Annotated in this window: 80 protein-coding genes (1 of these 80 running past the window's edge); 27 read left to right on the top strand and 53 right to left on the bottom strand. The window is 71.5% G+C overall.

What is annotated here, in order from left to right; genetic code table 11:
- Positions 1 to 110: 110 nt before the first annotated feature.
- Positions 111 to 350 carry a hypothetical protein gene (locus ABZ370_RS23355; RefSeq protein ID WP_358624095.1) on the bottom strand — a complete coding sequence of 80 codons (240 nt, stop codon included), beginning with the start codon at positions 348 to 350 and terminating at the stop codon, positions 111 to 113.
- Positions 351 to 508: 158 nt separating this feature from the next.
- Entirely contained in the window at positions 509 to 1,114 is a 606-nt protein-coding gene (locus tag ABZ370_RS23350) for a dihydrofolate reductase family protein (RefSeq protein ID WP_358624093.1), read from the bottom strand.
- Positions 1,115 to 1,184: 70 nt separating this feature from the next.
- Here ABZ370_RS23350 and ABZ370_RS23345 point away from each other — a divergent pair, with 70 nt between their 5' ends.
- Together ABZ370_RS23345 and ABZ370_RS23340 are read left to right on the top strand one after the other, a co-directional pair.
- Positions 1,185 to 1,760: a TetR family transcriptional regulator gene (locus tag ABZ370_RS23345; protein ID WP_358624091.1), complete on the top strand. Its 576-nt coding sequence runs from the start codon at positions 1,185 to 1,187 to the stop codon at positions 1,758 to 1,760.
- An 87-nt stretch (positions 1,761 to 1,847) separates the two neighbouring features.
- Positions 1,848 to 2,495, top strand: a complete 648-nt coding sequence (locus ABZ370_RS23340) for a dihydrofolate reductase family protein (RefSeq protein ID WP_358624089.1) — start codon at positions 1,848 to 1,850, stop codon at positions 2,493 to 2,495.
- 58 nt (positions 2,496 to 2,553) lie between these two features.
- Here ABZ370_RS23340 and ABZ370_RS23335 read toward each other — a convergent pair whose 3' ends face one another.
- Positions 2,554 to 3,039: a carboxymuconolactone decarboxylase family protein gene (locus tag ABZ370_RS23335; protein ID WP_358624086.1), complete on the bottom strand. Its 486-nt coding sequence runs from the start codon at positions 3,037 to 3,039 to the stop codon at positions 2,554 to 2,556.
- A gap of 173 nt (positions 3,040 to 3,212) precedes the next feature.
- Here ABZ370_RS23335 and ABZ370_RS23330 point away from each other — a divergent pair, with 173 nt between their 5' ends.
- The 4 genes from ABZ370_RS23330 to ABZ370_RS23315 all read left to right on the top strand — a co-directional run bounded on the left by ABZ370_RS23330 (position 3,213) and on the right by ABZ370_RS23315 (position 9,179).
- Positions 3,213 to 4,103 carry an RNA polymerase sigma-70 factor gene (locus tag ABZ370_RS23330; protein ID WP_358624083.1) on the top strand — a complete coding sequence of 297 codons (891 nt, stop codon included), beginning with the start codon at positions 3,213 to 3,215 and terminating at the stop codon, positions 4,101 to 4,103.
- 271 nt (positions 4,104 to 4,374) lie between these two features.
- Positions 4,375 to 6,471 carry a glycosyltransferase gene (locus ABZ370_RS23325; RefSeq protein ID WP_358624081.1) on the top strand — a complete coding sequence of 699 codons (2,097 nt, stop codon included), beginning with the start codon at positions 4,375 to 4,377 and terminating at the stop codon, positions 6,469 to 6,471.
- A gap of 69 nt (positions 6,472 to 6,540) precedes the next feature.
- The gene (locus ABZ370_RS23320) at positions 6,541 to 8,151 is read left to right on the top strand and encodes an LCP family protein (RefSeq protein ID WP_358624079.1); all 1,611 of its coding nucleotides are present in this window, start codon (positions 6,541 to 6,543) and stop codon (positions 8,149 to 8,151) included.
- Between the two features lie 215 nt (positions 8,152 to 8,366).
- A complete protein-coding gene (locus ABZ370_RS23315; protein ID WP_358624127.1) occupies positions 8,367 to 9,179 on the top strand; it encodes a carbohydrate ABC transporter permease in 813 nt (270 codons plus the stop codon).
- A 24-nt stretch (positions 9,180 to 9,203) separates the two neighbouring features.
- Here ABZ370_RS23315 and ABZ370_RS23310 read toward each other — a convergent pair whose 3' ends face one another.
- The 3 genes from ABZ370_RS23310 to ABZ370_RS23300 form a co-directional block, all read right to left on the bottom strand.
- Positions 9,204 to 10,373, bottom strand: a complete 1,170-nt coding sequence (locus ABZ370_RS23310; protein ID WP_358624076.1) for a hypothetical protein — start codon at positions 10,371 to 10,373, stop codon at positions 9,204 to 9,206.
- Positions 10,364 to 11,692, bottom strand: coding sequence for a hypothetical protein (locus ABZ370_RS23305; protein WP_358624075.1), 1,329 nt, complete (start codon positions 11,690 to 11,692; stop codon positions 10,364 to 10,366). Before ABZ370_RS23305 ends, ABZ370_RS23310 begins: the two co-directional genes overlap by 10 nt.
- Before the next feature lie 72 nt (positions 11,693 to 11,764).
- Positions 11,765 to 12,790, bottom strand: coding sequence for an ATP-dependent 6-phosphofructokinase (locus ABZ370_RS23300; RefSeq protein WP_358624073.1), 1,026 nt, complete (start codon positions 12,788 to 12,790; stop codon positions 11,765 to 11,767).
- Between the two features lie 199 nt (positions 12,791 to 12,989).
- On the opposite strand from ABZ370_RS23300, the gene pta reads away from it, so the two are divergent.
- From pta to pyk, 3 genes are all read left to right on the top strand, one after another.
- Positions 12,990 to 15,095 (top strand): phosphate acetyltransferase, encoded by a 2,106-nt coding sequence (gene pta, locus ABZ370_RS23295; protein WP_358624071.1) that lies wholly within the window; start codon positions 12,990 to 12,992, stop codon positions 15,093 to 15,095.
- Positions 15,096 to 15,145: 50 nt separating this feature from the next.
- On the top strand, positions 15,146 to 16,291 hold the full coding sequence (locus ABZ370_RS23290; protein WP_358624068.1) for an acetate kinase: 1,146 nt from the start codon (positions 15,146 to 15,148) through the stop codon (positions 16,289 to 16,291).
- A gap of 65 nt (positions 16,292 to 16,356) precedes the next feature.
- Entirely contained in the window at positions 16,357 to 17,784 is a 1,428-nt protein-coding gene (gene pyk, locus ABZ370_RS23285; protein WP_358624065.1) for a pyruvate kinase, read from the top strand.
- Positions 17,785 to 17,840: 56 nt separating this feature from the next.
- On the opposite strand, the gene ABZ370_RS23280 is transcribed toward pyk, so the two are convergent.
- The 7 genes from ABZ370_RS23280 to ABZ370_RS23250 form a co-directional block, all read right to left on the bottom strand.
- On the bottom strand, positions 17,841 to 19,463 hold the full coding sequence (locus ABZ370_RS23280; RefSeq protein ID WP_358624063.1) for a Clp protease N-terminal domain-containing protein: 1,623 nt from the start codon (positions 19,461 to 19,463) through the stop codon (positions 17,841 to 17,843).
- A 3-nt stretch (positions 19,464 to 19,466) separates the two neighbouring features.
- A complete protein-coding gene (locus ABZ370_RS23275; RefSeq protein WP_358624060.1) occupies positions 19,467 to 20,768 on the bottom strand; it encodes a tetratricopeptide repeat protein in 1,302 nt (433 codons plus the stop codon).
- 3 nt (positions 20,769 to 20,771) lie between these two features.
- Positions 20,772 to 21,128, bottom strand: coding sequence for a hypothetical protein (locus ABZ370_RS23270; protein ID WP_358624057.1), 357 nt, complete (start codon positions 21,126 to 21,128; stop codon positions 20,772 to 20,774).
- Between the two features lie 193 nt (positions 21,129 to 21,321).
- Positions 21,322 to 22,587: a hydrogenase expression protein HypF gene (locus ABZ370_RS23265; protein WP_358624055.1), complete on the bottom strand. Its 1,266-nt coding sequence runs from the start codon at positions 22,585 to 22,587 to the stop codon at positions 21,322 to 21,324.
- A 73-nt stretch (positions 22,588 to 22,660) separates the two neighbouring features.
- A complete protein-coding gene (locus ABZ370_RS23260) occupies positions 22,661 to 23,191 on the bottom strand; it encodes a DUF6114 domain-containing protein (protein WP_358624053.1) in 531 nt (176 codons plus the stop codon).
- 139 nt (positions 23,192 to 23,330) lie between these two features.
- Positions 23,331 to 23,948: a DUF6230 family protein gene (locus tag ABZ370_RS23255; RefSeq protein WP_358624050.1), complete on the bottom strand. Its 618-nt coding sequence runs from the start codon at positions 23,946 to 23,948 to the stop codon at positions 23,331 to 23,333.
- A gap of 566 nt (positions 23,949 to 24,514) precedes the next feature.
- Positions 24,515 to 25,480: a tetratricopeptide repeat protein gene (locus ABZ370_RS23250; protein ID WP_358624048.1), complete on the bottom strand. Its 966-nt coding sequence runs from the start codon at positions 25,478 to 25,480 to the stop codon at positions 24,515 to 24,517.
- A gap of 134 nt (positions 25,481 to 25,614) precedes the next feature.
- Between ABZ370_RS23250 and ABZ370_RS23245 the strand changes: the two genes are divergently transcribed.
- Positions 25,615 to 26,298, top strand: coding sequence for a TetR/AcrR family transcriptional regulator (locus ABZ370_RS23245; protein ID WP_358624046.1), 684 nt, complete (start codon positions 25,615 to 25,617; stop codon positions 26,296 to 26,298).
- 90 nt (positions 26,299 to 26,388) lie between these two features.
- Here ABZ370_RS23245 and ABZ370_RS23240 read toward each other — a convergent pair whose 3' ends face one another.
- The 6 genes from ABZ370_RS23240 to ABZ370_RS23215 form a co-directional block, all read right to left on the bottom strand.
- The gene (locus tag ABZ370_RS23240; RefSeq protein WP_358624044.1) at positions 26,389 to 28,089 is read right to left on the bottom strand and encodes a methylmalonyl-CoA mutase family protein; all 1,701 of its coding nucleotides are present in this window, start codon (positions 28,087 to 28,089) and stop codon (positions 26,389 to 26,391) included.
- A gap of 125 nt (positions 28,090 to 28,214) precedes the next feature.
- Positions 28,215 to 28,553 (bottom strand): DUF3817 domain-containing protein, encoded by a 339-nt coding sequence (locus ABZ370_RS23235; RefSeq protein ID WP_358624042.1) that lies wholly within the window; start codon positions 28,551 to 28,553, stop codon positions 28,215 to 28,217.
- A 144-nt stretch (positions 28,554 to 28,697) separates the two neighbouring features.
- On the bottom strand, positions 28,698 to 29,222 hold the full coding sequence (locus ABZ370_RS23230) for a MarR family transcriptional regulator (protein ID WP_358624040.1): 525 nt from the start codon (positions 29,220 to 29,222) through the stop codon (positions 28,698 to 28,700).
- A 21-nt stretch (positions 29,223 to 29,243) separates the two neighbouring features.
- The gene (locus ABZ370_RS23225; RefSeq protein WP_358624038.1) at positions 29,244 to 30,626 is read right to left on the bottom strand and encodes an MFS transporter; all 1,383 of its coding nucleotides are present in this window, start codon (positions 30,624 to 30,626) and stop codon (positions 29,244 to 29,246) included.
- A gap of 46 nt (positions 30,627 to 30,672) precedes the next feature.
- Positions 30,673 to 30,966: an MTH1187 family thiamine-binding protein gene (locus ABZ370_RS23220; protein WP_358624035.1), complete on the bottom strand. Its 294-nt coding sequence runs from the start codon at positions 30,964 to 30,966 to the stop codon at positions 30,673 to 30,675.
- The gene (locus ABZ370_RS23215) at positions 30,963 to 31,307 is read right to left on the bottom strand and encodes a DUF3817 domain-containing protein (RefSeq protein WP_358624033.1); all 345 of its coding nucleotides are present in this window, start codon (positions 31,305 to 31,307) and stop codon (positions 30,963 to 30,965) included. Before ABZ370_RS23215 ends, ABZ370_RS23220 begins: the two co-directional genes overlap by 4 nt.
- Positions 31,308 to 31,445: 138 nt before the next feature.
- Between ABZ370_RS23215 and ABZ370_RS23210 the strand changes: the two genes are divergently transcribed.
- The 4 genes from ABZ370_RS23210 to ABZ370_RS23195 all read left to right on the top strand — a co-directional run bounded on the left by ABZ370_RS23210 (position 31,446) and on the right by ABZ370_RS23195 (position 33,982).
- A complete protein-coding gene (locus ABZ370_RS23210) occupies positions 31,446 to 32,084 on the top strand; it encodes an AIM24 family protein (protein WP_358624030.1) in 639 nt (212 codons plus the stop codon).
- A complete protein-coding gene (locus tag ABZ370_RS23205) occupies positions 32,084 to 32,734 on the top strand; it encodes an AIM24 family protein (RefSeq protein ID WP_358624028.1) in 651 nt (216 codons plus the stop codon). Before ABZ370_RS23210 ends, ABZ370_RS23205 begins: the two co-directional genes overlap by 1 nt.
- Positions 32,731 to 33,411 (top strand): AIM24 family protein, encoded by a 681-nt coding sequence (locus tag ABZ370_RS23200; RefSeq protein WP_358624025.1) that lies wholly within the window; start codon positions 32,731 to 32,733, stop codon positions 33,409 to 33,411. Before ABZ370_RS23205 ends, ABZ370_RS23200 begins: the two co-directional genes overlap by 4 nt.
- A gap of 94 nt (positions 33,412 to 33,505) precedes the next feature.
- Positions 33,506 to 33,982 carry a MarR family transcriptional regulator gene (locus tag ABZ370_RS23195; protein ID WP_358624023.1) on the top strand — a complete coding sequence of 159 codons (477 nt, stop codon included), beginning with the start codon at positions 33,506 to 33,508 and terminating at the stop codon, positions 33,980 to 33,982.
- 1 nt (position 33,983) lies between these two features.
- Here the strand turns inward: ABZ370_RS23195 and ABZ370_RS23190 are convergent, their stop codons facing one another.
- The 4 genes from ABZ370_RS23190 to ABZ370_RS23175 are packed head-to-tail and all read right to left on the bottom strand — an operon-like array spanning position 33,984 to position 38,285.
- Complete coding sequence (locus ABZ370_RS23190) at positions 33,984 to 35,366, bottom strand: HAMP domain-containing sensor histidine kinase (protein ID WP_358624021.1); 1,383 nt, start codon at positions 35,364 to 35,366, stop codon at positions 33,984 to 33,986.
- Complete coding sequence (locus tag ABZ370_RS23185) at positions 35,359 to 36,015, bottom strand: response regulator transcription factor (RefSeq protein WP_358624019.1); 657 nt, start codon at positions 36,013 to 36,015, stop codon at positions 35,359 to 35,361. The genes ABZ370_RS23190 and ABZ370_RS23185 overlap by 8 nt, the downstream gene beginning before the upstream one ends.
- Before the next feature lie 55 nt (positions 36,016 to 36,070).
- Complete coding sequence (gene meaB / locus ABZ370_RS23180) at positions 36,071 to 37,036, bottom strand: methylmalonyl Co-A mutase-associated GTPase MeaB (RefSeq protein WP_358624017.1); 966 nt, start codon at positions 37,034 to 37,036, stop codon at positions 36,071 to 36,073.
- A 55-nt stretch (positions 37,037 to 37,091) separates the two neighbouring features.
- The gene (locus tag ABZ370_RS23175; RefSeq protein ID WP_358624124.1) at positions 37,092 to 38,285 is read right to left on the bottom strand and encodes an acetyl-CoA C-acetyltransferase; all 1,194 of its coding nucleotides are present in this window, start codon (positions 38,283 to 38,285) and stop codon (positions 37,092 to 37,094) included.
- 156 nt (positions 38,286 to 38,441) lie between these two features.
- Between ABZ370_RS23175 and mce the strand changes: the two genes are divergently transcribed.
- From mce to ABZ370_RS23145, 6 genes are all read left to right on the top strand, one after another.
- Positions 38,442 to 38,882, top strand: a complete 441-nt coding sequence (mce, locus tag ABZ370_RS23170) for a methylmalonyl-CoA epimerase (protein WP_358624015.1) — start codon at positions 38,442 to 38,444, stop codon at positions 38,880 to 38,882.
- A 252-nt stretch (positions 38,883 to 39,134) separates the two neighbouring features.
- Positions 39,135 to 43,136, top strand: coding sequence for a polarized growth protein Scy (scy, locus tag ABZ370_RS23165; RefSeq protein ID WP_358624013.1), 4,002 nt, complete (start codon positions 39,135 to 39,137; stop codon positions 43,134 to 43,136).
- Positions 43,137 to 43,332: 196 nt separating this feature from the next.
- A complete protein-coding gene (locus tag ABZ370_RS23160) occupies positions 43,333 to 44,271 on the top strand; it encodes a cellulose-binding protein (RefSeq protein WP_358624011.1) in 939 nt (312 codons plus the stop codon).
- A gap of 721 nt (positions 44,272 to 44,992) precedes the next feature.
- Positions 44,993 to 45,742: a hypothetical protein gene (locus tag ABZ370_RS23155; protein WP_358624009.1), complete on the top strand. Its 750-nt coding sequence runs from the start codon at positions 44,993 to 44,995 to the stop codon at positions 45,740 to 45,742.
- Positions 45,743 to 45,822: 80 nt separating this feature from the next.
- On the top strand, positions 45,823 to 47,073 hold the full coding sequence (locus tag ABZ370_RS23150) for an ATP-binding cassette domain-containing protein (RefSeq protein ID WP_358624007.1): 1,251 nt from the start codon (positions 45,823 to 45,825) through the stop codon (positions 47,071 to 47,073).
- A complete protein-coding gene (locus tag ABZ370_RS23145) occupies positions 47,073 to 48,071 on the top strand; it encodes an ABC transporter permease subunit (RefSeq protein WP_358624005.1) in 999 nt (332 codons plus the stop codon). Before ABZ370_RS23150 ends, ABZ370_RS23145 begins: the two co-directional genes overlap by 1 nt.
- A 58-nt stretch (positions 48,072 to 48,129) precedes the next feature.
- Here ABZ370_RS23145 and ABZ370_RS23140 read toward each other — a convergent pair whose 3' ends face one another.
- On the bottom strand, positions 48,130 to 48,447 hold the full coding sequence (locus ABZ370_RS23140) for an ATP/GTP-binding protein (protein WP_358624003.1): 318 nt from the start codon (positions 48,445 to 48,447) through the stop codon (positions 48,130 to 48,132).
- Positions 48,448 to 48,652: 205 nt separating this feature from the next.
- On the opposite strand from ABZ370_RS23140, the gene ABZ370_RS23135 reads away from it, so the two are divergent.
- On the top strand, positions 48,653 to 49,684 hold the full coding sequence (locus ABZ370_RS23135; RefSeq protein WP_358624001.1) for an LLM class flavin-dependent oxidoreductase: 1,032 nt from the start codon (positions 48,653 to 48,655) through the stop codon (positions 49,682 to 49,684).
- A gap of 37 nt (positions 49,685 to 49,721) precedes the next feature.
- Here ABZ370_RS23135 and ABZ370_RS23130 read toward each other — a convergent pair whose 3' ends face one another.
- Positions 49,722 to 50,114, bottom strand: coding sequence for an SCO5389 family protein (locus ABZ370_RS23130; RefSeq protein ID WP_009714994.1), 393 nt, complete (start codon positions 50,112 to 50,114; stop codon positions 49,722 to 49,724).
- Between the two features lie 211 nt (positions 50,115 to 50,325).
- Between ABZ370_RS23130 and nucS the strand changes: the two genes are divergently transcribed.
- Complete coding sequence (gene nucS / locus ABZ370_RS23125; RefSeq protein WP_358623998.1) at positions 50,326 to 50,988, top strand: endonuclease NucS; 663 nt, start codon at positions 50,326 to 50,328, stop codon at positions 50,986 to 50,988.
- An 880-nt stretch (positions 50,989 to 51,868) separates the two neighbouring features.
- On the opposite strand, the gene ABZ370_RS23120 is transcribed toward nucS, so the two are convergent.
- The 4 genes from ABZ370_RS23120 to ABZ370_RS23105 all read right to left on the bottom strand — a co-directional run bounded on the left by ABZ370_RS23120 (position 51,869) and on the right by ABZ370_RS23105 (position 56,674).
- Positions 51,869 to 54,490 carry an ATP-binding protein gene (locus ABZ370_RS23120; RefSeq protein ID WP_358623996.1) on the bottom strand — a complete coding sequence of 874 codons (2,622 nt, stop codon included), beginning with the start codon at positions 54,488 to 54,490 and terminating at the stop codon, positions 51,869 to 51,871.
- A gap of 128 nt (positions 54,491 to 54,618) precedes the next feature.
- The gene (locus ABZ370_RS23115) at positions 54,619 to 54,942 is read right to left on the bottom strand and encodes an STAS domain-containing protein (protein ID WP_358623993.1); all 324 of its coding nucleotides are present in this window, start codon (positions 54,940 to 54,942) and stop codon (positions 54,619 to 54,621) included.
- 159 nt (positions 54,943 to 55,101) lie between these two features.
- Positions 55,102 to 55,950, bottom strand: a complete 849-nt coding sequence (locus ABZ370_RS23110) for a 3-hydroxyacyl-CoA dehydrogenase family protein (RefSeq protein WP_358623990.1) — start codon at positions 55,948 to 55,950, stop codon at positions 55,102 to 55,104.
- Positions 55,951 to 56,032: 82 nt separating this feature from the next.
- Positions 56,033 to 56,674: a TetR/AcrR family transcriptional regulator gene (locus ABZ370_RS23105; RefSeq protein WP_358623988.1), complete on the bottom strand. Its 642-nt coding sequence runs from the start codon at positions 56,672 to 56,674 to the stop codon at positions 56,033 to 56,035.
- 89 nt (positions 56,675 to 56,763) lie between these two features.
- On the opposite strand from ABZ370_RS23105, the gene ABZ370_RS23100 reads away from it, so the two are divergent.
- From ABZ370_RS23100 to ABZ370_RS23090, 3 genes are read left to right on the top strand one after another with little or no spacing between them, the layout of a single operon-like run.
- Positions 56,764 to 57,546, top strand: a complete 783-nt coding sequence (locus tag ABZ370_RS23100; protein WP_358624121.1) for an ATP-binding cassette domain-containing protein — start codon at positions 56,764 to 56,766, stop codon at positions 57,544 to 57,546.
- A gap of 37 nt (positions 57,547 to 57,583) precedes the next feature.
- Complete coding sequence (locus ABZ370_RS23095; protein ID WP_358623985.1) at positions 57,584 to 58,339, top strand: ABC transporter permease; 756 nt, start codon at positions 57,584 to 57,586, stop codon at positions 58,337 to 58,339.
- A gap of 35 nt (positions 58,340 to 58,374) precedes the next feature.
- Positions 58,375 to 58,947 (top strand): cob(I)yrinic acid a,c-diamide adenosyltransferase, encoded by a 573-nt coding sequence (locus ABZ370_RS23090; protein ID WP_358623982.1) that lies wholly within the window; start codon positions 58,375 to 58,377, stop codon positions 58,945 to 58,947.
- 63 nt (positions 58,948 to 59,010) lie between these two features.
- Here ABZ370_RS23090 and ABZ370_RS23085 read toward each other — a convergent pair whose 3' ends face one another.
- Positions 59,011 to 59,562 (bottom strand): hypothetical protein, encoded by a 552-nt coding sequence (locus ABZ370_RS23085; protein ID WP_358623980.1) that lies wholly within the window; start codon positions 59,560 to 59,562, stop codon positions 59,011 to 59,013.
- Between the two features lie 165 nt (positions 59,563 to 59,727).
- On the opposite strand from ABZ370_RS23085, the gene ABZ370_RS23080 reads away from it, so the two are divergent.
- Together ABZ370_RS23080 and ABZ370_RS23075 are read left to right on the top strand one after the other, a co-directional pair.
- On the top strand, positions 59,728 to 60,945 hold the full coding sequence (locus ABZ370_RS23080) for a histidine kinase (RefSeq protein WP_358623977.1): 1,218 nt from the start codon (positions 59,728 to 59,730) through the stop codon (positions 60,943 to 60,945).
- A 47-nt stretch (positions 60,946 to 60,992) separates the two neighbouring features.
- A complete protein-coding gene (locus ABZ370_RS23075; protein WP_358623975.1) occupies positions 60,993 to 61,679 on the top strand; it encodes a response regulator transcription factor in 687 nt (228 codons plus the stop codon).
- A 63-nt stretch (positions 61,680 to 61,742) separates the two neighbouring features.
- Here ABZ370_RS23075 and ABZ370_RS23070 read toward each other — a convergent pair whose 3' ends face one another.
- From ABZ370_RS23070 to lysA, 23 genes are all read right to left on the bottom strand, one after another.
- Positions 61,743 to 62,192, bottom strand: coding sequence for a DUF2550 domain-containing protein (locus tag ABZ370_RS23070; RefSeq protein ID WP_358623972.1), 450 nt, complete (start codon positions 62,190 to 62,192; stop codon positions 61,743 to 61,745).
- A 121-nt stretch (positions 62,193 to 62,313) separates the two neighbouring features.
- The gene (locus tag ABZ370_RS23065; RefSeq protein WP_358623970.1) at positions 62,314 to 62,691 is read right to left on the bottom strand and encodes a F0F1 ATP synthase subunit epsilon; all 378 of its coding nucleotides are present in this window, start codon (positions 62,689 to 62,691) and stop codon (positions 62,314 to 62,316) included.
- Positions 62,692 to 62,802: 111 nt separating this feature from the next.
- The gene (gene atpD / locus ABZ370_RS23060; protein WP_358623967.1) at positions 62,803 to 64,245 is read right to left on the bottom strand and encodes a F0F1 ATP synthase subunit beta; all 1,443 of its coding nucleotides are present in this window, start codon (positions 64,243 to 64,245) and stop codon (positions 62,803 to 62,805) included.
- Positions 64,246 to 64,250: 5 nt separating this feature from the next.
- Complete coding sequence (locus tag ABZ370_RS23055; protein WP_358623964.1) at positions 64,251 to 65,165, bottom strand: F0F1 ATP synthase subunit gamma; 915 nt, start codon at positions 65,163 to 65,165, stop codon at positions 64,251 to 64,253.
- Between the two features lie 2 nt (positions 65,166 to 65,167).
- Positions 65,168 to 66,739, bottom strand: a complete 1,572-nt coding sequence (gene atpA, locus ABZ370_RS23050; RefSeq protein ID WP_358623962.1) for a F0F1 ATP synthase subunit alpha — start codon at positions 66,737 to 66,739, stop codon at positions 65,168 to 65,170.
- An 88-nt stretch (positions 66,740 to 66,827) separates the two neighbouring features.
- Positions 66,828 to 67,643, bottom strand: coding sequence for a F0F1 ATP synthase subunit delta (locus tag ABZ370_RS23045; RefSeq protein WP_358623959.1), 816 nt, complete (start codon positions 67,641 to 67,643; stop codon positions 66,828 to 66,830).
- Positions 67,640 to 68,203 (bottom strand): F0F1 ATP synthase subunit B, encoded by a 564-nt coding sequence (locus ABZ370_RS23040; protein WP_358623957.1) that lies wholly within the window; start codon positions 68,201 to 68,203, stop codon positions 67,640 to 67,642. Before ABZ370_RS23040 ends, ABZ370_RS23045 begins: the two co-directional genes overlap by 4 nt.
- Before the next feature lie 43 nt (positions 68,204 to 68,246).
- Positions 68,247 to 68,495 carry an ATP synthase F0 subunit C gene (gene atpE / locus ABZ370_RS23035; RefSeq protein ID WP_358623954.1) on the bottom strand — a complete coding sequence of 83 codons (249 nt, stop codon included), beginning with the start codon at positions 68,493 to 68,495 and terminating at the stop codon, positions 68,247 to 68,249.
- 81 nt (positions 68,496 to 68,576) lie between these two features.
- On the bottom strand, positions 68,577 to 69,386 hold the full coding sequence (gene atpB, locus ABZ370_RS23030; protein ID WP_358623952.1) for a F0F1 ATP synthase subunit A: 810 nt from the start codon (positions 69,384 to 69,386) through the stop codon (positions 68,577 to 68,579).
- A 264-nt stretch (positions 69,387 to 69,650) separates the two neighbouring features.
- A complete protein-coding gene (locus tag ABZ370_RS23025) occupies positions 69,651 to 70,106 on the bottom strand; it encodes a hypothetical protein (protein ID WP_358623949.1) in 456 nt (151 codons plus the stop codon).
- A gap of 234 nt (positions 70,107 to 70,340) precedes the next feature.
- Positions 70,341 to 71,660: an MraY family glycosyltransferase gene (locus ABZ370_RS23020; RefSeq protein ID WP_358623946.1), complete on the bottom strand. Its 1,320-nt coding sequence runs from the start codon at positions 71,658 to 71,660 to the stop codon at positions 70,341 to 70,343.
- A gap of 244 nt (positions 71,661 to 71,904) precedes the next feature.
- Entirely contained in the window at positions 71,905 to 73,176 is a 1,272-nt protein-coding gene (glyA, locus tag ABZ370_RS23015) for a serine hydroxymethyltransferase (RefSeq protein WP_358623944.1), read from the bottom strand.
- 67 nt (positions 73,177 to 73,243) lie between these two features.
- Complete coding sequence (locus ABZ370_RS23010) at positions 73,244 to 73,906, bottom strand: protein-tyrosine-phosphatase (RefSeq protein ID WP_358623941.1); 663 nt, start codon at positions 73,904 to 73,906, stop codon at positions 73,244 to 73,246.
- A complete protein-coding gene (locus tag ABZ370_RS23005) occupies positions 73,903 to 74,550 on the bottom strand; it encodes an L-threonylcarbamoyladenylate synthase (protein ID WP_358623938.1) in 648 nt (215 codons plus the stop codon). Before ABZ370_RS23005 ends, ABZ370_RS23010 begins: the two co-directional genes overlap by 4 nt.
- A 50-nt stretch (positions 74,551 to 74,600) precedes the next feature.
- Complete coding sequence (prmC, locus tag ABZ370_RS23000; RefSeq protein WP_358623936.1) at positions 74,601 to 75,446, bottom strand: peptide chain release factor N(5)-glutamine methyltransferase; 846 nt, start codon at positions 75,444 to 75,446, stop codon at positions 74,601 to 74,603.
- 41 nt (positions 75,447 to 75,487) lie between these two features.
- Positions 75,488 to 76,567 carry a peptide chain release factor 1 gene (gene prfA / locus ABZ370_RS22995; protein WP_358623933.1) on the bottom strand — a complete coding sequence of 360 codons (1,080 nt, stop codon included), beginning with the start codon at positions 76,565 to 76,567 and terminating at the stop codon, positions 75,488 to 75,490.
- Between the two features lie 115 nt (positions 76,568 to 76,682).
- Positions 76,683 to 76,901, bottom strand: a complete 219-nt coding sequence (gene rpmE, locus ABZ370_RS22990; RefSeq protein WP_358623930.1) for a 50S ribosomal protein L31 — start codon at positions 76,899 to 76,901, stop codon at positions 76,683 to 76,685.
- 160 nt (positions 76,902 to 77,061) lie between these two features.
- Positions 77,062 to 78,186: an LCP family protein gene (locus tag ABZ370_RS22985; RefSeq protein WP_358623927.1), complete on the bottom strand. Its 1,125-nt coding sequence runs from the start codon at positions 78,184 to 78,186 to the stop codon at positions 77,062 to 77,064.
- A gap of 317 nt (positions 78,187 to 78,503) precedes the next feature.
- Entirely contained in the window at positions 78,504 to 80,717 is a 2,214-nt protein-coding gene (gene rho, locus ABZ370_RS22980; protein WP_358623924.1) for a transcription termination factor Rho, read from the bottom strand.
- Between the two features lie 400 nt (positions 80,718 to 81,117).
- Positions 81,118 to 82,032 carry a homoserine kinase gene (gene thrB / locus ABZ370_RS22975; RefSeq protein ID WP_358623921.1) on the bottom strand — a complete coding sequence of 305 codons (915 nt, stop codon included), beginning with the start codon at positions 82,030 to 82,032 and terminating at the stop codon, positions 81,118 to 81,120.
- Positions 82,033 to 82,508: 476 nt separating this feature from the next.
- Entirely contained in the window at positions 82,509 to 83,615 is a 1,107-nt protein-coding gene (gene thrC, locus ABZ370_RS22970; protein WP_358623918.1) for a threonine synthase, read from the bottom strand.
- Between the two features lie 59 nt (positions 83,616 to 83,674).
- Positions 83,675 to 84,967, bottom strand: coding sequence for a homoserine dehydrogenase (locus ABZ370_RS22965; protein ID WP_358623915.1), 1,293 nt, complete (start codon positions 84,965 to 84,967; stop codon positions 83,675 to 83,677).
- Positions 84,968 to 85,102: 135 nt separating this feature from the next.
- Positions 85,103 to 85,415, bottom strand: partial view of a diaminopimelate decarboxylase gene (gene lysA, locus ABZ370_RS22960; RefSeq protein WP_358623912.1) — the final stretch only. The gene runs 1,079 nt beyond the window's last position; 313 of the gene's 1,392 nt are visible here — the last part of the coding sequence; its start codon lies beyond the right edge, outside the window; the stop codon is at positions 85,103 to 85,105.

Genomic DNA, 85,415 nt, shown 5'->3' with positions numbered 1-85,415 from the left:
TTGGCCTTGGCGTAGAGCCAGGTTTTGAAGAGCTTGTCCAGGGGCTTGCCGGAGAGGCGTTTGGACAGGGCCGCACTCCCCCGATCGAGAACGTGTGGCGTGGGCGGTCGTCAGTCGGCGTAGACCCAGCCCGCCCAGAGGCTGCCGGACTTGCGGCAGTCGTAGTCGTAGACGTTGGAGGCGGCCATGTAGTAGTCCTCGTCGGCCCAGCAACGCGACGAGGTGGAGTAGTACTGACCCGTCTCCTGCCAGGTCGCGGCCGGGGCGGCCTGTGCGGTCGCGGGGACGGCGACGGCTGCCGTCGCGCCCAGGAAGATCGACGCGACGGCCAGGCCGAGCTTGCGGTTCATAGGTGGTTCCCTCCGTTCATGCCACCGGCCCCGTGCCGGTGGCTGCGTCAGAGGAAATCCGCTGCCGCCCGGCCGCGTACAGCGATCCGGGCTGTCCCGGACAGGGCAACCACCCGCGCCTGGGGTGTTGCCCGCGTCCCGGACGTGTCCGGGACAGGTCAGTGGCGGGCGTGGCGGGCGAACCATGTGACCGTCACGCCGTTGTCGAACGGCTCGCGGTCGGTCACCCGGAAGGCGGTGGGGTTGAACTCGCCGTGGAACGCGGGGATTCCGGACCCGGCGACCACCGGGTAGCTCTTGACGATCAGCCGGTCGAGCTCGGGCAGCAGCGTCCCCGCGAGTCGGCCGCCGCCGCACAGCCAGATGTCCTGGCCCTCCTCGCGCTTGAGGTCGCGGACCAGGGCGAGCGGGTCGGTGTCGACGACCGTCACGCCCGGGTCAGGGGCGGCGGCGAGGGTGCCGAGGGTGGTGGAGACGACGTACTGGCGCAGGTGTGCGTACGGGCTGGTGATGCCCGCGTCCAGCGCGGGGCGGTAGGCGCCGAGGCCCATCAGGACGGTGTCGAAGTGCCGGTTGGGCGCGTCGGTGAGGCCGCAGGCGGCGCGCATGGCGGTGGGGACGGTCTCGGGGTAGCGCTCGTTCATCCGCCCCATGTAGGCGGCGGTCTGCGCCTCGTCGCCCGAGGGGTAGAAGTCGAACTCCCCGCCGGGTCCGGCGATATAGCCGTCGATACTGACCGCGACGTAGTAGACGAGCTCTCGCATACACACCACTCCATCCGTAGTACTCTACCTGAGGTGGTGTGAACGTAGTACTACATCTGGAGTGGTGTCAATGGTGCGCAGGAACGACGAGCGAAGGGCGGCCCTCGTCGACGCCGCCATCGAGGTGCTGGCCGCGGAGGGCGCGCGGGGGCTGACCTTTCGGGCGGTGGACGGCGAGGCCGCCGTGCCCGCCGGGACGGCGTCCAACTACTTCGCCAACCGCGACGATCTGCTCACCCAGGCCGGTGCCCGGGTCTACGAACGGCTTCAGCCCGACGAGGCGACCATCGCCCGGCAGCAGGCGAGCACCCGGGACCGGGAGGGGTACGCGGCGCTGATGCGCGAACTGGTCGGCCGGATCAGCGCCTTCCGCACCGGCTATCTGGCGCTCCTCGAACTGCGCCTGGAGGCCACCCGGCGGCCCGCCCTGCGCGCGGTGCTGACCGAGCGGGTTCGCGCCGATATGGACGCCAACGTGGCCTATCACGAGGCGTCCGGGCTGCCCGGTGACGCGACGGCGGTCCGGCTGCTGTACTTGGCGCTCAACTGGCTGATCGTCGAGCAGCTGACGCTGCCGGAGGTGTTCACCGAGGCCGAGCGGGACGCGCTCGTCGTGGCCGCCGTCGACCGCATCGTCACGCCGTGAGCCCTTTACCAGCAGGTCGGGGCCGCGGCGATGAGTTTTGCGGGGGCGGGCGGTCCAACCATCGTCGACGGCTACAGGAGGAACCACATGACGCAGCTGCTGAGGGTCCAGAATTTCGGCGTCTCGCGGGACGGATTCGGCACCGGTGAGAATCAGAGCCTGGAGAGACCGTTCGGCAACGCCGATCCCGGGGAGCTGTTCGCCTGGGCCGGGGCCACGGCGAGCTGGGTCGGGCGGCACGAGCCCGGCGGGAGCCGTGGGCTGGACGACTACTTCACCCGGGACTTCGCCCACAACATCGGCGCCGAGATCATGGGCCGCAACAAGTTCGGGCCGCAGCGCGGGCCCTGGCAGGACCACGAGTGGCGCGGCTGGTGGGGTGACGAGCCCCCGTTCCACACGCCGGTGTTCGTCATGACGCACCACCCGCGCCCGTCGTTCACGCTCTCCGACACCACGTTCCACTTCGTCGGCGGCGACCCGGCCACGGTCCTGGAACAGGCGCGGGAGGCGGCGCGGGGCAAGGACGTCCGGCTCGGCGGCGGGGTCAGCACCGTCCGCGACTTCCTCGCCGCCGACCTCGTCGACACCCTGCACGTGGCGGTCTCGCCGGTGGAGATCGGGGCCGGGGTACGGCTGTGGGAGTCCCCCGATGAGCTGCTCGACCGGTTCCACCTCGACGTCGTGCCCAGCCCGAGGAGCGGCGTGACGCATCACCTGTTCTGGCGGAAGTGACCCGAGGGGCCACCCGGCATCGCCCGGCCCGGGGTTCCGGGCCGGGCGCGGCCGCCGGTCAGCTGACCGCCGCTGCGAACATGCCCGGCTCGTACGACCCTCCCCGCTGGTGCACGATCACCGCGAGCCGGTTCGCCGCGTTGATCAGGGCGACCAGCGAGACGAGCGCGGCGATCTGGTCGTCGTCGTAGTGCTCGCGCACCTGGGCCCAGGTCGCGTCGGACACCCCGGGCTGGGCGTCGGCGAGCCGGGTGCCCTCTTCGGCGAGCGCCAGCGCGGCCCGCTCGGCGGCGGTGAAGACGGTGGACTCGCGCCAGACGGCGACCAGGTGGAGCCGGACCGCGCTCTCCCCGGCAGCCGCGGCCTCCTTCGTGTGCATGTCGACACACCAGCCGCAGCCGTTGATCTGGCTCGCGCGCAGCGACACCAGCTCCTGGGTGGACATCGGCAGCGACGACTGGTGGATCAGCAGCCCGGCGCCCGCGAACCGCTTGGCGAACCTGGCGCCGACCTCGTTCTCGAACAGGTTGAACCGTGCGTCCATGACAGCGTCCCTTCTCGTGGTGGTGCACTGGACGAACACGAGATGCCGACGGCCCGCTCCCTGTGACACGGCGGCCGTGTGACGTGCGCCACCGGCCGGAGGTGTCACAGATCCGCCGCGACCGGCGTCTTGTGCGCGTGGCATCGTCGAGAGCGAGCAGGCAGGAGCAGCCGGTGAACCACTCCACATCCACGGCCACCGAGGCATTCGTCGCCCATCGCAACCTGCTGTTCACCGTCGCGTACGAGATGCTCGGCTCGGCCGCCGACGCGGAGGACGTCCTCCAGGAGACCTGGCTGCGGTGGGCGGGCGTCGACCTCGGCGCGGTACGGGACCGGCGGGCGTACCTGGTACGGATCACCACGCGCCAGGCGCTGAGCCGACTGCGTACGCTCGGCCGCCGCAAGGAGTCATACGTCGGCCCGTGGCTGCCCGAACCGCTGCTGACCAGCCCGGACGTGGCCGAGGACGTCGAGCTGGCCGAGAGCGTCTCGATGGCGATGCTGCTGGTGCTGGAGACGCTGACGCCGACCGAGCGGGCGGTGTTCGTGCTGCGCGAGGTGTTCGACCTCGGGTACGACGAGATCGCCGACGCGGTCGGCAAGAGCCCGGCCGCGGTCCGCCAGATCGCGCACCGGGCACGGGCACACGTCGCGGCGCGCCGACCGCGCGGGGCCGTGTCCCCGGCCGAGTCCCGCGACGCGCTCGACGCCTTCCAGCGGGCGGCCGCCACGGGCGATCTGCAGGGCCTGCTCGACATCCTCGCGCCGGACGTCGTCTTCCTGGGCGACGGCGGCGGAATCAAGCAGGCCGTCCCGCGGCCCATCGTGGGCGCCGACAAGGTGGGCCGTCTGCTGGCCGCCGGGCTGGGCAGGATGGCCGCCGTGGGAACGCTGCGCCCCGCGCAGGTCAACGGCCACCCGGCGCTGATCCTCCGGGCGGACGGCGCGATCGACACCGTGCTGGCGGTGCGCGTCGACGACGGCCTCATCACCGGGCTGTACGCCGTGCGCAACCCCGAGAAGCTGTCGCATATGCGGCAGGAGACCGCCCTGCGCCGCTGAACCCGAAAGCTGAACCCGAGAGCTGAACCCGAAAGCCGGGACCGGGTCCGGAGGCCATGACCGGGCCGCCGACAGACGATACGGGATCGGACCGTCCCGGAGGGCGGCGTCGGCGGATTCTTATCCGTTGCCGCCGGTTCGGCGGGGGCGCTGAGCCCTCGTCACTACGGTGAGACCATCTGAGCCGCGTGGGGCGGCCCGACCACCGACCGAAGAAGTGCCACGGCGGCCGTGGCTCACGCGACCCTGACCCTGGGGGACGATCCAGCCGATGAGCCACCCGATCCGCGGAGGCCGACACAAGCGGTCCCGTGACCCTCGCGCGCACTGGCTGCTGCTGTCCCTGATCCTGCCCGTCATGTTCGGCCTGCTGATGTTCCAGGGCTGGACCACGCACGAGGTGGACGCCGCGAAGTCGCGGCCCGACTGCACCAGTCCGGTACCCAAGGCGATCGCCGGCGGCGGGCCGGTGGTGCAGATCAACAACGGCCAGGTGAAGACGGTGAGCATGCCCGCCGGGACGGTGGCGCTCACCTACGACGGCGGGCCCGACCCGGAGTGGACGCCGCGCATCCTCGACCTGCTGCGCAAGAACAAGGCACGCGCGACGTTCTTCCTCAACGGCGCCAAGGCGGCCGAGCACCCGGATCTGGTGCGGCGGATCAGGGCCGAGGGCCATGAGATCGGGTCCAACACCTACACCGGCGCCGACATGGGCACCTCCTCCCGCGTCCGCTCCTCGATGGAGCTGTCGCTCACCGAGTCGGCGCTCGCGGGCACCGTGGGTGCCGAGCCCCGGCTGATGCGGATGCCGCTGACCACCGATGTGGAGACGCTGTGCGGCGTCGAGTGGCAGGCGGCGCGCAAGGTCGCCTCGCAGGGGTACGCGCTGGTCGCCGCCGACAAGCCGTCGAAGCGGCCCTCGCAGGGGCTGGTCCGGCAGCTGTCGCTGACGGACACCGCGTACCAGGAGACCGAGAGGCTGCTGAAGAACCCGCGGGTGCAGCGGTTCACCACGGTCACGGGCGGGCTCGGGGTGCCTCCGGTGGAGACCCGGTCGTCCGCCCTGGACCGCTGGCAGGGCCAGGCCCTGATCTGGCTCGCGGCCGTCGGCCGCGCCTTCGTGACCATCATGACGTGGGTGCTGGGCATCGCGGGCGCGCTGGGCGTGCTGCGGCTGGTGCTGCTGGTGGTGTTCGCCCGCGCCCATGTCCGGCGGCTGACCCGCTACGGCCTCGACGACCCGCCGCCCCCGATGGTGAACGAGCCGGTGACGGTGCTGGTGCCCGCGTACAACGAGGAGGCGGGCATCGAGGGCACCATCCGCTCGCTGCTGGCCTCCACCCACCAGAAGCTCCAGGTCATCGTGATCGACGACGGGTCGACGGACCGGACGGCCGAGATCGCCGCCGCGAGCGACGACTCCCGGGTGCTGGTGATACGTCAGCCCAACTCGGGCAAGCCGACCGCGCTCAACACCGGTCTGGCGCACGCCAAGCACGACATCGTGGTCATGGTCGACGCCGACACCGTCTTCGAACCGGACGCCATCCGCCAGCTCATCCAGCCGCTCGCCCAGCCGGACATCGGCGCGGTGAGCGGCAACACCAAGGTCGGCAACCGGCGCAGCCTGCTCGGCAGATGGCAGCACCTGGAGTACGTCTTCGGGTTCAACCTCGACCGCCGGATGTTCGAGGTGCTGGAGTGCATGCCGACCGTCCCGGGCGCCATCGGCGCCTTCCGGCGGGAGGCGCTGAGGGATGTCGGCGGCGTCAGCGAGGACACCCTCGCCGAGGACACCGACCTCACGATGGCGCTGTGGCGGGCCGACTGGCGGGTGGTGTACGAGGAGACGGCCGTCGCCTGGACCGAGGTCCCCACCTCGCTGCGCCAGCTGTGGCGGCAGCGCTACCGCTGGGGTTACGGCACCCTCCAGGCGATGTGGAAGCACCGGCGCGCGGTCATCGCCCGCGGCTCGGACGGGCGCTTCGGCCGCCGCGGGCTGACGTATCTCGCGCTGTTCCAGGTCCTGCTGCCGCTGCTCGCGCCGGTGATCGACCTGTTCGCGCTGTACGGAATCCTCTTCCAGAACCCCATGGAGTCGGCCGGGGTGTGGCTCGCGTACCTCGGCATCCAGGTGGTGTGCGCCGGATACGCGCTGCGGCTGGACGGGGAGCGGATGCGGACCCTGTGGTCGCTGCCCTTCCAGCTCTTCGCCTACCGGCAGTTGATGTATCTGGTGGTCATCCAGTCCGTGGTCGCCCTGCTGCTCGGCGCCCGGCTGAAGTGGCACCGCATCCAGCGTTCGGGGACGGCGGGCGAGACGCTCGGCACAGCGCCCGCATACCAGAGCCTGACATCGAGATAACGGGCGCCCGCGACCGTATCAATAGGCAGCAGGCATACGGACGTTTCCATGCGAAGGGAGGCTGCCCCCATGAGTGACCGGCGGGACGGGCGGGCGGACGCGAACGGGCACGGTGGCGAGAGCCCACCGAGCCACATCACCCCGGACGAACAGCGGCAGCGGGGCACGGCGGCATACCTCCAGCAGCAGCCGACGCGGGAAACCAGAGGAACGGGAGGAACGGGAGCGACGGGCGGGACGGGAGGGGCCGCGAGCGCCCGGGAGACGGCCAACGCACCGACCGAGTCGTTCCCCGTCGTGCCGCCCGCGCCCAACCCTCCGCCACCCCCGCCGCCGACCCCGGGCACGGTCGGGCCATGGCCGGGGGCGGGGGCGACTCAGCGGGTTCCGGGCATCGTCCCGCCGGGGCCGGGCGCCACCCAGCAGGTCCCGGGCATCCGCCCGCCGGGACCGGGGGCCGGGCCGCCAGGACCGGGAGCCACCCAGCGGATTCCGGGCCTCACCCAGCCGGTGCGGACCGACGCCGGGCTGTGGCGCTCGGACGCCCCCGCATCCGCTCCCGCACCCACCCCCGCCCGGCGCCCGGACATCCCGGCCCAGCGGACCCCGTACGAGGACGACCCCGAGCCTCCCGTCCTGCGGCGGCGCGCCCCCAGAGAACCGCTCAGCCGGCGCCGCAGGCTCACCCGGCTGGCGATGGTCATGGTCTCGGCGCTGCTCGTCGCCTCCGGCAGCGCCTACATCTGGGTCGACACCCAGATGAACCGCGACGTCGACCTCGACAACGCCCCGAACCGCCCGCCGCTCGGCAAGGGCACCAACTACCTCATCGTGGGCTCCGACAGCCGTGCGGGCCTGTCCGCCGAGGCCAAGCAGACGCTGCGCACCGGCTCGGCCGAGGGCGGCCGTACCGACTCGATGATGGTGCTGCACACCGGCGCCAACGGCACCACGATGCTGAGCCTCCCGCGCGACTCCTGGGTGCGCGTCCCCTCGTACGTCCGCCCCGAGACCGGCAAGCGCTACGGCGAGGAGCAGAACAAGCTCAACGCGGCCTATTCGCGGGGCGGCCCCGATCTGCTCGTCCAGACCATCGAGCGCAACACGGGGCTGCACATCAACCACTACGCGGAGATCGGCTTCGGCGGCTTCGTGGACATCGTGGACGCGGTCGGCGGCGTACGGATGTGCGTGGACCGCGACATCAAGGACGAGAAGTCCGGCCTGGACCTGAAGAAGGGCTGCCAGATCCTCGACGGCGGCAAGGCGCTCTCGTTCGTCCGGCAGCGCAAACAGGAGGCCAACGGCGACCTGGGACGGACCGCGAACCAGCAGAAGTTCCTGGCCGCCCTCGCGGAGAAGGCCGCCACCCCGGGCGTGCTGGCCAACCCGTTCGCGGCTTTCCCGACCGTCAGCGCGGGACTGGACACCCTCATCGTGGACAAGAAGATGAACCTGGAGAACCTGATGTCCCTCTTCCAGGCGATGAAGGGCGCCACCACGGGCAACGGCAAGCGGCTCAACGTCCCGGTGTCCAACACCAATCTGCGCACCTCCAAGGGCAGCGCCGTGCAGTGGGACGACGCGCAGGCCAAACGGCTCTTCGAGCAGATCCGCGGCGACCAGCCGGTGGAGGTGCCCGCGTCCCTTCCCGGCCGCCCGGCAGCGGCGACGCAATAGAACAACAGGCCGGGTGGGGGTTTTCGGTGGCACCTCCGTCTTCCCCTCCCCGCCGGGCGAGCGGTTTCATGGACGGACGCCGATCGACCGCGCTCGCGAGCGCGCGAGGAGGTCCGAGGTTGTCCGTGCTCTCCGCCCGCCCGCGGTCCCGTCCCCTCCGGTCTTCCCGTCTCCGGCCGCCCAGGCTCCGGCCGCCGCGTCTCTGGTCGCCACGGCTGCGCCGCCGACTCGCGGCCGACGCCGCGCTGCTGGTCGTCGGGGCGGCCTTCGTCCTCCCGCTGGCCTGGCTGCTGCTCGCCTCGGTCGACGGCGAGGCGACGTTACGCGTGGCGGCGCCCGGCAGCCCGACGCTCGACAACTTCTCGGCGGTGTGGACGGACGAGATCACGTTCACGCCGATGCTCAACAGCCTGGTGCTGTGCGGCGGCGCCACCGCGCTGACCGTCGCGTGCGCGGCGCTCGCCGCGTATCCGCTGTCACGGTTCCGTTCGGGGCTGGTGCGGCCGTATCTGATGACCGTGCTGTTCACGACCTGTCTGCCGATCACCGCGATCATGGTCCCGGTCTACGGGCTCTTCGTACAGGTCGACCTGATCGACACCATGTCCGGCACCGCGCTCTTCCTCGCCGCCTCCCAACTGCCCTTCGCGATCTGGCTGATGAAGAACTTCATGGACGGCGTGCCGGTGATCCTGGAGGAGGCGGCCTGGACGGACGGCGCGTCCTGGGCGCAGAGCCTGACGCGGGTCATCCTGCCGCTGATGGGCCCGGGCATCACGGTCGTGACGATCTACAGCTTCATCATGATGTGGGGCAACTTCTTCGTCCCCTTCATGCTGCTGCTCTCCCCCGAACAACTCCCCGCGTCCGTCTCGATCTTCACCTTCTTCGGCAACCACGGGCAGATCGTCTACGGGCAGCTGGCCGCGTTCTCGATCCTCTACTCGACCCCGGTGCTGCTGCTGTACGTGCTCATCTCCCGGCGGCTGGGCGGCGGCTTCGCGTTCGGCGGCGCCGTCAAGGGGTGACGACCGTCCTCAAGACGACCGTCCTCACGGGGTGACGGGCGCCGCGCAGCCGTGGTCCTCGGCCGACCGGGCGGCGAAGGCGGCCAGGGCCGCGCGTTCGTAGCCGAGGTCGGGGCGGGCGCGGGCGTCGCCGTCGGCGTCGTCGGCACGGATCAGGTACAGGGCGCGCCGGGCGCCGTCCGGGCAGTCGGCCCCGGCCCAGTACGCGCTCCGGCCGAGCCGTCCGGCGGGTTTGTCGGCAGGGGTCACGCCCTCGCCGCCGTACCGGGTGTACTGGGCGCGGGCGTCCTCCGCGTACGGCCCGTAGTACGCGTCCAGCCGGTAGCGGGGCGCGCCGTCGCGGGCGCCGAGGGCGCAGATCTCGCGCGGGGCGCGGGCCCGGGCGGTCTCGCGGGCCGTGGAGACGGCGGAGCGGGCGGCGGTGGGGACGGTCGCGCAGGTGCCGGTGGCGCCGAGCAGCGGTTCGTACTCGTCCGCGTTCACCGGCAGGCCCACGCCGCGGACCGGCTTGCCCAGCCTGGCGCCGCAGTCCCAGCGGTCGTCGGCCCGGCGGGCGGTGGCGATGGCGGTGCTGACGAACGAGGGCCGGGTTGCGGGGTCGTCCAGGGTCGCGCCGCGGAGCGTGGTCTCGACGGTGATCAGCAGGCTGCGGCCGCCCCGGGCGCAGTCGAGCAGCACGGCCGCGGTGGCCTTGCCGTCCCCGCGGTCGCCCCGGCGGGCGTTGTCGGTGGCGAGGAGGCCGGACCAGCCGTGGCCGATGGGTACGGGGAGGGTGTCGCGGGCGGGTACGGCGGTGTACAGCTCGCCGGTCCCGTGCTCGGCGCGGGGGCGGGGCGCCCCGGCGATGGTGACGCCGACGCGGCCCCTGCCCTCGGCGGTCACGGCGCAGCGCACGGCCAGGGAGCTGCCGCCGCTGTTGCCGCTGCCACTGCTGCCGCCACTGCCGCTGTCGCTGCTGTCGCCGCCGAAGGTGCCCTCGGTGCCGCTGGTCACGTCCATACCGCTGTCGCCGAGCACCGTGCGGACCTCGTCCGCCGCGAGCGCCCCGCCGCACGCCTCGTCGAGGGCCCGGTCATCGCTGCCCGCGAACCAGACGATCACGCCGGTGAGGACGGCCAGGACGAGCGCGGCCGCCGTCATGCCGCGCACCTGCCGCTGAGTGACCAGCGACCGCGGCCCGGTGGTCAGTGCCATTCCTCGACCTCCCCGAGGACCGTGGTGTCGCGGCAGCCAGCCGTCTTCGGCCAGCCGTCCTCGGCGCCCAGATAGCGGGCCAGCAGCGTGTGCGCGGTCTCGGAGAGCGCGGCGCGCCGCTCGGGGCCGAGCGGAACCGTCTCGCCGTCGGGTATGCGCAGCCGGGGCAGGACGGAGACACGGTGGTAGGTGACCCGGCCGCCGCACACCGACCGGGCCCACAGGGCGAGTTGGGGACGGGTGAGGTAGGAGGGGACGCGGTCCACCCGGTCCCCCGCGTCCGTTTCCTCTGCTTCAGCTGCCCCGGCTTCGGCGTCGTCGTCCGCTCCGGTTTCGGCGTCCACGAGCCGGTTATCCCCGTCCGCGGCGCCCCAGCCGGGCACATGGCCCTCGCGTTCGTACGAGTCGTACGCGGACCGGCCCAGCACCCCGGCCCAGCTGGCCGCCTCGACCCCGGTGATCTGCCAGTCCCTCGGCGCCACGCCCTTGTTGTGCCGGGCGTCCGGGTCCCAGTCGCCGGTGCAGGCGCTCAAGGAGGCGGAGTCCTGGGCGTCGCCGCGCGTGGCCCACGCCCCGGGCCGGAGCCCGGGGACCGAGGACGGGCTGATCCAGTCGCACCGCCGCGCGGCAGGGCCGGTCAGGCCGCCCCCGCCCTGGTCACCGGCCGTGGCCACGACCCGGGTCGGCGGGTCCAGCGGGGGCCCGCCGCAGCGCTGCGCCCTGGTGATGGCGTTGGCGACGTGGACGGCGGTGCGGAAGCCGGTGAGCGCCGTCGTACGGCTCGTCCCGGCCGCCGCCCCGGCGCTTCCGTCGGTGACCTTGGCCGTGACGTACAGATCGGTCGTCGGCCGGACCCGGCCGTCCAGACCGCCCTGGCAGTCGGCGACCAGCCAGGCGCCGCGCGCGCCGTACCGGCCGGTGGTGCCGGGCGCCGTGAAGGTGGCGCCGGAACCGGGGTTCAGGATCTGGCGGGTCTCCATGCCCTGGGGCACGTCCGAGACCAGCGCCTCGGCGTGGACGGTGACGCCGTTGCCGCCGCCCCAGGACAGCGAGCAGTCGAGCAGGGAGCGGCTCTGCCGGCCGGGGGCGAGCATGGTGCCGTGCTGGCGCAGCTCACCGGGGCGGGCGTCGCGCACCAGCCCCTGGAGGTCGCCGTACGGCAGGGCGCCGTCGCAGGCCTTGCGCAACTGGTCGCGGTTGGCGGCGAGATGGCCGCCGCCCCGGCTGCCGATCGCGATGTTGGCACCGGTGACCAGCGCGGTGATCAGTGCGAAGAGGATCGCGTAGCGCAGCCACACACGGTCCGTTAACCCGCCCATCCCGCCGGTACTCCCTACCCCCCTGATCGACTCCGTCCCCCCGGGTCGGGCGGGGACCGTACAGGATGTGGCTCAGAAGACGGACTCGGCCTCGTCCATGCGGTGGGCCGGGACGGTCTTCAGCGCGGTGACGGCCTCGGCGATCGGCACCATGCTGATGTCGGTGCCGCGCAGCGCCGTCATCATGCCGAAGTCGCCGCGGTGGGCGGCCTCGACGGCGTGCCAGCCGAAGCGGGTGGCCAGCACCCGGTCGTACGCGGTGGGCGTACCGCCGCGCTGGACGTGGCCGAGGATGACCGGGCGGGCCTCCTTGCCGAGCCGCCGCTCCAGCTCGGCCGCGAGCCGGTTGCCGATACCGGCGAACCGCTCGTGCCCGTACTGGTCGATCGCGCCCTTCTGGTACTCCATCGCGCCCTCGGCGGGGTGCGCGCCCTCGGCGACGCAGACGACCGCGAACTTCTTGCCGCGCGCGAAGCGCTCCTCGACCATCTTGACCAGCCCGTCGACCTCGAAGGGCCGCTCCGGGAGGCAGATGCCGTGGGCGCCGCCCGCCATGCCGGACTCCAGGGCGATCCAGCCCGCGTGCCGCCCCATGACCTCGACGACCATGACCCGCTGGTGCGACTCGGCGGTGGTCTTGAGACGGTCCATGGCCTCGGTGGCGACGCCGACGGCGGTGTCGAAACCGAAGGTGCGGTCGGTGGAGGAGATGTCGTTGTCGATGGTCTTGGGGACGCCGACGATGGGCAGCCCCGCGTCCGACAGCATCCGGGCGGCGGTCAGGGTGCCCTCGCCGCCGATCGGGATCAGCACGTCTATGCCGTAGTCGCGGGCGTGGTCCTTGGAGGTCTCACAGGCCTCGCGCAGCCGGGCGCGCTCCAGCCGGGAGGAGCCGAGGATGGTGCCGCCGCGGGCCAGGATGCCGCTCACGTCGTCGAGGTCGAGCTTGCGGTGACGGCCGTCGAGGAGTCCCTTGAAACCGTCCTCGAAACCGATCACCTCGTCCCCGTGACCGGCGACCGCACGGTGCACCACCGACCGGATCACAGCATTGAGGCCGGGGCAGTCGCCGCCCGCGGTGAGAACTCCGATGCGCATCGTGCTGTGTCTCCTGCTCCCTACGGGTAGATGTGAGCCAGTCCGATTGTTTCATGGGCAGGGTGATGCTGTGTCCCTATACCACCGAGCGCCCTAGCCATGGCCAAAGGTATTGTCAAGAGGACTGGGCCGCCTAAAACGGCCAATTTGTGTCCTAAGGATGCATGCAAGGAAAACGCCGAGGAAACGGAGAGCACGCGTGACGCGCAGCGTGTACGTGACCGGGATCGAACGGGGCGACGGCCGCCAGGTCGTCGAATTGGGGGTCATGGAGCTGCTGACCCGCCATGTCGACCGGGTCGGCGTCTTCCGTCCCCTGGTGCACGACGACCCCGACCGGCTCTTCGATCTGCTGCGGGCCCGCTACCGGCTCAGTCAGCCGCCCGCCTCCGCGCGCGGCATGAGCTACGAGGAGGCGGCCGCCCTCCAGGCCGAGGAGGGCTCGGACGAGCTGGCCTCGCGGCTGGTCGGCCGCTTCCACGAGGTGGCCCGCGCGTACGAGTACGTCCTCGTCCTGGGCAGCGACTACGCCGACACCAGCCTCCCGGACGAGCTGGGGCTCAACGCCCGGCTCGCCAACGAGTTCGGCGCCTCGGTGATCACGGTCGTCGGCGGCCAGGACCAGAATGCCGAGGCCGTCGGCGCCGAGGCCCACAACGCCTACCGCGCGTACGAGGCGCAGGGCTGCGACGTCGTCGCCGTCGTCGTCAACCGGGCCGTGCCGGGCGACCGCGAGGAGATCGCCGAGCGGCTGGCCACCCGGCTCCCGGTGCCCGGCTACGTACTGCCCGAGGACGGGGCGCTGTCGGCGCCCACCGTCTCGCAGATCGTGCGCACCCTCGGCGCCGACGTGCTGCTCGGCGACCACGCCGGACTCTCCCGGGACGTCCGGGACTTCGTCTTCGGCGGCGCGATGCTGCCCAACTTCCTGCCCGCCCTCACCGAGGGCTGTCTGGTCGTGACGCCCGGCGACCGCGCGGACCTGATCGTCGGCTCGCTCGCCGCGCACAGCGCGGGCGCCCCCGCGATCGCCGGGGTGCTGCTCACCCTGGACGAACGGCCCGGCCCCGACATCCTGGCGCTGGCGTCCCGGCTCGCCCCCGGCACCCCGGTCGCCGCGGTGGCGGGCGGCTCCTTCCCGACCGCGGGCGAGCTGTTCGCCGTCGAGGGCAAGCTGAACGCGGGCGCCCCGCGCAAGGCCGAGACCGCCCTCGGCCTCTTCGAGCGCCATGTGGACACCGCCGCGCTGACCGACCGCATCGCGGTGGCCCGCTCCGGCCGGGTCACCCCGATGATGTTCGAGCACGAGCTGATCGAGCGGTCCCGGTCCGGCCGCCGCCGGGTGGTGCTGCCCGAGGGCACCGAGGAGCGGGTGCTGCGCGCCGCCGACGTCCTGCTGCGCCGCGATGTGTGCGACCTCACACTGCTGGGCGACGAGGACACGATCCGCAAGCGCGCCGCCGAACTGGGCATCCAGCTCGCCGAGGCGCAGATCGTCGCCCCGGAGACCTCGCCGCTGCGGGAGCGGTTCGCGGAGAGCTACGCCAAGCTGCGCGCCCACAAGGGCGTCTCCTACGAGGAGGCGTACGACGTGGTGGCCGACGTCTCGTACTTCGGCACGCTGATGGTCCAGGAGGGCCTGGCCGACGGCATGGTCTCGGGCGCGGTGCACTCCACCGCCGCCACCATCCGGCCCGCGTTCGAGATCATCAAGACCGCGCCGGGCGCGCAGATCGTCTCGTCCGTCTTCTTCATGTGCCTGGCCGACCGGGTGCTGGTGTACGGCGACTGCGCGGTCAACCCGGACCCGAACGCCGAGCAGCTGGCCGACATCGCCATCCAGTCGGCCACCACGGCCGCCCGGTTCGGGGTGGAGCCGCGGATCGCGATGCTCTCGTACTCCACCGGCACCTCCGGCTCCGGCGCGGACGTCGACAAGGTGCGCAAGGCGACCGAGCTGGTCCGCGAGCTCCGCCCGGACCTGCTGGTCGAGGGCCCGATCCAGTACGACGCCGCGGTGGACGCGGCGGTCGCGGCGACCAAGCTGCCCGGCTCCGAGGTGGCGGGCAAGGCCACCGTGCTGATCTTCCCGGACCTCAACACCGGCAACAACACCTACAAGGCCGTCCAGCGCTCGGCGGGCGCCGTCGCGATCGGCCCGGTGCTCCAGGGCCTGCGCAAGCCGGTGAACGACCTGTCCCGCGGGGCCATGGTCTCGGACATCGTGAACACCGTCTCGATCACCGCGGTCCAGGCCCAGTCCCAGACGCCCCCGGCCGTCCCGACCACTCCCGCGCCCCGGTGACACCGGGCGACCCTTGTGCAGAACTCCCCGACACAGAAAGTGCAGACCGCGTGAACGGCTCCCGCGTCCTCGTCCTCAACTCCGGCTCCTCGTCCGTCAAGTACCAGCTGCTGGACATGGCGGACGGCGCCCGGCTCTCCTCCGGCCTGGTCGAGCGGATCGGGGACGGCCCCGTCGCCGACCACACGGCCGCGCTCAAGCAGGTCGCCGAGGAACTGGCCGGGCAGGGCCTCGGGCTCGACTCCCCCGAGCTGGCCGCGATCGGCCACCGGGTGGTGCACGGCGGCACCCGGTTCACCGAACCCGCCCTGATCACCGACGAGGTGGTCGAGGAGATCGAGAAGCTGATCCCGCTCGCCCCGCTGCACAACCCGGCGAACGTCACCGGCATCAAGGTGGCCCGCGCGCTGCGCCCGGACCTGCCGCAGGTCGCGGTCTTCGACACCGCGTTCCACTCCACGATGCCGGAGTCGGCGGCCCGGTACGCGATCGACACCGAGACCGCCGACCGGTTCGGGGTGCGGCGGTACGGCTTCCACGGCACCTCGCACGCGTTCGTCTCCCGGGCGACGGCGAAGCTGCTGGGCAAGGACGTCGCCGAGCTGAACACGATCGTGCTGCACCTGGGCAACGGCGCCAGCGCCTCCGCCGTGCGCGGCGGGGAGTGCGTCGACACCTCCATGGGGCTGACCCCGCTGGAGGGCCTGGTCATGGGCACCCGCTCCGGTGATCTGGACCCGGCGGCGATCTTCCACCTGTCCCGGGTGGGCGGGCTGTCGACGGACGAGATCGACACCCTGCTGAACAAGCGCAGCGGGCTGCTCGGGCTGTGCGGGGACAACGACATGCGCGAGATCGGCCGCCGGATCGGCGAGGGCGACGCGGCCGCGCGGCTCGCGTTCGACATCTACATCCACCGGCTGCGGAAGTACGTGGGCGCGTACACCGCGGTGCTGGGGCGGCTGGACGCCATCGCGTTCACGGCCGGTGTCGGGGAGAACTCCGCGGCGGTGCGGGAGGCGGCGCTGCGCGATCTGCCCGCGTTCGGCATCGAGGTGGACTCGGTGCGCAACGCGGTACGCGGCTCCACGGCGCGGCTGATCTCCGCCGAGAGCAGCCGGGTCGCGGTGGCCGTGGTGCCCACCGACGAGGAGCTGGAGATCGCGAGCCAGACGTTCGATCTGGTCAGCGGCTAGCCTTCGGAACGGCTTCGATCGCTCTGAAATATTCCGCTCTGAAACAAACCGATAGGATCAGCCTCATGCGCCGTTCCAAAATCGTCTGCACCCTGGGCCCCGCCGTCGACTCCTACGACCAGCTCAAGTCGCTGATCGAGGCCGGTATGAACGTGGCCCGCTTCAACATGAGCCACGGAAGCCACCCGGAGCACGAGGAGCGCTACCACCGCGTTCGCAAGGCCTCCGAGGAGACGGGGCACGCGGTCGGCGTCCTCGCCGACCTCCAGGGCCCCAAGATCCGCCTGGAGACCTTCGCGGACGGGCCGGTGGAGCTGGTCCGCGGCGACGAGTTCATCATCACCACCGAGGACGTCGACGGCGACCGGACGATCTGCGGCACCACCTACAAGGGGCTGCCGGGCGACGTCTCCAAGGGCGACCAGATCCTGATCAACGACGGCAACGTCGAGCTGCGGGTCACCGCGGTCGAGGGCGCCCGGGTGCGGACGATCGTCATCGAGGGCGGGGTGATCTCCGACCACAAGGGGATCAACCTGCCGGGGGCGTCGGTCAACGTGCCCGCGCTGTCCGAGAAGGACATCGAGGACCTGAAGTTCGCCCTGACGATGGGGTGCGACATGGTCGCGCTGTCCTTCGTCCGCGACGCGTCCGACGTCCGCGACGTGCACCGGATCATGGACGAGGTGGGCCGCCGGGTCCCGGTGATCGCCAAGGTCGAGAAGCCGCAGGCGGTCGCCAACATGGAGGACGTCGTCGCGGCGTTCGACGGCGTCATGGTGGCCCGCGGCGACCTGGCGGTGGAATACCCGCTGGAGAAGGTCCCGATGGTGCAGAAGCGGCTGATCGAGCTGTGCCGCCGGAACGCCAAGCCGGTGATCGTGGCGACCCAGATGATGGAGTCGATGATCACCAACTCGCGGCCGACCCGCGCCGAGGCGTCCGACGTCGCCAACGCGATCCTGGACGGCGCGGACGCGGTCATGCTCTCCGCCGAGTCGTCGGTCGGCTCCTACCCGATCGAGACCGTCAAGGTGATGTCCCGCATCGTCCAGGCCGCCGAGGGGGAGCTGCTCTCGCGCGGCCTCCAGCCGCTGGTGCCCGGCAAGAAGCCGCGTACCCAGGGCGGTTCGGTGGCCCGTGCGGCGTGCGAGATCGCCGACTTCCTGGGCGCCACGTCGCTGGTCGCCTTCACCCAGTCCGGCGACACCGCGCGGCGGCTCTCCCGCTACCGCGCCCAGCAGCCGATCGTGGCCTTCACCACGGACCCCGAGACCCGCAACCAGCTGACGCTGAGCTGGGGCGTGGAGTCGTACGTGGTGCCGTATGTGGAGCACACCGACGCGATGGTGGACCTCGTGGACGCCGAGCTGTCGAAGCTGGGCCGCTACTCCTCGGGCGACATCATGATCATGACGGCGGGCTCGCCCCCCGGCGTCCCCGGCACCACCAACATGGTCCGGGTGCACCACCTGGGCGGCGAGAGCCAGTAGCCATCCGGCGGTAGCCGAGTGATCGGGCGGCCGGGCTCCTTCGGGGGCCCGGCCGCTCAGCTCATGGCCCAGATGTAGCGGTCGTCGACGGCGGGTTCGTCCGCGCCGTGGTCCGCGAACAGCTCCGCGATGTGCCGCGCGTCCACGGTCTGCGCCACCCCGTCGGTCATCCGCACCCTGGCCCCCGCCTCGTCCAGCACCTCCACCGCCTTCCCCGGCAGCACGCGGTCGGCGATGTGGCGCGCGGAGAGGCTGACGGCGGCGTCGAGGGCGTCATCGGTGATGGTGACCCGGTGGTGGGCCTCGTACTCGCCGCGCAGCACCTTCAGGATGCCGACGGCCTCGGCATGGCTGGGCTCGCTCACCGGGACGATCTGGAATTGCGCGCCGATGTTCCGCAGTGCCGCACAGGTGTCGGGGTCGGTGACGGCGATGATCCGCGACGTCCCCCGCGCGAGCGCGCACAGCGCGCTGGCGTCGCCCGGCTGGATGTCGTCCACGAACAGCACCGTGCGGTCCGGGTCCTCCACCGCCTCCTCGGCGGCCGCCGTGACATCGACGGCCCGCAGCCGCACCTCGGCCATCCCCGCCGGTACGTCGCCCTGGGCGATGCGCCGGGCCAGCCCCGAGACGATCGACGTCCGCCCGGTGCCCACCTCCCCCACCAGCAGGGCGTTGTGACGGGACTTGCGCATCAGGATCTGCATGATGCGCTCGATCTCCCGCTCGCGCCCGACGACCACGGGCGGCGGCTCGGGGGCCGGTTCGGGGTCCGGTTCCGGGTCCGGCAGCGGGCCGTTGAGAATACGGATGACCTCGTCCCGCACCTGATGCGGGGCGGCGAACTCGCTCAGCAGCTGCGCGGCCGTCCCCTCGCCCTCGCGCACCAGCCCCAGCAGCAGATGCTCCGCGCCGATGTAGTTGTGGCCGAGCGTCAGCGCGTCCTTGAGCGCCATCTCCAGCGCCATCTTGGCCCGGGGCGTGAACGGGATCGGTCCGGTCGGCGGCTTCGTCCCGAAACCGGCGCTCTGGAGCAGCCGCTCGCGGACCGCGTCGTGCGTGACGCCGAGACGCCGCAGGGCGATGGCCGGGACCCCCTCCGCCCGGAACAGGCCCAGCAGGATGTGCTCGGTCCCCAGATGGTTGTGGTTGAGCTTCCGCGCGGCCTCCTGGCCCTCCACCAGGGCCCGGCGCGCCCGGTCGGTGAACCGTCCGAAGAACTCGTTCCCCGAGGGCGTGACGGTCTCCCCGGCGGCAGGCCCGCGGACCTGCTCCCGCATGGCCTCCAGCTGGACGCCGTACGTCCCCAGGACCCGCACCGCGATGCCCTCGTGCTCACACATCAGGCCGAGCGCCAAGTGCTCCGGACCGATGTGGCTCATGCCGAGTGCCATGGATTCCCGGTGCGCGTCCTCCAGCACCCGCTTGGCCTCGGGAGTGAAGGGGATGTGTCCGCTCAGGGCCGTCGTGCCCCGGGTGAGGGTGCGCTCCACCTGCTCGCGCACCCCGGCCGCGGGCACCCCGAGGCGCCGCAGGAACTCGGCGCCGGGACTCTGCTCCTCGCGAACCAGGCCCAACAGGATGTGCTCCGTGCCGATGTAGTGGTGCTTGTGCTCCCGGGCCTCTTCCTGGGCCAGCACCACCACCCGCCGTGCCCGGTCGGTGAACCGCTCGAACATCCCTCACCCCGCAGCCATGAGTACGGACAGATCCCGCCGGGCCCGCAGCGTGTGCGGATGGTCCCGGCCCAGCACCCGCTCCCGGTCCGCGATCAGCTCGCGCAGCAGCGCCACCGCCTCGTCGCGCTCGCCCGTGCGGGCCAGGTTGTGGGCCAGGACATGGCGGGTGCGCAGCGTCGCGACGTCGTCCGCGCCCAGGACGCGCCGCCGGTCGAGCCACAGCAGCCGCAGCATCCGTACCGCCTCCGGCCGCCGCCCCGACTCGCCCAGGTTGACGGCGAGAAACTGGCGGCTGCGCAGGCTGTCCGGGTGGTCGGGGCCGAGCAGCCGGGTCTGCCGGGCGTGGATCTCCCGCAGCCGGTCCGCCGACTCCCCGGGCGCCCCGGCCCCGCCGCGCGCGTGCGCGAGCCACTGGCGGGTGCGCAGCGTGGCCGCGTGGTCGGCGCCCAGGAGGCTCTCCCGCTCCGCCAGGAGGGCGCTGAACGTCTCCGCCGCCTCCGCGTACTTGCCCGCCTCACACAGCGCCACCGCGGCCTCGTGCCGGGCGGGGTCGTCGGGGAGCCGGTGGGCGCGGTTGCGGGCGAGGGCGAGCAGGGCGGCGTTCCGGGAGCCGCGCTGGAGGGGTGCGGGCAGGCCCTCCGCGGTCATGCTCTTCTGCAACCGCCGGTAGACCTCGTCGATGCTGAGCAGTTCGGGCCCGCCGGACACGCCCTCGCGCAGCAGCCGGATCAGCCGCCCGGTGAACGCGGTGTTCTTCTCGCCGTCCTGGATCAGGGAGACCTCGTTGCCCTGGGAGGACGCCATCACATAGGTGCCCGCCACATCGACCTGCCCCATCACGGCGGCCTCCGGCCCGGCCATGGTGCCGCTCAGCGCGCGGCCGGAGAAGCAGCAGTCCAGGATGATGACCTTCGAGGTGGCGCGGCTGTCCAGGACGACGTCCCGCAGTTTGCGGTATTCCAGGGAGCCGAACTCGGGGTCCTCCCATTCGCTGTCGGCCAGCGACAGATACAAGTCCTGCCGCCGGGGCGCGATGAGGCCGTGGCCGACGTAATGAACCAGCAGCAGGTCCTCCGCCTCGGCCGCCTTCGCCCGTAAGGAACGGCCCACCCGCTGAATGTCGCCGTTGTCCAGCAACACCGTGCAATGGCGCTCCGGAACGGCCCCGTACGCGGGATCGGTGAGGGCCGCGGCCAGATCCTCGACGGTGTCGCGCACTGCGGGAAGGTCCGGAAGTTGTGGATCGGAATAGCGACTTGTGCCGATCAGGACCGCCCGGGAACGCTCGGAATCGGGCAACCGCATGGGCTATTCCTCTTCTGCGCGCAGCGCCTGCCGGAGAATCTCCTCGACGGATTCCTTGGTCACATGCCGGGCGTCGATCTCCAGCCGCTGCCCGTCCGGGCGGTGGACCGTGACCTTGATGCCGGAGCGGCGCGGCTGGGACAGCCAGGCCCGCAGCGAGGACGCGAGAACGGAGAGCGCGCCGCCCGCGCCCAGCGAGACCACGAGCAGCTCCGCGGCCGCCCCCATCTCGCCGTCACCCGGCGGTGCCGCCTTCGGTTTCACCCGCCCGGCCAGTTCGGGTTCGCCGCGCAGCCACTCGGCAAGCCGCGCCAGGCTTTCGTCCGGCTCCGGTCCGTCGACCGAAATATGGCTCTCCACCGCTGCCCCCCCGATTTCCCCCGGCGCGCTCCCCAAGCGGCATGGTGCGCGTCCATGCGAACACTCAAGGTAATGATAGAGCCCGGCGCGGACAAACGCGCCCGCGGACACCGGGCCGTCGGCCTGGTGCCCGCGGGCGGTGCCCTCCGAAGAGGGCCTTGCGGCTCCCGAACAGGTATGTGGTTGTGCGGGGTTATTCCCCGGTCGTGTACACGTGCATTCCCGGGATGGTCAGTTCGCCACCGAACTGACCGGCCTGGGTGACCGTCACATCGGTGAAGAACACCTCGGGGATGTTCACCGGCGGCGGGGTCTTCGGGCTGAAGGTGATCGGGATGATGCCCAGGAGGTTGCCCTTCAGCTCCTCCGTGTACATGGTGACCGTGCCGTTCTGGAAGGTCGAGGTGGAACCCTCGCGCGCCGCCACGTTGGTGGTCGTCCCGGCCGGGCCCTGGACCAGCTGGTGCAGATCCTTGATGTCCACGCCCTCGGCGGTGAACTTGAGGACCTTCTTCGACTGGCCGTTGTGCGTCCTGACGTCGACGATGCCCTTGTAGTCCAGGCCGTGCAGGGAGAGCATCGGGGTCTTGAGGACCCACGGGTCGTCGGGCAGCTGGCTGGCGGTCTGCTCGTCCTCCGCGTTCTTGTACGCGTCGGCGTCGAACTCGGGGCAGGGGTAGCCCACCTTGCCGCCGTCCGCGCCGTCGGACGGGGAACCGGACGGGGAGGGCTTCGGCAGGGCCTTGTCGGCCTTGTCCTTGGCGTCCTCGACCGCCTTCTTCGCCTTGTCGACGGTGTCCTTCGCGCCGTCGCCGACCTTGTCCACCGTGTCCTTGACCGGGTTGTCGGCCTTCTTGCCGGTGGACGCCGACGGACTGGGCGTGGCAGAGGACTCCGACGGGGTCGGCGTGGCGCTCGGCTCGGCCGAGGCGTCGCCGCCGTCGGTCTTGTCGGCGTCGTCGGCCTTGTCGGCGTCGTCCGGGGTGAAGATGTCGTGCAGCTTGTCCCCGATACCCAGCGGGTCCAGCGGGTTCTTGCTCTCGGACGGCGACGGGCTCGGCGACGCGCTGGGCTCGTCCCCGGCATCCGACGAGCCGGACGGGCTCGGGGTCGGGGTCGGCTTCGACGGTGCGGTGTCCCCGGAACCGGACGCGTCGCCCTTGTCCCCGGAACCCTTGCCGTCAGAACCCTTGTCCTCGGAGCCCGGGTCCTTGGCGTCTGCGCCCTTGCCGTCCTTGCCGTCCTTGTTCTTGCCGTCGGACGCGTCCTTCTTGCCCTCGGCGTCGTCCTTGTCGGCCTCATCAGGCTGGGAGACACACGGACCGGCCTTGTAACGGTCCTCGGCGCGCGTGCTCGCCGACGCGAGCTGCGGGGTCAGCCCCATGCCCATGAGCACGGCCGTCGGCATCGCGGCCAGCGCTATCGCTTTGCCCGCGGGCATCTGAAGGCGAGTGAGCATCGACTTCCTCGGCGCCGCATGCCGCGGTCCGGTTCTCGCCCGGCGCGGACTTCCGTCCGCGGCCTGCTCGTCTTCACCCCGCACGGTGCCTCCCATTCGTGGCTTCCTGGTCCGGTGCGGGTCCGGCCCCCGCCGGCTCCGGCGCACCGCCATCGTCAGCGCCGCCCTTGGGCGCGGTTCCCGGACCCCCGGCGGGCTGCGCCTTGGGGGTCTCGCCCGGCGCCCAGGCGACTCCCATGCCTCCGCCGAACAGGGCGAGCAGGAATCCCACCAGGAAGCCGCCGATGTTGGACACGGGCAGCGACACCAGGCCGAGCAGGATCGAGGCAACCCCCGCGAACACCCGCACCATGGGCTGGAACCACATGGTCAGGCCCAGCATCACCAGCAGTACGCCGATGATGAGCGAGGCCGATCCGGCGGTGGTGGACAGGTTGATCGTGAACCCGCCCGCGTTGAGGCTGTTGTACGGGAAGTACATGATCGGCAGCCCGGCCACGGTGGTGAGCAGCCCCGCCCAGAACGGGCGCTGCCAGCGCCACGCCCTGAAGGTCTCACGCCAATGGCTGATTCGGTCACTCGCCCCCGGCGACTCGGCACTCATTGAAAACAGCTCCCTGGGGCTGGCGATCTCGGCGATCGCACGTTCTCCTGCGGTACTCAACTGCGCGGCGCCTCGGCGCTGCTGGGCGTTGCCGGGTGAGGGGCAGCGCCGCGGCCCCCCACCCTTCCAGCTCAGCGCCTCAGAAGCACTCGTTCTTGCCCTTGCTGACCTTCATCGAAAGTCCGGAGAGCTTGAACGTGCCCGCACTGGTCGCCCAGGCGGTCTGCTTCACACCAATCAGCGTCGCCGAATCGGCCTGCTGGGCGAAGGAGCCCGGAAGGGCCTTGTCGCCCTTGTTGATGCCGGGACCCTTGTTCGCGTCGCCCGCCGCCACACCGATGTCGATGCCGCGGAACGTCGCGTCGGCGTCCAGCTGGTCGAGGTCGATGAAGAGGTTCTTCGCCTCGACCGTCTTGCTGCCGTTTCCGGCCGTCAGCTTCAGCGACACATCACCGAAGACCGGGACCGGGACGACCACCGACTGGCACAGACCCTTGAGCTTGGCGCTCTTGAACGCGGACACCGCGACGGGGATGCTCTTCCCGCCGTGCTGGCTGTCTATCGCGCCGTACTGGGCGAAGCCCGTACCGTCGAGCCGGTCGACCCCGACCTTGAACTGCTGACCTGACACGTTGAACGAGGCCGCGAGCGCACCCTGTGACAGGGCGACTCCGATCGCGGCCGTGGCAGCAACGCTCGGGACCATGACAACGGCGAACCGCTTCCATCTGGTCCCGCCACGAGCCAGGGACTCCATGACTTTCCTCCTTCTCGGACGTACATCTCCGGCCAGGGCCGCGGCCCCGAACTGGGATGGGAGAAGTGCTACGTCCTCGGGAAGGAGAGCGCCCACGTCTCACAGGCGCACACCGCACCCGCCGAAACACCGGCGATCACCCCCGAGCGACAACCACTGGCCACGCTTCTCGCGCAACCTCCTGGACAGGCCCCGCTCGTTGAGCAGGGACCCCCCTGTCCACGGCCGGCGCCACTACCGCCGGCCTACCCGGTGGGGACCCACCCGCAGCACCGCGCCGACCGGTTGCCGGGCTTCGATGAGGATGGACCGAGCTTGGCTGATCGTGGTCCATTCACGGCCTGGACACAAGGGGTTCGTTACTAGCGAGTAACGGACCGATAACCGATGTGCGGCAGGACGGTCGAGGCCGGGCACGCAGGGTCGCCGGCCGACGTCCGGAAAGAGGGGGAGAATTGACGCCAAGAACGGACAAAGCCCAGGCGCTCACTTACTGGTAGTAACAGCAGCCGCGTTTACCAAGTTTTGGTAAAGCGCGGCCACTGTTCCGTTTGAGACCCGCGAAGTCAGAACAGGACGCGCGCCAACGCACTACGCGCCGTGACCACTCGGGGATCGTCACCGCCGATCACCTCGAAGAGGCTGAGCAGATGGAGCCGGGCCGCCTCGCGGTCCTCACCCACCGTGCGCCGCACCGTCTCGACCAAGCGGCCGAAGGCGTCCTCGACGTGACCGCCCACCAGATCCAGGTCGGCCGCCGCGATCTGGGCCGCCGGGGACGCCGGGCTGTCGGCGGCCTCCTTGCGCACCTGCTGCGGGTCCAGCCCCTGGACCCGCTCCAGCAACTGGGCCTGGGCCAGGCCGAGCTTGGCCTCCGCGTTGGCCGGGTCGTCGTTCAGCACGTTCTGGTACGCGCGGACGGCACCGCCCAGGTCACCCGCGTCCAGCGCCTCATGGGCCGCGGCCAGCGCACTGTCGTACGGGCCCGCGGGCACCGGGGCCTCTTCCTGCTCCACGTCCTCCGCGCCCGCCGCCTCGGCAGGCGCGCCGACGATGCCGAACTGCTGCTCCGCGGCCTGCACCAGCTGGTCCAGCACCTGGCGGATCTGCGCCTCCGGCGCCGCGCCCTGGAACAGCGGCACCGGCTGCCCGGCGACCACCGCGAACACCGCGGGAATCCCCTGCACGCCGAACTGCTGGAAGAGCGCCTGGTTGGTATCGACGTCGATCTTCGCGAGGACGAACTTCCCCGCGTACTCCCCGGCCAGCTTCTCCAGGATCGGACCGAGCTGCTTGCACGGCTCGCACCACTCGGCCCAGAAGTCGATGACGACCGGCACTTCGGTGGAGCGCTGCAGGACCTCCTGCTGAAAACCCGCCTCGTCGACGTCGAAGACCAGACGCGTGGGCGCGGGCGCGCCCGTGCGGGCCGCGTCGGCCCGCGCCTTCTCCGCCTTCTGCTTCGCTTCCCCGGCCGCCTTCACCGCGGCGAGGTCGACCACTCCACTCATGGACATGTTCCGTGGCTGCATGGTCCTATCCTCCCCTCTCGACGCGGTGAATGGAAAAGCGCGTCCGCCGATCCGCGGACAGGCCGGTCTTACGCTACGAGCCGTAGCGTAACTGGCCGGGACACCCGCGTCTACCTGCGAGTAGGGTTCGCGCCATGAGCCCGCCCAGCAGGCGCACAGGTCGCCCCCGCAGCGTCGAGGCCGACCGTGCCATCCTCGGCGCGACGCGCGCCGCACTGGTCGAGCTGGGCTGGGGAAAGCTGACGATGGGGGACGTCGCCGCCCGGGCCGGAGTCGCCAAGACGACCCTCTACCGCCGCTGGGCGGGCAAGAACGAACTGGTCGTGGACGCGGTCGCGGCGGTCTTCGAAGAGCATCTGGGGTCGGCCGACTGCGGCAGCCTGCGGGCGGACATCGAGAACGTGGTGGTGCGCTTCGCCGAGCTGCTGGAGCTGCCCGAGACCAAGACGGCGCTGATGGCCGTCGTCGCCGAGGCCACCCAGGACGAGGCGCTGGGGGCCCGGGTCCGGTCCGCGATCGTGGACCGGCAGAAGCGGCTGGTGCTGATCGGCCGGGAGCGCGCGCAGCTGCGCGGCGAACTCCCGCGCGAGGAGGACCCGGGCACGGCCGCCCGCAACGCGGACCTGATCTTCGACGTGATCGCGGGCTCGGTGGTGCACCGGCTGCTGGTCAGCGCGGAACCGGTGGACACGGAGTGGGCCCAGGGCTTCTCGACACTGCTGCTGCACGGACTGGCCGCGGCGGCGCTCCCCGGCGGCGGGGCGGATACGCCGCCGGGAAGCGCGCCGGAGAGCGGTGCGGACGGACCGGCGCGGTGAGTGCGGACCGGCGCAGTGAGGGACGGCCGGTGCGGTGAGCACAAACCGGCGCGGTGAGCACGGCCCGGGCGGCGGGAGCAGCCGGGGCGGTCAGAACCCGGCGGGCTCGGTGTAGACCCCCCACTCCCCGCGCAGCGCGTCGCAGATCTCGCCGAGCGTCGCCTCGGCGCGCACCGCCGCCAGCATCGGCTCGATCATGTTGGAGCCGTCCCGCGCGGCCGCCACCATCGCCGTCAACCCGGCGGTCACCCCGGCCTCGTCCCGTCCGGTGCGGCGGGCACCCAGCTCCCGTACCTGCTCGCGCTCGACCTCGTGGCTGACCCGCAGGATCTCCAGATCGCCGGTGACCGAGCCATGGTGGCAGTTGACGCCGACGACCTTCTTGTCCCCCTTCTCCAGCGACCGCTGGTAGGTGAAGGCGGACTCGGCGATCTCCCCGGTGAACCAGCCGTCCTCGATACCGCGCAGGATGCCGGAGGTGATCGGTCCGATCGGATGCTGCCCGTCCGGTACAGCCCGGCGGCCGCGCTCCCTGATCTGCTCGAAGATCTTCTCGGCGTCGGCCTCGATCCGGTCGGTGAGCGCCTCGACGTACCAGGACCCGCCCAGCGGATCGGCCACGTTGAGGATGCCGGTCTCCTCCATCAGCACCTGCTGGGTGCGCAGGGCGATCTCGGCGGCCTGCTCGCTGGGCAGTGCGAGGGTCTCGTCGAGGGCGTTGGTGTGCAGCGAGTTGGTGCCGCCGAGCACGGCGGACAGCGCCTCCACGGCGGTCCGTACGACGTTGTTGTACGGCTGCTGGGCGGTGAGCGAGACCCCGGCGGTCTGGGTGTGGAAGCGCAGCCACTGCGCCTTCTCGGACGTCGCCCCGTAGACGTCGCGCATCCAGCGGGCCCAGATGCGGCGGGCCGCCCGGAACTTGGCGATCTCCTCGAAGAAGTCGAGGTGGGCGTCGAAGAAGAAGGACAGGCCGGGCGCGAAGGTGTTGATGTCCAGGCCGCGGGAGAGGCCCAGTTCGACGTAGCCGAAGCCGTCGGCGAGGGTGTACGCCAGCTCCTGCGCGGCCGTCGCCCCCGCCTCGCGGATGTGGTAGCCGGAGACCGAGAGCGGCTTGTACGCGGGGACGCCGTGCGCGCAGTACTCCATCAGGTCGCCGATCAGCCGCAGATGGGGCTCGGGCGGGAAGAGCCACTCCTTCTGCGCGATGTACTCCTTGAAGATGTCGGTCTGCAGCGTGCCGTTGAGCACCGCGTGATCCATGCCCTGCCGCTCGGCGGCGACCAGGTACATGCAGAAGACCGGGACGGCCGGGCCGCTGATCGTCATCGAGGTGGTGACGTCGCCGAGCGGGATGTCCTTGAACAGGATCTCCATGTCGGCGGCGGAGTCGATGGCGACGCCGCAGTGGCCGACCTCGCCGAGCGAGCGCGGATCGTCGGAGTCACGGCCCATGAGCGTCGGCATGTCGAAGGCGACCGACAGCCCGCCGCCGCCCGCCTTGAGGATCATCTTGTAGCGCTCGTTGGTCTGCTCGGCGTTGCCGAAGCCCGCGAACTGGCGGATGGTCCAGGCGCGGCCGCGGTAGCCGGTGGCGTAGAGGCCGCGGGTGTACGGGAACTCACCGGGCCAGCCGATGCGCTCGAATCCCTCGACCGTATCCCCCGGCGCGGGTCCGTAGACCGGCTCGACCGGGTCCCCGGACAGGGTGGTGAAATCCGCGTCGCGCTTGTGCGACGCGTCGTATCGGGCCTGCCAGCGACGGCGGCCTGCCTCAATGCCTTCGGCGTCCATGCTTCAAATTTACTAGGACGTCCTACTAATTGTCGACGGCTGGCGGCTCCCATCGGGCCGACCGAGTGGCCGGTCAACCCGTTTCCGCAGGTGGGAGCGGTGAGGCCGGGAGGCGATGTGACCTATCAGGCCTTCGCGGTCTGCGGCTCGCTACCGCTGACCAGCGGCTCCAGCTCCCGGGAAACCTTGCGCTCGACGAAGAAGGCCGCGGTCGGGATGGTGCCCGCGAGCAGCACCCAGGCCAGCTTGCCGAAGGGCCACTTCGCCTTGGAGCCCATGTCGAACGCGAAGACCAGGTAGAGGACGTACAGCCAGCCGTGCGCGATGCCGACGACGCTGGTGAAACCGGCCGCGCCGCTCACGTCCAGCAGATACTTGGCGATGACGCCGAGCGTCAGCAGGATCAGCAGCACACCGGTGACGTACGCCATCACCTGGTAGCGGCGCAATACGGTCTTCTTCATGCGGATGAGCGTAACGCCCCGGAATTTTCCCCGCAGAGGCGGGGCCGACGCCATCGCTCGGTAACGGGTGAGGACGCTTTTGGGATCATTCCCGCGGTGCGGAGGATCGGGGCTGATCTGAACAACGACCAGTCCGCGATGGCGTCACTCGCCCCTGTCGCCGGTCTCCTCGAAGTCCTCCGCGGCGATCCGCAGCGGGCGCAGCATCGCGAAGATCTCCCCGCACCCCTCGGCGTCGTACACCCCGAGGCCGAAGTCCATCGCCATCAGGTCGCGGGTGGCCGACTCGACCACCTCGCGGCCCTGGCCGGTGATGGTGGCGAGGGTGCCGCGGCCGTCGGCCGGATTGGGGCGCTTGTCGACCAGACCCGACTTGACCAGGCGGTCCACCGTGTTGGTGACCGAGGTCGGGTGCACCATCAGCCGCTCGCCGATCTTGGACATGGGCAGCTCACCGGACTTGGAGAAGGTGAGCAGCACGAGCGCCTCGTAGCGCGCGAAGGTCAGTCCGTACGGCTTGACCACCGCGTCGACCTGGCCGAGCAGGATCTGGTGGGCCCGCATGATCGAGGTGATCGCGGCCATCGACGGTACGGAACCCCATCGCTGCTTCCAGCGCTCGTCGGCGCGGGCAATGGGGTCGAACGGCAGGCTGAGCGGCTTCGGCACGGTACCGACCCTACCGGCCGGTCATATCGCGGTCAGCCCGGTCTCACCCCTCGAACCGGCCACCCCTGACCCGCCCCGCCCCCTACCCACCGTGCGCCGCACCTCCAGCGCCACCAGCAGGGAGCACAGCGCACCGCAGCCGCCCGCCGACGCCGCCACCACGTGCACCGGCACGAACTCCGCGACCGCCCCCGCCACGGCCATCCCCAGGCCCTGCGCGGTCATCAGCCCGGCCGTCAGCACGGTCATCGCCCGGCCCCGCAGCTCCTCCTCCACCGCCGCCAGGAACCACTGGTCGAGACCAAGGCTGTACGCGACCCCGCAGCCCGTCACCACCTGGAGGGCCAGCGCCCAGCCGAACGACGGATCACAGGCATACCCGAGCGCGGGCAGCGCCGCGAGCACCCCCACCGGCAGCGTGAGCCGGGCCCGGCCGCGCGGCCCCAGCAGGGAGCCCGCCAGGACCTCGCTCACGACCGCGCCCACCGGCAGCCCGCACATCAGCAGCCCGAGCCCGACCGAGTCGAGGCCCTGGGCGTCCGCGTACGGCGTCAGCAGCGCCTCCGGCATCACCACGAACATCGGCGGCACCCAGGACAGCAGCATCAGCGCCCGGACGCGGCGGTCGGCGAACAGCCGCCGGACGCCGCGCAGCGAGTCCCCGAGCAGCGCCCCGCCCGCCGCGCCGGCCGTGTGGCGCGCGGGGCGGTGGCGGGTGCCGAAGCGGAGCAGCAGCGCCGAGCAGCACAGCGCCGCCGCCGTGATCGCGAGGACGGCGCGCGGCGATACGGCGGCCAGCAGCAGCCCGCCCGCCGCGAACCCGCCCAGCTGGGCGCTCTGCGCGGTGATCCGGATGACCGAGCGGCCCAGCACGAACAGGTCGCCCCCGCCGACGATGTCGCCGAGCGTGGCCGACCGGGTGCCGCTGAACACGGGCGAGATCGCCGCGGGCACACAGCGCAGCGCGAGCAGCACGGCCACCGGCATCCCGGGCACCGTCATGGCGGCCACACAGCCCGCGTGCACCAGATCGCAGACGACGAGCACCCGGCGGGCCGGATAGCGGTCGGCGACGGAGGACAGCAGGGTGCCGCCGATCACATACGGCAGCAGCGCGGTCGCGAAGGTGAGGGCGCTGAGGAGGGGCGATCCGGTGAGCCGGTAGACGAGGACGGACAGCGCGACGCCGCCCGCCATCTCGCCCAGCATCGAGATGAGGTGCGCGGCGAAGACCGTGCGGAACTCGCGGACGGCGAAAACGGCGCCGTAGCCGGTGCGCGGCGCGGGCGCGGGCGCCTCGGCGGGGGTGGCGGGGCGGCCGGGGCCGGGGCGTAACGCGCCCGGGTCGGTCGCCCCGGAACCTGAGCCCCGGTCCGTCGCCCCGGAGCCTGAAGTCGTCGGCATGCCGCCATCCTGCCCGGACCGGCGGCCCGGCTCCAGAGGGAGGGCGCTACGCGGAGAGGTGGCGCTCCACCGTGTCCACCTTCGAGGTGAGGCCGTCCGTCACGCCCGGGCGGATGTCGGCCTTCAGGACGACGGAGACGCGCGGGGCGCGCGCCTCCACCACCGCCACGGCGCGCTTGACGACGGCCATGACCTGGTCCCACTCGCCCTCGACCGAGGTGAACATCGCGTCCGTGTGGTTCGGCAGGCCCGACTCCCGCACCACGCGCACCGCGTCCGCGACGTATTCCCCCACGTCCTCACCGACGCCCAGCGGCGTCACCGAGAAGGCGACGATCATGTGTTGACCACGCCCTCGCGGCGGGCGCGGGCCGCCATCACACCGGCCTCGGTCTCGTGCTTGAGCTTGCGCTCGGCGAAGAAGCCGCCGGTGGGCAGGACGGAGAGGACGAAGTAGAGCGCGGCGGTCTGCCAGCCCCACTTGGCGCGGTTCCAGGCGTCCGCCCAGAAGACCAGGTAGAGGATGAAGAGGATGCCGTGCACCATGCCCATCACCGGCACCGCGTTGAACTCGGTGGTGCGCTTGAGGACCGAGCAGACGAGCAGCAGCAGAAAGGACACGGCCTCAGGCGCGGAGACCAGGCGGAGCCGGCGCAGCGCGGTAGCGGTCTTGAGATCCACGAGAGCACCTTCGCATGAGGGGACACGGACGACGGAACGGAAAAGAGCGCTTGTGAAGCCATGCACAAGCGCTTCCTATTGTTGCAGCCCCGCACGCGATCATTTCTCCAGGGTGGCGGGACCGATACCGTCGGCTCCGTGGCTCACTTTCGGCTCCAGGGAACCAGGGTGCTCGCCGTCGACCTGACCGGCGACTCCGTGAAGGCGAAGAACGGCGCGATGGTCGCGTACGAGGGGGACATGACCTTCAAGAAGAGGACGGGCGGCGGGGACGGGCTGCGCGGCATGGTGACCCGGCGGCTCACCGGCGAGCAGATGGCCGTCATGGAGGTGAAGGGGCACGGCACGTGCTACTTCGCCGACCGGGCGAGCGAGATCAACCTGGTCTCACTGCACGGCGAGAAGCTGTACGTGGAGGCGGACAACCTGCTGTGCACGGACGCGGCGCTGCGCACCGGCACCTCCTTCACCGGGCTGCGCGGCTCCGCGCAGGGCAACGGGCTGTTCACCACGACCGTGGAGGGCACCGGCCAGGCGGCCATCGTCTCGGACGGCGCGGCGATCGTGCTGCGCGTGACCCCGCAGACCCCGCTCCAGGTGGACCCGGGTGCGTACGTGGCCCACACCGGCGATCTCCGGCAGCAGTTCCAGTCGGGCGTGAACTTCCGCGCGCTGATAGGCGAGAGCGGAGGCGAGTCCTTCCAGATCCGCTTCGAGGGCGAGGGCCTGGTGTACGTGCAGCCCAGCGAGCGCAACACGGTCGGGGGCGAGATCTGATGCCGTTCACCAACCTCACCTCCCGCATGGTGGAGGCCCAGGTGGCACCGGGCAGCACGCTGTTCAGCCAACGCGGCGCGATGCTGGCGTACCGCGGCCAGGTGCGGTTCACCCCGAGCATCACCGGCGGCCAGCGCGGGGTGCTGAGCATGATCGGGCGGCGGGTGGCCAACGAGGCGACGCCGCTGATGACCATCGAGGGCCAGGGCACCGTGATGTTCGGCCACGGCGGACACCATGTGCAGGTGATCGACCTGACCGGCGACACGCTGTACGTGGAGGCGGACCGCCTGCTGGCCTTCGACGGCTCGCTCCGCCAGGGCACGATGTTCCTGGGCTCGCAGGGCGGGGTGATGGGCCTGGTGCGCGGCCAGGCGACCGGCCAGGGACTCTTCACCACCACGCTGGAGGGCCGGGGTTCGGCCGCGGTGATGGCGCACGGCGGGGTGATCGAGCTGCCGATACAGCCGGGCCGTCCGGTCCATGTCGATCCGCAGGCATATGTAGCCCACCGGGGTGATGTTCGCAATAAGCTCTCGACGGCCCTCGGCTGGCGCGACATGGTGGGCCGCGGCTCGGGGGAGGCCTTCCAGCTGGAACTGTCCGGCAACGGCACGGTCTACGTCCAGGCATCGGAGGAAAAGCTGTGAACGGCCCCGTCATCCACGACGCGTACACGCTGCCCGCCGACGACAACGTCAATCCGTACGCCTTCAGCGTGGAGCTGGACGGGCAGTGGTTTCTGCAGAAGGGGAAGATGGTCGCCTACTACGGGCAGATCGGCTTCCAGGGCATCGGGCTCGGCCGCCTCGACCGGCTCATCGCGGGCAGTTTCCACTCCCCCCTGCACGCCGCCGAGTGGGTGGTGGCCGAGGGCAAGGGGAAGATGGTGCTCGCGGACCGCGCGTTCGACGTCAACTCCTATGACCTGGACGAGGGGAACCTCACCATCCGGTCGGGCAATCTGCTCGCCTTCCAGCCGTCGCTGGCGCTGAAGCAGTCGATCGTGCCGGGCTTCCTGACGCTCATCGGGACGGGGAAGTTCGTCGCGGCCTCCAACGGGCCCGTGGTCTTCATCGAGCCGCCGATCCGGGTCGATCCGCAGGCGCTGGTCGGCTGGGCGGACTGCCCCACGCCCAATCACCACTACGACCATGAGTATCTGCGCGGGGTCATGGGCGGCATCCGGGCGCACACCGGACTCGGGGGTACGTCGGGCGAGGAGCACCAGTTCGAGTTCGTGGGCGCCGGGACCGTGCTGCTCCAGTCCACGGAGGAGCTGATGGCGGAGATAGCCGTCGGCGAGAGCGGGGGTACCGGTTCGTGAGCGCGAAGCTGCGGAGTGTAATCTCGAACAGGTGACCTCTAGCCCGATACATCCATTGGTTCGGAATTCAACTTCTATAGGTAGAATACATCCCATGGAGACCGAGAACGGCACGCGCTGGCTCAGCGACGAGGAACAGCGCGCCTGGCGCACCCACCTGGACGTCAGCCGACTGCTGACCTACCAGCTCGAACGGGACCTCCAGCCGTTCGGCCTGACCATGAACGACTACGAGATCCTGGTCAACCTCTCGGAGTCGGAAGAGCACCGGATGCGGATGAGCGACCTCGCGTCCGCGACCCTGCAGTCCAAGAGCCGTCTGTCCCATCAGATCACACGGATGGAGAACGGCGGGCTGGTGCGCCGCGAGAACTGCGAATCCGACCGGCGCGGGCTGTACGCCGTCCTCACCGAGCACGGCTGGGACACCATGCGCAAGGTCGCGCCCCATCATGTCGAATCGGTGCGCAAGCACTTCATCGACCTGCTGGCCCCGGCCGATCTGCAGGCGCTGTACGGGTCGCTGGTGCCCGTCGCCGACCATCTGCGCGCCGAGCGCGGCCGGGTCTAGATCACTTCAGCGGCAGCCGCACCTCGAACAGGGCGCCGCCCCCCGGCGCCTCCCCGACGGTGAGCGTGCCGCCGTGCCGCAGCACCACGTCGCGCGCGATGGCGAGGCCGAGCCCGGCCCCGCCATCGTCGCGGCTGCGGGCGTCGTCGAGCCGTACGAACCGCTCGAAGACCCGCTCCCGTTCGGCCTCCGGCACCCCGGCGCCGTCGTCGGCGACCGCGACCACGCCCTCGGCGCCGTCCGCCCGCACCGACACCCGCACCTCGCCGCGCGCGTGCCGCTGCGCGTTGTCGACCAGGTTGCCCAGCACCTGGGTCAGCTGCCCGCGGGAGCCCGTGGTGACCACCTCCGCCAGGTCGGTGCGCACCGGCACCCGGTCCCCGGTCCGCTGCTCGACCGTCTCCCGCACCAGCGCGTCCAGCCGCACCCGGGTGTCGGCCCGGGGGCGCTCCCCCGCGTCCAGCCGGGCCAGCAGCAGCAGATCGGCCGCCAGCCGCTGGAGCCGCACCACGTCCTCCACCGCGCCCGGCACGTCCAGCAGTTCGGGGTGGGCCACGCCCACCTCCAGCTGGGTACGGAGCGAGGCCACCGGGGAGCGCAGCTCATGCGAGGCGTCGGCGACGAACGCCCGCTGCCGCTCCACCGCCGCCTCCAGCGCGGTGAGCGTCTCGTTCGTCGTCCGGGCCAGCCGCGCGACCTCGTCGTGCGAGCCGGGCTCAGGTACCCGCCGGGACAGATCGGTACTCGCCGTGATCGCGGCCATCTCCTGCCGGATGCCCTCCACCGGCCGCAGCGCGCGCCGTGTCACCAGCCAGGTCACACCGGCCACCACGAGCAGCAGCAGCGGCAGCCCGATCAGCATCGCCTGCCGTACCGTGCCGACCGCGTCGCGCTCGGTGGCAAGCGGGGCGCCCGCGTAGACGGTGACGTCCTCGCCGTGCGGGTCGGTGGCCTCCACGGCCGCCCAGCGGTAGTCGGCGGTGCTGCCGTCGATCCGGGCCGAGCCGCTCGCGTAGCGCACGTCCCCGTCGACCTCGCCCTCCTCGCGCTCGGCGTCCGGCGCCACGGAGACGGGACGCACCGACGGGCTCGCCGTCCCCGTCACGGCCTCCAGATCCTCGCTGACCGCCCGCACCCGGCGCTGCTCGTCCACCACCTGCACCGGGGTCTCGTCGTCCAGGTCCAGCTCCCGGTAACCGGTCCCGGCGGCTATCTTCGCGGCCACGTCGCGCGCCTCCACCTGGGCGTGCAGCCCGGCCTGGTCCGCCAGGTTGCCCTGCAGCACCCGCAGCACCGCGAGCCCCGCGGCCACCAGCGCCACGGCCACCACCACGGTCGCGCCCAGCGCGGCCCGCGCCCGTACCGAACCGAACGCCCTACCCACGGAGCCGGTACCCCGCTCCCCGCACGGTCTCGATGAACCCGGGCCCCAGCTTGCGGCGCAGCGCGCTGACGTACACCTCGACGATGTTGGGGTCGCCGTCGTAGGCGAAGTCCCAGACGTGCTCCAGGATGTCCGCCTTGGAGCAGACGTCCCCGCCGTTCGTCGCCAGATGCTCCAGCACCGAGAACTCCTTGGCGGTCAGGGACACCTCGTCCCCGTCCCGCTCCACCCGGCGCGCGCCCCGGTCCACCGCGAGCGCCCCCAACCGCACCACGGGCGAGGCCCCGGCGCCGCGCCGCCGCAGCAGCGCGCGCACCCGGGCGACCAGCACGACGTACGAGAACGGCTTGGTCAGATAGTCGTCGGCGCCGGTGTCCAGCCCCTCCGCCTCGTCGTACTCGCCGTCCTTCGCCGTGAGCATCAGGATCGGCACCTCGTGCCCGGCCGTCCGCAGGGCGGAGCAGACGCGGTAGCCGTTCAGCCCCGGCAGCATGATGTCGAGGACGATCAGGTCGTACGTGCCCTCCCGCGCCCGGTGCAGCCCCTCCCGTCCGTCGTGCACCACATCGACGGCGAAGCCCTCGGCCCGCAGCCCCTTGGCGAGCGACAGGGCGAGACGGCGCTCGTCCTCCACAATCAGCAAACGCATGGGGCCAGCGTCGCAGAGCCCACCTGAAGAACCCTTCAGGTGACGTCCGCCCTTGTCATCCCCGCTCTGTAACGCCCGCCACCAGCTCGTCCGCCGCCGTGTACGGGTCCAGCTCGCCCGCCACCACCCGCTCGGCCAGCGCGCCCAGGCGGCGGTCGCCGTGCAGATCGCCGATGCGGGCGCGCAGCGCGGTCACCGCGATCGTCTCGACCTCGCCCGCCGCGCGCCGCATCCGGCGCTCGGCGAGGACACCGTGCTCCTCCATCCAGGCCCGGTGCTTCTCCAGGGCCTGGACGACCTCGTCGGTGCCCTCGCCGCGCGCCGCCACGGTCTTCACGATCGGCGGCCGCCAGTCGCCGGGCGAGCGGGTCTCGCCCAGGCCCAGCATGTGGTTCAGCTCGCGGGCGGTGGCGTCGGCGCCGTCCCGGTCGGCCTTGTTGACCACGTACACATCGCCGATCTCCAGGATTCCGGCCTTGGCCGCCTGGATGCCGTCGCCCATGCCCGGGGCGAGCAGCACCATCGTCGTATCGGCCTGGGCGGCGATCTCCACCTCGGACTGGCCGACGCCGACCGTCTCCACGATCACCACGTCGCATCCGGCCACGTCCAGCACCCGGATGGCCTGCGGGGCGGCCCAGGCGAGGCCGCCCAGATGGCCGCGGGTGGCCATGGAGCGGATGTAGACCCCGGGGTCCGAGGCGTGGTCGGACATCCGAATCCGGTCACCGAGGAGCGCGCCGCCGGAGAAGGGCGAGGAGGGGTCGACCGCGAGCACCCCGACCCGCTTCCCCGCCCTCCGGTAAGCCGAGACGAGCGCGGAGGTCGACGTGGACTTGCCGACCCCCGGCGAACCGGTCACCCCGACCACGTACGCGCCCTGCGCCAGCGGTGCGAGCGCGGCCATCACCTCGCGCAGCCGCGGGGAGTCGCCCTCGATCAGCGAGATGAGCCGCGCGACCGCGCGCGACCGCCCCTGCCGGGCCTGCTCCACCAGCGTGGGCACATCAGCGTCAGCCATGGGTGCCGCGCTCCTCATCACTCGTACGGACGGACTGAACGGCTCGCTGCCCGGGTCATGCCCCGTCGGCGGAGACCGGAACGCGGACGATCAGCGCGTCGCCCTGGCCGCCCCCGCCGCACAGCGCCGCCGCCCCGACGCCGCCGCCGCGCCGCTGGAGCTCCAGCGCCAGGTGCAGCACGATGCGGGCGCCGGACATGCCGATGGGGTGGCCGAGGGCGATCGCGCCGCCGTTCACGTTCACCTTTTCGGAGGAAAGTCCCAGGTCCTTCATTGACTGCACGGCGACCGCCGCGAACGCCTCGTTGATCTCGATGAGGTCGAGGTCGTCGGCCGTCAGCCCCTCCTTGCCCAGCGCGTGCGCGATCGCGTTGGACGGCTGGGACTGCAGCGAGTTGTCGGGACCGGCCACATTGCCGTGGGCGCCGATCTCGGCGATCCACTCCAGGCCCAGCTCCTCGGCCCTGGCGCGGCTCATGACGACGACGGCGGCGGCCCCGTCCGAGATCTGCGAGGCCGACCCGGCGGTGATCGTCCCGTTCCCGTCGCGCGCGAAGGCCGGGCGCAGCTTGCCCAGGGACTCCACGGTGGTCTCGCCGCGGATGCCCTCGTCCTTGGTGAAGACGACCGGGTCGCCCTTGCGCTGCGGGATCTCGACGGGGGTGATCTCGGCGTCGAACAGGCCGTTCTTCTGGGCGGCGGCGGCGCGCTGGTGGGAGCGGGCGGCGATCTCGTCCTGTTCGGGGCGGCCGATGCCGAGCCTGGTGTTGTGGGCTTCGGTGGACTCGCCCATGGCGACGTTCTCGAAGGCGTCGGTCAGCCCGTCGTGGGCCATGGCGTCGAGCATCTGGATCGCGCCGTATTTGTGGCCGTCGCGGGAACCCGGGAGCAGATGGGGCGCGTTGGTCATGGACTCCTGGCCGCCGGCCACCACGATGTCGAACTCCCCGGCCCGGATCAGCTGGTCGGCGAGCGCGATCGCGTCCAGTCCGGACAGGCACACCTTGTTGACGGTGAGGGCGGGGACGCTCATCGGGATACCCGCCTTGACAGCCGCCTGACGTGCGGGGATCTGTCCGGCGCCGGCCTGCAGCACCTGCCCCATGATCACGTACTGCACCTGGTCACCGGCGACCCCGGCCCGCTCCAGCGCGGCCTTGATCGCGAAGCCGCCGAGGTCGGCTCCTGAGAACGAGCGCAGGCTGCCGAGGAGGCGGCCCATGGGGGTACGGGCTCCGGCAACAATCACAGACGTCGTACGAGTCATGGTGGGTCCCTCCACGGGGAGAAGGAAGTTAACGAGGGTTATCGTCAATGTACTGACGAGTACCCGCGCGGTCACCGCCCCATCAGTGTGATCGCGCGCACGTTGCGTAACCGGCTGTGCGAGCGGTGCACTATGCCCATGCTGACGAGAATCGACCACATCGGGATCGCCTGCTTCGACCTGGACAAGACCGTCGAGTTCTACCGTGCCACGTACGGCTTCGAGGTGTTCCACTCCGAGGTCAACGAGGAGCAGGGGGTCCGCGAGGCCATGCTCAAGATCAACGAGACCTCGGACGGCGGGGCCTCCTACCTCCAGCTCCTGGAGCCGACCCGGGAGGACTCCGCGGTCGGCAAGTGGCTGGCGAAGAACGGGGAGGGCGTCCATCACATCGCGTTCGGCACCGCCGACGTCGACGCCGACTCCGAGGCCATCCGCGACAAGGGGGTCCGGGTGCTGTACGAACAGCCCCGACGTGGGTCGATGGACTCGCGCATCACCTTCCTCCACCCCAAGGACTGCCACGGCGTACTGACCGAACTCGTGACCGCCGCGACACCCGGTGAAACGGACCACTGAAGCGGACCACTGACCTACCCCTTCCCCGGCCGGTAGAGTGCAGGCTCGGCCGGGGTACGGGAATCGGAAGGGATCGGGGTCCGGCCCGGGCTGAGCCGATGATCTGACACCATTTCTTCGGAAGGGCCAGCTCCGGTCCGCCCGGCACGCATCACGCCGGGACGGGACCGCGAGGGACCGCAAGGGACTGCCAGGAACCGCGCGGTACGGAGCCGGCCGCCAACGCGACCAGGGGACGGATGGGACCGCGCAGTGCGGGGCTACGACCGCTACGAGCCTGACGATCACCTCTCGAAGTTCGAAGCCGAGATGGAGCGGCTGAAGAACGAGCGGGAGAAGGCCGTCCAGCACGCCGACGACCTCGGCTACCAGGTCGAAGTGCTGCGCGCCAAGCTGCACGAGGTGCGGCGCGCGCTGGCGAGCCGTCCTGCCTACGACAGCGCCAACGTCGGCTACCAGGCAGAGCAGTTGATGCGGGACGCCCAGCTCCAGGCGGAGCAGGTGCGTGCCGACGCCGAGCGCGAGCTGCGGCAGACCCGTGCCCAGACCCAGCGGCTGCTCCAGGAGCAGGCCGAGCAGCAGTCCCGGCTCGAAGCCGAGCTGCACGCCGAGGCGGTGGCCCGCCGTCAGCGCCTGGACCAGGAGCTGGCCGAGCGCCGCGCCACCGTCGAGTCGCACGTCAACGAGAACGTCGCCTGGGCCGAGCAGCTGCGCGCCCGCACCGAGGCGCAGGCCCGCAGGCTGCTGGACGAGTCCCGCGCCGAGGCCGAGCAGTCGCTGACCGCCGCCCGCGCCGAGGCCCAGCGCCTCGCCGACCAGGCCAGGGACCGGCTGGGCTCCGAGGCGGAGACCGCCCGCGGCGAGGCCGAGACGATCCTGCGCCGGGCCCGCACCGAGGCCGAGCGGCTGCTGAACAAGGCGGGGGCACAGGCCCAGGAGGCCACCGAGCACGCCGAGCAGCTGCGCACCTCCACCAGCCAGGAGTCGGACCAGGCCCGCCGCCACGCCATCGAGCAGACCCGCGCCGCGGAGGCGCGGATGCTGGAGGCCGAGACGGCGCTGCGCGAGGCGCGCGCCGAGGCCGAGAAGGTGCTCGGCGAGGCGAAGGACGCGGCGGCCAAGCGGCTTTCGGCCACCGAATCGGACAACGAGCAGCGCGCCCGCACCGCCAAGGCGGAGGTCGCCCGGCTGGTCGGCGAGGCCACCAAGGAAGCCGAGGTCATCCGCGCCGAGGCCGAGCAGCTGCGGGACGACGCCCGCGCCGAGTCCGACCGGCTGCTCTCCGAGGCCGGAGACGACGCCCGGGCCAGGGTCGCCGAGGACTCGGCGGCGCAGCTGGCCAAGGCGGCGCGCAGCGCCGAGGAGGTGCTGACCCGCGCCTCGGAGCAGGCGCAGGCCACCACCAAGGCGGCGTCCGAGGAAGCGGAGCGCATCCGGCACGAGGCCGAGAGCGAGGCCGACCGGCTGCGCGGCGAGGCCCACGACACCGCCAACCAGCTCAAGGGCGCGGCGAAGGACGACACCAAGGAGTACCGCGCCAAGACCGCCGAGCTGCAGGAGGAGGCGCGCAGGCTGCGCGGCGAGGCCGAGCAGCAGCGGTCGGAAGCGGTCGCCGAGGGCGAGCGCATCCGGGCGGAGGCGCGCCGTGAGGCGGTCGAGCAGATCGAGGAGGCGGCCAGCACCGCCGAGGAACTGCTCACCAAGGCCAAGCAGGACGCGGAGGAGACGCGTTCGGGCGCGACCACCGAGAGCGAGCGGGTCCGCACCGAGGCGATCGAGCGGGCGAACGCGCTGCGCCGCCAGGCCGACGAGCTGCTGAAGCGGGCCCGCGGCGAGGCCGACGAGCTGGTGAACTCGGCCGAGGAGCAGGCCGAGCGGGTCAAGGAGGAGGCGACCCGTACCGCCGAGGAGCTGCGTGAGGAGGCCGAGCAGGCGGCCGAGGCGCGGCGCGGCGAGGCCGAGGCCGAGCTGATCCGGCGGCACGAGGAGGCGGAAGCCCGGTTCAGCTCCGCCGAGCAGGAGCTGAACGACGCGCGGACCGAGTCCGAGCGGCTGCGCCGGGAGGCCGGCGAGGACATCGAGCGGCAGCGCGCGGAGTCCTCGGAGCGGCTGGACGCCCTGCGCGGGCAGGCCGAGGAGGAGGCCGACCGGCTGCGCGACGAGGCCGCCGCGGACGCGTCCAACGCGCGCGCCGAGGGCGAGTCGGTGGCGGTCCGGCTGCGGAGCGAGGCCGCCGCGGAGGCCGAGCGGCTGCGGAGCGAGGCGCAGGAGACCGCGGACCGGGTGCGGGCGGAGGCGACGAGCGCCGCCGAGCGGATCGGCGCCGAGGCCGCCGAGGCCCTGGCCGCCTCCCAGGAGGAGGCGGCGCGCCGCCGCCGCGAGGCCGAGCAACTGCTGGGCGACGCCCGCGAGGAGGCGCAGCGGGAGCGTACGGCGGCGCGCGAGCAGAGCGAGGAGCTGCTGGCGGCGGCCCGGACCCGGGTGAGCGAGGCGCAGGCCGAGTCGCAGCGGCTGGTCGAGGAGGCCGAACAGCACGCGGCGGACCTGGTGTCGGCCGCCGAGCAGCACGCCCAGTCCGTACGGGACTCGGTGGCGGGGCTGCACGAGCAGGCCGAGTCGGAGATCACCGGGCTGCGGCAGGCCGCCGAGCACGCGGCGGAGCGCACCCGGCACGACGCGCGGGAGGAATCCGACCGGGTCCGCGCGGACGCGTACGCGGAGCGGGAGCGCGCCTCGGTCGACGCCTCCAGGGTGCGGCGGGCGGCGCACGAGGAGTCGGAGGCCGCCAAGTCGCTCGCGGAGCGCACGGTCGCGGAGGCGATCGCCGAGGCGGAGCAGCTGGGCGCGCGTTCCCGCGACGACGCCAACCGGCGCCGCTCGGAGGCCGCGGAGCAGGCGGACCGGCTGCTCGGCGAGGCGAACCACGAGTCGGAGCGGCTGCGCGCGGAGGCCGACGAGACGCTGGACGAGGCGCGCAGGAGCGCCAACAAGTCCCGCGCCGAGGCCGCCGAGCAGGCCGACACGCTGGTCGGCGGCGCGACGGAGGAGGCGCAGCGGATCGTCGCCGAGGCCACCGCCCGGTCGCAGACGCTGCGTACGGAGGCGGCGGACGCGCGGGCGACCGCGGAGCAGGACGCGGCGCGCACCCGGGCGCAGGCCCGCAGCGACGCCAACAACATCCGCTCGGAGGCGGCGGCCCAGGCCGACCGGCTGGTCGGCGAGGCGTCGCACGAGGCGGACCGGCTGGTCTCGGAGGCCTCCGCGGAGGCCGAGCGGCTGCGCACCGAGGCCGCGGAGACGGTCGGTTCGGCGCAGCAGCACGCGTCGCGCACCCGGGCCGAGTCGGAGCGGATCGCGGCCGACGCGGCGGCCGAGGCGGAGCGCATCCGCACCGAGGCGCAGAACGAGGCCGACCGGCTGGTCGACAAGGCCCGCCAGGACGCCAACAAGCGCCGCTCGGACGCGGCGGAGCAGGCGGACCGGCTGGTCACCGAGTCCTCGGCGGAGGCCGAGCGGCTCACCGCGGAGTCGCAGGAGTCCGCGCTGCAGGCGACGGCCGCGGCCGAGGAGCAGGCGGACGTCATGGTGGGCGCGGCCCGCCAGGAGGCGGACCGGCTGGTCTCGCAGGCCACCGCGCAGGCCAATGGCGCGGTGGAGAAGGCCCGTACGGACTCCGACACCATGCTGGCCGAGGCCCGCGGCGACGCGACGGCCATCCGGGAGCGCGCCGAGGAGCTGCGGGCGACGACGGCGGCCGAGGTGGAGGAGCTGCACGACCGGGCCCGCCGGGAGTCGGCGGAGCAGATGAAGGCGACCGGCGAGCGGGTCGACAAGCTCGTCGCGGCGGCGACCGCGCAGCTGATGAAGGCCGAGGAGAAGGCGAAGTCCCTGGTCTCGGACGCGGAGACCGAGGCGAGCCGGGTGCGGATTCAGGCCGTGAAGAAGGCCGAGGGTCTGCTGAAGGAGGCCGAGCAGAAGCGGGTCGAGGCCGCGAAGGACTCCGAGCGCGTCAAGTCCGAGGCCACGGCGGAGGCGAAGGAGATCGTCGACGAGGGCAAGCGCGAGCTGGAGTTGCTCAAGCGCCGCCGTGAGGACATCAACGCGGAAATCACCCGTGTCCAGGACGTCCTGGAAGCGTTGGAATCTTTCGAGACCCCCGCGTCGGGCGGCACGGGCGGCAAGGACAGCAGCGGAGTGAAGACGGCGGCGGGGGCGGGGGCGACACGGTCGAGTGGAAAGCGGTCCGATGGGTAGGGGAACACGGTCCGACGGCTAGCTGCACAGGGCGTGTCGTGTCCGTATCATCCCGACGAGTGACAAGGTCTCCGTCTTACGTCCACTCAAAAGGCTGGACATTCTCCAGATCAAACGGACGTTGACTCGATGACACGCCGTTCGGCCCCCTAGGATTTGCTCTATCACCTCACCGGTCTCTTTCGACAGGAACCCCATGAGCGACACTTCCTCCCCCTTCGGCTTCGAGCTCGTGCGGCGTGGGTACGACCGCGGTCAGGTGGACGACCGCATTACCAAGCTCATCGCCGACCGCGACAGCGCACTGTCCCGCATCACCTCGCTCGAGAAGCGCATCGAGGAGCTGCACCTCGAAACGCAGAACGCTCAGGCCCAGATCAACGACGCGGAGCCGTCCTACGCGGGGCTCGGCGCCCGGGTCGAGAAGATCCTCCGTCTCGCCGAGGAAGAGGCGAAGGACCTGCGCGAGGAGGCCCGCCGCGCCTCCGAGCAGCACCGCGAGCTGGCCGAGTCCTCCGCCCAGCAGGTCCGTAACGACGCCGAGGCGTTCGCCGCCGACCGCAAGTCCAAGGCCGAGGACGAGGGCGCGCGGATCGTCGAGCAGGCGAAGGGCGAAGCCACCACGCTGCGTCAGGACGCGCAGAAGGACGCGCAGTCCAAGCGCGAGGAGGCGGACTCCCTCTTCGAGGAGACCCGCGCCAAGGCCGCGCAGGCCGCCGCCGACTTCGAGACGAACCTGGCCAAGCGCCGCGAGCAGTCCGAGCGCGACCTGGCCTCCCGTCAGGCCAAGGCCGAGAAGCGGCTCGCGGAGATCGAGCACCGCGCCGAGCAGCTCCGCCTGGAGGCCGAGAAGCTGCGCACCGACGCCGAGCGCCGCGCCCGCCAGACGGTGGAGACCGCGCAGCGCCAGGCCGAGGACATCGTGGCCGACGCGAACGCCAAGGCGGACCGCATCCGCAGCGAATCCGAGCGCGAGCTGGCGGCCCTGACCAACCGCCGCGACAGCATCAACGCCCAGCTGACCAACGTCCGCGAGATGCTGGCCACGCTGACCGGCGCGGCAGTGGCCGCGGCCGGGAACCCGGGCGAGGAAGAGGCCGCCACCCGCGGCGTCCCGGCCCAGCAGACCCGGTGACGCTCGGTCATGGCTTAGCGCTCCGTGCCCCGTGCCGCGACTCGCGGCGCGGGGCACGCGCACGTCCGGCCCCCGCCCCACCGGAGGCCGGGGCCGGCTAAGCGGCCCGCCGAGGGATGCCACGCCCGCACGCGGTGCCCCGTCCCGCTGCGTGACCGGCGCCCCGCCGAGGAGTACGCCCCGCGCCGCCGGGCGCCAGCACGCATACGGTGCTGCAGCCCACTACGTGACCAGCGCCCGCCGAGAGGCGCACCGCCGCCGTACGGGCGGGGCGCCGCGCGCACGCGGGACGCCGAAACTGCACGGTCAAGCCCCCCGCCAAGAGGTCTACCGCCCGCCACAGGCCGCCGCGCGCATGCGGTGCCCCGGCCCGCTGCGTGACCAGGCGCCCGCCCGAAGCGTGCACCGCACGCCGCCCGGTGCCACGCCCGCACGCCGTACCCCACCGCTCCACCGGTACCCGCCGAGGGGCGCGCCCGCACGCAGCGGGGTGCGGTGCCGCGCCCCAGCCCACTGCGTGACCGGCGCCCCGCCGAGGGGGCTGCCGCGCGCATGTGGTGCCCCGGCTCGCCGGGGGCTCTGCCGCTCGCCGTACGGCACGGTGCTCCCACCGCTGGCGGGTGCTCCTTGGCAGCCTCGCCGCGCCCGGCGCTCGCCGTACGCCGTCGTACGCCGCGGCGCGGGCGGCGTGGGCGCCTGCCGCTCGCGTAGCCTCGGGGTCGTGGACGACCTCAGCCTTGCCGCGCTCGGGTTCGGGGACGTGCCCGCTCGGGCGCCGCTCACGTATCCCGGGCGGCCCGTCACCGCGCCCACGCTTCTCACCGGCGGTGAGCTGCGCCCGCTCGACCTGGGGCTTCTGGGCCGGTACCGGGACCGGCATCCTGTCATCGCGGTCGGGTCCAACGCCTCGCCCGCCCAGTTGCACTACAAGCTCAGCAGCCCCGGGCGCCCCGCGACCGTTCCCATGGTTCCGGTCCGGGTGCACGGCATCGCGGTCGGGTGCTCGGCGCACATCGGGCGGTACGGCTACGTCGCGTCCGCCCCGTACGGCGACCCGGCCGCCCGCACGCCCCTCGTCGTCAGCTGGCTCGACGACGCGCAGCTCGACGCCGTGGACCGCACCGAGGTGCCCAACTACCGGCGGGTCCGGCTGCCCGGGGCGGACTTCCCGATGGTGATGACGTCCGGGGAGCGGCTGGAGGCGGCGTACCTCTTTGTCAGTACGCACGGCGTGCTCACCGCGCCCGGCGACGGCGGGCGGCCCCTGCCGGGCGGCGGCGACCAGAGCGCGCTGCTGTCCCGGCTGCTGGCGTCCTCCGCGCGGCTGCGGGACCTCCTCGGCCCCGATCCCGCCGCCTGGGTCGGCCGGGCGGGCGCCGACGCGGCGGTGCGGACGGCGGGCACCCGGGTGTTCCACGACGAGGGCTGGGCCAGGTCGGAGAGTCACGATCGGCTCTCAATTCTGCCTTAACGGGAACCGTCAAGCCCCCGTTAAGCTCGTAACTCTCACGGGGGCGAGGCGCCCCGACCCATTCGCACGAGGGGCGGAGCATGATCGAGGCAGTCGGCCTGACGAAACGCTATGGCGACAAGACGGCCGTGTACAACCTGTCGTTCCAGGTGCGGCCCGGCGCGGTCACCGGCTTCCTGGGTCCGAACGGCTCCGGCAAGTCGACGACGATGCGCATGATCCTCGGCCTCGACGAACCCACCGCGGGACACGTCACGGTCGGCGGCTACCCCTTCCGCAAGCTGCCCAACGCCCCCCGCCAGGTCGGCGCGCTCCTCGACGCCAAGGCCGTGCACGGCGGCCGCAGCGCCCGCCAGCACCTGCTGTGCCTCGCCCAGCTGTCCGGCATCCCGGCCCGCCGGGTGGACGAGGTGCTGGGTGTGGTCGGCCTGCAGAACGTCGCCCGCAAGCGCTCCAAGGGCTTCTCGCTCGGCATGGGCCAGCGCCTGGGCATCGCGGCCGCGCTGCTCGGCGACCCCCAGGTGCTGCTCTTCGACGAGCCGGTCAACGGTCTGGACCCCGAGGGCATCCTGTGGGTCCGCAACCTCATGAAGCAGCTGGCCTCCGAGGGCCGCACGGTCTTCGTCTCCAGCCACCTCATGAGCGAGATGGCGGTCACCGCCGACCAGCTGATCGTCATCGGCCGCGGGCAGCTGCTCGCGGACATGAGCGTCAAGGACTTCATCTCCTACAACTCGGCGGACTTCGCCCGGGTCCGCACCCCCGACGACGCCGAACCGCAAGCGCGCGAGAAGCTGACCGCCGCGCTGAGCGAGGCCGGTGGCCAGGTGCTGCCGGAGCAGGACGGCGCCCTGCGGGTGACCGGGCTGCCGCTGCCGCGCATCAGCGACCTGGCGCACACGGCGGACGTCCGGCTGTGGGAGCTGTCCCCGCACCAGGCGTCGCTGGAGGAGGCGTACATGCGGATGACGCAGGGCGCCGTGGACTACCGCTCGACGGCCGACCAGCGGGCCGGGCTGCAGCAGGCGGCCGCCGCCGCGTACGGCCCGCAGGGCGGGGGCGGGGCGTACGGCTACGCACCACCCGGCGCACCCGGCGTTCCGGGGCAGCCGCCCGGGCCGTATGCGCCCGGGACCGTGATGCCGGGGTACGCCGAGCCGCCCGCCCCGCCGCAGGGCGGCGCTCCGGCCGCCCCGGCCGCCCCGGCGCCGCCCGTCGCCGCGTACGGCCCGCCCCCGGCCGCTCCCCCGGCCCAGCCGCCCGCCGCCCCGGCTCAGCCGCCCGCCTCCGCACCCGCCGACATGACCAAGCGCGACAACGAGGACGCCTGATGACGACGCCGTACCAGCAGCAGGGCCAGGCGCCCGTCCCGCCGCAGACTCCGCCGCAGCAGCCGCAGCACGCGCCGCCGCAGCCGTACGCGCAGCAGCAACCCCACGCACAGCCACCGCAGGCCCCGCAGTATCAGGCGCCGCATCTGCCGCCGGGATACGTGTCGCCGCCCCCCGGCGCGCCCGCGCAGCCGTACGCCGCCGTGGGCACCTACACCTCGCCGATCCCGGTCCAGCGCACCCACCTCGGGAACGCCATCGCCTCCGAGTGGACCAAGATCAAGTCGGTGCGCTCGACGATCTGGACCCTCAGCGTCATGGTCGCGCTGGTCGTCGGGATGGGCCTCCTGGTGTCGGCGAGCACCAGCGACAACGACTACGCCAACAACCCCACCACCCTCCCCGGGTTCTTCGGCGCCCTGCTCGGCCAGCTGTGCGTCGTCACCCTCGGCGTGCTGGTCATCTCGTCCGAATACGGCACCGGCATGATCCGCGCCACCTTCACCGCCTCCCCGGCCCGCTCCCGCGTGCTGACCGCCAAGGCGCTGGTCTTCTTCACGCTCGCGTTCGTCACCACGACCCTCTCGCTCGCCCTCGTGGTCTTCATCAGCTCCGGGATGCACAGCGGCCCGGGCGTCATGCGGCCGAACAACGACCAGCTGCTGGGCGCGACCGTCGGCGTCGGGACGTACGTATCGCTGCTCGGGCTGCTCTCGCTCGCCGTCGGCAGCATGCTGCGGCACTCGGCCGGTGCGATCACCACGATGCTGGGTGTGGTGCTGCTCCCGTCGATCCTCCCCGCGTTCCTGATGATGTCGCCCAGCCTGGCGGACCTGGGCGTGCAGATGCAGAAGTACTCCTCGCCCTTCGCGCTGGCCGCGCTCTTCCGGATCGACGACTCGGTGGGCTCCGGCTGGTCGCAGCTGGGCATGCTGGGCGGCATCACCGCGGCGGCCCTCGTCGCGGCGTACGCCCTGCTGGAGAAGCGCGACGTTTGACGTGCTCACCTGATAACCGCGCTCACGCGGTGACCGCGCTCGGGAGCGACGACCGCGCTCAGCGCCGAGGGGCGTTACGGGACCGCTGGAGCCTGGCGCTCCGGCGGTCCCGCGCGTTCCAGCAGGCCTTGTGCCAGTGGCGCCGGTCGTCCACGCCCATGTGCTGCTGCCAGGCCACCACGTGCGGGACCCCGGGCGGGATCTCCTGGTCGCATCCGGGGCAGCGGTAGTGCTTGGCGGAGCCTCCGCCGCCCACCAGCCGCACCACCCACTCCTCGCCCTGCCACGTCTCGGTCCGCTCCAGCCCGTAACGGTCCGTGCCCACGCGGTCTTCGGACTTCTCGCCACCTCGCGGACGGTTTCGGCGTGGAGACACGGGGCACCTCGACAGGGCTGGGAGCTACTGACTGTGACCAGCGTACGCGTAACGGTCACGCACCCGGTAAGCCGTCATCCACAGCCACCTTCAGATCATCATGAAAAATACTTGCCAGGCCGTGCCCTTGGCACGTGTCAGACGTTATTGCCATGAGAGGGATGCCCGCGTCGGCGATGGAGCCGCGACAAGGAGGCAGATGGCAATGCGTGTGGGGGCTTTCATTCTGGCCGCTCAATTTCCCGGCCAAGGACAAGAGGAGACGCTGCACCGGGCGGTCCGCTCGGCCGAGCTGGCCGAGGACGCCGGGCTCGACTCGGCCTGGCTCGCCGAGCACCACTTCGTGCCGTACGGCGTATGCCCGTCCGCCGTCACGCTCGCCGCGCTGCTGTTGGGGCGTACCCGGCGCATAGGCGTCGGTACTGCGGTGAGCGTACTTCCGACGGCACATCCCGTCGCGCTGGGTGAGCAAGCGGCACTGCTCCATCTCAGCTCCGGTGGCCGGTTCACCCTCGGCGTCGGCCGTGGCGGGCCCTGGGTGGACCTGGAGGTCTTCGGCGCCGGGCTGTCGGCGTACGAGCACGGCTACCCCGAGGCGCTCGACCTGCTGCTGCGCTGGCTGCGGGAGCCCCGGGTGGGGGCGGACGGCGAGCGGTTCACCTTCCGCGAGGTCCCGGTCGTACCGCGCCCCGACGACCCGGGCGGCACCGGCACCCCGCCCGTGGTCATGGCGTGCACCTCGCCCGGCAGTGTGCGGCTGGCCGCCGAGCGCGGGCTGCCCATGCTGCTCGGCATGCACTGCGGCGACGAGGAGAAGGCCGAGGCGGTCGGCCTGTGGAAGACGTCCGCGCTGGCCGCGGGCCATTGCCCCGACGAGGTCGCGGCGGTGGCCGCGGAGCACGTCTCCGCCGGGGTGGTGCAGATCGAGGACGCCCGCCCCGCGGCGACGGAGACGCTCACCAAGGCGATGCCGGGATGGTTACGGCAGGGGCTGGGCGCCCATGTCACCGTCGACGGCCGGGCCCACCGGATGCGCGACCCCGTCGGCTACGCGGAGCTGCTGTGCGCACTGCATCCGGTGGGCCCGCCCCGGCTGTGCGCCGACCGGCTGGCGGCGACCGCCGAGCGCACCGGCATCACGCGCTTCGCGCTGATGGTGGAGGGGTCGGGCGATCTGGCCGCCACGGAGCAGAACGTACGGCGTCTCGGTGGTGAGGTGCTGCCGCTCCTGCGCTGAGGCACCTCCCCCTGGTGGAGCGGCAGCGGACATCGCGTCAGCAGTCGCGCAGCTCGGGCGACTGGTTCAGCAGCTGGCCCCGGATCGAGGTGAAGCGGGCCAGGCGGTCATCGGACGACGCGTCCAGCGGAAAGACCGCCACCCGATGGCAGTTCTGGAAGGCCAGCCGCACCCCGAAGTGGCGCTGCAGCGCGCCACGTATCGCGTCACTCGCCAGCGCGCGGAGCAGCTGCCCGCGGGCCTGCTCGTCCGGCGGCGGCGTCTGGTTGTCGGCGAACTCCCCGCCGTCGACCTTCAGCTGGGCCACCAGAGAGCTGATCATCTCCCATGCGTACGGTAGGGAGTTCCGGACGCAGTCGACGAACGCGGCTTCGTCGACCTCGCCTCGCTCGGCCTGTTCCAGAAGGGCCGGTGAGACGTCGAGCGACATGGGTACTCCTCTCGCGACCCCGGATGCGGGGTCTCAGGGATGGGATGGGCGGAGGGCGACGCAGCGTACGCGTCCGGCGACCACCCGCTTCAAAGGTATTCCGGCCACTGAGCCCGCACCACCGATACGGGCACACAACCAGCCATTGATGAACGGGTCCATCGCCGGACGAATCGCGTGGAGCCTTCTGGGTCGAGTAGCGTTGCCGACCATGCGTCTCGTCATCGCCCGGTGCTCCGTGGACTACGCCGGCCGCCTCACCGCCCACCTTCCCTCGGCCCCCCGCCTGATCCTCGTCAAGGCCGACGGCAGTGTGTCCATCCACGCGGACGACAGGGCTTACAAACCCCTCAACTGGATGTCTCCGCCGTGCACGCTGAAGGAAGGCGATGACAATGTGTGGACGGTCGTGAACAAAGCGGGCGAGAAGCTCATCATCACCATGGAGGACGTTCTCCATGATTCCTCGCATGAACTCGGCGTGGACCCCGGGTTGATCAAGGATGGCGTCGAGGCCCATCTGCAGGAGCTGCTCGCCGATCGTATCGAGACACTGGGCGATGGCTGGACGCTTATTCGGCGTGAATACCCCACTGCCATTGGCCCCGTGGACATTCTCTGCCGGGACGCGGACGGCGCGACGGTGGCCGTCGAGATCAAGCGGCGCGGTGAGATCGACGGCGTCGAGCAGCTCACGCGCTATCTCGAACTGCTCAACCGCGATCCGCACCTGGCACCGGTGAAGGGTGTGTTCGCGGCGCAGGAGATCAAGCCGCAGGCCCGGGTGCTCGCCACCGACCGGGGCATCGGGTGCGCCGTCCTGGACTACAACGCGCTGCGCGGCATCGAGGACGACAAGCTCCGCCTCTTCTGACGCACCCGGACCCACCACTTCACGCCACGGTGGCCGACACCGCCCCGGCCGGTTCAGGCCCCTGCGCTTTCTCGATACCGGGGGCTCCGCCCCCGGACCCCGGTCCTCAAGCGCCGGACGGGCTGGATTTTCCAGCCCGTCCGGCGCTTGAGGACCCACCCGAGGACGCCCGGAGTCCCGGCGAACGACCCCCGGCAGCCCCGGCGGGCATCCCAAACGGAGCGCCCCCTCCCAGGCGGAACCCCCGGAGGGCAGGCCCCGGGCGGGCCTCAGAGGCGCAGCCCCGGTGAGAGCCCAGAGGCAGAACCCGGGCGGGGCCCCTCGACGGGACCCCAGAGGCACAGGCCCGGCGAGGGCCCGGGCCGAAATCCCGGTAGCGGCCCAGGACACAGCCCCAGCGGGAGCCCAGGGGCGCAGCCCCGGTGGGGGTCCAGAGGCACAGCCCCAGTTGGGGGCCCAGAGGCACAAGGCCCGGCGGGCCCCCAGAGGCACAAGCCCGGCGAGGGCCCAGAGGCACAGCCCCGGTGGGGGTCCGGGGGCACAGCCCCAGCGGGAGCCCAGGGGCGCAGCCCCGGTGGGGGCTCAGGGGCACAGCCCCGGTGGGGGTCCGGGGGCGCAGCCCCAGCGGGAGCCCAGGGGCGCAGCCCCGGTGGGGGCTCAGGGGCGCAGCCCCGGTGGGGGCTCAGGGGCGCAGCCCCAGTTGGGGGCCCAGAGGCACAAGGCCCGGCGGGCCCCAGAGGCACAGGCCCGGCGAGGGCCCGGGCCAAAATCCCGGTGACGGCCCAGGGCACAGCCCCGGTGGGGCCCGGGGGCGCAGCCCCCTCGGGGGTCCGGGGGCTTGCCCTCGGGTTCGGGAAGGGGCGGGGTGGGGGAAGGCTCGCTACGTCGAGACGGGCGAGGACGTCCTGGAGGGCTCCGGCGGGCCACCGGCTGTGTTGGACGCCGTGTTCGTGGGGGACGTGGGCGCCGTGGTCGGCGCGGTCGTCGGGGGGTCGGACGGAGGAGTCGTGGGCGCCGTGGGCCGGTCCGTCGGCGTGTTCGTCGGCCCATGAGTCGGCCCCTGCGTCGTCGAGGGCGACGACGGCGCCGACGGGCTCTGCGGCTGCGACGGGTCACCGGGCGTCGACGGGTCGGACGGCCCCGCCGACCCGCTCGGCGTCCCGCTGCTCGACGGCACCGAGGACGACGACGACAGCGGCACATTGCTCGGCCCCGGCTGCGGCGCCCCCTGACTGGGGGCGTCCGACGGCTCGTCGGCCGTCAGATCCTTGTCGTCGTCCCGCTGCGACGCCGACTCACGCGGCTTGACCCGGTCCGGCGAACCCTTGTCGTCGTCCCCGCCGACGGCACCGAGGGTCACCACGGTGCCGAGCACCGCCACCAGCAGCACCCCCGCCCCCGCGGCGGCCAGGTTGCGCCGGGCGCCGGTCAGCGCCAGGTTTCGGAGGGCGTTCAGGCCGCGTGAAGTGCGTGGGGTGCGTGGCTCGGTGGGAGCGGGAACGGGAACGGCGGCGGGCGCCGCCGGTAGCGCCGCCGTGGCGACGACCGGCGGTATCTTCGTCGTCTCGCCCACCACCGGCGTGATGACCGTGGTCGCGTGCTCCCCCGGCGCCGCCTCCGCGGGACGCGCCCGCACGACGCCCGGCCCGAACGCGTCGGCCATCGCCGCGCCCGTACGGTCGCTCACCAGCGCGAGCGCCCGGCGGCCCGCGACCGTTCCCCGCTTGTCCGCGAGGGCGCCGCGCATCCCGATGGACGCCTCCAACTCGGCGCGGGCCCGGTCGAGGTTGCCGGTGCACAGGGCGAGGACACCCAGCTCGTGGTGGAAGTACGCCTCGTCGGCGACCTGTCCGGCCAGCCGCGCCGCCTCCTGACCGTGGCGCAGGGCCCGTTCCCAGGCGCCCCAGTGCAGCGCCGCGGCCAAGGCGGGGGCGGCGGCGCGGGCCAGATCCACGGCGGCGTCGGCGTGACCGGCTTCCCGGTCGGCGACCAGGGCGGCCATCGCGGCGAGTATCGCGTCCGCCTCGACGGCGACGCGCTCGGGAGCCACCGAGGGGTGACCGGCCCACCAGGTGTAGTGCTGGGCCACGGTGTGCACCCGCCCGGCGGACTCGGCCGCGTCCCCCTCGTAACCTTCCTCCGCGAGCTGGGCGACGATCCCGGCGGCCAGCCGGTAGTGCGGGCCGACGGTGGTGACCAGGCCGTGGGCGAGCAGTTCGCCCACGGCCGCGTCCGCGCGCGGATCGTCGGTGAGGGCGGGCAAATGGGCCTGGTGCGGGCATTCGCCGCCAAGCGCGACCGCGAACCGCAGGGCGTCGCGGGCCGCCTCGCCGAGCGCCGCGGCGAGCAGCGTGGCCGGGGCCGCGGCCGAGGTGAGCGAGGGCAGCGGCATCGCGTCCCGCGGCTCGTCGTCACCGGAGTCGGCAGCGTCGGCAGCGTCGGCAGCGATAACGGAGTCGACGGCGTCAGCGGAGTCGGTTGAGTCAACAGAATCGGCGGGGTCAACCGAGTCGGCGGCGTCCGCGGCAACGGCCTCGCGCTGCCGCAGCAGCGCCCCCGCCTGGACGAACCGCAGCGGCAGCCCCTCCGACTCGAACCACAGGTCCGCCGCCCAGCTCGCCTCGTCCTCCTCCAACGGGCGCCGCAGGGCCCGCTCCAGCAGCTCCAGACCGGCGGTGCGGCTCAGCCCGGAGAGGACGACCTCTTCGAGGTGGGCGCCGGCGGACGGGGCCGCGACGTCCGGCGTGGCAGAGAGGAGGAAGGCGCATTCGGGGGTCGCGTCGAGGAACTCGTCGAGCGCGGTGCCGCCGAACTCGATGTCGTCGAGGACGACGACCGCGCCGATCTCCTCCACCGCCTCCAGCAGTTCCGCCCGTTCGGGCCGGTACAGCGGGGCCCGGTAGACGGCGGCGTACAGGCCGTACAGCAGGTCGGTGGGGGTGCGGCGGTAGCCGGAGAGCCGTACGACACCGTCGGGCGCGAGGCGTTCGCAGTCCGCGGCGACGGCCTCCAGCAGCGCGCTGCGCCCGGCGCCGGAGGGCCCGGTGACCCGTACGGAGCGGCCGCGGGCCAGCAGCCGGGCCAGCCGCTCGCGCTCCTCGTCCCGCTCCAGCATCGGCAGGTCGGGCACCACCGTGCCGGACGGCCGGGGCGCGGCCGCGGCCCGGCGCAGCTCGGCGCGCTGGTCGGGGGTGTGGCGCTCGGGCCGGGCGGGCCGCTCACCGGGCGGGCAGGGCTCTATCTCGCTGCCGTCGACCGGGTTGACGGTCAGCAGATGGTCGCCGGTGACGAGGCGTACGGTGCGCACAGGCCCGGCGGCACCGACGGGCACGAGCTCCGCCGAAACGTTCGCCGCACCCGAACCGCCACCCCGCCCGGGCAGGACCGCGGGCAGGTCCGCGTCCCGCGGCGGCTGCGGCGCGGCGGCGGCCTCCGCGGAACGCGGGCTCGGGCTCGGGTCGTCGTGGCCGTGCTCGTGCGGTGCGCGGTGGTGCTGCTCCATGGCCCTGTGCCCCCCAGATACGTGGCGCGCCGGTGTGTGCCGCCGTAGGGATGATGTCCGGCGAGCGCCGGACAAGACCTCGTCACAGTATCCACCGGCCCCGGAACGGCCCGCGCCACCCCGGGGATTCAGACGCGCGGCAGCGTCTCCGCTTCGAGGCCGCCCTCGATGGCCAGGATGCGGTGCAGCCGGGTGGCCACCAGCAGCCGCTGCATCTGGGGCGGCACCCCGCGCAGGACGAGCCGCCGTCCCACCCGGCCCGCTCTGCGGTGCGCCCCCATGATGACGCCGAGCCCGGTGGCGTCCCAGGAGTCCAGCTCGGTCAGGTCGAGTACGAGATCCCCGCCGCCGGAGTCGACGGCGGTGTGCAGGGCCGTACGGGCGTCCGCCGCGCTTCGGACGTCCAGTCGGCCCCCGACGACCAGCTCGGCGTGGTCGCCCCTGATGTGCATAATGCGCTCCCCTGGATGGTGCGTCGTCGTGTCGTCAATGCGCCATTTCTCTCTACAGAACTGACTGCCTCGCACCCGAGGAAGTTGCCGTCTGTAAGCGAACCGATACCGAATTCACCCGAGAGGGTGAGTTGCGGGCCTGGCGCCGCACCAGGGCCCTCAGTAGCGGTAAAAGCCCCCACCGCTCTTGCGGCCGATGTCACCCGCGTCGACCATCCGGCGCATGATCTCCGGTGGCGCGAACTTCTCGTCCTGGGACTCGGTGTAAATGTTGTCGGTGGCGTGCAGCAGGATGTCCACGCCGGTGAGGTCGGCCGTCGCGAGGGGTCCCATCGCGTGGCCGAAGCCCAGCTTGCAGGCGATGTCGATGTCCTCGGCCGTGGCGACCCCGGACTCGTAGAGCTTGGCGGCCTCGACCACGAGTGCCGAGATCAGGCGCGTGGTGACGAAGCCCGCGACATCGCGGTTGACGACAATACAGGTCTTGCCCACGCCCTCCGCGAACTCCCGTGCCGCGGCGAGCGTTTCGTCGCTCGTCTTGTAGCCGCGCACCAGTTCGCACAGCTTCATCATCGGGACGGGCGAGAAGAAGTGCGCGCCGACGACCCGCTCCGGGCGCTCCGTCGCAGCGGCGATCTTGGTGATCGGGATGGCGGAGGTGTTGGACGCGAGGATGGTGTCGTCCTTGACGAGTCCGTCGAGGGTGCGGAAGATCTCCCGCTTGACGTCGATCCTCTCGAAGACGGCCTCCACCACGACGTCCGCGTCGGCGGCGGCGTCGAGGTCGGTCGTGGTGGTGATGCGGGCCAGCGCCTGCTCCGCGTCCCCGGCGTCCAGCTTGCCCTTGGAGACGAACTTCTCGTAGGAGGCGCGAATGCCGTCGGTGCCGCGCCGCAACGCCTCATCGGTCACATCGCGCAGCACGACGTCCCAGCCCGCCTGGGCGGAGACCTGCGCGATACCGGACCCCATGAGTCCGGCTCCGATGACCGCGAGCTTCTTGGCCACGACACACACCCCTTCGTCGACATTCGGTGTGCGTGGACCTTAACGCCCGTTCACCCCCTGGGGCAGCCCCTAGTAAGGCGCGTCACGGTGTGTTCTTCACCGCATAGTTGAGCACCGCGTCGCTGAGGAGCGACTCCATGACGCCGATTTTCCGGAGGGCGTCCTCGGCGACCTCGTCCACGCCGCCGCCCTCCGCGAGGCCGTGCATGATGCAGCGCTGAACGGCGTTCTGCAGCCCGACCAGTTGGTGGGCGACGAACTCGGGGGTCGGGTCCTGCGGCGCGGCGGACGCCTCCTCGCGCAGGGTGACGCCGAGCCGGTTGACCGCCTTCCCCTGGATGGTGAAGAGACGGGCCATCAGGGCGGGCGACTCGGTCATGACCTGCCGGAACCGTTCATAGCCCTCGCTCAGCCCGACGTACGCGTGCCGCTCCCGGATGTTCTGGCGCAGCTGCTCCACGATCGCCCGCGCCGCCGACTGGCCGACCGCGCGCTCCCGTACGAGCCGGGAGGGCCAGTCGATGACCTCCTCCTCGCGGTCGACGAAGAGGTCCTCCTTGGCCGGGAAGTAGTTGTAGACCGTGTTGACGGAGACCTCGGCAGCCTCGGCGATCTCCGCGATCGTGACCGCCTCGAAGCCGCGCTCCATGAACAGCCCGGTCGCGACATCCGAGATGTGCTGCCTGGTCTGCCGCTTCTTCCGCTCCCTGAGCCCTTCCGCCATGCCCTCATCCTAGCTTCGCTGGACTCACTCAATCTTTGGGGTCATTGCAAAATTTAAGTGACCCTGCTTTTCTATGGGGCATGCCAGCCATGCCAGTCATCACCACGAGCGGGCTCGCCCGCACCTTCCGGACCAAGCGCGGCCCCGTGGAGGCCGTCCGCGGCATCGACCTGACCGTGGAGGCCGGGGAGATCCTGGGCTTCCTCGGCCCCAACGGCGCGGGCAAGACCACCACGCTCCGCATGCTCACCACGCTGCTCCCGCCCACCGGCGGCACCGCCACGGTCGCCGGGCACGACCTCGCCGCCGACCCGGCCGGGGTGCGCCGCCGCATCGGGTACGTCGCCCAGTCCGGTGGGGTCGACCCCACCGTCTCCGTACGGGAGGAACTGGTCACCCAGGGCCGTCTGTACCGGCTCGGCCGGGACGAAGCCGTCGCCCGCGCCGGCGAACTGGCCCACGAGCTGGACCTGACCGATCTGCTGGACCGCCCGTGCGGCGCGCTCTCCGGCGGGCAGCGGCGCCGGCTGGACATCGCGCTGGGCCTGGTCCAGCGGCCCGGCATCCTGTTCCTCGACGAGCCGACGACGGGTCTTGACCCGGGCGGGCGCGCCGATCTGTGGGACCTGATCCGACGGCTGCGCGCCGAGCACGCCATGACCGTCTTCCTGACCACCCATTACCTCGACGAGGCGGACGCGCTCGCCGACCGGCTCGTCATCGTCGACCAGGGCCGGGTGGCCGCCGAGGGCACGGCGGAGCGGCTCAAGACCGAGTACGGCGGCTCGCCGGACGCCACCCTCCAGGACACCTTCATCGCCCTCACCGGGCGCCGCACCGCACCGCGCGACTCCGCCCCGCTCGCCGTCTGAACCCGTCTGAACCCGTCTGAACCCGAAGGACGCCCGCATGCCCCACGTCATCTCCGACACGGCCCTGATCTTCCACCGTCACCTCCGCCAGACCCTGCGCTCCAAGCCCGCCCTGGTCTTCGGCCTCGTCCAGCCGCTGCTGTTCCTGGTCCTCTTCGGCCCGCTGCTCACCGGCATACCGCTGGGCGGCGAGGGCGACTCGTGGCAGACGATCGTCCCCGGCATCCTCATCCAGCTCGGCATCTTCAGCGCCTCGTTCGCCGGGATCGGCATCATCTTCGAGAAGCGCACGGGCGTCATCGAACGGATGCGGGTCACCCCGGTCAGCCGACTGGCCCTGCTCATGGGCCGGGTACTCAAGGACGTCGTGCAGCTGCTGCTCCAGTCCGTGGTGGTGGTGCTCGTCGCCGTCGCCATGGGGCTGCGCGCGCCCGTGCCGGGCATCCTGATCGGCTTCGCCTTCGTCGGCGCGCTCACCGTCTCGCTCGCGTCGCTGTCGTACGCGCTGGCCATGCGCGTGGAGTCGCCGCAGGGCTTCGCGCCCGTCATCAACTCCGTCACCATGCCCGCGATGCTGCTCTCCGGCATCCTGCTGCCGATGTCGCTCGGCCCGCGCTGGCTCGACATCGCCTCGCACTTCGTCCCGTTCCGCTACCTCGTGGACGGCGTACGGGCCGCCTTCGCCGGGGACTACGGGGACGGAAAGGTCGGGCTGGCCTGCCTGGTCGCCACCGGGCTCGCGGTCGTCGCCGTCACGCTCGGGGCACGGATCTTCCGGCAGGCCGGAGCGTAGGGGTACGGCTCGCGGCTGCGCGTAGGCTCGGCCCCATGGTCAATCTCACCCGCATCTACACGCGCACCGGGGACCAGGGCACCACCTCCCTCGGCGACATGAGCCGCACCGACAAGACCGACCTGCGGATCGCCGCGTACGCCGACGCGAACGAGGCGAACGCCGCGATCGGCGTGGCCGTCGCGCTGGGCTCGCTGCCGGACGGGATCACCCGGGTCCTGGTCCGGGTCCAGAACGACCTGTTCGACGTCGGCGCGGACCTGTCCACCCCCGTGGTCGAGAACCCCGAGCATCCGCCGCTGCGGGTCGAGCAGAGCTACATCGACAAGCTGGAGGCGGACTGCGACCACTTCCTGGAGGACCTGGAGAAGCTGCGCAGCTTCATCCTCCCCGGCGGCACACCGGGCGCGGCCCTGCTGCACCAGGCCTGCACGGTCGTCCGGCGGGCCGAGCGGTCGACGTGGGCGGCCTTCGCGGAACACGGCGACGCCATGAACCCCCTCACCGCGACCTACCTCAACCGCCTGTCGGACCTGCTCTTCATCCTGGCCCGCGCGGCCAACAAGGACGTCGGCGACGTCCTATGGCTCCCCGGCGAAAACCGCTGACGCGGCCCCGGCCGACACCGTCGCACGGCCCGGCACAGCACCCGGTGGGGGCTGTGCCGGGCGCTACCGGGTGTCCGATGTGGCGGGGTGCCGCTTCGGCCAGAGGGTGTAGCTCGTCGCGATGATCACGTTGATGCCGATGACGAACAGCATCTTCCCCTGCCAGTCGCGCAGCGAGCCGATGTCGCCGTCGTCGCCGACATACCAGATCGCCCCCTGCAGCAGACCCATCGCGATGGCCGCCGCCAGCATCCAGTGGGCGGCGGTCTTCCATTCGTGGGCCGCCCGCGCCATGCCGTACCGCGGCGGCTTCACCGGCGGTGGCCCGCCGAAGAAGCGGTGGGCCACCCGGGCGTCGGCCCAGCGGATCGTCCGGTGGCCCAGGGCGGCCGAGAAGCCGATGTAGGCCGCGGCGATCCCGTGTTTCCAGTCCGGTTCCGCGCCGTTCTTCAGGTCGATCGCGGTCGCCACGAACAGCACCAGCTCCAGCAGCGGTTCGCACAGCAGCACGGCCACGCTCGCGCGCGGCATCTTCGCCACGTACCGCAGCGCGAGCCCCACGGCCAGCAGCACCCAGAAGCCGACCTCACAGGCGATGATCAGCGTGACGATCACGTTTCGCTCCTCTCGTTTTCTCCTCCCTCACCGTTCCGTGCGAATCGGCCGCCCGCCTCGTCGCGGGCGACGAAACCCAGCTGCATCCTTCGATGTACTCACCGCACCAAAAGGACCGTCCCGGAGGGGAGGAGCGTCGGCCCCGGCGCGTGCTGTGATGGGGGCATGCCGTCCCGTCCGCACCGCCACCCGCCGCGCCCGCACCGCGACGACGTGCTGATCGGCCTCGCCGGGGCGCTCGGCGGGGCGCTGCTGTGGACGCTGGGGCTGCACAACAATCCGCCGTTCTTCGGCACGCCCCAGTGGCTGGGCCTGGTCGCCATGGTCACCATCTCGGGCGCGGAGCTGCTGCGGCGTACGGCACCGGTCGCGGGGCTCGGCATCGGGACCGCCGCGGTGGCCATGGACCTGTGCAGCGGCGGGCTCGCCTCGACGCTGCTGCTGTACACGGACCTGATCTACGCGGGCGTCAGGTACGGCACCCCCGCCACCGCCCGCCGCCTCCCCCGGCTGTGCGTGCTGGTCACGGCGGTGGCGACCGTGGTGCCGCTGGCGGTCGTCCGCGAGCCCTGGGCCCTGCTGATCGGCATGTTCGTCGCGGTGTTCACCATCAGCCCGGCATGGACCGGCGTGCTGGTCCGCAACCACCGGGAAGAGGCCGCGGCCGCCCGCCTGGAGGCCGAACGCGTCGCGCTGCTGGCCGAACTTGACCGCCGCGAGGCGGTCACCGCCGAGCGCGCCCGGATGGCCCGCGAGCTGCACGACATGGTCGCGGGCCACCTCTCCGCGATCGCCATCCACTCCACCGCCGCGCAGACCCTCAAGGACCCCGCCGCGACGGAGGAGGCGCTCGGCGTCATCCGGGAGAACAGCGTGCGCGGGCTCGCCGAGATGCGGCGGCTGATCGGTCTGCTGCGCGACGCGCGCGACGAGGACCACGAGCCGTCCGCCGCGCCCACCCTCGGCGCACTGGACTCCCTGCTGGAGCGGGCCAGGAGCAGCAGCGCGCCCGGCGGCCAGGACTTCGTCCTGTACGACGAGCGCCCGGCGGGCTCCGCCCCGCTGCCCGCTCCGGTCGAACTCGCCGCGTACCGCATCGTCCAGGAGTCCCTGACCAACGCCCTCAAGCACGCCGGGCCCGGCCGGGTGGACGTGACGCTGACCCATCCCCCGGGCGACCGGGACGGCGCCCTGGAGGTCAGCGTGACCAGCCCGTACGGCGACCGCCCCGCACCACGCGTGCTCGGCTCCGGCACCGGGCTGATCGGGATGCGGGAACGCGTGACGCTGCTCGGCGGCACCCTCGACACGGGCCCCGTCCCCGGACCCTCCGGCACGGTGTGGCGGGTCCGGGCCGCGCTGCCGCTGGGCGACGGGTCCTGAGAGCCGTGCACAGAACACAGCCCGACACAGTCCTCACAGGAGCCGCGGTGAACCAGCGACAGCCCACGCCGGAGACGACGCCGGAGACGACGCCCGGGCCCATCCGGGTGCTCGTCGCCGAGGACCAGGCCTCGGTGCGCTCCGGGCTCGTGCTCATCCTGCGGTCGGCGCCCGGCATCGAGGTGGTCGGCGAGGCCACCGACGGCCAGGAGGCCGTGGCGCGGGCCCGCGCGCTCCGCCCCGACGTGGTGCTGATGGACATCCAGATGCCCCGGCTCGACGGGGTCTCCGCGACCCGGCAGGTGGTCGCCGAGGGCCTGGCCGACGTCCTGGTGCTGACCACCTTCGACCTGGACGAGTACGTCTTCGGGGCGCTCCGCGCCGGGGCGGCGGGGTTTCTGCTCAAGGACAGCGACGCGGCACAGCTGGTCGAGGCGGTCCGTACGGTGGCGCGCGGCGAAGGCCAGATCGCACCCGCGGTGACCCGGCGGCTGATCGCGGAGTTCGCCCGCTCGGGGACCTCGGCGGCCGATCCCGCGGTGCTCTCCGTACTCACCCCGCGCGAGCGCGAGGTGCTGGGCGCACTGGGCCAGGGGATGTCGAACGCGCATATCGCGGCACACCTCACCATGGCGGAGGCAACGGTGAAGACGCACGTCAGCAGGGTGCTGGGCAAGCTGGAGCTGCGCAGCCGCGTCCAGGCGGCCGTTCTGGCGCAGGAGTTGGGCCTATAGAAGCCGGGGGTAATAGCCGGGTGTAAAGCCGGGGCGTAGAGCCGGGAAACGAAAAAGACGCCGCTACGCGACGTTGACGCGCTGGCCGGGCGGGGCGGCCTCCAGCCAGGCCAGGAAGCCGGTCAGGGCGTCCTCGCTCATCGCCAGCTCCAGCCGCGTACCGCTGTGCCGACAGGCCAGGATCACCGCGTCGGAGAGCAGGGCCAGCTCTTCCTCGCCCTTGGGGGTACGCCGCTCCAGCACCTCGATCGAGGCGCGCTCCAGGGTGCGCCGGGGGCGGAACGCGTACGAGAAGACCCGGAACCACTCGATCCGGTCACCGTTGTAGCGGGCGATGCCGTACACCCACCCCTTGCCGCCGGACTCCACCTCGGGTCCGGGCGCACCCCAGCGCATCGAACAGTCGAAGGTGCCGCCGGACCGCTGGATCAGCCGCCGCCGCAGCCCGAAGACGAAGAGTCCCGCCACCACCAGCGCGACGACCACGCCGCTCACGAGCAGAGCGAGGACCATCTTCACCGACCTCCTCGCCTCATCCGGAAAAACCGCACCTGCATCGCCTCAGCCGCGGCACCGCTGAAGAGGAGCTCCAGCGAGGTCCGCGGCTGAGGTTTTCCGACCGTACGTGACAGGCTCAGTGCACTCCTGTCACCGCACGCAGCCGGACGTCGGCGCGCCGTTCGGCGGCGGCGTCCGCCTCCGACTTGGCGCGCTCCAGCGCCCGCTCCGCGCGCTTGACATCGATTTCGTCGGACAGCTCCGCGATCTCGGCCAGCAGCGAGAGCTTGTCGTCCGAGAACGAGATGAACCCGCCGTGCACCGCGGCGACGACGGTCCCGCCGTCACTCGTACGGATGGTCACCGGGCCGGACTCCAGCACACCGAGCAGCGGCTGGTGGCCGGGCATGACGCCGATGTCACCCGATGTGGTGCGCGCGATGACCAAGGTGGCCGTGCCGGACCAGACACTACGGTCCGCCGCGACCATCTCGACGTGCAGCTCAGCAGCCAACGTGGCTCCTCGGGTCTGACCCTGCCGGGTACGACAGGGCTTTCGTCAAAGAATAACGGGCGTGCGGAGAGGGGCGGGACCGGGCCCACCCCTCTCCTATGAGCACCGGGCTCAGGAGACGCCCAGCTCCTTGGCCTTGGCCTTCAGGTCGTCCAGGCCACCGCACATGAAGAACGCCTGCTCCGGGAAGTGGTCGAACTCGCCGTCGGCGATCGCGTTGAACGCGGAGATCGACTCGTCCAGCGGCACGTCCGATCCGTCGAGACCGGTGAACTGCTTCGCCGCGTGGGTGTTCTGCGACAGGAAGCGCTCGATGCGGCGGGCGCGGAAGACGGTGAGCTTGTCCTCCTCGCCGAGCTCGTCGATGCCCAGGATGTTGATGATGTCCTGGAGGTCCTTGTACTTCTGCAGGATCGACTTCACGCGCGAGGCGCAGTCGTAGTGGTCCTGCGAGATGTAACGCGGGTCCAGAATCCGGGACGTCGAGTCCAGCGGGTCCACCGCCGGGTAGATGCCCTTCTCCGAGATCGGCCGGGAGAGCACCGTGGTCGCGTCGAGGTGCGCGAAGGTGGTCGCCGGGGCCGGGTCGGTGAGGTCGTCCGCGGGGACGTAGATCGCCTGCATCGAGGTGATCGAGTGACCGCGGGTCGAGGTGATGCGCTCCTGGAGAACGCCCATCTCGTCGGCCAGGTTCGGCTGGTAGCCCACCGCGGAGGGCATCCGGCCGAGCAGGGTCGAGACCTCGGAACCGGCCTGGGTGAAGCGGAAGATGTTGTCGATGAAGAACAGCACGTCCTGCTTCTGCACATCGCGGAAGTACTCCGCCATGGTCAGACCGGCCAGGGCGACGCGCAGACGGGTGCCCGGGGGCTCGTCCATCTGGCCGAAGACCAGCGCGGTCTGCGGGAGAACGCCGGACTCGGCCATCTCCTCGATCAGGTCGTTGCCCTCACGGGTGCGCTCGCCGACACCGGCGAACACGGAAACGCCCTCGTGCAGCTTGGCCACACGCATGATCATTTCCTGGATGAGGACGGTCTTGCCGACGCCCGCACCGCCGAACAGACCGATCTTGCCGCCCTTGACGTACGGGGTCAGCAGGTCGACGACCTTCAGGCCGGTCTCGAACATCTCGGTCTTGGACTCGAGCTGGTCGAACGCCGGGGCCTTGCGGTGGATCGCCCAGCGCTCGGTGACCTCGGACTCGGCCTCGGGCTCGTTCAGGATCTGGCCGAGGGTGTTGAACACCCGGCCCTTGGTGACGTCGCCGACGGGCACGGTGATACCGGCGCCGGTGTCGGTCACCGCGGCCTGGCGGACCAGGCCGTCGGTGGGCTGCATCGAGATGGAGCGCACCAGGCCGTCGCCCAGGTGCTGCGCGACCTCCAGGGTCAGGGTCTTCTTCGCCCCGTCCTCGGCCGGGTCGGCGATCTCGACAGTCAGGGCGTTGTAGATCTCCGGCATCGCGTCGACGGGGAACTCCACGTCGACGACCGGGCCGATGACCCGCGCGACGCGGCCCGTCGCCGTAGCCGTCTCAACAGTGGTGGTCATAGTTGTCAGTCACTCCCCGCAGAGGCGTCGGCCAGAGCGCTCGCGCCACCGACGATCTCGCTGATTTCCTGGGTGATGTCGGCCTGGCGGGCCGCGTTGGCAAGCCGCGTGAGCGACTTGATGAGCTCGTCGGCATTGTCGGTCGCCGACTTCATCGCCCGCCGGGTGGCCGCGTGCTTGGAAGCGGCGGCCTGCAGCAGGGCGTTGTAGATACGAGCCTCGACGTACCGCGGCAGCAGGGCGTCCAGGACGTCCTCGGCCGACGGCTCGAACTCGAAGAGCGGAAGGATCTCGCCCTTCTTCTCCTGCTCCACCGCCTTCTCCTCGAGGCTGAGCGGCAGCAGCCGGTCCTGGACCGGGGTCTGCGTCAGCATCGAGACGAACTCGGTGGACACGATGTGCAGCTCGTCCACGCCGCCGTCGGCCGTCTCCTGGAGCACGGCCTCGATCAGCGGTCCGGCGACCTTTTTGGCGTCGGCGTAGGTCGGGTTGTCGGTGAAGCCCGTCCACGACTCCGTGATCTTGCGCTCGCGGAAGCCGTAGTAGGCGACGCCCTTGCGGCCGACGATGTAGCTGTCGACCTCCTTGCCCTCACCGGTGAGCCGCTGGGTCAGCTGCTCACCCGCCTTGATGACGTTGGAGGAGTAGCCGCCCGCGAGCCCGCGGTCGCTCGTGATGAGCAGCACCGCGGCACGGGTCGGGTTCTTGGCCTCCGAGGTCAGCGCGTGCTGAGTGGTGGAGCCCTTGGCCACCGCACCCACCGCGCGGGTCAGCTCGGTGGCGTACGGAGTCGACGCGGCCACCCGGCGCTGCGCCTTGACGACGCGCGAGGCGGCGATCATCTCCATCGCCTTGGTGATCTTCTTGGTCGCGGAGACGGACTTGATCCGCCTCTTGTAGACCTTGACCTGGGCACCCATACTCAGCCCTCGCCCAGCAGCTTGCCGTCCGAGGTCTCGAACTGCTTCTTGAAGCTGTCGACGGCCTCGCCCAGCGCCTGGATCGTGTCGTTGGACATCTTGCCGCCCTCGACGATGCTGGTCAGCAGCCCCTTGTGCTCACGGTGGAGGTAGTCCAGCAGCTCACGCTCGAAGCGGCGGACGTCCTCGACGGGCACGTCGTCCATCTTGCCGTTGGTACCGGCCCAGACGGAGACGATCTCGTCCTCGGTGGAGTACGGGGCGTACTGGCCCTGCTTCAGCAGCTCGACCATGCGGGCACCGCGCTCCAGCGACGCCTTCGAGGCCGCGTCCAGGTCGGAACCGAAGGCGGCGAACGCCTCCAGCTCGCGGTACTGGGCGAGGTCCACCCGGAGGCGGCCGGAGACCTGGCGCATCGCCTTGTGCTGCGCGGAACCACCGACGCGGGAGACCGAGATGCCGACGTTCAGGGCCGGGCGCTGTCCGGCGTTGAACAGGTCCGACTCCAGGAAGCACTGACCGTCGGTGATGGAGATGACGTTGGTCGGAATGAACGCCGACACGTCGTTCGCCTTGGTCTCGACGATCGGCAGACCGGTCATCGAACCGGAGCCCATCTCGTCGGAGAGCTTCGCGCAGCGCTCCAGCAGCCGGGAGTGCAGGTAGAAGACGTCACCCGGGTAGGCCTCACGGCCCGGCGGGCGGCGCAGCAGCAGCGACACGGCGCGGTAGGCGTCGGCCTGCTTGGACAGGTCGTCGAAGACGATCAGAACGTGCTTGCCCTGGTACATCCAGTGCTGGCCGATGGCCGAGCCGGTGTAGGGGGCGAGGTACTTGAAGCCCGCCGGGTCGGACGCCGGGGCGGCGACGATCGTCGTGTACTCCAGAGCGCCGGCCTCCTCCAGCGCACCGCGCACGGACGCGATGGTGGAGCCCTTCTGGCCGACGGCGACGTAGATGCAGCGGACCTGCTTCTTCGGGTCGCCGGAGCGCCAGTTGTCACGCTGGTTGATGATCGTGTCGACGCACAGCGCGGTCTTGCCGGTCTGCCGGTCGCCGATGATCAGCTGACGCTGGCCGCGGCCGATCGGGGTCATGGCGTCGACGGCCTTGTAGCCGGTCTCCATCGGCTCGTGGACCGACTTGCGGTCCATGACCGTGGGGGCCTGCAGTTCAAGGGCGCGGCGGCCCTCGGTCTCGATCTCGCCGAGGCCGTCGATCGGGGCACCCAGCGGGTCGACGACGCGGCCGAGGTAACCCTCGCCGACAGCTACCGAGAGAACCTCGCCGGTGCGGTGCACCGGCTGGCCCTCTTCGATGCCGCTGAACTCGCCGAGGACAACGGCACCGATCTCGCGCTCCTCAAGGTTGAGGGCGAGGCCGAGAGTGCCATCCTCGAACTTCAGCAGTTCGTTCGCCATGGCCGAGGGAAGACCCTCGACCCTCGCGATGCCGTCGCCGGCAACGCTGACCGTACCGACCTCCTCGCGCGAGGCCGCGTCCGGCTGGTACGCCTGGACAAAGTTCTCCAGCGCGTCCCGGATCTCCTCCGGCCGGATCGTGAGCTCCGCCATCTGGGTTCCCTGCTCTCCTTGTTGGGCCCGAAGTAAGTGACTACGGCCCAACTCGGGCCGCTTACATGCATGTTGAGTTGGTGGCTGGTCAGCCGGCCATCCGGCGGCTCGCCCCTTCGAGGCGGTCCGCGATGGTCCCGTTGACGACCTCGTCGCCGACGCGTACCACGACCCCGCCGAGGACCTCCGGGTCCACGTCGAGGTTGAGGTGCACCTGGTGTCCGTACATCTGCGCCAGGGCCGCGCCGAGGCGCTCCTTCTGCCGGTCGCTGAGCGGCACCGCCGAGGTGACGACCGCGACCACCCGGTCCCGGCGCGACGCGGCGAGCTTGGACAGCTCGTCGAGACCCGCCTCCAGGCTACGTCCGCGCGGCTGGGTCACAAGACGCAGGACGAGCCGCTCGGTCACGCGGTCGGCCCGGCCGCCCAGCAGCTCGCGGACCAGTCCGGCCTTGGCCGTACCGCTCGCGCGCCGGTCGGCCAGGGCCGACCGCAGCTCGGACGAGGAGGAGACGATCCGGCCGAACCGGAACAGCTCGTCCTCGACGTTGTCGAGGGTGCCGGCCTGCTGTGCCGCCACCAGGTCGGCGCTGCTCGCCAGCTCCTCGACCGCGTCCGCGAGGTCGCGCGAGCGCGACCAGCGGGAGCGGACCATGCCGGAGACCAGGTCCACGGCCTCGCCGCCGACCTGCCCGCCCAGCAGCCGCTGGGCCAGCTCGGCCTTGGCCTCGCCGGGCTGCGCCGGGTCGGTGAGGACCCGGCGCAGCGAGACCTCACGGTCGAGCAGCGCGGTGACGGCGGCCAGCTCGTCGGCGAGCTTCGCGGCGTCGACGGACGTGTTGTCCGTCAGCGCGTCGAAGCGCTCGCGCGCGGCAGCCAGTGCCTCCCTGCTCGCTCCGTTCATCGTCCGGCCTCGGCCTTCGAGCCGTCGGCCGCCTTGGTCTCGAGGTCGTCGAGGAAGCGGTCGATGGTGCGGCTCTGCCGGGCGACGTCCTCGAGGGACTCGCCGACGATCTTGCCGGCCAGGTCGGTGGCAAGCTTGCCCACGTCCTGGCGCAGCGCCGTACCGGCCTGCTTGCGCTCTGCCTCGATCTGGGCGTGACCGGCCGCGACGATCTCCTCGCGCTGCCGCTGACCCTCCGCACGCATCTCCGCGATGAGCGCGGCACCCTGCTCCTGCGCCTCCTGGCGCAGGCGCGCGGCCTCGTGACGGGCGTCGGCGAGCTGGGCGCGGTAGTCCTCGAGGACCTGCTGGGCCTCGGCCTGAGTTGCCTCGGCCTTCTCCATCCCGCCCTCGATCGCCGCGCGACGCTCGTCCAGAACACGGTTGATGTTCGGGAGCAGCTTCTTGGCGAAGAAGATGAAAACGATGGCGAAGGCGATCAGGCCGATGACAAGCTCTGGGATCGGCGGGATGAGGGGGTTCTCCGCCTCACCCTCCGCCAGGTGTACCAGGGCGTTCACATCATTGCCTTTCGTCGGATACGGCTCTGCTTACGCCGCGTCGTCAGCTGGACGGGTAGACGAACGGCATAACCAGACCGATCAGGGCCAGCGCCTCACAGAGCACGAAGCCGAGAATCTGGTTGGCGCGGATCAGACCGGCGGCCTCGGGCTGGCGGGCCATGGCCTGGGTGCCGTTACCGAAGATGATGCCGACGCCGACACCGGGGCCGATCGCGGCGAGACCGTAACCGATCGAGCCGAGGTTGCCCTTGAGCTGGACAGCGGCGAGGGACGTCTCGAGAGCGGACATGCCGTTTCTTCCTTCTCTTTCAAGGACCGGTGGGGGTTGGCCACCGGACGCCCTTTAGGACGGGGAGCTGACCTGGGGTACTCAGTGGTGCTCGGCGAGAGCACCCTGAATGTAGCTGCAGGCCAGCAGGACGAACACGTAGGCCTGAAGGGCCTGGATGAACAACTCGAAGGCGGTCAGCAGGATGGTCATCGCGAACGAGATGCTCGCGTAGGCGATCCCGATGCCGTTCAGCAGGTACCAGCTGGCAATCGTGAAGATCAGCAGCAGAACGTGGCCCGCGAACATGTTGGCGAAGAGCCGGACGGCGTGGGTGAACGGCCGGATGATCAGGTTGGAGAGCAGCTCCAGCGCCATGACCACCGGCAGGACCGGGCCGAGCGACTTGTCGTAGCCGGAGATGTTCTTCCAGCCGCCGACGAAGCCGTGCTTCTTGAAGGTGAGGCTGACCCACAGGACGTAGACGATCGCCGCGAGTCCCGCCGGGAAGGCGATGACCGACGTCACCGGGAACTGGGCCAACGGGACCACGGACCAGAGGTTCATGATCCAGATGAAGAAGAACAGGGAGACCATGAGGGGGACGTACTTGTCGCCCTCCTTCTTCCCCAGGGCCTCGTAGACGACGCCGCGGCGCACGAAGTCGTAGCCCGCCTCGCCGACCATCTGAAGCTTTCCGGGGACGACCTTGGCCTTCCCGAAGGCGGCCCAGAAGAACGCCACGACGACGACGGTCCCCAGGAAGGCCAGCAGCATCGGCTTGTTGAACTCGAAGCCGCCGATCGTGGCAATCGGCTCGAACGTGAACGAGTGAAGCCCTGGGGCCGGGAAGCCGCACCCGTCGAAGATGTGGCAATCGGTCTCGAAGGCGAGCGTCTGGTCAGGACTCACCGCGAGCTCCTTCAGCGTGGCGCATGGGTACGGCAACCTCGATGTGTCGGCGCGGCGCATGGCCACGGAGCGGCACTGGACTGGTTCTTACGAATGTGGGGGCGGCTTGTGTGCACAAGGCCGATGGGCTCACGGGCTGCAGCTGCATGGGCCGCCGATTCCATCCCGTGGATTCCGGGGGTTCAGCCGCCTGCGCCCGCTGCGCCTCAGATGGCACCGGACGATAGCAGGTGAGCGCGGGCGCCCTTATACCGGCCCTACAGATCACGGTGCGGACCCGGCGGGGGAGGATTCCTTCTCCCGCGCCGGCTTCCGTTCGTCTTCGGCTTCCGGTTGCACGTAAAGAATCTTGGCCTTCATGTGAGCACGGGTCTGCGCCGCGATCCACGTCAGTGTCGCAGCCAGCAGGGCGAACGCGAACGCCCGGGTGTTGAAAAGGGTGGTGTCCTTGAAGACGGCCAGCAGCACCGCGACAAGCAGGAACTGCACCATGTAGAGGGCGAGCCCCATCATCTGGAACAGCTGCGGAAGATACTTCGCGGTGCGCACCAGCACGATCAGGTCGATCGTCATGACCGCGGCCACGACAACGGTCCCGAAGGCGGCTCCGATCGCGCCCTTTCCACCGGCGAGCACAGAACTGACGGCGACGGCGACCACCCCGACCACGGCGGTGGGCACGGCGCAACTGAGCAGCGTTCTGGCGTCGTTGGACTGCATGAAGGGTTTCTCCGGCAAGAGTCGGAAACAACGATTCGTCGTGGACGAGCGTATCCCCGGGGAGAGAGGGAACCTCGCGACGAAGAGCCGTCGCACTGCGGCCCCTCGGCTCTAAGCACCGGGTTTAGTGAACGGTATCACAAACTATTTGATGAGGTCTTTACCCGTCCAGTGTGCTGCACATCACACGTGTGAGTTACAGCGGGTGTATGTCCTTGACGCGCCGCGTCACCGTTACTGGGGGCTTCCGATCTTCCTGCGGTGGGGGAAACGGGACCGGTCGCCGATCGCGGTGGCGCCGTTGAGCCCGGCCGGGACCGGCTCGGGGGCGGGCTTCTCCGGCTGCTCCCGCTGCTCCGGCTCGGTCTGCTCCGTGGCGGGGGCGGCGGTCTCCACTACCGGCTCGGCAGCGACCGCCCGGCGCCGGTAGCGCGGCGGTACGAACGCCTCCGCCCAGCGCGGTACGCGCGGAGTGAACCGCGGCAGCAGCAACAGCACCAGGCCCACCGCGCTCAGCACCACGATCGCGAGGACGAACCACACACCCGCCGAGTTCACCGAGTACGCGACCGCCCCGAAGGCGATCAGCGCCGACCAGAAGTACATGATCAGCACGGCCCGGCTGTGCGAGTGGCCGATCTCCAGCAGCCGGTGGTGCAGATGGCCGCGGTCCGCCGCGAACGGCGACTGGCCGCGCCAGGTGCGCCGGACGATGGCGAGCACCAGGTCCGCGAAGGGCACCGCGATCACGGTCAGCGGCAGCAGCAGCGGGATGTAGACCGGCACGGTGGCGTGCACCGCGGCCGTCTCAGAACCGGCGAACAGCTTCATCGCGTCCGGGTCCACCTGGCCCGTGATGGAGATGGCGCCCGCCGCGAGCACCAGCCCGATGAGCATCGAGCCCGAGTCGCCCATGAAGATCCGCGCGGGGTGGGCGTTGTGCGGCAGGAAGCCCAGGCACATGCCCATGAGGACGGCGGCGAACAGGGTCGCGGGGGCGGCGGCCTCCAGTCCGTAGCCGAACCAGATGCGGTACGCGTACATGAAGAACGCGGCGGCGGCGATGCACACCATCCCGGACGCCAAACCATCCAGCCCGTCAACGAAGTTGACCGCGTTGATGGTGATGACGACCAGAGCCACCGTCAGCAGCGTGCCCTGCCAGGGCGTCAGCGAGACCGGGCCCACACCGGGCACCGGAAGCCAGAGGATGGTCAGACCCTGGAGCACCATCACACCGGCGGCGATCATCTGGCCGCCCAGCTTGATGAGCGCGTCCACGCCCCACTTGTCGTCCAGGACCCCGAGCAGCCAGATGAGCCCGGCGCCGGAGAGCAGCGCGCGCGGCTCGTTGGACGATTCGAAGACGTCCTTGAGGTTGGTGAGGTGAGCGGCCACCAGCAACCCCGCGCAGAGGCCGCCGAACATGGCGATGCCTCCGAGCCGCGGAGTGGGCTCACGGTGCACATCGCGGGCCCGGATCTCCGGCATCGCACCGGCGGCGATGGCGAACTTCCGCACCGGCCCGGTCAGCAGATACGTCACCGCGGCCACGATGCACAGAGTCAGCAGGTATTCACGCACCTATTCCCCAGACGTCGCGAGGCAGATCAGGGCCACACCCTAAGAGACCTCACCCTAGCCTGCTCCGGTTCCCGGTGTGCCGGGGACGGGCAGGGGCGGGCAACGCCCCGAGCGCCTCCGACGCGCTCACCGTGGGCACCCTCACACTAGCCCGAAGGCCGGCGCATGATCACAGCGGATGCCGCACCCGCTCACCGTGGATGCCGCACCCGGCTCACCGCGGGTACGGAGGAAACGCGGCGGCCAGCTCCGTGACCTCCGCGCGCACCCCGCGCATCCGGGGTGCCTCCTCGTCCTCCCGCAGGGCGGTGGTCAGCAGCGCGCCGATCCGCGCCATCTCCCCCTCCCCCATGCCCTGCGTCGTCACCGCCGCGGTGCCCAGCCGCAGCCCCCTGACGCAGCCGTCGGGCTCGGTGGCGGAGGCCAGCGCGCAGGTGTCCAGGATGATCCCGGCGGCCGCACAACGGGCCTTCGCCGTACGGCCGTCGAGCCCCAGCGGGGACACATCGACGGTGATCATGTGGGTGTCGGTGCCTCCGGTGGCCACCGTCAGCCCCTCCCCCGCCAGCCCGTCGGCGAGGGTGCGCGCGTTGGCGACGACCTGCCCGGCGTACGACGCGAACGCGGGCGTCGCCGCCTCGCCGAACGCCACCGCCTTGGCCGCCACGGTGTGCATCTGGGCGCCGCCCTGAGTGAAGGGGAACACGGCGCGGTCGACCCGCTCGGCCAGCTCCTCATCGCACAGCAGCATCCCGCCGCGCGGCCCGCGCAGCACCTTGTGTGTCGTCGCGCACACCACGTCCGCGTACGGCACCGGACTCGGCGCCGCCTTCCCGGCGACCAGCCCGATGGGGTGCGCGGCGTCGGCGACGAGATACGCGCCCACCTCGTCCGCGACGGCGCGGAAGGTGGCGTAGTCCGGATGACGGGGGTACGAGATCGAGCCGCACACGATCGCCTTCGGGCGGTGGGTGAACGCCAGCTCGCGCAACCGGTCGTAGTCGATCAGCCCGGTGTCCGGGTCGACGCCGTAGCCGATGAAGTGGAACCAGCGGCCGGAGAAGTTCGCCGGGGAGCCGTGGGTGAGGTGGCCGCCGTGCGGCAGCGCCATCGCCAGCACGGTGTCATCGGGCCGCAGCAGCGCGGCGTACGCGGCGAGCACCGCCGAGGAGCCCGAATGCGGCTGCACATTGGCGTGGCTCGCGCCGAACAGCGCCGTCGCCCGGTCCCGGGCCACCCGCTCGGCGATGTCCACCTGCTCGCAGCCGCCGTGGTGACGGGCCCCGGGGTAGCCCTCGGCGTACTTGTTGGCCAGCGGCGAGGCGAGGGCGGCCAGCACGGCCCGCGAGGTGTAGTTCTCCGCGGCGATCAGCTGCAGACCACTGCGGACCCGCTCCAGCTCGCCCAGGATGATCCCGGCCAGCTCCGGGTCCTGCCGGGCCAGCTCGCCGAAGTCCGGCCCCCAGGGAACCGCGCTGACGGCCATCGCGTGCTCACCTCCGCCGGGCGTCACCCCCAATGTAGGCCCGCACCGGCAGCAGCGCGCGCCAGGACTAAGCGGGGGCCGGGACTCCCGTGAGGGCCGTGACGACCGGGTCCAGCGCCTGGTTGATCTCGTCGCCGATGGAGCGGAAGAAGGTGATGGGCGCCCCGTACGGGTCGTGCACCTCGTCCGCCTCCTCGGTCGGCGCCAGCAGCCAGCCGCGCAGCGCGGCCGCCGCCTGAACCAGGGAGCGGGCGCGCTCGACCACGCCGCCCGCCTCCTCCGGATCGGGCAGCGTCGCGGGGTCTATGGCCCGTACCAGCCGGGTGAACTCCTTGAGCGTGAAGGTGCGCAGGCCCGCCGAGTGGCCCATCGAGATGACCTGGGCCCGGTGGTCGCGGGTCGCGGTCAGCACGAGGTCGGCGCGGATGACGTGCTCGTCCAGCAGCTCCCGGCCGAGGAAGCCGTCCGGGTCGGCACCGAAGTCGGTCAGGACGGTGGCGGCGTGCGCCTCCATCGGCGCGCCCTCGTGGCCCCAGGTGCCGGCGCTCTCCACGATCAGCCCGCTGGTGCGGGCGGCACCGAGCCGGTCGGTGAGGGCGTGCCGGGTCAGCCGCTCGGTGATCGGCGAGCGGCAGACGTTGCCGGTGCTGACGTGGAGGATGCGGAACGAGGTCTCGGCGTGCTTCGCACGGTGTTCCGCTATGCCACGGCCCGTCTCAGGGGCTGTCAATTCGCCACCTCGAGGTCGGGTACGACCTCACGGAGCTGCTCGGCGGAGAGCGCGCCCGCCCGCAGCAGCACCGGGGCCTTACCGGTGACGTCGACGATGGAGGAGGGCACCGCGGCCGGGGTGGGACCGCCGTCGAGGTAGACCGAGACGGAGTCCCCCAGCATGTCCTGGGCGGCGTCGCAGTCCTGCGGGGACGGGTGTCCGGTGAGGTTGGCGCTGGAGACCGCCATCGGGCCGAACTCGGTCAGCAGCTCGATCGCGACCGGGTGCAGCGGCATCCGTACCGCGACGGTGCCCCGGGTCTCGCCCAGATCCCAGGTCAGCGACGGCTGGTGCCGGGCGACGAGGGTCAGCGCACCGGGCCAGAAGGCGTCGACCAGCTCCCAGGCCTGCTCGGAGAAGTCCGTGACCAGGCCGTGCAGGGTGTTCGGGGAGCCGACCAGGACAGGGGTCGGCATATTGCGGCCCCGGCCCTTGGCCTCCAGCAGATCGCCGACGGCCTCCGCGCTGAAGGCGTCCGCACCGATCCCGTAGACGGTGTCGGTGGGCAGCACGACCAGCTCGCCGCGGCGGACGGCGGACGCGGCCTCGCGCAGGCCGGTCTTGCGGTCGGTCGCGTCCCCGCAGTCGTATCGCCGTGCCATTTAACGGTCCTCCTGCTCGTACGTGGCCAGTGTGTGGTGCGGTGCCGCGGTCACGGCATGGCCTTCCGCGCGGTGGCGAATCGGGGCCGTTTGTTCAGGTCGGGGTGGTCGGCGGCGTCCGCCCAGCCACGCTCCTCCGTGAAGATCCACGGCACCTGACCGCCCTGGGTGTCCGCGTGCTCGATGACGACCACACCGCCCGGCCGCAGCAACCGGTGGGCCGTGCGCTCCAGGCCGCGGATCACATCGAGGCCGTCCTCACCGGAGAAGAGCGCGAGCTGGGGGTCGTGATCGCGCGCCTCCGGCGCCACGTACTCCCACTCGGTCAGCGGGATGTACGGGGGGTTGCTGATGACGAGGTCCACCTGCCCGTCCAGCTCGGGCAGGGCCGTCAACGCGTCTCCTCGCTGGAGAACGACGCGGGACCCCTCGACGTTCTTGCGGGCCCACTGGAGGGCGCCCTCGTCCAGCTCGACGGCGTGCACCCGGGAGCGGGGCACCTCCTGGGCGAGCGCCAGGGCGATGGCCGCGGAGCCGGTGCACAGGTCCACGATGAGGGGTTCGACGACGTCCATGGCCCGGACCGCGTCTATGGCCCAGCCGACGACCGACTCGGTCTCCGGGCGGGGGACGAAGACGCCGGGGCCCACCTGGAGCTCCAGGTAGCGGAAGAAGGCGCGGCCGGTGATGTGCTGCAGCGGTTCGCGGGCCTCGCGGCGGGCGACCGCCTCCCAGTAACGGGCGTCGAAGTCGGTGTCGGAGACACCGTGCAGCTCCCCCCGCTTGACGCCGTGCACGAAGGCGGCCAGCTCCTCCGCGTCGAAGCGCGGAGAGGGCACACCCGCGGCGGCCAGCCGCTGGGTGGCCTGGGCCACCTCGGCGAGCAGCACGTTCACTGAATTCCTCCAGCCGGTCCGTAGTTGCGAAGAGGAAGGTCCTACTGCGCCGCCGCGAGCTTCGCCGCCGCGTCGGCGTCGACACACGCCTGGATGACGGGCGCCAGCTCCCCGTCGAGCACCTGGTCAAGGTTGTACGCCTTAAAGCCGACCCGGTGGTCCGAAATGCGGTTTTCCGGGAAGTTGTACGTACGGATGCGCTCGGAGCGGTCGACGGTGCGGACCTGGCTGCGGCGCGCGTCCGACGCCTCCCGCTCGGCCTCCTCCTGGGCGGCGGCCAGCAGCCGCGAGCGCAGGATGCGCAGCGCCTGCTCCTTGTTCTGGAGCTGGCTCTTCTCGTTCTGGCAGGAGACGACGATGCCGGTGGGCAGGTGGGTGATGCGCACCGCGGAGTCGGTGGTGTTCACCGACTGGCCGCCGGGGCCGGAGGAGCGGTAGACGTCGATCCGCAGGTCGTTGGGGCCGATCTCGACCTCGACCTCCTCGGCCTCGGGCGTGACCAGCACACCGGCGGCGGAGGTGTGGATACGGCCCTGGGACTCGGTCGCGGGCACCCGCTGGACGCGGTGCACCCCGCCCTCGTACTTCAGCCGGGCCCATACGCCCTGGCCGGGCTCGGTCGCACCGCCGCCGCCCTTGGTCTTCACGGCGACCTGGACGTCCTTGTAGCCGCCGAGGTCCGACTCGTTGGCCTCGATGATCTCGGTCTTCCAGCCGACGCGCTCGGCGTACCGCAGATACATCCGCAGCAGGTCTCCGGCGAACAGCGCGGACTCCTCGCCGCCCTCGCCCGCCTTGACCTCCAGGATGACGTCCTTGTCGTCGCTGGGGTCGCGCGGGACCAGCAGCAGCCGCAGCCGGTCGGTCAGCTCCGCGCGGCGCAGCTCCAGCTCCTTGACCTCGTCGGCGAAGTCCGGGTCGTCCTGGGCCAGCTCCTGGGCCGTCCCGATGTCGTCCCCGGTCTGCTTCCAGGCGCGGTAGGTGCCGACGATCGGCGTCAGCTCGGCGTAGCGCTTGTTGAGCCGCTTCGCCTCGCGCTGGTCGGCGTGGACCGCGGGGTCGGCGAGCCGCTTTTCGAGGTCGGCGTGTTCGCCGATCAGTTCCTCGACCGCCTCGAACATGAGGGCTCCCTGGGTGGGTCTGCGTGGACGCGGGAAATACGGGCCGGTTGACGCAAAACGCCGGTCCGGGTCGCCCCTGCGCGGGGGCGACCGAGGACCGGCGCCGTGCGGGTCGCTACTTCTTGGACCCGGCGTTCTTGCCGAAGCGGGCCTCGAACCGGGCCACACGGCCACCGGTGTCGAGGATCTTCTGCTTGCCCGTGTAGAACGGGTGGCACTCGGAGCAGATGTCGGCACGGACGTTGCCGCTCACGGTGGAGCGAGTGGTGAAGGACGCCCCACAGGTGCAGCTGACCTGCGTCTCGAAGTACTCGGGGTGGATGTCGCGCTTCAAGGGATTCTCCTGGTTTCTCGGGAGGGCGCCGGGTCGACGGGCGGGTTTGCACGTCGTGAACCGGGGCCGACGATCCAGTTTGCCAGCACTGGCCGCATCACCCAAAACCGGGGGTGGGGCCGGGATATTCCCGGCCCCGTCCGACATCCGCCGATCAGCCCTACTTGACGACCTTGCCGGCGTCGTTCGCGTCGCCCGCCGAGCCCTTGGTGGCGGCCGCCGGGATCGGCTTGTCCGCCCGCAGCGCCTTCCAGATCAGCTTGGTCTTGGACTCCATGGGCAGCACCCGGGACGGGTTCTGCGGGTCGTACTGGACGGGCAGCGTGGTCATCTTCATGTTGCCCGAGCCGATCCCCTGGAGGCTCTTGGCGAAGCCCGACAGCTTGTTGACCGAGGCCAGCTCGGAGTCGGTGGTGAGCGCCTTGGTGGAGGTGTTCGCGATGTCGTACAGCTTCTTCGGGTTGCCGAAGAGGTTGACGTGCTTGATCTGGTCGAGAAGTGCCTTGACGAACGCCTGCTGGAGCTTGATCCGGCCGAGGTCACTGCCGTCGCCGACGCCGTGCCGGGTCCGTACGAGGCCCAGCGACTGCTCACCGTTGAGGGTGTGCGGGCCGGCGTCCAGGTCGAGGTGGCTCTTCGGGTCGTGGATCGCCTGGGTGGTGGTGATGTCGACGCCGCCGAGGTCGTCGATCAGCTGCTGGAAGCCGGAGAAGTCGACCTCCAGGAAGTGGTCCATGCGTATGCCGCTCATGGCCTCGACGGTCTTGATGGTGCAGGCCGGGCCGCCGGTCTCGTAGGCGCTGTTGAACATGGCCTCCTGGACGGCGGGGCTCTCCTTACCGTCCTTGACGCACGAGGGGCGCTGGACGAGCGTGTCGCGCGGGACGCTGACCACGCTGGCCTTCTTGCGGCCCTTGTAGACGTGGACGATCATCGCGGTGTCGGAGCGCGAGGTGCCCTCGTCCGTGCCGTACTTGGCGTTCTTGCCGGCCCGGGAGTCGGAGCCGAGGACGAGGATGTCCATCGAGCCGTTGTCGACGTTCTTGGGGCGGTCGGAGCCCAGGGCCGCGTTGACGTCGACGCCGGTGAGGTTGCCGTTGAGCTTGTAGTAGAGGTACCCGGCCCCGGCGCCGCCGAGGACCAGGACGGAGGCGACCGACCAGACGGTGATGTGCGTGGCCCTGCGGCGCGTACTGGGACGCTTGCGGCGGCGGCCGCCGGAGGCGGCTCCACGGGCTCGGTGGCGGCCCGGGTTCACCGGCGTGCTCTGCTGGTCGTCGGCCATGTGCTCCTCAGTCCTCGTATCCCGGGTACCCCCTGCCGTCACGGTCAGGCGTGGCGTCGCGGATTCGACCTGACAGATGACAGGCCGAGCGCCAGGGTTGCATATCGAGCCACCTTCGTTTTCGGCTGGGGCGACCCGGGCGCCGTTCGTCCCCTTCGTCCGCCTTACCGCTCTCACCTGCGCTTTCGCAGGTGATAAGGGCATCGAGACCGTTCCGCGACTGTCCCTTTTGGTGTGGTTCACCTCTCACAAAAGCCGAGGCCTCCCCGCGGTGCGGGGAGGCCTCGGCTGACAGAGCGTGGCTGAACCTTATGCGGTCAGTCGCCGTTTCCGCCCGGGCCGGGCGTGGTCTTGGCGATCTGCATCAGGAACTCGGCGTTCGACTTCGTCTGCTTCATCTTGTCGAGCAGCAGCTCGATCGCCTGCTGCGAGTCGAGCGCGTGCAGCACCCGGCGCAGCTTCCAGACGATGTTCAGCTCGTCCGGCGCCAGCAGGATCTCTTCCTTACGGGTGGACGACGGGTCGACGTCGACCGCCGGGAAGATGCGCTTGTCGGCGAGCTTCCGGTCGAGCTTGAGCTCCATGTTGCCGGTGCCCTTGAACTCCTCGAAGATCACCTCGTCCATCCGCGAGCCGGTCTCGACCAGCGCGGTGGCCAGGATGGTCAGCGAGCCGCCGTCCTCGATGTTGCGCGCGGCACCGAAGAACTTCTTCGGCGGGTAGAGCGCGGTCGAGTCGACACCACCGGACAGGATGCGGCCGGAGGCGGGCGCCGCCAGGTTGTACGCACGGCCCAGACGCGTGATCGAGTCCAGCAGCACGACCACGTCGTGGCCCAGCTCCACCAGCCGCTTGGCCCGCTCGATCGCCAGCTCGGCGACGGTGGTGTGGTCCTCGGCGGGACGGTCGAAGGTCGAGGAGATGACCTCGCCCTTGACCGAGCGCTGCATGTCGGTGACCTCTTCAGGACGCTCGTCGACGAGGACGACCATCAGATGGCACTCGGGGCTGTTGCGGGTGATCGCGTTGGCGATCGCCTGCATGATCATGGTCTTACCGGTCTTCGGCGGGGCCACGATCAGACCGCGCTGGCCCTTGCCGATCGGCGCGACCAGGTCGATGATCCGGGTCGTCAGGCCGCCTGCCTCGGTCTCCAGACGCAGCCGGTCCTGCGGGTAAAGCGGCGTCAGCTTCCCGAACTCGGGCCGCCCACGGCCGGTTTCGGGCGCCATGCCGTTCACCGAGTCGAGCCGCACCAGCGCGTTGAACTTCTCGCGGCGCTCACCCTCGCGCGGCTGGCGGACCGCACCGGTGACGTGATCGCCCTTGCGCAGACCGTTCTTGCGCACCTGGGCGAGCGAGACATACACGTCGTTCGGGCCCGGCAGGTAGCCGGAGGTCCGGATGAACGCGTAGTTGTCGAGGATGTCGAGGATGCCCGCGACCGGGATCAGGACGTCGTCCTCGGAGACCTGCGGCTCGTTGCCGAAGTCGTCGCGGCCACGGCGGCCACGGCGGTCGCGGTAGCGGCCGCGGCGCCCGCGGCGACCGCCATCGAAGTCGTCGTCGTCATCGGCGGGGCGCTGCTGGCCCTGCCCCTGACCCTGACCCTGCCCCTGACCCTGACCCTGGCCGCGCCCGTCGCCGCGCTGCTGACGGCCGCCGCCCTGCTGTCCGTCGTCGCCCTTGCCGCCGCGGCCGCGGTCGCCACGGTCACCGCGGTCGCCGCGGTCACGCTGGCCGCCGCGCTCACGGCGGTCGCCCTTCTGGCCGCGCTCCTGGCGGTCCTGGCGGTCGCCGCCCTTGGCGCCCTTGCCCTCGGCGGTGTCCGCCGCCGCGTCGCCCTTGGTCTCGGTGCGGGCGGAGGCGTCGCTCCGGGTCTCGGTGCGGGTGTCCACGGCGGTGGCGGTGCCCCCCGACTCGGCGGTGGCGGTGGCGGTGGCCGGCGCGGTCGCCCGGCGGCGACGGCGCTCAACGGCCGGCTGCTCGTCGGCGGCCGGCTCCCCGGACTGGCCCGGGATGTCGATCTGCTGCTGGGCGTCGGCCTTGTCGGCCTTCTCGGGCTTGCCGCCCTTACCGGCCTTGGCGGCCTTGTCGGCGTCCGCGGCCTGGTCGGTCTTCTCGGCCTTGGCGGCCTTCTGGTTCCCCGCGTCCGCGCCGTCGTCGCCCGTACGGGCCTTGGAGGTCGCACGGCGCTTCGGCTTGGTCACCCCCTCGTCGGAGGACGGGGCGGCCTCGGAGCTCTGGGCTCCGCTGCCGGACGCGGCCTGCTTCTCCTTGATGACCTCGATCAGCTGGCTCTTGCGCATCCGCGCGGTGCCCTTGATACCCAGGCCCGAGGCGAGCTGCTGCAGCTCTGCCAGAACCATGGCGTCGAGGCCGGTGCCCGAGCGGCGTCGCCGCGGGGCAGTGCCAGTGGCAGCACCGGTGGCAGGCGCGGGAGCGTCCGTGGCGGGCGCGGCGGCATCGCCGACACCGCTGTCGGAGGTGCCGGAGGCGTTCACGCCCATCAGATCGGTGGTGTCGCTCACGAAGGGTCCTTCCCTGGAGCGGGCGTCGGCCTGTCTGGCTCGGCGACCGGTTGTGCTGTCCGGCTGTGGTCCTTCCGTTACGGACCGGGCCGGGGCGGTGGTCCGCCGGTACGGCGGAGAGAACATTCATGGTTCCGACGCGGCAGAGTGGTTCATTCGAATCCGCCACGCCGATTCCGGTGCGTGCACGACACTGCTCAGGCAGGCTGCTCAGGCAGTGTGGGAGGCTCCCGGAAGAAGGGTGGTCCCGGAGGGGGACACTTCGCACCGCGCCTCCGAGTACATCCAAGAGGCTTCGGGTGCAGACTTGAGGTTAACACTACCGGATCCAACAAACATTCCCCCTCTCCGACCGGCAATCGAGTTGTGCGGGGCCCGGATGACGCCCCGGGCGGCTGGGTCAGCTGAGCGGCAGGACGCTCGCCCCCCCGGCGTCGAGAGCCAGCCGGTTGGCGGCCCACCCCTGGCCCGCCAGCCGTGCGACCTTGTCGGCCGCACTGTCCTCGACCAGCGCGAGCACCGTGGGGCCCGCGCCGGAGACGACCGCGGGGATGCCGTCCGCACGCAGCCGGTGCACCAGGCTCACGCTGTCGGGCATCGCCGGAGCGCGGTATTCCTGGTGGAGCCGGTCCTCCGTCGCCGCGAGCAGCAGCTCGGGACGCCTGGTCAGGGCCTCCACGAGCAGGGCCGCGCGCCCCGCGTTGACGGCCGCGTCCACGTGCGGGACGGTGCGCGGCAGCAGTCCGCGGGCGGTCTCCGTGAGCACCGGCTTCCCGGGTACGAAGACCACCGGAACGATGGAATCGGCAGGGTCCATTCTGATCGCCCGGGCGGCTCCCGCGTCCGTCCAGGCCAGGGTGAAGCCGCCGAGCAGACAGGCGGCGACGTTGTCGGGGTGGCCCTCTATCTCGGTGGCCAGCTCCACCAGCGCCTCGTCGTCGAGTTTTTCGGCGCCGCCTATCGTCACGGCGCGCGCGGCGGTGATCCCGGCGCAGATGGCGGAGGAGGAGGAGCCGAGCCCGCGGCCGTGCGGGATGCGGTTGGCGCAGACGACCTCGAGGCCGCGCGGCTGCCCGCCCAGCAGGTCGAAGGCGGTACGGAGAGACCGTACGAGCAGATGGCTCTCGTCGCGCGGCAGGCCCTCGGCGCCCTCGCCCGCGATGTCGACGTGCAGACCGGAGTCGGCGACCCGGACCACCACATCGTCGTAGAGCCCCAGGGCGAGACCGAAGGCGTCATAGCCGGGACCGAGATTGGCGCTCGAGGCAGGGACGCGCACTCGGACGGCGGCGGCGCGGAACGCTGGACCGGCCATCGCTCGATGACTCTCCTTGTATGACGTGAGATTGCTCGAAGAGGTACGGAACACCGCGGGGGCCGTGACAGGACGGCGACGCCGCACAGAGGTGAGGGCTCTGCGTCGGGGCGGATTCAGTACAGCCTATCGAAGGAAGGTTCTGTGGCGACATAGGGCGCACGGGAGGCGCACGATGCGTGTCGCACTCCCTGTCGTCGACCAGGTCCACTCTACTGGAGGGTTTCGCGCGCCCTCGTCGTTCCCGCGCATCTCGTCCACCGCTCGAGTGGATCTTTAGATCGCCCGCCAGACCGCCTGGCGGACCGCCCAGCGGATCGGCCCGCGGACCGCCCCACGGGGGCGGGTGGGCGGGCCGGGGTGCCGTCGTCGGACACCCCGGCCCGCCTGGCGCGTTACGCCGCTGCGCGGGCGCTACGTCGCCGCGCGCGCTACGCCGTTTACGCGTACCGCACCGTTCACACGTACCGCGTCGCTTACGCCAGTCCGAGCCGTACGGCCGCCGCGTCGGCGTCCACCGGCACGATGACCGGCTGCGGGGCGCCCGCGACCGCCCAGTCCGGGTCCTTCAGGCCGTTGCCGGTCACCGTGCACACGATGCGCTGGCCCGGGTCGACCTTGCCCTGCTCGGCCGCCTTCAGCAGTCCGGCCACGCTCGCCGCGGAGGCGGGCTCGACGAAGACACCCTCCTGGGAGGCGAGCATCCGGTAGGCCGCGAGGATTTGACGGTCGGTCACCTCGTCGATGAAGCCGCCCGACTCGTCCCGCGCCCGCTCGGCCTGCGTCCACGAGGCCGGGTTGCCGATCCGGATCGCGGTGGCGATGGTGGCGGGTTCCTTGACCGGCGCACCGCGCACGAAGGGCGCGGAGCCCGACGCCTGGAAGCCCCACATCCGGGGCGTGCGGGAGGACGGGCCGCCCTCGGCCGCGTACTCCTGGTAGCCCTTCCAGTAAGCGGTGATGTTGCCCGCGTTCCCGACCGGCAGGACGTGGATGTCGGGCGCGTCGCCGAGCATGTCGACGATCTCGAAGGCCGCGGTCTTCTGCCCCTCGATACGGGCCGGGTTGACCGAATTGACCAGCGCCACCGGGTACTTCTCGGACAGCCCGCGCGCGAGCGTCAGACAGTCGTCGAAGTTGCCGTCGACCTGGAGGATCTTCGCGCCGTGCACCAGCGCCTGGCCCATCTTGCCCAGCGCGATCTTGCCCTGCGGGACCAGCACCGCGCAGACCATCCCGGCCCGTACGGCGTACGCCGCGGCCGAGGCCGAGGTGTTGCCGGTGGAGGCGCAGATGACGGCCTTCGCACCGGCCTCCTTGGCCGCGCTGATGGCCATCGTCATGCCGCGGTCCTTGAAGGACCCCGTGGGGTTGGCGCCCTCGACCTTGAGGTGGACCTCGCAGCCGGTGCGCTCGGAGAGCACCTGCGCGGGGACGAGGGGCGTCCCGCCCTCGCGGAGGGTGACGACGGGGCTCGTCTCGCCGACCGGGAGGCGGTCGCGGTACTCCTCGATGATGCCCCGCCAGCCGTTCCACTGTCGGGTGCCGGACATTCGAGGCCCGGCGTCAGCAATTGCGTTCATGATTTCCCTTTTTCTCCGCTCGCCCTCTACTCGGCCTCTGCTCCGCCTCTGTCACCCTGCTACTCGCCCTCGACCCGCATGATGCTCGCGACATCACGGACCGTGTCGAGCCTGCGCAGTGTCTCGACGGTCGCCGAAAGCGCGGCATCGCTGGCGCGGTGGGTCACGACGACGAGGGACGCCTCGCCGTCCTTGCCCTGCTGCCGGACCGTATCGATCGACACGCCGTGCTCGGCGAAGACTGTTGCGACCTGAGCGAGAACGCCCGGCTTATCGGCCACATCGAGGCTGATGTGGTACCGCGTGACCACCTGGCCCATGGGGCTCACGGGCAGTTGGCTGTACGCCGACTCGCCCGGCCCGGCGGTGCCCGCCAGCTTGTTGCGGCAGGCCGCGACCAGGTCACCCAGAACGGCCGAGGCGGTCGGCGAACCGCCCGCGCCCGGTCCGTAGAACATCAGCTGACCTGCGGCGTCGGCCTCCACGAAGACCGCGTTGTACGCCTCGCGCACCGACGCCAGCGGATGGGCCAGCGGAATCATCGCCGGATGCACCCGCGCGGTCACCGACCGGCCGTCGGCGGCCCGCTCGCAGATCGCGAGCAGCTTGACGGTGCACCCCATGCGCTTGGCGGAGGCGATGTCGGCCGCGGTCACCTCGGTGATGCCCTCGCGGTGCACATCGTCGAGGGTGACCCGGGTGTGGAAGGCGATCCCGGCCAGGATCGCGGCCTTGGCGGCGGCGTCGAAGCCCTCGACGTCGGCGGTCGGGTCGGCCTCGGCGTACCCGAGGGCGGTGGCCTCGTCCAGCGCCTCGGAATACCCGGCTCCGCTGCCGTCCATCCGGTCGAGGATGAAGTTCGTGGTGCCGTTGACGATGCCGAGGACACGGTTGATGTTGTCGCCGGCCAGCGACTCGCGCAGGGGCCGCACCAGCGGAATCGCGCCCGCGACCGCCGCCTCGTAGTAGAGGTCCGCGCCGCGCTCCTGGGCGGCGGCGTGCAGCGCCGCACCCTCCTTGGCGACCAGCGCCTTGTTGGCGGACACCACGCTCGCGCCGTGCTCGAAGGCGGTGGTGATCAGCGAGCGGGCGGGCTCGATGCCGCCGATGACCTCGACCACCACGTCGATGTCCCCGCGCTTGACCAGGGCGGTCGCGTCGGTGGTCACCAGCTCGGCCGGCACCCCCTCGCGGACCCGGCCGGGGCGGCGCACCGCGATCCCGGCCAGCTCGACCGGGGCGCCGATGCGCGCCGCGAGGTCGTCCGCGTGCGTCGTCATGATGCGCGTCACCTCTGAGCCGACGACTCCACAGCCCAGCAGCGCCACTTTCAGCGGACGCGTACGCATCATCCGACCTCGCTTCTCATCCATCTAGGTGGTGCACCAGTCTCTTGCACTGGAGGGGGATTCCTACCCCGGGTCCAGTATCCGAGATTTCCTTCTCGCTAACCGACATCGCCAGCTCGATATCGCTAACCGACATCCCTAACCGACGTCGAGCCGCAGGAGGTCCTCCTCCGTCTCCCGCCGGACGATTTCCCGCGCCTGACCGTCCCGGACGGCGACGACCGGCGGACGCAGCGCATGGTTGTAGTTGCTGGCCATCGAGCGGCAGTACGCGCCGGTGGCCGGGACGGCGAGCAGATCGCCGGGCGCCAGATCGGCGGGCAGGAAGGCGTCCCGTACGACGATGTCACCCGACTCGCAGTGCTTGCCGACGACCCGGGACACCATCGGCTCCGCCGTGGACGAACGGGAGACCAGCGCCACCGAGTACTCCGCATCGTAGAGCGCCGTA

The organism is Streptomyces sp. NPDC005962 (assembly GCF_040629205.1).
Taxonomy (GTDB): domain Bacteria; phylum Actinomycetota; class Actinomycetes; order Streptomycetales; family Streptomycetaceae; genus Streptomyces.
The sequence above is the reverse complement of the archived record's forward strand: the minus strand, read 5'-3'. Positions and strand labels throughout refer to the sequence as shown.

What these genes read in the sequence shown, in the direction of transcription:
- ABZ370_RS23240 (WP_358624044.1), bottom strand. Translation starts at nt 28,089, where the DNA reads ATGGACGCCGAAGGCATTGAGGCAGGCCGCCGTCGCTGGCAGGCCCGA.
- ABZ370_RS23120 (WP_358623996.1), bottom strand. Translation starts at nt 54,490, where the DNA reads ATGGAGCAGCACCACCGCGCACCGCACGAGCACGGCCACGACGACCCG.
- ABZ370_RS23185 (WP_358624019.1), bottom strand. Translation starts at nt 36,015, where the DNA reads ATGCGTTTGCTGATTGTGGAGGACGAGCGCCGTCTCGCCCTGTCGCTC.
- ABZ370_RS23260 (WP_358624053.1), bottom strand. Translation starts at nt 23,191, where the DNA reads ATGAGTGCCGAGTCGCCGGGGGCGAGTGACCGAATCAGCCATTGGCGT.
- ABZ370_RS23355 (WP_358624095.1), bottom strand. Translation starts at nt 350, where the DNA reads ATGAACCGCAAGCTCGGCCTGGCCGTCGCGTCGATCTTCCTGGGCGCG.
- atpE (WP_358623954.1), bottom strand. Translation starts at nt 68,495, where the DNA reads ATGTCCGCTCTCGAGACGTCCCTCGCCGCTGTCCAGCTCAAGGGCAAC.
- ABZ370_RS22965 (WP_358623915.1), bottom strand. Translation starts at nt 84,967, where the DNA reads ATGATGCGTACGCGTCCGCTGAAAGTGGCGCTGCTGGGCTGTGGAGTC.
- ABZ370_RS23070 (WP_358623972.1), bottom strand. Translation starts at nt 62,192, where the DNA reads ATGGTCCTCGCTCTGCTCGTGAGCGGCGTGGTCGTCGCGCTGGTGGTG.
- ABZ370_RS23225 (WP_358624038.1), bottom strand. Translation starts at nt 30,626, where the DNA reads ATGCCGACGACTTCAGGCTCCGGGGCGACGGACCGGGGCTCAGGTTCC.
- ABZ370_RS23325 (WP_358624081.1), top strand. Translation starts at nt 4,375, where the DNA reads ATGAGCCACCCGATCCGCGGAGGCCGACACAAGCGGTCCCGTGACCCT.
- ABZ370_RS23055 (WP_358623964.1), bottom strand. Translation starts at nt 65,165, where the DNA reads ATGGGTGCCCAGGTCAAGGTCTACAAGAGGCGGATCAAGTCCGTCTCC.
- ABZ370_RS22985 (WP_358623927.1), bottom strand. Translation starts at nt 78,186, where the DNA reads ATGGCCGACGACCAGCAGAGCACGCCGGTGAACCCGGGCCGCCACCGA.
- ABZ370_RS23255 (WP_358624050.1), bottom strand. Translation starts at nt 23,948, where the DNA reads ATGGAGTCCCTGGCTCGTGGCGGGACCAGATGGAAGCGGTTCGCCGTT.
- ABZ370_RS23090 (WP_358623982.1), top strand. Translation starts at nt 58,375, where the DNA reads ATGGTCAATCTCACCCGCATCTACACGCGCACCGGGGACCAGGGCACC.
- thrC (WP_358623918.1), bottom strand. Translation starts at nt 83,615, where the DNA reads ATGAACGCAATTGCTGACGCCGGGCCTCGAATGTCCGGCACCCGACAG.
- ABZ370_RS23250 (WP_358624048.1), bottom strand. Translation starts at nt 25,480, where the DNA reads ATGCAGCCACGGAACATGTCCATGAGTGGAGTGGTCGACCTCGCCGCG.
- ABZ370_RS23045 (WP_358623959.1), bottom strand. Translation starts at nt 67,643, where the DNA reads ATGAACGGAGCGAGCAGGGAGGCACTGGCTGCCGCGCGCGAGCGCTTC.
- ABZ370_RS23245 (WP_358624046.1), top strand. Translation starts at nt 25,615, where the DNA reads ATGAGCCCGCCCAGCAGGCGCACAGGTCGCCCCCGCAGCGTCGAGGCC.
- ABZ370_RS23300 (WP_358624073.1), bottom strand. Translation starts at nt 12,790, where the DNA reads ATGCGCATCGGAGTTCTCACCGCGGGCGGCGACTGCCCCGGCCTCAAT.
- ABZ370_RS23220 (WP_358624035.1), bottom strand. Translation starts at nt 30,966, where the DNA reads ATGATCGTCGCCTTCTCGGTGACGCCGCTGGGCGTCGGTGAGGACGTG.
- ABZ370_RS23305 (WP_358624075.1), bottom strand. Translation starts at nt 11,692, where the DNA reads ATGGGCGGGTTAACGGACCGTGTGTGGCTGCGCTACGCGATCCTCTTC.
- prfA (WP_358623933.1), bottom strand. Translation starts at nt 76,567, where the DNA reads ATGTTCGAGGCGGTCGAGGAACTGATCGGCGAACACGCCGACCTCGAA.
- ABZ370_RS23100 (WP_358624121.1), top strand. Translation starts at nt 56,764, where the DNA reads ATGCCAGTCATCACCACGAGCGGGCTCGCCCGCACCTTCCGGACCAAG.
- thrB (WP_358623921.1), bottom strand. Translation starts at nt 82,032, where the DNA reads ATGGCCGGTCCAGCGTTCCGCGCCGCCGCCGTCCGAGTGCGCGTCCCT.
- ABZ370_RS23280 (WP_358624063.1), bottom strand. Translation starts at nt 19,463, where the DNA reads ATGTTCGAGCGGTTCACCGACCGGGCACGGCGGGTGGTGGTGCTGGCC.
- glyA (WP_358623944.1), bottom strand. Translation starts at nt 73,176, where the DNA reads ATGGCCGTCAGCGCGGTTCCCTGGGGGCCGGACTTCGGCGAGCTGGCC.
- ABZ370_RS23130 (WP_009714994.1), bottom strand. Translation starts at nt 50,114, where the DNA reads ATGTCGCTCGACGTCTCACCGGCCCTTCTGGAACAGGCCGAGCGAGGC.
- ABZ370_RS23350 (WP_358624093.1), bottom strand. Translation starts at nt 1,114, where the DNA reads ATGCGAGAGCTCGTCTACTACGTCGCGGTCAGTATCGACGGCTATATC.
- ABZ370_RS23275 (WP_358624060.1), bottom strand. Translation starts at nt 20,768, where the DNA reads ATGCGGTTGCCCGATTCCGAGCGTTCCCGGGCGGTCCTGATCGGCACA.
- ABZ370_RS23025 (WP_358623949.1), bottom strand. Translation starts at nt 70,106, where the DNA reads ATGCAGTCCAACGACGCCAGAACGCTGCTCAGTTGCGCCGTGCCCACC.
- ABZ370_RS23080 (WP_358623977.1), top strand. Translation starts at nt 59,728, where the DNA reads ATGCCGTCCCGTCCGCACCGCCACCCGCCGCGCCCGCACCGCGACGAC.
- ABZ370_RS23105 (WP_358623988.1), bottom strand. Translation starts at nt 56,674, where the DNA reads ATGGCGGAAGGGCTCAGGGAGCGGAAGAAGCGGCAGACCAGGCAGCAC.
- ABZ370_RS23310 (WP_358624076.1), bottom strand. Translation starts at nt 10,373, where the DNA reads ATGGCACTGACCACCGGGCCGCGGTCGCTGGTCACTCAGCGGCAGGTG.
- meaB (WP_358624017.1), bottom strand. Translation starts at nt 37,036, where the DNA reads ATGGCTGACGCTGATGTGCCCACGCTGGTGGAGCAGGCCCGGCAGGGG.
- ABZ370_RS23345 (WP_358624091.1), top strand. Translation starts at nt 1,185, where the DNA reads ATGGTGCGCAGGAACGACGAGCGAAGGGCGGCCCTCGTCGACGCCGCC.
- ABZ370_RS23235 (WP_358624042.1), bottom strand. Translation starts at nt 28,553, where the DNA reads ATGAAGAAGACCGTATTGCGCCGCTACCAGGTGATGGCGTACGTCACC.
- ABZ370_RS23205 (WP_358624028.1), top strand. Translation starts at nt 32,084, where the DNA reads ATGCCGTTCACCAACCTCACCTCCCGCATGGTGGAGGCCCAGGTGGCA.
- ABZ370_RS23115 (WP_358623993.1), bottom strand. Translation starts at nt 54,942, where the DNA reads ATGCACATCAGGGGCGACCACGCCGAGCTGGTCGTCGGGGGCCGACTG.
- atpD (WP_358623967.1), bottom strand. Translation starts at nt 64,245, where the DNA reads ATGACCACCACTGTTGAGACGGCTACGGCGACGGGCCGCGTCGCGCGG.
- ABZ370_RS23135 (WP_358624001.1), top strand. Translation starts at nt 48,653, where the DNA reads ATGCGTGTGGGGGCTTTCATTCTGGCCGCTCAATTTCCCGGCCAAGGA.
- ABZ370_RS23150 (WP_358624007.1), top strand. Translation starts at nt 45,823, where the DNA reads ATGATCGAGGCAGTCGGCCTGACGAAACGCTATGGCGACAAGACGGCC.
- ABZ370_RS23335 (WP_358624086.1), bottom strand. Translation starts at nt 3,039, where the DNA reads ATGGACGCACGGTTCAACCTGTTCGAGAACGAGGTCGGCGCCAGGTTC.
- ABZ370_RS23095 (WP_358623985.1), top strand. Translation starts at nt 57,584, where the DNA reads ATGCCCCACGTCATCTCCGACACGGCCCTGATCTTCCACCGTCACCTC.
- ABZ370_RS23265 (WP_358624055.1), bottom strand. Translation starts at nt 22,587, where the DNA reads ATGCTCACTCGCCTTCAGATGCCCGCGGGCAAAGCGATAGCGCTGGCC.
- ABZ370_RS23160 (WP_358624011.1), top strand. Translation starts at nt 43,333, where the DNA reads ATGAGCGACACTTCCTCCCCCTTCGGCTTCGAGCTCGTGCGGCGTGGG.
- ABZ370_RS23145 (WP_358624005.1), top strand. Translation starts at nt 47,073, where the DNA reads ATGACGACGCCGTACCAGCAGCAGGGCCAGGCGCCCGTCCCGCCGCAG.
- atpA (WP_358623962.1), bottom strand. Translation starts at nt 66,739, where the DNA reads ATGGCGGAGCTCACGATCCGGCCGGAGGAGATCCGGGACGCGCTGGAG.
- ABZ370_RS23320 (WP_358624079.1), top strand. Translation starts at nt 6,541, where the DNA reads ATGAGTGACCGGCGGGACGGGCGGGCGGACGCGAACGGGCACGGTGGC.
- nucS (WP_358623998.1), top strand. Translation starts at nt 50,326, where the DNA reads ATGCGTCTCGTCATCGCCCGGTGCTCCGTGGACTACGCCGGCCGCCTC.
- ABZ370_RS23340 (WP_358624089.1), top strand. Translation starts at nt 1,848, where the DNA reads ATGACGCAGCTGCTGAGGGTCCAGAATTTCGGCGTCTCGCGGGACGGA.
- pyk (WP_358624065.1), top strand. Translation starts at nt 16,357, where the DNA reads ATGCGCCGTTCCAAAATCGTCTGCACCCTGGGCCCCGCCGTCGACTCC.
- ABZ370_RS23005 (WP_358623938.1), bottom strand. Translation starts at nt 74,550, where the DNA reads ATGGCACGGCGATACGACTGCGGGGACGCGACCGACCGCAAGACCGGC.
- mce (WP_358624015.1), top strand. Translation starts at nt 38,442, where the DNA reads ATGCTGACGAGAATCGACCACATCGGGATCGCCTGCTTCGACCTGGAC.
- ABZ370_RS23195 (WP_358624023.1), top strand. Translation starts at nt 33,506, where the DNA reads ATGGAGACCGAGAACGGCACGCGCTGGCTCAGCGACGAGGAACAGCGC.